The 115077-nt window shown below is 65.5% G+C and carries 95 protein-coding genes and 3 tRNA genes (1 of these 98 cut by a window edge); 62 read left to right on the forward strand and 36 right to left on the reverse strand.

Annotation, left to right across the window (positions count from 1 at the left end):
* From OKA04_RS09420 to OKA04_RS09465, 10 genes are all read left to right on the forward strand, one after another.
* Positions 1–810 carry the 3' portion of a sulfatase family protein gene (locus OKA04_RS09420; protein WP_264500901.1) on the forward strand. 585 nt of this gene lie to the left of the window's left edge, so the window shows 810 of its 1395 coding nt (coding positions 586–1395); its start codon lies off the left edge, out of view; it ends in the stop codon at positions 808–810.
* 412 nt (positions 811–1222) lie between these two features.
* Entirely contained in the window at positions 1223–2899 is a 1677-nt protein-coding gene (locus tag OKA04_RS09425) for a ShlB/FhaC/HecB family hemolysin secretion/activation protein (RefSeq protein ID WP_264500902.1), read from the forward strand.
* 51 nt (positions 2900–2950) lie between these two features.
* Positions 2951–4804 (forward strand): DUF2341 domain-containing protein, encoded by a 1854-nt coding sequence (locus OKA04_RS09430; RefSeq protein WP_264500903.1) that lies wholly within the window; start codon positions 2951–2953, stop codon positions 4802–4804.
* Between the two features lie 28 nt (positions 4805–4832).
* Complete coding sequence (locus OKA04_RS09435) at positions 4833–5240, forward strand: ExbD/TolR family protein (RefSeq protein ID WP_264500904.1); 408 nt, start codon at positions 4833–4835, stop codon at positions 5238–5240.
* Positions 5241–5263: 23 nt separating this feature from the next.
* The gene (locus OKA04_RS09440) at positions 5264–5935 is read left to right on the forward strand and encodes an energy transducer TonB family protein (RefSeq protein ID WP_264500905.1); all 672 of its coding nucleotides are present in this window, start codon (positions 5264–5266) and stop codon (positions 5933–5935) included.
* 49 nt (positions 5936–5984) lie between these two features.
* Positions 5985–7838 carry a putative porin gene (locus tag OKA04_RS09445; protein ID WP_264500906.1) on the forward strand — a complete coding sequence of 618 codons (1854 nt, stop codon included), beginning with the start codon at positions 5985–5987 and terminating at the stop codon, positions 7836–7838.
* 1 nt (position 7839) lies between these two features.
* Entirely contained in the window at positions 7840–8505 is a 666-nt protein-coding gene (locus OKA04_RS09450; protein ID WP_264500907.1) for a hypothetical protein, read from the forward strand.
* 40 nt (positions 8506–8545) lie between these two features.
* Positions 8546–9430, forward strand: a complete 885-nt coding sequence (locus tag OKA04_RS09455) for a peptidylprolyl isomerase (RefSeq protein WP_264500908.1) — start codon at positions 8546–8548, stop codon at positions 9428–9430.
* Between the two features lie 32 nt (positions 9431–9462).
* Entirely contained in the window at positions 9463–20664 is an 11202-nt protein-coding gene (locus OKA04_RS09460) for a filamentous hemagglutinin family protein (protein ID WP_264500909.1), read from the forward strand.
* Between the two features lie 33 nt (positions 20665–20697).
* Positions 20698–21546 carry a tetratricopeptide repeat protein gene (locus OKA04_RS09465; protein ID WP_264500910.1) on the forward strand — a complete coding sequence of 283 codons (849 nt, stop codon included), beginning with the start codon at positions 20698–20700 and terminating at the stop codon, positions 21544–21546.
* A 40-nt stretch (positions 21547–21586) separates the two neighbouring features.
* Here the strand turns inward: OKA04_RS09465 and OKA04_RS09470 are convergent, their stop codons facing one another.
* Positions 21587–22159 (reverse strand): NADPH-dependent FMN reductase, encoded by a 573-nt coding sequence (locus tag OKA04_RS09470; protein WP_264500911.1) that lies wholly within the window; start codon positions 22157–22159, stop codon positions 21587–21589.
* 172 nt (positions 22160–22331) lie between these two features.
* Complete coding sequence (locus tag OKA04_RS09475; RefSeq protein WP_264500912.1) at positions 22332–23525, reverse strand: hypothetical protein; 1194 nt, start codon at positions 23523–23525, stop codon at positions 22332–22334.
* A 287-nt stretch (positions 23526–23812) separates the two neighbouring features.
* Between OKA04_RS09475 and OKA04_RS09480 the strand changes: the two genes are divergently transcribed.
* From OKA04_RS09480 to OKA04_RS09490, 3 genes are all read left to right on the forward strand, one after another.
* Positions 23813–24652 (forward strand): PEP-CTERM sorting domain-containing protein, encoded by an 840-nt coding sequence (locus tag OKA04_RS09480; protein WP_264500913.1) that lies wholly within the window; start codon positions 23813–23815, stop codon positions 24650–24652.
* A gap of 105 nt (positions 24653–24757) precedes the next feature.
* Positions 24758–25963 carry a type 2 periplasmic-binding domain-containing protein gene (locus OKA04_RS09485; protein WP_264500914.1) on the forward strand — a complete coding sequence of 402 codons (1206 nt, stop codon included), beginning with the start codon at positions 24758–24760 and terminating at the stop codon, positions 25961–25963.
* Positions 25964–26066: 103 nt separating this feature from the next.
* Positions 26067–26822 carry a hypothetical protein gene (locus OKA04_RS09490; protein ID WP_264500915.1) on the forward strand — a complete coding sequence of 252 codons (756 nt, stop codon included), beginning with the start codon at positions 26067–26069 and terminating at the stop codon, positions 26820–26822.
* Positions 26823–26839: 17 nt separating this feature from the next.
* Here OKA04_RS09490 and OKA04_RS09495 read toward each other — a convergent pair whose 3' ends face one another.
* The 3 genes from OKA04_RS09495 to OKA04_RS09505 form a co-directional block, all read right to left on the reverse strand.
* A complete protein-coding gene (locus OKA04_RS09495) occupies positions 26840–28207 on the reverse strand; it encodes a FecR domain-containing protein (protein WP_484521617.1) in 1368 nt (455 codons plus the stop codon).
* Positions 28207–28740: an RNA polymerase sigma factor gene (locus OKA04_RS09500; protein WP_264500917.1), complete on the reverse strand. Its 534-nt coding sequence runs from the start codon at positions 28738–28740 to the stop codon at positions 28207–28209. Before OKA04_RS09500 ends, OKA04_RS09495 begins: the two co-directional genes overlap by 1 nt.
* A 347-nt stretch (positions 28741–29087) precedes the next feature.
* Entirely contained in the window at positions 29088–29591 is a 504-nt protein-coding gene (locus OKA04_RS09505) for a hypothetical protein (protein ID WP_264500918.1), read from the reverse strand.
* 596 nt (positions 29592–30187) lie between these two features.
* On the opposite strand from OKA04_RS09505, the gene OKA04_RS09510 reads away from it, so the two are divergent.
* On the forward strand, positions 30188–30493 hold the full coding sequence (locus tag OKA04_RS09510; RefSeq protein ID WP_264500919.1) for a PF20097 family protein: 306 nt from the start codon (positions 30188–30190) through the stop codon (positions 30491–30493).
* 83 nt (positions 30494–30576) lie between these two features.
* Positions 30577–31554, forward strand: a complete 978-nt coding sequence (locus OKA04_RS09515; protein ID WP_264500920.1) for a hypothetical protein — start codon at positions 30577–30579, stop codon at positions 31552–31554.
* A 7-nt stretch (positions 31555–31561) separates the two neighbouring features.
* Here the strand turns inward: OKA04_RS09515 and OKA04_RS09520 are convergent, their stop codons facing one another.
* Positions 31562–31891, reverse strand: a complete 330-nt coding sequence (locus tag OKA04_RS09520) for a hypothetical protein (protein ID WP_264500921.1) — start codon at positions 31889–31891, stop codon at positions 31562–31564.
* Positions 31892–32147: 256 nt separating this feature from the next.
* On the opposite strand from OKA04_RS09520, the gene OKA04_RS09525 reads away from it, so the two are divergent.
* From OKA04_RS09525 to OKA04_RS09545, 5 genes are all read left to right on the forward strand, one after another.
* Positions 32148–32222, forward strand: a tRNA-His gene (locus tag OKA04_RS09525).
* 325 nt (positions 32223–32547) lie between these two features.
* Positions 32548–32622 (forward strand) — tRNA-Arg (locus tag OKA04_RS09530).
* Positions 32623–32946: 324 nt separating this feature from the next.
* Entirely contained in the window at positions 32947–33456 is a 510-nt protein-coding gene (locus tag OKA04_RS09535) for a DUF4262 domain-containing protein (protein ID WP_264500922.1), read from the forward strand.
* A gap of 12 nt (positions 33457–33468) precedes the next feature.
* On the forward strand, positions 33469–33870 hold the full coding sequence (locus OKA04_RS09540) for a hypothetical protein (RefSeq protein WP_264500923.1): 402 nt from the start codon (positions 33469–33471) through the stop codon (positions 33868–33870).
* A 293-nt stretch (positions 33871–34163) separates the two neighbouring features.
* Positions 34164–34751, forward strand: coding sequence for a hypothetical protein (locus tag OKA04_RS09545; RefSeq protein WP_264500924.1), 588 nt, complete (start codon positions 34164–34166; stop codon positions 34749–34751).
* 163 nt (positions 34752–34914) lie between these two features.
* Here OKA04_RS09545 and OKA04_RS09550 read toward each other — a convergent pair whose 3' ends face one another.
* The gene (locus tag OKA04_RS09550; protein ID WP_264500925.1) at positions 34915–35847 is read right to left on the reverse strand and encodes a 2-dehydropantoate 2-reductase; all 933 of its coding nucleotides are present in this window, start codon (positions 35845–35847) and stop codon (positions 34915–34917) included.
* Between the two features lie 148 nt (positions 35848–35995).
* On the opposite strand from OKA04_RS09550, the gene OKA04_RS09555 reads away from it, so the two are divergent.
* A complete protein-coding gene (locus OKA04_RS09555; RefSeq protein ID WP_264500926.1) occupies positions 35996–36631 on the forward strand; it encodes a TolB family protein in 636 nt (211 codons plus the stop codon).
* A gap of 71 nt (positions 36632–36702) precedes the next feature.
* On the opposite strand, the gene OKA04_RS09560 is transcribed toward OKA04_RS09555, so the two are convergent.
* Positions 36703–37395 (reverse strand): PEP-CTERM sorting domain-containing protein, encoded by a 693-nt coding sequence (locus OKA04_RS09560; RefSeq protein ID WP_264500927.1) that lies wholly within the window; start codon positions 37393–37395, stop codon positions 36703–36705.
* A gap of 898 nt (positions 37396–38293) precedes the next feature.
* Here OKA04_RS09560 and OKA04_RS09565 point away from each other — a divergent pair.
* The 4 genes from OKA04_RS09565 (at position 38294) to OKA04_RS09580 (ending at position 40742) form a co-directional block, all read left to right on the forward strand.
* Positions 38294–38533, forward strand: coding sequence for a ferredoxin (locus OKA04_RS09565; protein WP_264500928.1), 240 nt, complete (start codon positions 38294–38296; stop codon positions 38531–38533).
* A gap of 8 nt (positions 38534–38541) precedes the next feature.
* Positions 38542–38913, forward strand: coding sequence for a DciA family protein (locus OKA04_RS09570; RefSeq protein WP_264500929.1), 372 nt, complete (start codon positions 38542–38544; stop codon positions 38911–38913).
* A 25-nt stretch (positions 38914–38938) separates the two neighbouring features.
* A complete protein-coding gene (locus OKA04_RS09575) occupies positions 38939–39988 on the forward strand; it encodes an NUDIX domain-containing protein (RefSeq protein ID WP_264500930.1) in 1050 nt (349 codons plus the stop codon).
* Between the two features lie 115 nt (positions 39989–40103).
* Entirely contained in the window at positions 40104–40742 is a 639-nt protein-coding gene (locus tag OKA04_RS09580; RefSeq protein ID WP_264500931.1) for a hypothetical protein, read from the forward strand.
* A 37-nt stretch (positions 40743–40779) separates the two neighbouring features.
* On the opposite strand, the gene OKA04_RS09585 is transcribed toward OKA04_RS09580, so the two are convergent.
* Positions 40780–41217: a hypothetical protein gene (locus OKA04_RS09585; protein WP_264500932.1), complete on the reverse strand. Its 438-nt coding sequence runs from the start codon at positions 41215–41217 to the stop codon at positions 40780–40782.
* Between the two features lie 197 nt (positions 41218–41414).
* Between OKA04_RS09585 and OKA04_RS09590 the strand changes: the two genes are divergently transcribed.
* The 3 genes from OKA04_RS09590 to OKA04_RS09600 all read left to right on the forward strand — a co-directional run bounded on the left by OKA04_RS09590 (position 41415) and on the right by OKA04_RS09600 (position 44449).
* Positions 41415–41906 (forward strand): thioredoxin family protein, encoded by a 492-nt coding sequence (locus tag OKA04_RS09590; protein WP_264500933.1) that lies wholly within the window; start codon positions 41415–41417, stop codon positions 41904–41906.
* 210 nt (positions 41907–42116) lie between these two features.
* Complete coding sequence (locus tag OKA04_RS09595; RefSeq protein WP_264500934.1) at positions 42117–42818, forward strand: hypothetical protein; 702 nt, start codon at positions 42117–42119, stop codon at positions 42816–42818.
* A gap of 110 nt (positions 42819–42928) precedes the next feature.
* Positions 42929–44449 (forward strand): tetratricopeptide repeat-containing sulfotransferase family protein, encoded by a 1521-nt coding sequence (locus OKA04_RS09600; RefSeq protein ID WP_264500935.1) that lies wholly within the window; start codon positions 42929–42931, stop codon positions 44447–44449.
* A gap of 112 nt (positions 44450–44561) precedes the next feature.
* Here the strand turns inward: OKA04_RS09600 and OKA04_RS09605 are convergent, their stop codons facing one another.
* Positions 44562–44990, reverse strand: a complete 429-nt coding sequence (locus tag OKA04_RS09605) for a hypothetical protein (RefSeq protein WP_264500936.1) — start codon at positions 44988–44990, stop codon at positions 44562–44564.
* 219 nt (positions 44991–45209) lie between these two features.
* Here OKA04_RS09605 and OKA04_RS09610 point away from each other — a divergent pair, with 219 nt between their 5' ends.
* A complete protein-coding gene (locus tag OKA04_RS09610) occupies positions 45210–45587 on the forward strand; it encodes a nuclear transport factor 2 family protein (RefSeq protein WP_264500937.1) in 378 nt (125 codons plus the stop codon).
* 169 nt (positions 45588–45756) lie between these two features.
* On the opposite strand, the gene OKA04_RS09615 is transcribed toward OKA04_RS09610, so the two are convergent.
* The 3 genes from OKA04_RS09615 to OKA04_RS09625 all read right to left on the reverse strand — a co-directional run bounded on the left by OKA04_RS09615 (position 45757) and on the right by OKA04_RS09625 (position 47284).
* A complete protein-coding gene (locus tag OKA04_RS09615; protein ID WP_264500938.1) occupies positions 45757–45987 on the reverse strand; it encodes a hypothetical protein in 231 nt (76 codons plus the stop codon).
* A 166-nt stretch (positions 45988–46153) separates the two neighbouring features.
* Positions 46154–46312: a hypothetical protein gene (locus OKA04_RS09620; RefSeq protein WP_264500939.1), complete on the reverse strand. Its 159-nt coding sequence runs from the start codon at positions 46310–46312 to the stop codon at positions 46154–46156.
* 204 nt (positions 46313–46516) lie between these two features.
* Positions 46517–47284: an SDR family NAD(P)-dependent oxidoreductase gene (locus OKA04_RS09625; protein ID WP_264500940.1), complete on the reverse strand. Its 768-nt coding sequence runs from the start codon at positions 47282–47284 to the stop codon at positions 46517–46519.
* A 218-nt stretch (positions 47285–47502) separates the two neighbouring features.
* Between OKA04_RS09625 and OKA04_RS09630 the strand changes: the two genes are divergently transcribed.
* On the forward strand, positions 47503–48561 hold the full coding sequence (locus OKA04_RS09630) for a M42 family metallopeptidase (RefSeq protein ID WP_264500941.1): 1059 nt from the start codon (positions 47503–47505) through the stop codon (positions 48559–48561).
* 678 nt (positions 48562–49239) lie between these two features.
* On the opposite strand, the gene OKA04_RS09635 is transcribed toward OKA04_RS09630, so the two are convergent.
* The 5 genes from OKA04_RS09635 to OKA04_RS09655 are packed head-to-tail and all read right to left on the reverse strand — an operon-like array spanning position 49240 to position 54042.
* A complete protein-coding gene (locus OKA04_RS09635) occupies positions 49240–50301 on the reverse strand; it encodes an alkene reductase (protein ID WP_264500942.1) in 1062 nt (353 codons plus the stop codon).
* Positions 50302–50315: 14 nt separating this feature from the next.
* Positions 50316–51365, reverse strand: coding sequence for an NAD(P)-dependent alcohol dehydrogenase (locus tag OKA04_RS09640; RefSeq protein ID WP_264500943.1), 1050 nt, complete (start codon positions 51363–51365; stop codon positions 50316–50318).
* A gap of 32 nt (positions 51366–51397) precedes the next feature.
* The gene (locus tag OKA04_RS09645) at positions 51398–52168 is read right to left on the reverse strand and encodes a type 1 glutamine amidotransferase domain-containing protein (RefSeq protein WP_264500944.1); all 771 of its coding nucleotides are present in this window, start codon (positions 52166–52168) and stop codon (positions 51398–51400) included.
* 18 nt (positions 52169–52186) lie between these two features.
* Complete coding sequence (locus OKA04_RS09650; protein WP_264500945.1) at positions 52187–52981, reverse strand: SDR family NAD(P)-dependent oxidoreductase; 795 nt, start codon at positions 52979–52981, stop codon at positions 52187–52189.
* 29 nt (positions 52982–53010) lie between these two features.
* A complete protein-coding gene (locus tag OKA04_RS09655) occupies positions 53011–54042 on the reverse strand; it encodes an aldo/keto reductase (RefSeq protein WP_264500946.1) in 1032 nt (343 codons plus the stop codon).
* A 131-nt stretch (positions 54043–54173) separates the two neighbouring features.
* On the opposite strand from OKA04_RS09655, the gene OKA04_RS09660 reads away from it, so the two are divergent.
* From OKA04_RS09660 to OKA04_RS09685, 6 genes are all read left to right on the forward strand, one after another.
* Positions 54174–54509 carry an ArsR/SmtB family transcription factor gene (locus tag OKA04_RS09660; protein WP_264500947.1) on the forward strand — a complete coding sequence of 112 codons (336 nt, stop codon included), beginning with the start codon at positions 54174–54176 and terminating at the stop codon, positions 54507–54509.
* Positions 54506–54913, forward strand: coding sequence for a cupin domain-containing protein (locus OKA04_RS09665; RefSeq protein ID WP_264500948.1), 408 nt, complete (start codon positions 54506–54508; stop codon positions 54911–54913). The genes OKA04_RS09660 and OKA04_RS09665 overlap by 4 nt, the downstream gene beginning before the upstream one ends.
* Before the next feature lie 138 nt (positions 54914–55051).
* Complete coding sequence (locus OKA04_RS09670) at positions 55052–55510, forward strand: (2Fe-2S)-binding protein (RefSeq protein WP_264500949.1); 459 nt, start codon at positions 55052–55054, stop codon at positions 55508–55510.
* Positions 55507–57693, forward strand: a complete 2187-nt coding sequence (locus tag OKA04_RS09675; protein WP_264500950.1) for a xanthine dehydrogenase family protein molybdopterin-binding subunit — start codon at positions 55507–55509, stop codon at positions 57691–57693. The genes OKA04_RS09670 and OKA04_RS09675 overlap by 4 nt, the downstream gene beginning before the upstream one ends.
* 49 nt (positions 57694–57742) lie before the next feature.
* Positions 57743–58696 (forward strand): XdhC family protein, encoded by a 954-nt coding sequence (locus OKA04_RS09680; RefSeq protein WP_264500951.1) that lies wholly within the window; start codon positions 57743–57745, stop codon positions 58694–58696.
* Positions 58693–59280, forward strand: coding sequence for a nucleotidyltransferase family protein (locus tag OKA04_RS09685; RefSeq protein ID WP_264500952.1), 588 nt, complete (start codon positions 58693–58695; stop codon positions 59278–59280). The genes OKA04_RS09680 and OKA04_RS09685 overlap by 4 nt, the downstream gene beginning before the upstream one ends.
* A 611-nt stretch (positions 59281–59891) precedes the next feature.
* Here OKA04_RS09685 and OKA04_RS09690 read toward each other — a convergent pair.
* From OKA04_RS09690 to OKA04_RS09700, 3 genes are all read right to left on the reverse strand, one after another.
* Positions 59892–61589: a hypothetical protein gene (locus OKA04_RS09690; RefSeq protein ID WP_264500953.1), complete on the reverse strand. Its 1698-nt coding sequence runs from the start codon at positions 61587–61589 to the stop codon at positions 59892–59894.
* Positions 61590–61668: 79 nt separating this feature from the next.
* On the reverse strand, positions 61669–62358 hold the full coding sequence (locus OKA04_RS09695) for a 4'-phosphopantetheinyl transferase family protein (protein WP_264500954.1): 690 nt from the start codon (positions 62356–62358) through the stop codon (positions 61669–61671).
* 61 nt (positions 62359–62419) lie between these two features.
* Positions 62420–63187 (reverse strand): PP2C family protein-serine/threonine phosphatase, encoded by a 768-nt coding sequence (locus tag OKA04_RS09700; RefSeq protein WP_264500955.1) that lies wholly within the window; start codon positions 63185–63187, stop codon positions 62420–62422.
* Between the two features lie 242 nt (positions 63188–63429).
* On the opposite strand from OKA04_RS09700, the gene OKA04_RS09705 reads away from it, so the two are divergent.
* The 6 genes from OKA04_RS09705 to OKA04_RS09730 all read left to right on the forward strand — a co-directional run bounded on the left by OKA04_RS09705 (position 63430) and on the right by OKA04_RS09730 (position 70348).
* Positions 63430–64452, forward strand: a complete 1023-nt coding sequence (locus OKA04_RS09705; RefSeq protein WP_264500956.1) for a glutamine synthetase beta-grasp domain-containing protein — start codon at positions 63430–63432, stop codon at positions 64450–64452.
* 730 nt (positions 64453–65182) lie between these two features.
* Positions 65183–66034: a KPN_02809 family neutral zinc metallopeptidase gene (gene ypfJ, locus OKA04_RS09710; RefSeq protein WP_264500957.1), complete on the forward strand. Its 852-nt coding sequence runs from the start codon at positions 65183–65185 to the stop codon at positions 66032–66034.
* Between the two features lie 53 nt (positions 66035–66087).
* Positions 66088–67182: a Gfo/Idh/MocA family protein gene (locus tag OKA04_RS09715; protein ID WP_264500958.1), complete on the forward strand. Its 1095-nt coding sequence runs from the start codon at positions 66088–66090 to the stop codon at positions 67180–67182.
* A gap of 86 nt (positions 67183–67268) precedes the next feature.
* Complete coding sequence (locus OKA04_RS09720) at positions 67269–68495, forward strand: glycoside hydrolase family 76 protein (RefSeq protein ID WP_264500959.1); 1227 nt, start codon at positions 67269–67271, stop codon at positions 68493–68495.
* An 83-nt stretch (positions 68496–68578) separates the two neighbouring features.
* On the forward strand, positions 68579–68938 hold the full coding sequence (locus OKA04_RS09725) for a hypothetical protein (RefSeq protein WP_264500960.1): 360 nt from the start codon (positions 68579–68581) through the stop codon (positions 68936–68938).
* Between the two features lie 435 nt (positions 68939–69373).
* Positions 69374–70348 (forward strand): choice-of-anchor A family protein, encoded by a 975-nt coding sequence (locus tag OKA04_RS09730; RefSeq protein ID WP_264500961.1) that lies wholly within the window; start codon positions 69374–69376, stop codon positions 70346–70348.
* 132 nt (positions 70349–70480) lie between these two features.
* Here the strand turns inward: OKA04_RS09730 and OKA04_RS09735 are convergent, their stop codons facing one another.
* Entirely contained in the window at positions 70481–72058 is a 1578-nt protein-coding gene (locus OKA04_RS09735) for a hypothetical protein (protein WP_264500962.1), read from the reverse strand.
* A 56-nt stretch (positions 72059–72114) separates the two neighbouring features.
* Positions 72115–74157 (reverse strand): amidase, encoded by a 2043-nt coding sequence (locus tag OKA04_RS09740; RefSeq protein ID WP_264500963.1) that lies wholly within the window; start codon positions 74155–74157, stop codon positions 72115–72117.
* Between the two features lie 262 nt (positions 74158–74419).
* Between OKA04_RS09740 and OKA04_RS09745 the strand changes: the two genes are divergently transcribed.
* The 4 genes from OKA04_RS09745 to OKA04_RS09760 all read left to right on the forward strand — a co-directional run bounded on the left by OKA04_RS09745 (position 74420) and on the right by OKA04_RS09760 (position 80276).
* Positions 74420–76378 carry a sigma-70 family RNA polymerase sigma factor gene (locus OKA04_RS09745; protein WP_264500964.1) on the forward strand — a complete coding sequence of 653 codons (1959 nt, stop codon included), beginning with the start codon at positions 74420–74422 and terminating at the stop codon, positions 76376–76378.
* Positions 76379–76390: 12 nt separating this feature from the next.
* Positions 76391–77359, forward strand: a complete 969-nt coding sequence (locus OKA04_RS09750) for a hypothetical protein (protein ID WP_264500965.1) — start codon at positions 76391–76393, stop codon at positions 77357–77359.
* A 178-nt stretch (positions 77360–77537) separates the two neighbouring features.
* Positions 77538–78752, forward strand: a complete 1215-nt coding sequence (locus tag OKA04_RS09755) for a hypothetical protein (protein ID WP_264500966.1) — start codon at positions 77538–77540, stop codon at positions 78750–78752.
* Positions 78753–78758: 6 nt separating this feature from the next.
* On the forward strand, positions 78759–80276 hold the full coding sequence (locus tag OKA04_RS09760; protein WP_264500967.1) for an MBOAT family O-acyltransferase: 1518 nt from the start codon (positions 78759–78761) through the stop codon (positions 80274–80276).
* A gap of 79 nt (positions 80277–80355) precedes the next feature.
* Here OKA04_RS09760 and OKA04_RS09765 read toward each other — a convergent pair whose 3' ends face one another.
* The 5 genes from OKA04_RS09765 to OKA04_RS09785 are packed head-to-tail and all read right to left on the reverse strand — an operon-like array spanning position 80356 to position 90059.
* Positions 80356–82200 (reverse strand): sulfatase-like hydrolase/transferase, encoded by a 1845-nt coding sequence (locus tag OKA04_RS09765; protein ID WP_264500968.1) that lies wholly within the window; start codon positions 82198–82200, stop codon positions 80356–80358.
* A 32-nt stretch (positions 82201–82232) separates the two neighbouring features.
* A complete protein-coding gene (locus tag OKA04_RS09770) occupies positions 82233–82934 on the reverse strand; it encodes a hypothetical protein (protein ID WP_264500969.1) in 702 nt (233 codons plus the stop codon).
* Between the two features lie 15 nt (positions 82935–82949).
* A complete protein-coding gene (locus tag OKA04_RS09775) occupies positions 82950–86351 on the reverse strand; it encodes a hypothetical protein (protein ID WP_264500970.1) in 3402 nt (1133 codons plus the stop codon).
* Positions 86352–86397: 46 nt separating this feature from the next.
* Positions 86398–89859, reverse strand: coding sequence for a LamG domain-containing protein (locus OKA04_RS09780; protein ID WP_264500971.1), 3462 nt, complete (start codon positions 89857–89859; stop codon positions 86398–86400).
* Between the two features lie 32 nt (positions 89860–89891).
* Positions 89892–90059: a hypothetical protein gene (locus tag OKA04_RS09785; RefSeq protein ID WP_264500972.1), complete on the reverse strand. Its 168-nt coding sequence runs from the start codon at positions 90057–90059 to the stop codon at positions 89892–89894.
* Positions 90060–90931: 872 nt separating this feature from the next.
* On the opposite strand from OKA04_RS09785, the gene OKA04_RS09790 reads away from it, so the two are divergent.
* The 9 genes from OKA04_RS09790 to OKA04_RS09830 all read left to right on the forward strand — a co-directional run bounded on the left by OKA04_RS09790 (position 90932) and on the right by OKA04_RS09830 (position 98981).
* Positions 90932–91516, forward strand: a complete 585-nt coding sequence (locus OKA04_RS09790) for an RrF2 family transcriptional regulator (RefSeq protein ID WP_264500973.1) — start codon at positions 90932–90934, stop codon at positions 91514–91516.
* A gap of 46 nt (positions 91517–91562) precedes the next feature.
* Positions 91563–91697: a YezD family protein gene (locus tag OKA04_RS09795; protein ID WP_264500974.1), complete on the forward strand. Its 135-nt coding sequence runs from the start codon at positions 91563–91565 to the stop codon at positions 91695–91697.
* A 254-nt stretch (positions 91698–91951) separates the two neighbouring features.
* Complete coding sequence (locus OKA04_RS09800) at positions 91952–93169, forward strand: porin (protein WP_264500975.1); 1218 nt, start codon at positions 91952–91954, stop codon at positions 93167–93169.
* A gap of 46 nt (positions 93170–93215) precedes the next feature.
* On the forward strand, positions 93216–94229 hold the full coding sequence (locus OKA04_RS09805; protein ID WP_264500976.1) for a sulfate ABC transporter substrate-binding protein: 1014 nt from the start codon (positions 93216–93218) through the stop codon (positions 94227–94229).
* A 33-nt stretch (positions 94230–94262) separates the two neighbouring features.
* Positions 94263–95282, forward strand: coding sequence for a sulfate ABC transporter substrate-binding protein (locus OKA04_RS09810; RefSeq protein WP_264500977.1), 1020 nt, complete (start codon positions 94263–94265; stop codon positions 95280–95282).
* A gap of 106 nt (positions 95283–95388) precedes the next feature.
* Positions 95389–96207 (forward strand): sulfate ABC transporter permease subunit CysT, encoded by an 819-nt coding sequence (gene cysT / locus OKA04_RS09815; RefSeq protein ID WP_264500978.1) that lies wholly within the window; start codon positions 95389–95391, stop codon positions 96205–96207.
* Positions 96208–96211: 4 nt separating this feature from the next.
* Positions 96212–97051, forward strand: coding sequence for a sulfate ABC transporter permease subunit CysW (gene cysW, locus OKA04_RS09820; protein WP_264500979.1), 840 nt, complete (start codon positions 96212–96214; stop codon positions 97049–97051).
* A gap of 164 nt (positions 97052–97215) precedes the next feature.
* A complete protein-coding gene (locus OKA04_RS09825; protein ID WP_264500980.1) occupies positions 97216–98244 on the forward strand; it encodes a sulfate/molybdate ABC transporter ATP-binding protein in 1029 nt (342 codons plus the stop codon).
* On the forward strand, positions 98241–98981 hold the full coding sequence (locus tag OKA04_RS09830) for a hypothetical protein (protein ID WP_264500981.1): 741 nt from the start codon (positions 98241–98243) through the stop codon (positions 98979–98981). The genes OKA04_RS09825 and OKA04_RS09830 overlap by 4 nt, the downstream gene beginning before the upstream one ends.
* Positions 98982–98998: 17 nt before the next feature.
* Here the strand turns inward: OKA04_RS09830 and OKA04_RS09835 are convergent, their stop codons facing one another.
* Both OKA04_RS09835 and OKA04_RS09840 read right to left on the reverse strand, forming a co-directional pair.
* Positions 98999–99802: an SDR family oxidoreductase gene (locus tag OKA04_RS09835; protein WP_264500982.1), complete on the reverse strand. Its 804-nt coding sequence runs from the start codon at positions 99800–99802 to the stop codon at positions 98999–99001.
* Positions 99803–99839: 37 nt separating this feature from the next.
* Positions 99840–101660: an alpha-amylase family glycosyl hydrolase gene (locus OKA04_RS09840; RefSeq protein WP_264500983.1), complete on the reverse strand. Its 1821-nt coding sequence runs from the start codon at positions 101658–101660 to the stop codon at positions 99840–99842.
* A 278-nt stretch (positions 101661–101938) separates the two neighbouring features.
* Between OKA04_RS09840 and OKA04_RS09845 the strand changes: the two genes are divergently transcribed.
* Positions 101939–102196 carry a hypothetical protein gene (locus OKA04_RS09845; protein WP_264500984.1) on the forward strand — a complete coding sequence of 86 codons (258 nt, stop codon included), beginning with the start codon at positions 101939–101941 and terminating at the stop codon, positions 102194–102196.
* Between the two features lie 87 nt (positions 102197–102283).
* Positions 102284–104116 carry a 4-alpha-glucanotransferase gene (locus OKA04_RS09850; protein ID WP_264500985.1) on the forward strand — a complete coding sequence of 611 codons (1833 nt, stop codon included), beginning with the start codon at positions 102284–102286 and terminating at the stop codon, positions 104114–104116.
* Positions 104117–104138: 22 nt separating this feature from the next.
* Here OKA04_RS09850 and OKA04_RS09855 read toward each other — a convergent pair whose 3' ends face one another.
* Positions 104139–104540 (reverse strand): hypothetical protein, encoded by a 402-nt coding sequence (locus OKA04_RS09855; protein ID WP_264500986.1) that lies wholly within the window; start codon positions 104538–104540, stop codon positions 104139–104141.
* 446 nt (positions 104541–104986) lie between these two features.
* Between OKA04_RS09855 and OKA04_RS09860 the strand changes: the two genes are divergently transcribed.
* Together OKA04_RS09860 and OKA04_RS09865 are read left to right on the forward strand one after the other, a co-directional pair.
* Complete coding sequence (locus OKA04_RS09860) at positions 104987–105508, forward strand: hypothetical protein (RefSeq protein ID WP_264500987.1); 522 nt, start codon at positions 104987–104989, stop codon at positions 105506–105508.
* Positions 105509–105778: 270 nt separating this feature from the next.
* Positions 105779–106657, forward strand: a complete 879-nt coding sequence (locus OKA04_RS09865) for a hypothetical protein (protein WP_264500988.1) — start codon at positions 105779–105781, stop codon at positions 106655–106657.
* 515 nt (positions 106658–107172) lie between these two features.
* Here the strand turns inward: OKA04_RS09865 and OKA04_RS09870 are convergent.
* Positions 107173–110112 carry a M16 family metallopeptidase gene (locus OKA04_RS09870; RefSeq protein WP_264500989.1) on the reverse strand — a complete coding sequence of 980 codons (2940 nt, stop codon included), beginning with the start codon at positions 110110–110112 and terminating at the stop codon, positions 107173–107175.
* Between the two features lie 425 nt (positions 110113–110537).
* Here OKA04_RS09870 and OKA04_RS09875 point away from each other — a divergent pair.
* Both OKA04_RS09875 and OKA04_RS09880 read left to right on the forward strand, forming a co-directional pair.
* Positions 110538–110621 (forward strand) — tRNA-Leu (locus OKA04_RS09875).
* Positions 110622–110715: 94 nt separating this feature from the next.
* Complete coding sequence (locus tag OKA04_RS09880; RefSeq protein ID WP_264500990.1) at positions 110716–111153, forward strand: hypothetical protein; 438 nt, start codon at positions 110716–110718, stop codon at positions 111151–111153.
* Between the two features lie 3 nt (positions 111154–111156).
* Here OKA04_RS09880 and OKA04_RS09885 read toward each other — a convergent pair whose 3' ends face one another.
* The 4 genes from OKA04_RS09885 to OKA04_RS09900 form a co-directional block, all read right to left on the reverse strand.
* Positions 111157–111441, reverse strand: coding sequence for a hypothetical protein (locus tag OKA04_RS09885; RefSeq protein WP_264500991.1), 285 nt, complete (start codon positions 111439–111441; stop codon positions 111157–111159).
* An 88-nt stretch (positions 111442–111529) separates the two neighbouring features.
* Positions 111530–112060: a hypothetical protein gene (locus OKA04_RS09890; protein ID WP_264500992.1), complete on the reverse strand. Its 531-nt coding sequence runs from the start codon at positions 112058–112060 to the stop codon at positions 111530–111532.
* Complete coding sequence (locus OKA04_RS09895; protein WP_264500993.1) at positions 112057–112287, reverse strand: hypothetical protein; 231 nt, start codon at positions 112285–112287, stop codon at positions 112057–112059. The genes OKA04_RS09890 and OKA04_RS09895 overlap by 4 nt, the downstream gene beginning before the upstream one ends.
* On the reverse strand, positions 112284–112895 hold the full coding sequence (locus tag OKA04_RS09900) for a hypothetical protein (RefSeq protein ID WP_264500994.1): 612 nt from the start codon (positions 112893–112895) through the stop codon (positions 112284–112286). The genes OKA04_RS09895 and OKA04_RS09900 overlap by 4 nt, the downstream gene beginning before the upstream one ends.
* Before the next feature lie 655 nt (positions 112896–113550).
* Here OKA04_RS09900 and OKA04_RS09905 point away from each other — a divergent pair.
* Positions 113551–114993, forward strand: coding sequence for a hypothetical protein (locus OKA04_RS09905; RefSeq protein ID WP_264500995.1), 1443 nt, complete (start codon positions 113551–113553; stop codon positions 114991–114993).
* Positions 114994–115077: the final 84 nt, after the last annotated feature.

A 115077-nucleotide genomic window follows, 5' to 3' on the forward strand; every position in this document is an offset into this window, starting at 1 on the left:
CTCAGTCCCATCCAGGCGGACACCCCGGAGACCCGCACCGGGCTCTCGAAGTACTTCGCGGAGATCACCTACTTCGACTCACAGGTCGGAGAGATCCTCACGGCGTTGGAGGAAAAGGGCCTGCGTCAGAATACATTCGTCATCGTGCTCAGCGAGCAGGGTTACGACCTGCCCTTCGCGAAGTGGACGTGCTACGACGCCGGGCTGCACAGCGCCTGCGTCATCCGTTGGCCCGGTCAGGTGAAGCCCGGCAGCACCACGCGCGCCATCGTGGAATACACCGATGTGGTCCCGACTTTCCTCGATGCCGCCGGCCTGCCAGTGCCGGAGGGGCTGGACGGGAAGTCCTTCCTGCCGGTGCTGCGCGGCCAGGCGGAGAAACATCGCGACCACACCTACGCGCAGCAGACCTCCAAGGGCATCATCCGCGGGCCCGTGAACTACGGCATCCGTAGTATCCGCGGCGAGCGCTACCGTTACATCCGGAATCTGACGCCGGAGGTCACCTTCAAGAATGCGGTCACGCCCGGGAAGATCTTCCAGAGCTGGGTGAAGGCGGGGGAGGCCGGTGACAAGCACGCCGCGAAGCTGGTCCACGACTTCCAGCACCGCCCGGCAGAGGAACTCTACGACTGCGATGCCGATCCGTGGAGCCGGAAGAATCTCATCGGCGAGAAATCGCTGGAGCCCGTGGCGGCCGATCTGAAGCAGCGCCTCGACACCTGGATGAAGGAGCAGGGTGACGAGGGGCAGGCGACGGAGGAGAAGGCATTGTCACGCATGCCGGGGAAGGGAAGGGGTGGGGATTGAGGCAGTGCCATCGTGGTCCGCACGCTCCGCGTGCGGCTTGAGGCAGTTCTTGAGGCGGTCGGAGATCTCCGGCTACTGAAGGTAGGGTGAGAGTGGTTGTTAGAGAAATGTGCCGCTCCCTGGGTTCCCCGAACGGTGAACCACACGCGGAGCGTGCGGACCACTTCGGTGATGACTCCGGCTGGACTGGGTATGCGCAGATGACACTCCGGCGTTCCCCCGTTGTCACATTGTCACGAAAGCGTCAGTTTTCCATTTCGCTGACGACGAATCAGTTGCTCCGATGGTTCCCGGAATGATTCGGAAATGTAACGCATCGTGTGACGCCACCGTGACGGAAGCGTCACTTGAGGCGGGTTGAGGGGGGATGGGCCGCGCGGCATATCGCCGGGGCTTGCAAGGCTCCCCATCCATGCCCGTGCCCGCCTCTTCTTCATCCCTCCGCCTCGCCCCGCGATTCCTCGGTGCCGGATGGCTGTGGCTCGGTGCCGCCACCCTGCCCGCCGCGGCACAGGATTCACCGGCAGCGGCATCTAACAGCTCTCCCGGCCCTGCCGCGGAAGCCGCCCCGGTCCCGCGGCCGATGTATATCCGCCAGTACCGCGTGCGCGGGTCGAAGACCCTGAGCGCCGCCGAGGTCCAGAGCGCGGTGTATCCCTACCTCGGCCCGGGACGCCTGCCATCGGACGTCGATCAGGCACGTGCGGCGCTGGAAAAGGCGTATCACGAAAAGGGCTACAAGGCCGTCTCCGTCTTCATCCCCGAGCAGCGCATCCGCCAGGGCATCGTCACCCTGCAGGTGGAGGAAAATCCCGTCGGCCGCCTGCGCGTGCGCGGTGCCCAATTCACCTCGCCCTCCGCTCTCACCCGCCAGGCACCCTCGATGCAGGAGGGCAAGCCGCTCGATTTCACGCGCCTCACCGACGAGGTGATGGCGATGAACCAGCTACCCGGCCGCACCGTTACTCCCTCGCTGAAGCCCGGCGTGGTCCCCGGCACCGTGGACGTGGACCTGGAGGTGAAGGACGAGCTGCCCGCCCACGGCAGCCTCGAGCTGAACAATCGCTACAGCGCGGACACCTCCGAGCTCCGCCTGAATGGCTCGCTGTCCTACGACAATCTCTGGCAGCTCGGCCACTCCGCGGGCCTCAGCTTCCAGATCGCGCCCGAGGACATCGATGACGCGCGCGTCTTCACCGGCTACTACATGGCGCGCATGCTGGATCACCCCGACTGGGCGATCATGCTGCAGGGCACGAAGCAGGATAGCGACGTGGCCACGCTCGGCGGTGCGAATTCGCTCGGCCGCGGCGAGATCATCGGCCTCCGCGCGATCAAGACGCTGCCGCCCGCGAAGAATCTCTACCACTCGCTCAGCGTCGGCTTCGACTACAAGAACTACGATGACGAGACGGTCATCGCCGGTGTCTCGCTGCCAGCGCCCATCACCTACTACCCCTTCAGCGCGCTCTACACCGCGTCCATCCAGGGCGGCGCGGCGACGAAGGACAAGGTGGACCGCATCGACATCAATGCCGGTCTCACCTGGGGCTTCCGCGGGCTGGGCGACTCGGCCTACGACTACGCGACGAAGCGCTACCAGGCGACCGGCGGCTTCATCTACTTCCGCGGCGACATCTCGAAGACGCGCGACCTGACGAACGGCTACCAGTGGTTCGCCAAGATCCAGGGCCAGGCGTCGAACGAGCCGCTGGTGAATGCCGAGCAATTCTCCGCGGGCGGTCTCGGCACCGTGCGCGGCTACCTGGAGTCCGAGGTGGTGGGGGACAATGCGATCTTCGGCACCTTCGAATTCCGCAGCCCGTCCCTGCTCCCCGAGAGCTGGAAATACGGCGATGAGGATGACCTCCGCGTCTATGCCTTCATCGAGGGCGGCGTGACCAGCATCCACGAGGCGCTGCCCGGCCAGGACAGCGGCGAGCAGCTCGGCAGTGTCGGCATCGGCACGCGCGGGAGATTGTTCGACCACCTCAACGGATCCTTGGATGCCGCCTATCCCATCTTCGACCGACCTGCCGGCCGCGAGCAGGACGTGATGTACACCTTCCGCCTGTGGGGCGATTTCTAACAGACGCTCCCGCCCGCTCCTTCTTCTCTCCGACACGCCCGCATCTCCTCCATGACCCTCCGTCTTCTCTCCATCCCCTTCCTGCTCGCCGCAGCCCCGCTTCTCGCCGCTGAAGAAGGCGGCGGCTCCTGGTGGAATCCCGCGTGGACGCAGCGCCAGAAGATCACCATCGACGCCGCCTCGGACACGAAGCTGCCCGATGCCACCGGTGCTGCGAATATCCTGCTGCGCCTGCACGAGGGGAATTTCCAATTCACCGCCGCAGCCGAGGGCGGTGCGGACATGCGCTTCGTCTCCGAGGACGGCGCGACCGTGTATCCGCACCAGGTGGAGAAGTATGACTCGCTGATGAACGAGGCATTCGTCTGGGTGAAGCTCCCCGAGGTCTCCCCCGGCAGCCAGACGGTCGCGAATCTCTACTACGGGAATGCCGCGCCGGATGCCGCCGCCGCATCCACCGAGACCTACGACGCCGACACCGCCGCGATCTATCACTTCGCCGAGGCTTCCGGCAATCCCGCCGACTCTACCTCGAACGAGAACAATGCCACCACCCCCGGCATGGCCGCGGAGGGCTCGCTCGTCGGCAATGGCCTCCGCCTGCTCGGCAGCGGCGAGCCGGTGAGCATCCCCGCCAGCCCCTCGCTCGCATGGTCGGAAGGCCAGGCCGCCACGGTCTCGCTGTGGGTGAATCCCTCCGCGCTGGCCGCGAATGCCGTGATCCTCTCGCGCAGCGAGGGTGGCAAGTCCTTCCGCCTGGTGCTCGACCAGGGCATCCCGGTCGTCGAGATCGGCGGCACGCGCAGCACGCCCGGTGCGCCTCTCACCGAGAAGACGTGGTCGCACCTCGCGATCGTCAGCGCTGCCGGCCAGGTGAAGCTCTACGTGAATGGAGCGGAGTATTCGCTCGCGCAGGTCGCGCTGCCCGCGCTGAACAGCCCGCTCGCCATTGGTGGTGCCGCCAGCTTCCAGGGCGAGATCGATGAACTCCGCTTCGACAAGGTCGCGCGCACTGCGGGCTGGATCAAGCTGGCTGCCGTATCCCAAGGCACGTCGGATGCCGCCCAGCGTCTCGTGGCCATCGGCCAGTCGGAGACGGGTGAAGGCGGTGCCGGTGAGGAAGGCCACGGCGGCGCGCTGGAGCACGTGATGCTCTTCGGCGACATCGCGAAGAACATGATGTTCGACGGCTGGATCGCCATCGGCGTCTGCGTGCTCATGATTATCGCGGGCTGGACGGTCGCCATCAAGAAGTTCGCCTACCTGAACTCCATCGACAAGGGCACGAAGGAATTCATGCGCCTGTGGAAGACCCTTTCCTCCGACCTCACCGCGCTCGACCACTCCTGCAATACCAGCGTGAAGAGCTTGGGCGGCAAGGCCGACCCGACCACCGAGGCGCTCATCCGCAAGTCGCCGCTTTACGAGATCTACCAGATCGGCTCCACCGAGATCCGCCATCGCCTCGAGCAGGACCGCGCGCACCGGAAGGGCCTCACCGGCCGCTCCATCCAGGCGATCCGCGCCAGCCTCGACGGCGGCCTCGTCCACGAGACGCACCGTCTCACCAGTGGCCTCGTTTACCTCACCATGAGCATCGCGGGCGGCCCGTATGTCGGCCTGCTCGGCACCGTGGTCGGCGTGATGATCACCTTCGCCATCATCGCGAAGAGCGGCGAGGTGAACGTGAACTCCATCGCGCCCGGCATCGCCTCCGCTCTGCTCGCCACCGTGGTCGGCCTCATCGTCGCGATCCCCGCGCTTTTCATCTACAGCTACCTGAACAGCCGCATCAAGAACGCCATCGCGGTGATGCAGGTCTTCATCGACGAGTTCGTCGCGAAGATGGCCGAGTTCTACCAGGGCTCGGACAATTCCGGCCCGGTGTCGAAGGTCATCGAGTAATCCCTAACAACACCTCGAACGTCACGCCATGGCCTCTGCCGACGACAAGAGCTACGATGACATCAACGTCACGCCGATGGTGGACCTCTACCTCGTGCTGCTGCTCATCTTCATCATCATGACCACTGCCGGCGTGCAGGGGGTGAAGGTGGACCTGCCGCGCGCGAGCAAGGCCGCCGCGCCGAAGATGGACGGCCCGAAGATGCAGGCCATCACCATCGACAACCAGGGGAAGATCCGCCTGAACACCACGCCCATCTCCTCGCTCGCCGAGCTGGAGAGCAAGCTGAGCGCGGTGAAGGCCTCCGCCCCGGACACCCCGGTCGTCGTACGCGGTGACCGCGGTTCGCAGTACCAGGGCGTGATGGACGTGCTCGACGTGCTCGGGCGCGTGGGCATCACGAAGATCGGCCTCGCCACCGAGCCGTCGAAGTAATCCTCACCCGACTCACCGCCGCCATGGCCTCTTTCACCAGGATCACCACCGGCACCGCAGGCCTCTGCCTGGCTGCGGTCGCGCTCGCACTCACCTCGTGCGGGAAGAAGGAGGAGCCGAAGAAGAAGGCCCCCTCCGTCGTCATCGTCGATATCCCGCCGCCACCTCCTCCACCACCCCCGCCGCCGCCACCGAAGCAGGAGCCGCCGCCGGAGGAACAGCCGAAGGAGGAGGAAATGATCGCCCAGGAGGAGATCCAGGAGGAGGCACCCGCCGAGCCCGATGCTCCTGCCGATGAACCCGCACCGCTCGGCACCGGCATCGCCGGCGACGGCCCGCCCGATGGCTTCGGCCTGAGTGGCAAGGGCGGCGGCGGTGGCACCGGCACGGGTGGTGGCCGCCGCGGCATCCCCGCCGGGAAATACGACGGCGCTGCCCGCATGGTCATCCGCTCGCTGACCGCCGAACTCCAGCGGAACGCGAAGACGCGCTCCGCCACCTTCAACGGCCGCGTCGCTGTCTGGGTGGACTCCACCGGTCGCGTCACCCGCGTGAAGCTCACCGGCTCCTCCGGCAGCTCCGCCGCGGACGATGCGATCCGGAATGACCTCATCGGCTTCCAGTTCTCCGAGCCTCTCCCGTCCGACATGCCCATGCCGATCCACATGCGGCTCTCCGGCCGCAAGGCGAACTGACCCCATCCGCCCGTCCCCTCCCGACAAGACCGACCTCTCTCTCATCCCAATGCTCCGCCACGACTCACACGTCCGTCTCTCCACGTTGCTTGCGCTCCTCTCGCTGCAGGCCGGACTGCTGCACGCCCAGGAAGCCGACCCCGCCGCGCTGCCTGATGAACCCGGCACCGACCTGCCCGCGCTGACCGAGCCGGATGCAAACGCCCCGGCGACCGATGCCGCCACCGGCCCCGCCGCGATGATGGCCGGAGGCTCCGTCTCGCAAAACGTCACCATCAATCTCATCAGCCGCCTCGTGAAGCGCGGCATGCTCACGCAGGAGGATGCGAATGACCTCATCGCCATGGCCGAGGCGGATGCCCAGGCCGCGCGCCTCCGCGACGAGTCCATGCGGGTTGCTATCGCCGACGCCGCCGCGCCTCCGTTGGAAGAGGGCGACGTGGGCGTCAGCTACGTGCCGGAGCCGGTGCGCCAGCAGATGCAGGCCGAGATCAAGGCCCAGCTCACGGCCGAGGCCCGCGAGCAGGAGTGGTCCGCGAAGAATCCGAAGCCGGAGTGGAAGGAACAGTGGGAGATCTTCGGCGACCTCCGCACCCGCTACGAGGGAACCTTCTTCGGCGATGGCAATGACAACACGGGTGCCTTCCCGAATTTCAACGCGATCAACACGGGCTCGCCTTTCGATGTCGCGGGCACGCAGTTCTCGCCGCAGCTCAATGTGGACGAGGATCGCCAGCGCTTCCGCTTCCGCTTCCGTGCAGGCGCGGGCTTCGATCTCGAGGACGGCTTCAGCGGTGGCTTCCGCGTGGCCACCGGCGACAGCAACTCGCCCGTCTCGACGAACCAGTCCTTCGGCACCTCGGGCGGCAATTTCTCGAAGTACCAGCTCTGGCTCGACCGCGCCTTCCTCTCCTACAACTTCGGCAAGCAGCTCGATGCCGACGTGAACATCGACATCGGCCGCTTCGAGAATCCCTTCTTCGCCTCCGAGGTGATGTGGGACGACGACATCGGTCTGGACGGCATCGCGCTGCGCGGCTCGCACCAGGTGGCGGACGGCGTGAAGGTCTTCGGTGCCGGTGGTGCCTTCCCGATCTTCAATACGGACTTCCATTTCGCGTCGAACCAGCCCGCGAAATTCGAGAGCACGGACAAGTATCTCTTCGCCGGCCAGATCGGCGTGGACCTCAAGATCAAGGACGACCTGAATGCGAAGTTCAGCGTCGCCTACTATGACTTTAGTGGAGCCGAGGGCGAGTTCTCCTCGCCCTACACGCCGCTCACTTCCTCCGACGCGGGCAGCAGCGATGCGACGCGCCCGTCCTTCGCTCAGAAGGGCAATACCTACATGCCGCTGCGCGTCATCATCCCGGATGCGAGCAATGGCTTCGGCACCACGAACCAGTGGCAGTACTTCGGCCTCGCGACGCCCTTCAAGAACGTGACCTTCACCGGCCGCCTGGACTACGACGGCTACGAGCCCGTCCGCCTCTCGGCCGTGGGCGAGGTCATCAAGAACGTGGCCTTCGATGAAAACCGCCTCGCGCTCTACGGCGTGAACAACCGCGGCCCGGCCGGTGCTGGCGGTGGCAGCGGTGCCTTCGAGGGCGGCGACATGGCATGGTTCCTGAATCTCATCGCGGGCAGTCCGTCCTTCGACAAGCGCGGCGACTGGAATACCTTCATCGGCTACCGCCATGTGGAATCCGACGCGGTCATCGACGGCTTCACCGACTCCGACTTCGGCGGCGGTGGCACGAACATGAAGGGCTTCACCATCGGCGGGAATTACGCGCTCTCGCCCTCCGTCCGCGTCGGCGCCCGCTGGATGAGCGCCGGGGAAATCGCCGGACCCACGCTGAAGAGCGACGTCCTCCAGTTCGACATCAACGCCAAATTCTAACATGTCACTCTCCCTTTCCCGCTCCATCCTGCTCCTCGCCTGCATGCTGCCGCTCGCCGTCGCGCGCGGCCAGGAGGCGGCGGAGGACCCGCAGGCCGCCGCGAATGCGAAGCTCCGTGCCTCGCTGCGCGACACCATGCTCCAGCTCCGCACCGCGCAGACCGAGGCCGCGCAGGCCAAGGCGGACAAGGCGCTGGCCGACGAGAAGATCGCCGAGCTGACTAAGAAGTCCGCCGACCTGGCAAAGCAGTCCGCCGAGGACCAGGCCGCATCGAAGAAGGCGATCGAGAAGCTCACCGTCGATTACAAGGAGCTTGAGACGAAATACGCTGCACTCGACCAGGCGCTCGCGAAGTGGAAGGAAGGCTACGCCAAGGCCGCCGCCGTCGCGAACGCGAAGGAAGGCGAGCGTGCGAAGCTGGCCGACGAGAAGTCCGTGCTCCAGGCAAAGGTGCGCGACCACAAGTCGCAGAACCTCGAGCTCTACCGTCTCGCGACCGAGATCCTGGAACGCTACCGCAGCTTCGGCGTGGGTGACGCGCTGAAGGCCCGCGAGCCCTTCACCGGCATCACGAAGGCCCGCCTGGAATCCCAGGTGCAGGACTACCGCGACAAGGTCGAGGACGCCCGCATCCCCGCCGAGGGCGAGAAGAAAGCAGCCCGCTGATCCCGTCACGGCATCCCGACTATCACCGTTTCATCTTTTCATGCATCGCATCCTTTTCTCCTGCCTCGCCCTGCTTGCCCCGCTGCACGCGCAATCCGCCAAGACCGTCGTCGCCAAGGTGGGCGATGCCGAGGTCTATGTGGACGACCTGCAAGGATGGCTCGCCGGCCTGGAACCCGCCCAGCGCGAGGCTGCCAAGAAGCAACCATCGCTGCTCACGGAGGCCGTTCGCACCCTGCTCGTGCAGCGCCTGGTGCTGCAGGAAGCCGAGGCGAAGAAGTGGGCGGATCGCCCCGAGGTCGCCGCGGCCATCCAGCGCCAGCGCTCCACCATCGTTGCCGAGAGCTACCTGCGCTCCGTCGCCCAGCCCGCCGCGGATTTCCCCGATGAGGAGACCTTGAAGAAGGCCTACGAGGCAGCCGGTGACGCGCTGATGATCCAGCGCCGCCACAAGCTCGCGCAGGTCTTCATCGCCGCTCCAGAAGCTGCAAAGGACAAGGCCGCGAAGGACGCCGAAGTCGCCGAGGTGAAGAAGAAGCTGGCCGCCGCCGGTGCCGACTTCGCCGCGATCGCCCGCGCGCACAGCGAGGAAGCCGCGTCCGCAGGCAAGGGCGGCGAGATCGGCTGGCTGGATGAAAATCTCATCGAGGAAGGCATCCGCGCCGAGGTCACGAAGGTCTCGAAGGGTGGCGTCACCCCGCCGATTCTGCTCAAGGACGGCTGGCATTTCGTCAAGGTGCTCGACCGCGAGGAACCGCGGAAGCTCACCTTCGACGAAGTGAAGCCGCGCCTCGCCGAGCGCCTCCGCGAGCAGCAGGCACAGGCCGCCAGCCAAGCCTATGTGGCGAAACTGTTGCAGGACCATCCGGTGGTCATCAACGAGATTGAGCTGCCCAAGGTCCTTGCCGAGCCGAAGTCGAAGTAACCCGTTTCCGAGTTCTCTTTTCCCCGTCCGTCATGTCGCCCGTCCGCCATCCTCGCCTGCTCCGCCGCACGTCACAAGCCGCAGGCACCGCCCTGCTCTTGCTCGGGGAGATCGGCCTGCTCGCCACGCCCGCCATGGCGGGGGATATCCTGCGGGGCGGCAGGGCAGGGGGCGGAGCACCGCAGGGCGCGGCGAATCCGGTCGGCACCACGCCGCCACCGATCGTGCCCTCCGGCGGCACCACGCGTGACTCGCTCGCGCGCACGGCCATGGCCATCCAGTCCGTGCAGGCGATGCAGCTCGCCGCGCGCAATCTGGCGAACAACGGCGGCAATCACGCGAACACGAATCCGAACGGCACCGGCGCGATCCTGCCCGACGTGCCGGACGGCCTCACGCCCGGCGGCCTGCAGGTCGACCCGCGCGTCACCGGCCCCGGCTCGCCCCACTGGACCGGTGCGAACCTTCCCGTCCAGACCACTACCTCCGGCGGCACCGCGCAGGTCACCGTGAAGCAGACCGCCCAGCAGGCGCTGCTGAATTGGCAGACCTTCAACGTCGGCAAGAACACCACGCTCACCTTCGACCAATCGGCGGGCGGTGCCAACGTGGGCCAGTGGACGGCATTCAATTTCATCAACGATCCGCTCGCCAATCCGACGCAGATCCTCGGGAAGATCGAGGCACCCGGGCAGGTGTATATCATGAACCGCAACGGCATCGTCTTCGGCGGTTCCTCGCAGGTGAATGTCCGCGGCCTCACCGTTTCGTCGCTGCCGATCAATACGAACCTGATCGCGAACGGCCTGCTGAACAACCCGGACTCGCAGTTCCTTTTCTCCGGCCTCGCCATCCCCGCGGGAGCGAATGGCACGCCCGCCTTCACCCCGGAGGCACCTCACCCGGATCTCGGCCGCTATGGCGACGTGGTGGTGGAAGCCGGTGCGATCCTCAACAGCCCCACCGATGCCGCGAAGGTCGGCGGGCGCATCACGCTCGTCGGTCCGAATGTCACGAACCGCGGCAGCATTCTCACGCCCGATGGCCAGGCCATCCTCGCCGCGGGCATGCAGGTCGGCTTCGCCGCGCATGATACGAATGACCCGAGCCTGCGTGGCCTGGATGTCTTCATCGGCCAGGCGTCCGGATACGCGGGCACGGCGACGAATGACGGCCTCATCGAGGCGATGCGTGGCAGCATCGTCATGGCGGGCCGGGCCATCGCGCAGAATGGCGCGCTAACCTCCACCACCTCCGTCGCGCTGAATGGTCGCATTGATCTGCTCGCGCACTACAATGCGGTCGCGAACACGGCCTACAATCCGACGAACACCACCACGGGCCGCCCCTTCATCTATCAGGATAGCGGCACGGTCAGCCTCGGCGAGGGGAGCCTCATCAGCATCCTGCCCGAGCTGACCAGCAAGGACACGACCGTGGGCACACAGCTCGCGCTCCGCTCGCAGGTGAATATTGCCGGTCGCTCCGTGTATCTCGGCGAGGACTCGCTGATGTACGCTCCGAATGCGAAGGTGAGCATCCAGGCGGGTGAGTGGGTCCGCTTCGGCACGAATCCGCAGCCGTCCTTCGTCCAGTCCACCGGTCAGGTCTATCTCGACAAGAACGCGCAGATCGATGTCTCCGGCACCGATGGCGTGGAGGTGGGTGTCGCGCAGAATATCCTCTCCATCCAGCTCCGCGGTGCGGAGCTCGCGAATTCGCCGCTGCAGCGCGAGGGCCCGCTGCGGAATGCCACGGTGAATGTGGACATCCGCGATGCCGGCGTCTTCCAGTCGGAAATGTGGGTGGGCACCCCGCTCGCGGACATCTCCGGCTTCGCGAATCTCATCCAGCGCGGCGTGGGCCAGCTCACGGTCGCGGGTGGTTCAGTGGACATCGGTGCGGGTGGCTCCTTCGTGATGCAGTCCGGCTCTGGCATCGATGTGTCCGGCGGTTCGACCATCTTCAAGGGCGGCGTGGTGAAGACGACGCGCCTCGTCACGGCGGATGGCAGCCTCGTCGATATCGCCGATGCACGTCCGGACGAGACCTACCTGGGCATCTACGACGGCCTCACCGCCGAGGTAAACCGCAAGTGGAGCGTCAGCAATCTCTACAAGAACCCGCTCGGCCCGAGTGGCGAGCGCTACGAGGCAGACTCCGTCCAGGGCGGTGCCGGTGGCTCCATTTCCATCGCTGCGCCTTCCATGGCTCTCGATGGGAAATTCACCGGCGAGACGGTAAATGGCGCCTACCAGCGCGACACGCCCGCGCAGGCGGCGAAGCTGAGCCTCTCCTTCACCTCGCAGGACAAGAGCTACGCGAGCCTGCCGCTTCACGCACCGACACCGCCTACCGTCACCTTCCAGAGCGGCGTCACCCAGACCGCCGTCGCGGCCTTCCAGGTGGATGCTGCGGGGAATGCCGCGCCGCTCTCCGCCGAGCGCCAGGAGAATGTCTATCTCTCGCCGGAGCTCCTCGCTGGCGATGGCTTCGGCTCGCTGACGGTTTACAATCCCGATGGCGACATCGTCGTCCCGGAGAATGTCTCGCTTGTCGCCCCGGCGCTCGGATCGATCTCGCTCACGGGCACGAATGTCACCGTGGATGGCAGCATCATCGCGCCCGGCGGCAGCATCACCTTCAAGTCGTCGAACTTCACCCTCGACATGCTGAACCAGATCGCGGGCGGCAATGTGCTGCCCGCACCGCTGGCGGACCGCGGGGTCTTCACGCTGGGTGAGAAGGCGGTGATCAGCACCGCGGGCATGATCGTGGACGATCGCCCCACCACTGCCGGCTCTCCACAGGGCACGCGCGCGGTGGACGGCGGCTCGGTCAGCATCGACGCGTATTCCACCACGCTCTCGACGGGCGGCCTCATCGATGTGTCCGGCGGCGCGATCATGTCCGAGCGCGGGCGCGTCACCTATGGCGACGGCGGCTCCATCACCGTGGCCGACGGCAGCGATGATTCCCCGGTAGGCACGCTGCAGGGCGGTCGTCTCCAGCTCGGTGCCACGCTGAAGGGCTACTCCGGCGCGAAGGCGGGCTCGCTCACGCTGAATGCCTCGGCATTCCAGGTCGGCGGGACTTCCACGACTCCGGGCGTGATCGTCCTCCAGCCGGACTTCTTCAATCAGGGCGGCTTCGGCAGCTTCTCGCTCACCGGCCTCAGCATGCCGGATGGCGCGGGCGGATCCATCCCCGGGCTCTCCATCGCGGAGGGCACCGTGATCGCGCCGGTGGTACAGGGCCTCATCGCCAGCAGCCCGGACTCGCCGGTCTTCTCGCTTTCCACCGTGCTCCAGGAGGAGGGCGTGCGCACTCCGGTGAGCCTCACCTTCGGCGCGAAGGGCGTCTCCGCCGCTCCCGTGGGTCTCATCTCCCGCGGCGGCGTGGTGATGGGCGAGGGCGCGGTGATCCGCACGGATGCGCAGGGCACCGTGGTCTTCAATGGCCAGACCGTCGCCATCCACGGCACCGTCGAGGCACCGGCGGGCAGCATCACCATCAATGGCGCGAACAGCCTGCCGTCGAACAGCGTGCCGACCAGCGCCGCGGCCACCACGCTCATCGGCTCCACCGCGCGTCTCTCCACCGCTGGCACCACCGTCCTCACCTCAAATCCCCTCGGCCTCCGCCAGGGCAAGGTGCTCGGTGGCGGCAGCATCACCGTCACCGGCAATATCATCGCGGAAACCGGTGCCGTGCTCGATGTCTCCGGCACCAGCGGCGTGCTGGATCTCCCGCCCGGCTACCTTTCCCTCTCCCGCGCCGAGCAGCGCGCAGCCCGCGGTCGCGACTACGTCCCGGTGACTCGCGAGACGAATGGCGGCAGCATCACTCTCTCCGGGGCACAGATGCTCTACTCGGATGCTACGCTCGTCGCGAATGCAGGCGGCAAGTCGGCCACCGGCGGCTCGCTCACCGTTTCCTCCGGCCGCTTCATCACGCCCGGACAGGCATATACCAGCGCGGACACGAATCTCATCGTCACGCAGACCGGCCCGAATCTTCCTGCGGGAAACCCCGGCATCGGCGAGACACTGCGCGATGCCGATGGCAATGTGATCGCGGGCATCGGCAATTTCGCGGTTGACCGCTTCGCCGCGGGTGGCTTCGACTCGCTCACGCTGAATGGCAATGTCCGCTTCGAGGGCGACGTGACCATCCAGACGCCGGGCCGCCTGCGCGTGGCCAGCGGTGGCGTCATCACTGCTACGGGGAATGTAGTACTGGATGCCTCGCACGTCGCGCTCGGCCAGGCCTTCCGCCCGCCCGCCGCGGCAGGCGAGGTGATCACCCGCTTCACCAGCACGGATACCAGCGGCACCACCACCCCCTACGCCTTCGCCCCGGTCCATGGCACGGGCGATCTCACGGTGAAGGCACAGCTCATCGATGTGGGAGATCTTTCCCTCCAGAGCATCGGCCACGCCGACTTCATCGCCACGAAGGGCGACATCCGCGGGAATGGCACGCTCAGCGCCGCGGGCGACCTCACCTTCGAGGCCGGGCAGATCTACCCGACCACCGGCTCCGCCTTCAATATCTTCGCCTACGATCACGCGGGCGGGAAGGGCTCCGTGACCATCCGCAAGGGCGAGCAGCGCGCTCTGCCATACTCGGCCGGCGGCACGCTCTCCATCCACGCGTCCACCATCGTGCAGGGCGGCACCCTGCGCGCGCCCATCGGCACCATCAATCTCGGCTGGGATGGCACGGGCACCGCGCCGGTGAATCCCATCGCGGGCACCACCGTGGCGGCCCCGGTCACCACGCACGTCACGCTTTCCTCCGGCAGCGTCACCTCCGTCTCCGCCATCGACCCGGTCACGGGCAAGGGCGTGATCCTCCCGTATGGCCTCAGCCTCGACGGCAACTCGTGGATCGATCTCGCGGGGAACAACATCACCGTCGGTGGCGTGCCGTCGAAGGAGATCAATCTCGCGGGCCTCGACGTCACCAGCGAGGCGGGCTCCGTCATCGACATGAGGGGCGGCGGCAATCTCTACGCCTACCGCTGGATCTCCGGCAACGGTGGCCGCAAGGACGTGCTCGACAATTCCGGTGCCTTCGCCGTGATCCCCGGCTACGGCTTCGACTACGCGCCGTATGCCGCCAATAGCAGCACCTCCACGGTGGGCGGCGATCCCGGCTATGTGAATGCCGGCCTGCGCGTGGGTGACCAGATCACGCTCGGTGCATCCTCCGGCCTGCCCGCAGGCACCTACACGCTGCTGCCTGCACGCTACGCGCTTCTTCCCGGTGCCTTCCTCGTCACTCCCGGCAGCGGCACGCCCGCGGGCACGGTGAAGCGCCCCGACGGCTCGGCCATCGTCTCCGGTTACCGGGCGAACAACCTCGACCCGTCCCGCACCGGCGCGACCGTCATCTCGAATTTCGAGGTGGCCTCCGCGAAGGTCGTCCGCGCGCGCTCGGAGTATCAGGATCTCTACGCGAATACGACACTGCGCGAGGCCGCGATCGCCCGCGAGTTCGCCGTGCCGCGCCTGCCCGTGGATGCGGGCTACCTTTCCTTCACCGCCACCACCGGCATGAGATTGGGAGGCACCGTCACCTCCACCGCGCCGCAGGGCGGACGTGGCGGCGTGGTCGATATCAATAGCCCTGTGGACATCTTCATCAATGCCACCGGCACCGGCGGCCCCGAGGGCAGCCTCACGCTCAGCTCCACGTTGCTGAATAGCTTCGGCGCGGAGAGCATCCTCATCGGCGGCATCCGCACCTTTGGCACGGACGGCGCCACCGTCAGCGTCGGCACGGGGAATCTGACCGTGGACAATGCCGGGTCTGCACTCACCGGCAGCGATATCATCCTCGTCGCGAAGAACGACCTGACGCTGAAGGACGGCTCGCTCGTCACCAGCACCGGCTCGGTGAATACCGACGATCTCATCCTCGGCAATGCCGCCGTGGCAGGCAGCGGGGATGGCACGCTGGTCCGCGTGAGCGGTGACACCACCACCGGTCTCACGCGCCGCGGTGTCACCTCCGCCACGAATGCCCGCCTGCAGGTGGGCGCGGGCTCCATCCTCACCGGCGGCAGCATCACGCTCGACTCCACCTACGCCACCTCCTTCGACGGCACCGCGCGCCTGAATGGCACCTCGGTCTCGCTGAACAGCGGCCGCATCAGCCTGCTGCTCGACGGAGCAGGCACGCTCGACCCCGCGAACTACGGCCTGGTGCTTTCCGGCCAGGCGCTCGCGGCGCTCCAGTCCACGGCGAAGAGCTTGTCGATGACGAGCTACTCATCGCTCGATGTCTATGGCACCGGCACGGTCGGCTCGCGCGCCTTTGAGCAGCTCTCGCTGCAGGCGTCGTCGATCCGCGGCTTCAATCAGAATGGCGGCACCGCCACCTTCACCGCGTCCCACCTCATCCTCGGGAATGCGGGCGACCGCGCGGCAGGTGCGGCACCGGCGGGGCCGCTTGGCGGCACGCTCGCCTTCGACGCGAGGCAGATCACGCTCGGTGCGAATGACCTGCGCGTGGACAGCTTCGCGAATGTGAGCCTCGCAGCGGATGAACGGCTCGTCGTTTCCGGCGAGGGGTCCTTCCGCACCGCGGGCGATCTCCAGGTCCGCACCCCGCTCGTCACCGGCCTGAAGGCGGCGAACCATCTCATCGGCTCTGCCGGTCACCTCAGCGTCACTCGCCCGCCCGGCTCCTCCGCAGGTGCGAATGGCGGGCTCGGCGCGAAGCTGACGCTGGAAGGCGGCACGCTCGACGTGGCCAGCAATATCACCCTCTCCAGCGGCGAGCTCACGCTGCGCTCCACGGCGGGCAATGTGAACGTCGGCAATGCCCGAATCGACGTGGGCGGCACCGTGACGCGTTTCGTGGATGTCACGCGCTACACCGGCGGCGGCACCGTGAACCTCGAGTCGAAGGGCGGCTCGGTCATCGTCGGCCAGCCCGCCGTCATCTCCGTGGCCGCGGTTTCCGGCGGTGGAAATGCAGGCACGCTGAATGTGAGCGCCGCCGATGGCAGCCTCGTGCTCGATGGCACCATCGATGCCTCCGCAGGCAGCACCGGGCTGAAGGGCCGCTTCACGCTGGATGCCGGCTCACTCCCGGGAGAGAGCCTCGCTACTCTCGACGCGACCTTGAACAAGGGCGGCTTCACCCGCTCCCGCGACTACCGCTTCCGCAACGGCGACGTGCTCATCGACGGCCTCGCCACCTCCGGCACCTATCGCGTCGCGACGGACAACGGATCGATCACCGTCACCGCGGCTGGAGAGATCGACGCCTCGGGCAAGACCGGCGGTACCATCGACCTGAAGGCGCACCGCAGCCTCATCCTCGAGGATGGAGCTTCGCTCAGCGTCGCCGCGCGCGAATTTGACTCCGCTGGCAAGGGCGGCTCCATCGTCCTGGAAGCCGGTGCGCATCGGAATGGCGTGATCGACACCACGGCACTGCTCGACCTCCGGACGGGTGCCGTGCTCGACCTTGGCGTGGCCGCGCAGACCGCGGACAGCGCGAAGCAGGGGAAATATGCCGGAACGCTCCACCTGCGTGCGCCGCGCAATGCCGCGAACACGGACCTCCAGGTCGCGGCCATCGGCAGCACGATCAACGGGGCCTCCAGCATCCTCGTGGAGGGTTACAAGGTATACGATCTCACCGGCACGCCGAATGGCACCATCACCTCCGGCGTGCAGGGCCAGATCCTCGCCGACGGGAATGCCTTCCTCGGCAGCACCGGCAATACCGGCGCGAACTACACCGCCATGATGAACCGCCTGACCGGCGGGAATGCGGCGCTCGACCTGATCCTCGCTCCGGGTGCCGAGATCATCAACCGCACCGGCAATCTCACGCTCGGCAGCACGGGTTCCACCGCGAGCGAGGACTGGAATCTCTCCACCTTCCGCTTCGGGCCGCGCGGTGCGGCCGGCGTGCTCACGCTGCGCGCGGCGGGCGACCTGAAATTCCACAATGCGCTCAGCGACGGCTTCTCCGGGGGCACCAGCCTCTGGCTCTCGCCGCTGAATGCCTACAATGCCGCGCTGCCGGCGAATTCGCAGACCTGGTCCTACCGCCTCACCGCGGGTGCGGATTTCTCGGCAGCGAGCTTCCGCGAGGCCATTGACGGCACGGGCTCGCTCGACCTTGGCAAGGCCATCGGGTCCGCCTCTGCCACCGGTGGCAGCAACGCGACCACCGCGTCCATCATCGGAAATGCCTTCCAGGTCATCCGGACCGGCTCCGGGAACATCGACATCACCACCGGTGATGCGGTCCGCCTGCTGAATCCCTTCGCGTCGATCTACACGGCGGGCACACGTCTCGCGAATGCGAACTCGATCTTCGCCGAGAGCGACTTCGTCACGCCTATCCTCACGGGGAACAACAGCAACGGCAGCCTGGGCGCGACCCAGCAGACCTACGCCGCCTCCTACAGCATGGCGGGTGGCAATGTCACCATCACCGCGGGCGGGAACATCGAGCGGAAGACGAACAACAACTCCGGCCTCATCGACGACTCGTCACGCCAGCTCCCGAACAACTGGCTCTACCGCCGCGGCCTCGTGGGTGCGGACGGCACGTATGGATCCGTCCGCGTCTCAACCGGACTCGGCGGTGCGACCGACGCCGCTGCCTCCACCACCTGGTGGGTGGACTTCAGCAATTTCTTCCAGAGTGTCGGCGCGCTCGGTGGTGGCAATGTCACCATGACCGCGGGCAACGACATCACCAACGTGGATGCCGTGATCCCGACGAATGCCCGCACGCCGCGCGGTACGCCTGATGCCACGAAGCTCGTGGAGCTGGGCGGCGGCGATCTCACCGTGACCGCCGGTGGCGACATCAGCGGCGGCGTTTACTACGTCGAGCGCGGCCGCGGCATCCTGGATGCCGGTGGCAGCATCACGACGAATGCCACGCGCTCGCTCTCGCTCGGCCTGCTGGGGAATCTGAACAACCCGGCGGCGGCGCGGCTTTCCGATCTCGCCTGGATGCCCACCACGCTCTTCCTGGGCAAGGGAAGCTTCGACATCACCGCCCGCGGCGATGTGCTCCTCGGCCCGGTGGCAAATCCCTTCCTGCTGCCGCAGGGGATGAACAACCGCTTCTGGTACAAGACACACTTCAGCACCTACGCCGCGGACAGCAGCGTGACGGCGCTCTCGCTCGGCGGTGACGTGGACTGGCGCTCCTCCGTGGCGCTCACGCGGGATGGCGATACGTCCTTCCTCCGCGCGTGGACGGAGACCCAGCAGATGCTCGGCGGCTCGGGCAGCGCGGCGAATTTCCAGCCATGGTTGCGCGTCGTGGAAACCAGCGCGGTGCCGTATGACTCGGTCTTCTCGCTCGCCGCGCCGACGCTCTCGCTGACCGCGCTTTCCGGCGATGTGAATCTCGGTGGCAGCATCACGCTCTCGCCCGCATCCCGCGGCCAGCTTGAGATCGTGGCAAGCGGTGCGGTGAATGCGCTGCAGGCGCTGGGCCGCTCGTCTCAGGCGGGCTTTGAGCAGCGGGTGTGGAGTACCGCGAGGATCAATGTCTCGGATGCCGATCCCTCGGCCATCGCCTCGGCGATCCGTCCGCTCGGTCGCCCGACACCCAGCAACGCGACGAACGCCACCTCGCTGGATGCGATCAATGCGCTCTTCAATGAGTCCGGTTCCTACACCGGCATCTACGGCGTCACGCAGACGAAGCAGGCGCTGCACACCGCCGGCCTGTTGCACGCGGGGGATGCCGAGCCCGTCCGCATTTACGCGGGCGGCGGGGATATTTCCGGCCTCACGCTTTTCAGCCCGAAGGCGACGCGCGTCGTCGCGGCGAATGACATCACCGACGTCTCCTTCTATATCCAGAATCTGCGCGGGTCGGACGTGAGCCTCGTCTCCGCAGGCCGCGACATCATCGCCTACAATGCGAGCTCGCCCTTCCGCGTGGAGGCCACCACGGGCAGCAATACGATGGTGAGCAATACCACGCCGCTCGCCGGGGACATCCAGATCGCCGGTCCCGGCACGCTGGAGGTGCTGGCAGGGCGGAATCTCGACCTTGGCATCGGGCCCGGCAATGCCGACGGCACTGGCGCGGGCGTCACCAGCATCGGCAACCTGCGGAATCCCTACCTGACGAATGACGGTGCGGACCTCGTCCTCGGCGCTGGCATTGGTGCCGCTGTGGGCTTGGCCGAGAGCGACCTGAATTTCGCGAATTTCATCACGACCTACGTGAAGGGCCCGAAGGGCGCGGACTACCTGAAGGAAGTCGCGCCGGGCGTGAACTTCGACGAGCAGCCGCCGGAAGAGCAGGCACGCATCGCGCTGGAGGTCTTCTACCTCGTGATGCGCGATACCGGCCGTGACTTCAACAATCCGGAGAGCGAGGGGTATCGCAACTACGACTCCGGCATGGCGGCGATCAAGGCGCTCTTCGGCGAGGAAGCCGGTGCGTGGGATGGCGACATCCTCGCCCGTGCCCGCGACATCCGCACCCGCAGCGGCGGCAGCATCAGCATCTTCGCTCCGGGCGGCGGGCTCTCGCTGTCGAATACGACCATCGGCAATCCGCTCGCGCCTCCGGGCGTGGTCACGGAGTCCGGCGGGGATATCTCCATCTTCACCCACGAGAGCGTGGACATCGGCATCGGCCGTATCTTCACCCTGCGCGGTGGCAATGCGGTGATCTGGTCCACCACGGGCGACATCGCCGCGGGCTCCTCCTCGCGCACCGTTCAGGCGGCCCCGCCGACGCGCGTGATCGTGGATCCGCAGAGCGCCTCCGTGCAGACGGACCTCGCCGGTCTCGCGACCGGTGGTGGCATCGGCGTGCTCGCCACGGTGGCAGGCGTGGAGCCCGGCGACGTGGACCTCATCGCTCCCGCCGGCATCATCGACGCCGGTGACGCGGGCATCCGCGTGAGTGGCAATATCAACCTCGCAGCCGTGACGGTGGTGAATGCCGGCAACATCTCCGCCGGTGGCAATACCGCCGGTGCCCCGGCTGCCCCGTCCGCACCGAGCATCTCCGCCACGACCAACGCTTCCAACAACGCCGCCGCCGCCTCCCAAGGTGCCGAGGCGAAGCCCGCCGACCGCACTGAAGAGACGCCGGTGGAGGAAGTGGAGTCTCCCTCCGTCATCACCGTGGAAGTCCTCGGCTACGGCGGAGGCAGCGGGGATGAGGAAGAAGACGAGGAGGACGACGAAGAAGGCGAAGAGGAAGAAGGCGCCTGATGCTCGTCTCCTGATTTCCATCAAGGGATAGTCATGAAATCACCGCTCCTCGCGCTTCTCTTCGCCGCCTTGATTCCGGTCGCTCCGGTGCAAGCCGCCGGTGAGGATGCGGCCGCGCTTTATCGCCAGGGGCGCGATCTCTTCCACGGGAAGGGTGTGGCGAAGGATCCCGTGAAAGCACGCGAGATCCTCGGCCAGTCGTCGGATCTCGGCGACGTGAATGCGAAGACGCTGCTCTCCTTCATGATGGCGCAGGGCATCGGCGGTGAGAAAGATGCTGCGGCGGCTTTCAAACTCGTCCTGTCCGCTGCCGGGACGGGAAATGCGGATGCGTGCGTCAATGCGGGCGCGATGCTCCAGTCGGGGCTCGGCACGAAGAAGGATGCCGCGGCGGCGCTCGGCTGGTTCGAGAAAGCTGCCGCTGCAGGATCCGTCTCGGGAAGCTTGAAGCTCGGCGAGATCCATTACTTCGGCGACGATGGCGTGCCGCAGGATTACGCGAAGGCGCTGCCGCCGCTCACCGTGGCGGCGGAGGGAGGCGATGCCCGGGCCCGCACGATCCTCGGCTCCATGCATGAATTTGGCCAAGGCGTGGCTACCGATCGCAAGGCCGCGCTGAAGTGGTATGAAGCCGCGGCCCGTCAAGGCGATGCCAGGGCCCAGGCAAATCTGGGCCGCCTGCTCAGTGGTGGGAATCCAGAGGAGCAGGACCGCATCGCCGCCTACGCGTGGCTGAAGCTTGCCGCGCTGAAAGGCGAGGCCATGGGCAGCATCACGCTGGCGAATGTCGCCGCCGGATTGGACGATGCGCAGAAGCAGGAGGCCGAAAAGCGCTATGCTGAATTGCTGCGCGAGACGAATCCCCCTCGCCTCGGGAAGTGAGGTGAGAGGTGGCCAATCCCGCGATGGGGATGCCGCCTTGTTAGCCTAGCTTCCCGGCCACGGAGAGCACCTCCTGGATCACGCCGCGCACGGACTTCTCCGCCGACTCTTCGGTGAGCTTTCCGGTGTCGTCGAATTTTCCGTCAGCCCCGCTGAGCGAGAATTGCTTCGGCACGACGAGCACGCCGATGTTCCCGAGGATGGCGCGCAGATGCACCAGTCCGCGCAGGCCGCCCAGCTTGCCCGGCGAGGCGGAAAGCAGGCCCGCCACTTTGCCGCGATACGCGGAGAGCGCGGGCTCGTCGTCCGTTTCGGTGCGGCTCACCCAGTCGATGTAGTTCTTCATCAGGGGCGCGATGGACGAGTTGTATTCCGGCGAGACGAAGAGGATCGCATCCGCCGCGGTGAATCGCTCCTTCAGCCGCTTCGCCGCCTCGGGCAGGCCGGTGGCATCCTCGATCTCCTGGTTGAAAAGAGGCAGGTCATACTCCGCGGGATCGATGAGATCCACCTCCGCCCCGGCATCGGTGGCGACCCTCGCGGCCACTGCGGCGAGCTTGCGATTGTAGGAGTCACGGCGGGCACTGCCCGGGAGGATGAGGAGCTTGGTCATTCAATCCACACCCATGCCCCATTTCCGGCGTGAGGAAAGCGAAGATCTGCCTTTCACGCGATCGCACTCCACGGCGAGTGCTGAAACGAAGGAACCCTCCCCGCCGGGTGTGGCAAGGGAGGGTTGACTTGTTAGAAGATGCGATGGTGAGGCTGCGATGCCTCCCGCCTGGTCAGGGCTGCGTGTAGCGGATGCGGCCGAAGAGCTTGCCGCCGGTGGCGACGGACTTCGGCACGGTGATGGTGATCTGGTCGGGGTTCGTGCCATTGTCCACCACGCCGATGCTCGCGCTGCCGACGGTGCCGCCGGTTTCGCCCACGGGCACGTCGGTCCAGCTTGTGAGGTTGCTTCCGTATTGGAAGATGAGCGTGGAGCCTGCCTTCGCATCGTCGCGGCGGTTGAAGGTGAAGACGAAGTTCGCACCCGTGGCATTCAGGGTCGGGAGGATGGAAGTGTCCGGGGTGCCGGGATTTCCGTTGAGGAGGAATTCCAGCAGGTTCTCGAGGCCATCGCCATCGGGATCGGCGGTCGGGAGGCGCTTGGCCGGGGTGTCGAGCGCGGGGAAGGTGGCGATCCAGGTATCGTAGCCACCCTGCGGCTGCGTGCTGCCCGCGGTGATGACGATGTCGCCGCCGCTGGTGATGCCCACGGAGCCCTCATATGCGCCGGTGCCCACGGAGCCGGTGGGATTCGCACCCGTATTCGTCGGGAGGATGCGCTGGACATCCACATAGGTGGTGCCGCCGGACTGGCCAAAGGAGGCCTGGATCATGCCGGTGAAAATGTCGTAGGCAGGCCCGGCAGACGGGTTCCACTTCGTCCAGCTGTTCTCCCAGCTCACGGAGTCGGTCTGGCTCAGCACTGCGGCACCGCTGGCGGTGGGGTTCAGCGTGCGGACCATTTCTTCCTGTCCGGTCAGCCTGCTTCCGGCCACGCCGAGCGAGTTCGAGGTATATCCGGTCCAGATTGCGGCGCTGCCCGGAGTCGCGGCGGCGGCGGACACATAGACCGTGCGGGAAGGATCACCAGCCACCGGAGCGGCGGCGCCGAGGCCACTGTTAGGAGAGGAACTCAGGTTTCCGATCACGCCGAAGTGGAGGTCGGTGCGCGAGTACCAGTTGGCACCGTAGGCGGCTACGAGGTCCGCGCTGATGTTGCCGCGCACGCCGGTGATCTGCCCGTCGCGGAATGCGGTGGCCGAGCCGAGGTTGAAGAAGACGTTCGTCGATGCGCCCGTGCCGCCCGTGGCTTGCACGCCGAGCAGGAGATTGCCATTCTCGAAGGTCCACGCGGCGGTGGCCACGGACGGGGCGACGAGGAGCGAGGCGACGGCGAGGATGCTGCGGAGCTTGTGATGAGCGTTCATGGGTCCGGGATGGAGGTCTCATTGGCAGTGCAGGTCCGTATCCGGGGGGACACCTCTCCCGTGGGAGGCCCGCTTCGCCACCGCCGGTCCTAGTCTTGATGCAGGGGCATTCAACGAACCGTTCGTGACGGAGGCGTCACACAGCCGTCCTGTGCGAGCCCCGTGAACCGGCAAACCTGTGGCGTCATCGTCACGAAGCCCCCTTTGACCCGTCCTGAAGCGAGCACAAGTCTCCGAGCGCCAGACGCAACGATCCCGCGGCGTCTTCTCCCACCGCTCAAATCCACATGAAACCAAACTCCCTCACCAAGTGTGGCCTGCTCCTCGGCTCGCTGCTCGCCCTGACGGCTCCTTCCGCCATGGCGGCCTGGACCTTCCCGAATGGCAATCTCCTGCTCGGCTTCCAGGCTTCCGGCGGCCAAGGTTCCACCACCAACGTTTTCTTCGACCTCGGCTCGGCCACGGCCTTCCGTGACAATCCGAACCAAGGCCTGCTCGGCAACATCGGCGCCGACCTCGCCGCCGCCTACGGTGCCAACTGGTACTCGCGCACCGACCTTCACTTTGGCGTGGTGGGCAACCTGAACTTCGCTCCTAACAGCGGCCTCGGCTCCGCCGCCGCGGTGGATGGCGACCCTTCCCGCACCTTCTACGTCTCCGCCCCGACGATCGACATCGGCAGCGGTGCTCTCCAGACCGGCCAGACCGGCAACTCGCTCGGCGTGGCAGGCAACTACTTCGCAGGCCAGGAAGCCATGGTCCGCACGCTGACGGCCACGGCCAATGGCACCGTATCCATCACCCAGGGTGCCAATCCCACCGAGTGGGCAAACGGCTGGACCACCTGGAATACCGTCGGCGGCAGCAGCTACAGCACGCTCGCCGGCATCCAGGACACCTTCGGCCAGTCGGGCTCGGTGAACTACCTCGATATCCAGCGTATCATCTCCACGAACACCGGCGCGAATCCTGCCGGCACCGTGGGCACAGGCGCATGGGTCGGCACCATCGGCATCGGCAATGACGGCAGCCTCTATGCCATCCCGGAGCCGTCCGCCATGGCACTGGCCGGCCTCGCAGGCATCGCCGCCGCATTCCGCCGCCGCCGCACCTCCGCCAAGGCCTGAGCCCGCATCTCCGTCCCGATTGACCACGAGCAGCACCACTCTCCTCCCCTGGTGCTGCACCCAAGATCGAACAATCCCAAAGCAAATCCTCCAACAACTACGACCATGAAAGCCACCACCACCCTCGCGATCCTCGCCCTCGCCGCGGGTTCCGTCGCCTCCGGACAGACCGTGATCAATATCACCGGTGCCACCGCATTCCGCGCCGCCGCCACCAACACCATCATCGCCATGCTCGGCGGCAATGGCGTGACCCAGTTCGGCTATGACGGCACCTCCGGCCCGACCGGTGCGAACCGCCAGATCTTCCGCGGCACCTTCAATGGCCAGGACACCATCATCCGCACCTCCTGGTCCGGATCGACCCAGGGCATCCTCGACCTCGCCGACCAGAACCAGATCCAATTCCTGATCGCCAACTTCGGCACCGGCACCGGCGCCAACCCGATCAGCACCACCGGCTACAACTACGGTGCCGCTGGCAATGAGCCTGCCGAATTCAACACCGGCATCCCGCGCTTCGCCTTCTCCGACGTGGACAAGGCCCTCTCCACCCGCCCGAATGCAACCCTTTCCGGCGGCCCCGTCGGCGTGGTGCCCTTCATGTTCCTCGCCGGTGAAAGCGCTCCGGCCACGATGACCAACATCACCGACCAGCAGCACGAAGCCCTCTGGTCGCTCGGCCAGATGCCGCTGAGCCTCTTCACCGGCAATGCCGCTGATACCGACCTCGTGCTCGCTACCGGCCGCAACAACGGCTCCGGCACCCGCGCCACCATCCTTGCTGAAACCGGATACGGTGCCTTCACCAACGTGCAGCAGTGGAACGCGGCCTTCACCGGCGATCGCGTCACCGGAACGCTGACCACGATTAGCGAATTCGAAAACAACGGCCACTCCAGCAACTCCGGAGTTCGCGACGTGCTGACCCGCCCGTCCAACAATGTGACCTACAACGGCAACTCCTTCTCCGTGGTCTTCTGTGGCTACCTCACCATCTCCGATGCCCTCGCTGCCTCCGGCTACAATCCGGTGACCGGCGCTGTCTCCGGTGGCGAAGGTGCCAAGCCGATGACCTACAATGGCGTCCGCTACTCTGAGGAAAACGTGAAGAACGGTGCCTACACCCTGTGGGGCTACCAGCAGCTCTACCGTGCCTCGAATGCCACACAGGCTGAGATCGCCTTCGATGACGCCCTGCGCGCCGCAGTGCCGGTGAACATGGGCACCGCCGGTATCCCGATCCCGCAGATGACCGTGAACCGCAGCGGCGGCGACGGTGGTCTCGTCCTCCCGATCCCACAGGGATAATTGATCGCAGATTCCGGCTGACTTCAGTCAGCCGAACCACCCTCGGGGTGCTGGCGCAGCGCCAGCACCCCGTTTTCCTTTTCTCATCCCGACGGTCATCGACATGAATGTGAGGGCAATCCTGATTCTAACAGGTGCCGCGGGGTTGCTCGCGGCGGTGGCCGCGTCGCTCGCGCCGAAGCGTGATGCGGAGGCGGCTGCCACCCGCGGGAGCGCGCCGTCTGTCTCGGTGGGGAAGGAGCACTCTCCCGGCCATGGAGCAGGGGAGGCACCTGTCCGCAGCAATCGCGGGCATGTATACGCGACGGCAGCTCCGAAGGACTCGTCGCATGCAGGGCATCCAAGCGCCACCGGGCTGGCGCTGGCTATGGAGAGCGGCGAGGGCTCCTGTCCACCGTCATTGCCCACGAAGACGAGTGACCGCGGCATCGTCCATGAAAGGCGCGGAAGCGACGGCAGGCGGAATGCTCCCGTGACTTCCCAAAAGGAGGTGAATCCCTCATCCGCCCCGGCGGTGCGCAGGTCGCTGGGAACCGGTGGCACACTTTCCTCACGAGGCTCGCTCGGCCAGGCTGCGGCCACGCCGGATGACTCGCGGATACCCATGCCCGCCGCCCTGGCCACGAGCGATCCCGATCAACCGCTGGCACCGGAGATCGAAGAAGCCCTCGACAAGATGGCCGGGGAATTTGCCGATAAGATGGAAGCCTCCGGGCTCAAGCCGGAGGACCCCGGCTACGCAAGCCTGTGGGAAGAGACCGTGAAGGCGAGCGACCAGGAATTCCGCGCGAAGTATGGCAAGCACGCTTGGCTCCGCCAGCATCTGGAAGCCCACCGCATGGAGATGCACGGCGACTGAGTCGAGCGCATGCGCGCTCAGTTGTCCCGTGTGATCGCGCGGATCTCGTCGATGGATTGATCCGCGAAGAAGGTGACGGTGATGGTGCGGCGGTCGGCGGAGAGCTCCACGCGGTCATGGGGCGGGTGCTGCTGGCGCTCCAGGCCGCGCAGCTCGGTGTCCTGAGCATTCAGGGGCGGCAGCGGGGCCTTCGAGAGCAGGGCGTCCGTGCGGTTCAGCTTGCGGCTCGCGGTGATGATGCCGAGCACGGGCCGGTCGAAGGTGACGCTGCCCTCGAAGCGCTTGGCCTCGCCGCTCTTCATTTGGCCCACTGGATTGTAGCGCAGTAGGTAGCTCCGCACGCGCTTGCCCTTCCCCGGTCTCACATCGTGGGTGCCTAGGAGGCGGCTGCTCTCGTAGATGCCGGGCTGCACAATGTCCGCCCGCAGCGGCGCCTGGAGCCGCAGGTCGCGCCGCTCCGGGATGACCAGGATGCGGTGGTCATTTTCCAGTGCCGCCAGATACTCCGGCGTGCCTGGCGGGGCGGTCACCACCTCGCCACGCGTCGAGTGAATGCCGGACGCCACCGGCCACGTGCGGCGAAATCCGGACGGCTCGAAGGCGACCACGCTCAGGCGCTTCCCGCGGCGTGCGCGCAATGCGGCACCGCGCTCGATGAGCCGCTTCTCGTCGTCCTTTTGCACCTCCACCTTCCCATCCATCACCATGAAGTCCGCGGTGCCATCGCGCTCCGCGGTCACGCCGAATGACGTGCCGAGATCCGTGAGCGTCGCCGAGGCCGTCACCACGCGGAAGCCGTGCGCGGTCTCCGGGCACCACGCATTCAGCCGCCCGTGCTCCAGCACCACCTCGTCGCCGGAGCGCACGGAAAGCTCGGCCGGTGCCTCGATCGCCACCACCGCGCCATTTGAGAATTCCATCCGCGTCACGCCGGTGTCGAAGACGAGACGCTCGCCCATGCGGACCTCGCTCGATTTCTCATCGTCGTGGAATCGCGTCGCCACCACCGGGCCGCGCGACAGGGTCGTGGTGAGGAAGATCGCCGTCCCGGCCAGTATGATCAGCGCCGCCGCGGCCAGCGTCGTGCGCCGCCACCACTGCACTCGGATGGTCTTCCGCACGCGTGCGGGGAAGTCATCGTCTGCCTCGTCCGCCATCGCGCCTAGATGCGGCAGCACCGCACCGAGGAAGCGCTCGTCACTCAGCTCCGGCCGCAGGCGTGCCAGCGCGCCGGACACCACGAGCTGCGAGCGCAGGGCGTCCAGCGCGGCGGGATCGCTCGCAAGTATGGCCGCCAGCCTGTCCCGGTCCACCTCGTCCATCGTGCCGTCTAGGTACTGCGCGCATAGTATGTCGAAGTCCGCATTCATGGCGTCGTCCTGCATCACGCGTGGATCTGTTTTGCCACCAGGCAGTCCGCCAGCGCCTTCCGCGCGTGGAAGAGGAGCTTGCGCACGGAGGCGGGATTCATGGAAAGCTCGTCGCCGATCTCGCTGGAATTACGGTCGTCATAGTAGCGCGCATGGATCACTCGGCGGACGTTCTCCGGCAGATGGGCCAGGCAATCGCGCAGTGCCTCGTGGCGGATCTCGGCATCCTGCAGCATTCCCGGCGCGGGAGTGGTGGGCTCCGCGGCGATGAGGAGGCCGGTGATCTTTTCGTCCAGCAGGCGCTGGCGGCGGCCGGTCTTCGTCAGCTCGTTCATCACCAGATTCCGCGCGATCTGGCGGAACCACCCCGGCGCGTTCTCCGGGTCATCCAGCTCATCCCACTTCCGGTGCGCGATGACAAAGGTCTCCTGCGCCAGATCATCCACCCATGCATCATTCACGCCCAGCGAGCGGATGAAATATCGCAGCCCCGAGTGGTGTGCACGCACCGCGGCATCGATCTGCTGGTCTCTCTCCCGGCGGCTCATGGCAGGAAGGGGCGGCGGGTTGATGTGGGATGGCGCTGCATTGGCGGGAAACGGAGATCGGAAGCCGGAGATCAGAAATCGGAAATCGGAGGTTCGGGGGGAGGCTCCCCGCGAATCTACCCCGCATCAGACGATTTCGCGAGCCCCGCCGATGTTCCCACAAAAATGCGGGATGGCAGAAAAAGTGGCCCCGGCTTCCAGCCGGCAGCCCTCAGCAGCCTCACCGTGGTCCGCATCGGTCCGCGTGCGGTGCGCCAGTCCGGGAAGGACGGGTGTAAAGCCCGCCCCTCGGTCTCTTCTTCCTCAGGCACCACCCATTGACGATCCCCGGAGGGACCGCCCGCATCCTACCGCGGAGGCAGAGGCGGCGGCATCGCGCCGGTACCGGGTGCCGGTGGAGGCACCGTCCCTGCTCCCTCATCCGCATACATCTTCTCCCAGAGTTGCTTGAAGACCTCGTTGCACAGGAATTTCGTCGCGAGGAAGAGCTTGGAGTCTTCACCGTTCATCCGTTCGTAGGCCGTATTGAGCGGTAGGATGGTGAGATCCAGTCCGCCGATCTTTTTCAGCGCGAGGCCGAGTTTCTCATCCCGCTCCCACACGCCGCCGAAGGTCTCACGAATGCATTCCCCGTAGTAGGTCGCGATCGGGATGCGGAGTGCCCGCTGGGCCTCCTCCATGTCCTCCCCTTGCAGGTGGCTCATGCCCTTCCCTGCGATGTCCTCCAGGACCTTGTCCACGATGAGCAGCGAGATCAGCGAGTAATCGAGCTTCACGCCGGTCTTCTCCTTCACCAGATTTCGCAGCGTGTCCGCGTGCTTGCGGATGGGGTTCTCATTGGATTCGCTCATGATGATCGTTGGCTTGTATGAATGTCATTTTTGCTCCCGGCTGACGTACGGGCGATGGCGAAAACACGAGCGGCATTCCCCGTGACTCTTGCTCAGTCGGTAGTGTGGAAATCTGCGGCTTCCAGCCGGTCGTTCAAGCACGATGCATGCAACGGCACGGAGGATCGGGGAGTCCTCCGCGAGCGCGTGCGCTCATCAGATCGAAAGCCAGATTCCCACTGCTATCAAGACGCCGACGACGAACAGCACTCCGGGCAATGTCACCGTTTTACTGCGGTAACGTGGATCATCCGTACTACTGGAACGGCGGCGCCTTGGGGAGATGCTCATGCACGGAACCTAACAAGAACCGATCCCCCGTCGAATAACAAGAACGCGTAATGGCGCTCCTAACAGAAAAATTCCCTTGTGGCGCATGGATTTGCGGCGCTTCCGTCACATTGGTGGTTCCGATGCGGGCGTGAGGGTAGAAAGATGTCGCTCAGCCTCAGCCCGCTTCAGCGGATGGGCCCCGGACCGGTGCACCTCGCCCAAGGGCGGGGAGAGCTTTCCTGCGGGATGGATCCATGCATGCTGTCCGGAGCTTCCGACATCGCATGCACCCGTCACCTTCTCGCAATGATGATCCCGCATCGCGGGATGAGCATCCCTATGCACCGCCGCTCTCACTGGACGAGCCATCCGCGACGCAGGGCCCGCCGTGTCCGAAGTGCTTGCGGCCCATGCACGTCGGCCAGCTCCGCTCGAGCTCCCGCATCACGTGGGCAGGCGATGACGAGCGCTGGATCATCAAGGCATTCTTTGGCGGCACGCCCGTTGGCAAGATCACCACCGGCATAGGCTGCCGTCATCGCGCATTCCGCTGCGCCGACTGCCGACTCTATATCCTCGATGGCGAATGAAGATTTCCCATTGTCCTAAAGCTTTGCCATTCCCGCGCGTTTCTTCCTTCGGTCGTCGCTGTGACAAGCATGCCTAACACTTCATGAAGAAACGCACCGCCATCCTTCTGTCCGCCGCGCTGCTGTGCAGCATCAGCGGGTATGTCGCGTGGTGCTTCAGGACTTTCTACCTGCCGCCGCCGGTTGAGTTCATCGGTGATGTCTCGCCGGGAGCGAGAGAAGCGGTGGAGGAGTGGCGGTGGAGTCTCAGAGGCCCCCGCGAGCGCGAGTTCAGTCGGCCGGAGGCATGGTGGAATCTGCAACACCCGTGGAATTGCAGGAGGGGGGAGCCGCTAGAGGCGGTAGAGGAGACCGGTTTTGGTTTGTCGGCATTGAGAGGAGGTGGGTTTGGGGCTTATGGTCGGCGCGGGCGGACCTTCTTGTCTCTTGGTCGGCACTGGTGGACCTTCTCCAGGACCGCTGGGGAGTGGGACGCCTCCACGGTAGTGGATCATGGGACGAAGTTCGGCGTATCATATGGACCCCGGATCTACACCCAAGCGGCGGTGGCCACGCGCATCGATGCCATGGCAGAGCAGGGTGCGACCATCGAGGTTCTGTCACTCGATGGCCTGAGCCGGTTCGGGAATCTTTTGAAGGGGGCGGGACTCCATCCGGATCGTCAACCTCCGCTCTTCAGTATCTTCGAGCATCACGAGATCCTGGGTCGCGCGGTGGTGACGGACGCTCGCGAGCGCCAGCGGCTCATCGACGCCCTTGCCCGCTCCATTCGCGAGGGGGATGGAGAGAGGGACTCTCCCGGTTGGGGGCTCGATGCCCGGTATGGCGTCACTCTCACCGTCGGTGACGAGCATGCAGAGTACCTCATCAGCTTCCGTCGTGGCGATGGTGCCGCCTTTGATGCGGGTATCGATGGCCTGCCCGACTATAAGGGTGTCCACGGCTTCTGGCATACCGGTCCCGGCGGTGGTGTCGCTTTCTTCAGCGTCAGTCCTCGCTATGAAAATTTCTTCGCTTCGTTCCTTGATAGGCAGCGCATCGACCGTGAGCAGGTCAAGTGATCCGATCTTACATCTCGCCATCGTCAGGGAAGATTTCGGTTATAATGTGTTTTGGTGAAATTGTCGGTTGACTCCGCGAGTGAGATGTGTGAATACTTCTCGCGTTCCGATGAACCGACGACATTCCATCACATTGCTCCGAGAGCGACCGCGACATCAGCGGTGAGGCCATTCCCTTGGCTTCGTGGTGAAATGTAGCATGGCATGAATGCTTGAAAAGAGGCGGACCTTTGCCGCCCGGAATCTCGGCAGGGATTTTACCAAGCGCGCCGGGAATCCCTTGTTTCATCGGGTTTTGCTGCGGATCACGGCCTTTCTTTCTGATGGTCGTTTCCACTCCGATCTCCTGATCCCGCGGCGGTGCCTTGGCCGTCTCCCCGGATCTGGTCGTGTGGTGGCATGGTCAGAGGGATGGGCCCCATCCTGCAGATGCCGGCTCAATAGCCGCCGCAATCGGAAGTTGCGTTATATGTAATGAGAAATCCGATTTTCATCGGGTGAGGTGTGTTCGTGGGAAGATTTATAATAAAATGAAAATGCAATCAGATGGTTGGGTCGTGTTTTGGGTATTGTAATGATGCATTCTAATAATCCCGGGCGTGATCTAACGGCAAGATCCCTGGCTGTGAACCAGGCAATGCGGGTTCGACTCCCGTCGCTCCGGACCAATCTTTTCCCATCAGTGCCATCCTCCCTGGGAGCGCCGGTCATCAGACCGGCCCGCCTCATCCCGCGCTCCGTACCTTCCAAAAGAAAGCTCTAACACGTCTCCCTGCAAAGCCCGTCTCACCCATCACCCGAAGCACCAAATACATCTCCACCACGCGAGAGCTACTCACCCGTTCCAAGCCTGACCCCTGCGCCTGCTTCCCCACCCGGAGAAGGCACGCCGCCCACTCGCTTCTGCGGGCCAGTGGCTCCGCGCTCCCGGCGGGATGCCTCTGGCTTAGGATTCCCCTGACACACTCATCTAACAACCAAACCATCCCCATTGCCGCGCTGGCGTAGTGGATAGCGCGCCGCTCTACGAAGGCGGAGGCCGAGGTTCGATTCCTTGGCGCGGCACCATCTTCATTTCCGGATTTCCATCTCGGGGTCTCCATTTCGGATCTCAGATTTCAAAGTTCAGATTTTCCATCGGGTGTTGATGTAACCTGGTAGCATGCGTGATTTGGATTCACGTCGTCGGGGTTCAAATCCCCGGCACCCGATCAACCATTTTCGATGAAGCGGATGCCTGTGCGGGGATCCGGATTCACCGCATTGATGTGCGATGCCCACTTCCGCCTTCCTTCCGTCGGTCATGGGCCTTCATGATGCAGGAGAACTCCTGCGGCAGCATTGTGGTGCCGCTCCCTATCCTTTCTCGAAATCTCGCACCTCCACCTTCTCATGACGGACGACTTCCCCAATCTCCTCCCGGGCTTCGAATTCCGACAGGCGGAGGATCCTTCCGACGAGCAATTGCTGGATGACGTGCGCGAGTACGGCTGGCACGTGGTGCTCATCCAGGAGGATGAGACGGGGCCTGCCTATGGCTTCACGGTGGGGCTGCACGCGCGCACGCTGCAGCCGGAGATTGTCATGATGGGCCTGCCGCTCGATCTGACTCACGAGCTGCTGAATGACATCGCAGCGTGGATGATGGATGGCGAGGTGATCGTGCCGGGAAGGCGTTATTCCGAATTCATCGAGGGCCGCGAGGTCGTCTTCCAACCCATCGACCCGAGCCAGTATCACGATCACCTGGGGTATGCGAATTGGTTCTACCGCGACCTCGGCAGCCCCTTTCCCGCGCTGCAATGCCTGTGGCCGGATTCGGAGGACCGCTTCCCGCAGGACGCGGGCTTCGACCCACGGCTCATCGCCCGCCAGCCGGATCTCTCCAAGCCGGTGGCTTGACGATGTGACGGGATGTCAAACCGCACCTACATCTGCACGATCTGCCGCATCGCGCGACGTGCCCCTGCGGCATACGGGCTGGTAACGGGACTTCGCTGTCGGGAATGCAGCGGTCCGCTGTGGGAGCTGAGCCGCAAGTGGCGTATCCCGAAGCTGGCCGACGCCAAGGGCTGGGCGGAACTCCATGGGATGGTGGAGCGCAGCCGCCCGCAGCGTGAGATCGAGAACCGGCACCGCGGTGAGCGACTGATCGAGGAAATCGAACGGAAGCTCCATCTCTACTCCTTGCGCAAGCCAACGGCCCATCGCGATTCGCAGATGCGGAAGCTCGTTCGTCAGCGAGATCTTGTGCAGAGGTCCTATCTTGGCATCGAGGCTCGTCATGATCTGCCGAGCGATGGGATTGGGGGCTGAGGCGGGATGCCGACTTTGCTCGAGACGGAAATAGGGATGATGAGCCCGCTTGGATTACTCGGGCGGAATGAATTCCGCGTTCCCAGTGGTAGGCGAAGCGGGCTTTTGCGGTTGAGCGGGCAGTGAGGGTAGCTTCGGGCCGGTCTGATGACCGGCGCTCCCGGGTTCGCCGGGCAGGGGACATCTCTTCCATCCTATCTATCCTGGTCCCGTATTGCTTTTTCGCGGCGGATGTGGTGATCCGGGTTTGATTCTTGTCGCGATCAGTCGCCCGGGCGTAAATGCTTGGTGAAATGAAGCTGCTGCCCGTTCCCGTGTTGCTCGCTGTCTTGGCGGGATTCGTCATGCATGTCGCAGTCGCGGAGGAGGCTGGCCCGGCAGTCGTGGGCCATGATCCGAAGCTCCACTCGGAGAAGGAGATCAAGAAATCCTTCGCGGGCCTTGGGGCTATCGTGGCGACGCTGAAGGATGAGTCGGTCATTTCGATCCACGAGGGGTTGCCTCGCTTCCCACCGAAGGCCAAGTTGCCTGATTCCGAGCGGAAGCCCGAGAAGACGCTCAGGCGTTACGGATTCTCCTTTTATCAGCAGGATCTCAAGTTGAAGGATGAGGACGCGAAGACGCTGAGATCATTGATTCGGGCCCCGGGCAGCTTTGAGGAGTTCCGCGGATTCAAGTTCTGCGGCGGCTTCCATCCCGACTTCGCCGTGACGTGGAAGGATGGCGAAGTGGAGGTGGAGCTGCATCTTTGCTTCGGCTGCAGTGAGGCTCGCGTTTATCGCGGGGGAACCGAGGTCTATTGCGAGATTGGAGGCGAGTCGTATGAGCGGTTCAAGGAGATCCTTGATGCTTATCGGACGCAGCGGCCGGAGGAGAAATAGCGGGGCCGGTGAGGGGCTTTCGTCTCGGGCCGCTTGGTTTGCGGTTGCTGTTCCGGTGCTTCGGCCGCACGCGGAGCGATGCGGACCACGATGGCGCGGGGTGATGGCGGGCTTACTTTGGAGGACTCGGGCGGAATGAATTCCGCGCTCCCAGTGGGGGCGCTCAGGCGAGGCGTTCGCGGATGCGGGTGGCGAGCTTTTCGAGGTGGGGGACTTCGATGCCGGCGGTCTTTGCGCGACGGAGGGGCTCGGCCCAGATGGAGTCGTACTCGACCTCGCGGCCTTCGACGTAGTCGATCATGCTGGAGGGGCGATACGGCCCCATGGGTCGGGTGCGCTCGACATTGAAGCCGATGAGCTTGTCTTCCAGCGGGAGACCTTGCGCGCGGGCGGCGGCGATGACCTCGGCCATCAGCGCGCGGATCTCCGCCTCCACGCCGGGCGTGGCCAGCAGCACATCCGTGGTGACCCCGCCCTCGGCGATGGCCAGGCCATTGAAGGGGATATTCCACACCAGCTTCGTCCATTGCGCGGCGGCGAGGCTGGGGGCGGCATCCGTGGGGATGCCCGCGGCGGTGAAGCGCCGGGCGATCTCCGCAGCGCGTCCGCGCTCGTCATTCACATGCTCGCCCACGCTGATCTTCCCCCCGGCGGTGTGGCTGACGTGGCCGGGCGAGAGGCGATTCAGGCAGACGAAGCATAGCGCTCCGAGCACGCGCTGCGGCCCGACGATCGCGGCGAGAGCCTCGCAATTTCCCAGTCCATTCTGAAGCGTGAGGACCTGCGTGCCTTCGTGCAGGAGCGGCGGGAGGACATCGGCCAGCAGGTGATTCGACGTCGTTTTCCATGCGACGATGACGAGGTCCACCGGGCCGATCTCCTCGGGCGTGCGATGGCTCTGCACCTGCTCCGGCGGCAGATGGAGATCACCGGCCACACTCTCGATGCGGATGCCATCGCGCTGCACCGCATCGTAGTCCGACCTGAGGAGGAATCTGACATCCTCACCCGCGGCGGCGAGGCGCGCGCCGTAGTAGAGTCCGATGGCGCCCGCGCCGACGATGGCCACCGATTTGAAAGTCCAGTCTCCGCTCACGCGGGAAGCTCTAGGCGGATTCCTCCGCAACGGCAACCCGGGTATCGCGCGACGGGGAATTCCCGCTCGATTCGCACGCGGCGCGGTGCATGGTGGTGCCATGATGACTGGATGGAGGAGTGGTCTCTGGGTCGCGGCGGTCTTGGCGATGGGCGCACTGCATGCGGCAGAGCCCGCGGCATCGGTGGCGGTGAAGGACGGGAATATCGTCCTGACTCCCGCCGGGGGCGAGGCGCGGACCTTGACGAAGTCCGGTCAGGATTCCTCCCCGGTGCTCTCGCCGGATGGGAAGTGGATCGTCTTCGTCCGCGCGGTGCCGGGGAAGAAGATCTCGACGGGTGCCGGGGACCACGATGCGGAGGAGCTCTGGCAAATCGACGCGGCGGGGAAAAAGGAAGCGGAGCGTCTCGTCGCGCCGCGGGACTCGGAGAAGGTGGAGGAGCTGATCGCCACCTTCGAGCGGGTGCAATTCTCCGCCGATGGCCGGCTGGTGTATTTCGTCACGCCCGCCTGGGCGACCTCCGGCGCGGTGCACGTGGTGGACACGACGAACCGGAAAGTGCGCTTCATCGTGCCGGGCGATGGCCTGCACGTGATGCACACGGGAGAGTATCGCGATCACCTGCTGCTCTCGCAGCACCGCTACTTCCTCGGCGGAGGATCGTATGATTGGATCTGGCTCTTCAGCCCGGAGGGGAAGGAGATCGGCCCCGTGGGCGAGGATGTCACCGGCTTCATGGAGCTCTACGGCGAGGAGGAGAAGCCAAGGGTGAAGGAAGAGTAATCGCGGGATTCTTCAACGCTCTGACCATCGGGCTGCCGACGATCAGAGCGCTCCAGATTTCATCCTCCGGCTCAATTCCGGCGGCGGCGCAGGAGCAGGCCGACAGCCGCGAGGGAGAAGAGCGCGGTGGAAGGCTCCGGGATGATCGCGATTTCCATCGTCGTAGGCAGGAAGGTGATGCGATCACCCGAGACGAGCTCGATGTAGCTGTTGTCCACGTCTTCCACGTCGTAGGTGCCGAGCTTCGTGGAAAGGAATTCCTCCGGATTCGTGCCGGGAACCGCGAGGCCGGTGAAGATGGTGGGGGTGGTGAAGCCGAAGCCGAAGTAGCGGACGGGATCGCCATTCACCGCCAGGCCCAGATCGATGGTGGAGGGTTCTTCCATGTCGATGCCGAGGACCACCATGAAGTAAGTGGTGGAGGGGACGATCCCGGTGCTGACGTAGAGGAAGATCTCGGGCGCATCGCCGGAAGGCATGGTGAAGGTGCCGGTGGACCCGGTGAGGGTGGCATTGCCGAAGATGGGGGCGTTTTCCGCTTCTTCTTGATACCAGTCATATTCGCCCTCCTCGTCCGTGTAATCGAGCGGGTCGCCGGTGGCGGAGTAGTCGGCGAGGGTGAAGCTGACCGTGATCACTTGGCCCGGAGTGTAGGCGGAGCTATCGGAAGTTCCAACAGTGCCGGTGAGAATGATGGAAGTGGCCGCCGGGGCGATGGCGGCGGAGGCGAGGAGCAGGGTGGCGGACAGCAGCAGGTGTTTCATGTTTCCGAAATGAATGGCAGCAGGCCTGGGGTGAAGGCAAGGCTCCGGACCCTACGGGATGATGTGTCAGGCAGGGGGAGAATCGGACGCGGCGAGCGGGTATGGTGTCAGGTGAACTGAAGGGAATCGGGGCCAGGATGGATGGGATGGATGGGATGGATGGAATGAAGACCCTGGATGCGCGGAGTGCATCCCCTGGGAGCGCCGGTCATTAGACCGGCCCGAGTGGTCCCTGGCTGCGCGCTTCATTGAGAAAGCCCGCCTCGCCCTCCCACTGGGAACGCGGAATTTATTCCGCCCGAGTCATCCGGCGAAGCCCGCACTTGCCCTGTGCCATCGTGGTCCGCATCGCTCCGCGTGCGGTGCACCGGTCGGGGGAGTAAGGGGTGAGGTCGGTTCCTAGGCCGGTAGCGAGTGAGGTCTGCTGCTGAGGTAGGCTGGTGGGAGGGGTGCGAAAGTGTGCCCCATATTCTGAACCATCGACATCACCCATGTGTCGAACCTGCACCCTTCGCTGGCTGGGGAGCCATCGGTGCCGCCCGCCTTCAGAGCTGCTTCGGCCGCACGCGGAGCGATGCGGACCACGATGGCACGGGGTGGTGGCGGGCTTCTCCGTGTTCTTCGCGGCACTCGGGCGGAATGAATTCCGCGTTCCCGGTGGGAGGGCGATGCGGACCTTTAGAGGGGGGCGGGCAGCCAGAGACCACTCGGGCCGGTCGAATGACCGGCGCTCCCAGGTTGGCACGGCGCTCCCAGATCCTCTCCCTTGACCCTCCCCGCGGGTTGATTTCCGTCCGCGGAGGCCTTATCCTCCCCTCAGCCGCGAGCTGCCTGTAAAAAGGGATTGCATGCGCGACCCGCTGGCGCGATGCACTCGCCAGCAGCATTCCTCTCAAAAATGGCCGACCGCGAAGACAAGAATCCGGAGAACATCACAGGCAAATTCTACGTCGATAGCCAGTGCATCGACTGCGACCTGTGCCGCGAGACCGCGCCGAACAATTTCACCCGGTCCGACGACGAGGGCTACTCGTACGTTTACAAGCAGCCGGAGAACGACGAGGAGCGCGCCCAGAGCCGCGAGGCGATGGAAGGCTGCCCGGTCGAAGCCATCGGCGACGACGGCGGCGACGACTGATCACCACCATGGCGAAGGAATCCCGGCTCGAGGCGATCCGTCGCGCCGTGCTCCGGGATTGGCGGGGCGGCGAGGATCCGGAGCATCTGGACAAGCGGCTCCACCTGCCAAAAGAATTCCTCGCCTCCATCCTGAAGCAGGCCGGAGCCACCGAGGGCATCGATGAGGAGCGCCTGCGCGAGATGTGGAAGGAGGTCGCGGGCGATTTCGTCGCCCGCCACGCCACCCCCGTGTCGCTGAAGGCAGGCTGCCTCACGCTCCACGTGCTCCAGCCCGCCATGCGCTTCCATCTGGAGCAGACGCGCGGCGTGCTCTTGAAAAAGGTCCAGGAGGCGATCGGCGCGAATCTCGTGAAGATCATCCGCTTCCAGGTCGGCTGACCTTCCCGGCAATCCCCCCTATCCCATGTTTCGCAATCTCATCTTCGATTGGTCAGGCACGCTGGTGGACGATCTGCCGCCGGTGCTGGAGGCGACGAATCACGTGCTCGGCATCTACGGGAAGGAAGCGCTGGATCGCGAGGGCTTCCGGCTGCGCTTCCGCCTGCCGTATGCGGAGTTTTATGAAGAGATGATCCCCGGCGTGCCGCTGGGAGAGCTGGAGGTGCATTTCCGCCAGGCATTCTCGGCGTCCACCGCGGCGGTCACCATCCTGCCCCATGCGCGGGAGAAGCTGGAGTGGTGCCGGGATCACGGCGTCCGCTGCTTTGTCCTCACCAGCATGGATGGCGATGCCTTCCACGCGCAGCTCGCGGATCTGGGGCTCACGGATTTCTTCGAGGCCACCTACTCCGGCGTGCTGGACAAGCGCGAGCGCATCCTGGGCATCCTGGAAAGACACCGCCTTGCCCCGGAGGAGAGCGCCTTCGTCGGCGACATGACCCACGACATCGACACCGCGCGTCACGGGAATCTCACGTCCATCGCCGTGCTCACCGGCTACACCCACGCCGGCCCGCTCTCCGAGGCGCGACCGGACCTGACCGTGCCGGACCTGGCCGTGCTACGTCGCCTGCTGGAGCGTCCCGGCTGGAAGCCCCGGCCCATCGCCACGGTCGGCGCGCTGCTGCACGATGGCGCGGGGAAGCTGCTCATGGTCCGCACCCACAAGTGGGGCCACCGCTGGGGCATCCCCGGTGGGAAGATCCGCCGCGGCGAAAGCTCGCTCGATGCGCTGCGCCGGGAGACCCGCGAGGAAACCGGGCTCGAGATCACCGACCCGCGCTTCGTGGTCGTGCAGGACTGCATCGACTCGGATGAATTCCAGCGCCGCGAGCATTTCCTGCTGCTGAACTACGTGGCCCGCACCCTGCCCGGGGAAGTCGTCCTCAATGACGAGGCGCAGGAATACCGCTGGGTCACACCCGCCGCGGCTCTCGGGCTCGATCTGAATCGCCCGACCCGCACGCTGCTGGTGGAGGCGCTGAATCAAGGGCTGATCGAGCATCCGGTGTAGTTGGGAGTGGTGGGTTGAGGGCTGGGTTTGCGTTAGAGTTTCCGGGTTGCGGTGGGGGCGGGGATTTGCCAGCGTGCGCGTCTTGATGAGCGCTTTGTCCCGATTTTTCCTGATCTTGCCGGCCGTCGGGCTGGTGGCTTGCTCGGGTTCCGGCTCCGGCGGGAGCTCGGGTTCTTCGTCGGGAGCCTCGATGCCGGTGGCAGGCGGGGCGGCTCCGGCGGCGCAGGCTTTCCGGATGAAGACGGGCGAGAATGGCGACGATGACGAGGGCAAGCTCCTCGAGAGATTCGGCTCCCGCAGCCCCTTCATGACGGACAACAAGGGCAAGGCGCTGGGCGAATACAAGACGGCCAGCGGCTTCGACCGTGCGAACACGCAGTTCGACCGCGGCTACGCCGGGAAGGAATACCAGGCGGGCGAATTCAAGAAGAAGTCCTTCTGGGGCCACCGCGACTACGCGAAGCAGGTCTATGGCGGGGACACGGACGCGAATGACCTCCGCAAGGGCTCGCGCTTCCAAGGCGCGGCGGCAGGGGAAAACGTGAAGGTGGCCCGCGACGGCAGCCGCACCTACGACACCGGTGCCTACGCGACCGGCGCGGCCCGCGAGACCGGCAGGCGCCGCCTGGACAAGGTGGCGGACGCGGAAACCACGGACCGCACGAATGTTTTCACCGATCCCGAGATCATCCCCTGGCAGCAGCAGCACGGGGTGACCATCGATGAGACGCGGAGCAAGATGGGCCGCCGCTGAACGGTGCCCGTCGGGCTAGCTACTAGTTTTCTAGTAATTAAGGCATCGCATTGCCGATGCGCTTGGCGCGGAAGTATCGTCCCAGCCAGGGGAGCTGCCATAGGCCCAGATAGACGAGGCTGACGAACCAGTAGGGGATATCCAGGTAGTGGTGGCCACGGGCGACCGTCGGATGGCCGAGATAGGAGGGAAGCGGGAACCAGTCTCTGGATGCCCATGCCGGGCGGGGCTCGACCTTGAAGGATCTGCTGGAACGGGCCGGGAAAAAGTAGATGGAGCGGCCCGCGTGGACCGGGTGCCAGTTGATGCCCAGCTCCGAGCCATCATTCCGGATGCGCACCTCGTGGCTCCCGGTCGTGAAGTCCAGGGTCGTGTTGCGATGCATCGAGTGGACCCACACCCAGCCGAGGAAGACGAGTCCCGGCAGCGCGAACCAGAAAACGGGCGAGCGATACCAGCGGCGGGCGGGAGTCATGGGTGTAGGGAATGCGCGGGGACGATCTGTTGTTAGGATGTCGTCCTGCTATCTCGGGTAGGAACAGCGCTTCCGATGCGCTTGTCGCGGAAGTTTGTGGAATAAGCGTGGCAGGACAGGCGCTGACTGGAAGCACCATCACTCCGGCTAGCCCGGTCGTTTGGATGAAGCGATCCCTTCTCATTTCCGCGCTCTTCATGTCCTGGCTTTCCGGCTGTGACAGACCGGAGAGCGCTATCCAGCAGGGCCGGATGCAGGAAGAGCGTGTTCCAAGGCCCCCACTGGAGCCTCCGGAATTCTGGCTTCCACTGGACCGCACGCTGGCGGATCACGTGGCGGCACATCCCGGTCGGCCGATCTTGGTGACCGTGGGCGCGAAGTGGTCGTCGACGTCCACCATGTCGTGGAGGATCTTGTTTTCAGATGACGCCACGGAGGTGCTCCGGTCATCCGGCTTCGTCTGCCTGACAGGTGACATCACAGAGGACGACAAGGTCGGGCGCAAGGTGATCGAATCACTCGGGCGGGTTTCGGTACCGGTGGTAGCCCTCTACGATCCACTGGAGGGCGAGTGGGAGATGAAGCCGGACGTCTTCACCGCAGCCGACGTTAGGGAGTGGGTGAGCAGCTATCATGAGAAGACGGCCGCGCGGGGTGAGCTGCGCGGGGGTAGTGTGGGCGGGAGGTGAGTGCTTCCCCGCGGCAGAGTTGCTGGCCTTAATCGTCAGGGAATCGTCGTAGTCCAGGAGACGAAGCGGTGGCGAAAATGCACGGGGGTCCGGCGATAATGCCCGTGGTGCGTTGAAGGCGGGTCGGAGCACGCTGGGTGGCGATGGATGGCGGATGATCTGCCATCTTCGAAAAACCACCCCTCACTTGCTTCCACTGCCTTCTCCTCCATGAAGCTCCAGCCTTCCAAACTCCTCAAGCTCGCGGCCATGGGTGCCGCCGGCATCACCCTGATCCACGCGACCCAAGCTGCTACGGTCCTGACGGGCGTGGTGGACTCCGCCGCGGTAGGCGACGAGACGAATGACAACCTGCCGGCCAACCACGGGAGCAATGCCCCCGGAACGCCGGACATCGCGCTGAACTGGAGCCCCACGGGTGCTTTCAATGTGTCCACCGGCCCAGGCTGGCAGATCTATCATGCCTGGCCGAATGGCGGCGGTGATGTCTATCAGCTCGATGGTCCTGTCTCGGGCTACACGGGTGTGGTGAACTACGACATCGCCTTCACGCCATCGAGCGCGACCATCGCGGTGGTGCTGACTTCCATCACGCTGAATGACTGGGCCGGTCCTAGCGGGGCGGGGCTGCAGAATACCACGCTGAACTGGATCGTGAGCGGCCCCTTGTCCGGCACCCTCGGCTCTGGCACCGGCTTGGTGGTGACGGATGGATCGGCACAGCAGCTTAACTTCGGCTATCAGGGCGCGGGCGGCGAGGTGCTGACGCTGCGTCTGACGCCCACGGGCGGCGGCGGGTCCTACTTCGCGGTGGACAATCTGAGCTTTGACCAGGTGACCGTGCCGGAGCCATCCGTGGCGGTGCTCGCCGCGGGTCTCGGTGCGCTGGCGCTGCGTCGCCGCCGGATCTGATGCGTGGCGCATGAGCTTTCTGTGAAACGAGGTTTCACGGGTTCGCAGGCCTCCATCCTCACATGCGGGATGGAGGCTTCCTGCGTGGCGGATTTCTGCGAGGGTGAGACATGGTGAATGATGGCGGTGCAGGCGCTGCGCTGGCGCGTGGCGATGTGGAGGGCGCGCTGGCCATCTGGCAGCGGGTGACGGCGCGGCGTGATGCCACGCCGGGCGAGCTGCTGGGCCATGCGACCTTGCTCTTCCGGCTCTATCGCGCGGAGGATTCGCATGATTTGTTAGAGAGGCTGCTAGTGCATCCCGCGGCAGGGGTGGAGGAGTGGCTGGTGGTGGCGAGGCTGTGGTTCGAGCGCGGGAGGTTTGACCGGTGCGCGAGGTTTTCCGGCCGTGCGCTGGCCGCAGTGCCTGATTCGCCGGACATCGGCGCGATGCATGCGGCGGCGCTCGAGCGGAGCGGGGACAAGGAGGGCGCGCGGGAGGTGATCGGTGCATTCCTCGTCCGGCATCCGGAGCATGCGAGGCTGGTGCGGCTGCTGGCGCACATCGAGCGCGGTGACGGGGACTTCGAGAAAGCGCGCGCCCGGCTGGAGGACCAGCTCCGGAGATTTTCCGGCGGGGAAGATTGGCGGCTGCGATATGAGCTCGCGGCGGTGTTGGACCGGCTGGGCGAGCATGCGGGCGCAATGCGCGAGCTCGAGATGGCGAAGGCGGAGCTGGAGCCGCAGTCGCAGCGCTACCGGTCGCAGTGGCGCTCGATGACGGAGCGCCAGTGGGCGGTGACGCAGTCGCTGACGAGGGAGCGGCTGGCGCGATGGGCGGATGCGGGCAGCGTGGCGCAGGCAGGAGATGAGCGGGAGATCTGCCTGATGGGTGGTTTTCCGCGATCCGGCACGACGCTGCTGGAGAAGGTGATTTCCACACACGCGGGATGCATCGGCACGGATGAGTCCGGTGTTCTGGCGACGCAGTTCCGCGATCCGCTGGTCTTCGGTGCGGGCTCCGCGAAGGAAGTGGTGACGGAGCTGGATGCATTCCATGCGGATGATCTGGCGGCAGGGCGGGAAGAGTATTTCCGCTGCACGGCGGACCTTCTGGGCGAAGATCCCGGAGGGCGGCTGTTGATCGAAAAGGAACCGCTGCTGACGGCAGATCTGGCGGTGCCGTTGCGGCTCTTCCCGGACGCGCGGGTGCTGATGCCGCTGCGAGATCCGCGGGATGTGGTGGTGAGCTATTTCTTCACGATGGTGCCAGCGTCGCGGGACAGCGTGGCGGCGGCGACTCTGGAGGAGACGTGCCGGTATTATGCGGAGGTAATGCGGCACTGGCTACTGCTGCGGGAGCGGCTGGATGCCGGGCGCTGGCAGTGGATGGAGAGCCGGTATGAGGATCTCATCGCCGCGGCGGAAGTGCAGACGCGGCGGCTTGCCGGCTTCCTCGGGCTGGAGTGGGAGGAGGGAATGATGGCTCATCACCGGCGGGCTGGCCGGGCGGTGGGGACACCTACTTACGATGATGTCTCGAAGCCGCTCTACACGCGATCCCTCGCGCGATGGAGGAACTACGAGCGCTGGCTGGAGCCGCACCTCGGGATGCTGGAGAAGCATTGCGCGGCGCTGGGATACGAGGCGTAAGCCCGTGCGTGGCGGGATGGTGAACCGCCAAGGCGCCAAGTTCGCCAAGGGAGGATAAACGAAGTACGAGATATGCCGTAGAAAGCGTTCGTCCCTCTGGGAGCGCCGGTCATTAGACCGGCCCGAGTCGTCCCTCGCTGCCGATATCACCCCGCATCCTCCTCCGTCGCCATGCGAGGAAAGCCGCCCAAGGCACCGCAAAGGACAGCGTGAGAAGCCAGTGCGAGATGGTGAAGCGGCCCGCGACGTCATCATGTGCCGGCGTCCACGTGCACGCCGCGGGGAACCAGCGCGGGTCGGGATAGGCTTTGTTCGGGCGCGAGCTCCAGTCGAACTCCGGCGCCATGCCGGTAGCATCGACCGGCTGGAAGATGATCAGGCGCGAGTTCACATGGACCAGCCCGTGAATGCCGCGCTTCGGGCTGATCCACTCGATCGTGTCCTGGATGCCCATGGAGCGAACCCATGCCCAGCCGAAGAAGATCAGGACGAAGACGCCGAGCCAGAAGCTCTTCCAGCGATGAAGCGGGCGGGGTTGCATGGGAGGAGGGTGGGGAGCGGTCTAGCAGGATGGGTGGGCACTTCAACGGGGATTCGTGCGGCAGGGCCGGGCTGCGCATGAAATGCCGCATGCCCGGGCAGACTTGATTCCTCCTTGATGGGGCGCGGTGGCGGGAGTAGCGGGTTTCAGATCTGAGATCCCGGATTTCAGATTTCCGCGACCACTGAACCCCCGACATCCGATCTCCGGCCTACTGCCATGACAAGCGCACCCCTGGACCCACCCGTTTCGCACATCGATCTGCTGCGCGCCGCTTATGCGGCTTTCAACTCCCGGGACATCGCGGGAGCGGTGAGCCTGATGACGGAGGACGTGGCGTGGCCGCGGGCCTTCAAGGGCGGCTTCGTGCGCGGGCCGCAAGAGGTGGGGGCATACTGGCGGGATCAGTGGGGGGAGATTGACCCCACGGTGGAGCCGCTGGCATTCCACGAGGAGACGCCGGGGCGGATCGTGGTGGAGGTGCGGCAGGTGGTGCGGGATCTCCAGGGCACGCTGCTGGCGGACGAGCGGGTGGGCCACCGCTTTGTCATCGAGGGCGGGCTGATCCGCGGGATGGAAGTCTGCCCGCTGGGGTGAGTTTGCCCGCCATGATCGGAAAGGCACCTCGCGGGCACGAGGATGCGTCGGCCCGGCGTGGGGCAAAAAATGGGCCAGCGGCAGGAAAGGCCGGTGGCTTCAAGGGTTGGGTCTTTCGGGTGGTGCTTGGGTTGCGTGGCGCGGTCGCCGGTCTACCTGCTGCTTTCTTTCAGATCACCCGGACCCAGACCCAGTCCATGGCATCGTAGAGGCCGGGGATGGAGGTCCGGCGGAATTTCCAGGGCTTGGACCCTGGAGTGGTCTGTCGGGCAGGTTGGTAGGAGCGGGTTTCCTGGTGGGAGTCCCACTCGGGAACGCGTGACGCTTCCACGGCATCGCCGACGCGGCACTCGGCGCAGGAACGCCGGAGGCAGCGAATGCAGTACGTGGTCACATTCATGCCATTACAACGTGGCATGGATGCGGATTGGTTTAGCGGAGGGGGTCTCTTTCGTAGATACCCGAGTGGGTAGGGGGGAGAAAAGATGGCCGTCTTCCGTCAGTGGGAGGCCGTCTTTCCGGGGGGTGCGAGGGGAAATCCGTGGCAAAAAGAGAGGAATAGCGCCTCACGCCGCCCGGGCGACCGGTGGCTGGTCGAGGTCAGGCCGTTGCGTGGCATCGCCGGGAGACAGATGGTTATCGTCACCGGTTCCATCGCCCTCGACATCGATGGGCGGGGCGGCGAGCAGCATCGCGATGAGGCGGAATTGCAGGGTCTCTTTCATGGGCTATGAGAGTAAAGCCCATGAGCAGGGGGAATGCCGGTCGCAGATCGTGACAATTGCGTTGGGTAAGGCCCGGCACAGTGGTCATTTCGCACCGGGGAGGGTGCGGGATGCTTGTTTGAAAGGGGGATGGGCCATAGCGGGTGCGGCTGTGGCCCGGGGATGTGCGGGGACCTGCGGCTGGAAGCCGCGGCCGCTCGAGGGTCACCACGGGGTGCGGCCACCATTCACCAGCAGGGTCTGGCCGGTGAGGAAGGATGCCTCCTCGGACGCGAAGTAGGTGACGGCGTGGCCGATGTCCGCCGGGGTGCCCCAGCGCTGCATGGGGATGGTGGCCAGGTAGCCGGCCTTTTCTTCCTCCGGCACCTCGTCGTGGCGCTCCACGGGGATCCAGCCGGGTGCGACGGTATTCACGGTGATGCCGTGCGGCGCGAGCTCGTTTGCCATCGAGCGGCTCCAGCCGATCTGCCCGCCCTTTGCGGCGACGTAGGCGCTGAATTTCGGCACGCCGGCGTGATAGACCTCGCTGGTGATATTGATGATGCGGCCGCTCCGGCGCTCCTTCATGGACGGCAGCAGGCGCTTCGTGAGGAGAAAGGGGCTCTTGATGAAGGCGTCCACCATCGACTGGTGCTCCTCCCAGGTGTAGTCCTCCAGATTCTTCATCGGCTGGAAGGGGGTGGCATTTGCGACGACGATGTCGATGGGGCCGAAGCGGGCCTCGATCTCTCCGGCCATGCGGTCGATCTCCGCCTCATCCATCACATCCCCCGCGACGAGCATGGCCTCGCCGCCCGCGGCCTGGATGGCATCCACCACGGCCTGTCCCTGGGTCGGGCTGGAGTAGCAATTCACGACCGTCTTCGCCCCGGCGGCGGCGAGCGTCTCGGCGATGACGCGGCCGAGCCCGCGGCTGGAGCCGGTGATCCAAGCGACGCGGCCATCGAGGCGGAAGGGTGAGCGGGTGGACATGGGAGGGGTTGTACCGGCGGGGAGGGGGATGGGCCAAGGATCAACCGTGTTCTAGCGATGGGATAGCGGGTGAAGTTGAGATGGCAGGTCCGGGATTTCAAAAGACAGATCCGAGATACGCGAGCCGTATAGGGTCAGCCCGCGGGGGGTAAAAAATCCCGCTAAACCGGCGGTTTTGTGGTTTTCAGGGTCGGGAGGGGCGCTCTAGCGTGCGCGCCATGGCCATCGATGTCGCTCTGCTTTCCCGTATCTGTGAAGCCCCCGGTGCGCCGGGATTTGAGAAGCTCATCCGCGAGCTGGTGCTCAAGGAAATCAAGGGCCTCGCCGACGAGATCCGCATCGACAACATGGGCAACGTGGTGGCGCTGAAGAAGGGCCGCTCCTCCGCGAAGCGCTCGATGGCCGCCGCCCACATGGACGAGATCGGCTTCATCGTCACCCACGTGGATGACAAGGGCTTCATCCGCTTCAATCCCCTCGGCGGCTTCGATGCGAAGGCGCTGACCTCGCAGCGCGTCATCGTCCACGGGAAGAAGGACGTGCTCGGCGTGATGGGCGCGAAGCCGACCCACATCATGCAGCCGGAAGACCGCAACAAGCCGGCGAAGATCACCGACTACTTCATCGACACCGGCCTGCCAAAGAAGGAAGTGGACAAGCTGGTGGAGGTGGGAAATCCCGTCACGCGCTGGAGCCCGCTGCTCGAGATGGGCGAGTGCGTGAACGTGAAGTCGCTCGACAACCGCGTGTGCGTTTACCTCCTCATCGAGGCGCTGCGCACTCTGGCGAAGTCGAAGAAGAAGCCCGCCTACGATTTCTACGCCGTCTTCACCGTGCAGGAAGAAGTCGGCCTGCGCGGCGCGAATGTCTCCGCGCTGGAGATCAAGCCGGACTTCGGCTTCGGCCTGGACACCACGATCGCCTACGACGTCCCCGGCTCGACGCCGCAGGAGCGCTGCACGGCGCTGGGCGAGGGCGCGGGCATCAAGATCATGGATAGCTCCGTCATCTGCGACTACCGCATGGTGGCCTACATGAAGAAGACGGCCGACAAGCACCAGATCAAGTGGCAGCCGGAAATCCTCGCCGCGGGCGGCACGGACACCGCCGGCCTGCAGCGCATGGTCCCCGGCGGCTCGATCGCGGGCGCGGTCTCCGTCCCCACGCGCCACATTCACCAGACCATCGAGATGGTGAACAAGCAGGACCTCCAGGCCTCCATCGACCTGCTCGTCGCGTGCGTGTCCGAGCTGGACAAGCACGACTGGAGCTTCTGATGCGCTTCTGATCCATCGAGGCCGCCGCGGCCTCTCGATGGAAAGAGGGGGCGCGGGATTGTTTGCGAACGTCCCTGCGTCCCCGTGTCCCTGTGGGGCGTCGAACTTCAGACGCAGCGGTGAAGCGGGCAGCACGGCCCGCTGGGAGCGCGTGCCACCGGCTCGCTTGGATAGTTCGGCGAAGCGACCATGAAAGCCCGCTATCTGATGATCTCGTGTGAGCAGCTTTTCCCCGAGGTTCCACGTCTCTCCAAGCGGGCCAGTGGCCGCGCGCTCCCAGGGGCACAGGATCGGCGGAGCCGGGAGCGCTGGCTTCAGCCGGCTTGGACAGACCGGCGAACTCCGGGCAAAAGCCGCTTTCCACGGAGCGCCCCGCTGGGAGCGCGTGCCACCGGCTCGCTTGGATAGTTCGGCGAAGCGACCATGCAAGCCCGCTCCCTGATGATCTCTCTCGTGTGAGCAGCTTTTACCCGAGGTTCATGGCTGTCCAAGCGGGCCAGTGGCCACGCGCTCCGAGGGGGGCGAAGGTTTTGGCGGACCTACGCGATCCCGATTTGGCGCTGCACCCGGTCGACCAAAAAAGAAAAGCCGGTGGCAGTTGCCACCGGCTGAGTTTCGAGGTTCGTTTGGAGCGCATGCTTCCATGCCTCTCGGGGACACCATGCAGCCCCCTGCCGATCAGGCAGGTTGGTTCAGCTCTTCCAGCGTGGGGTAGTCGAGGTAGCCTTCCGGGCCGCCGCCGTAGAAGGTGGAGCCGTCGGGCTCGTTGAGCGGGGCGGCGGCGGCGAGGCGCTCGACGAGGTCCGGATTCGCGATGTAGAGGCGGCCGTAGGAAATGGCGTCGGCTTCATTCGCGGCGAGGAGTTCGTCGCCCTGCTCCTTGGTCAGTTCCTGGTTCGCGATGAAGGCTCCGGTGAAGGACTTCCGGATGCTTCTGCTGATGCGCGGATCGGCACCGAGCGGCTCGCGGACGAAGAGGAAGGCGATGCCGCGCGCGGTGGCCTCGCGGGCGATGAAGCCGTAGGTGGCCACGGCATCGGAATCGTCCTCGGTATTCGGCGAGAGGTGCAGGCCCACGCGGTCCGGACCCCAGACGGAGATGGCGGCATCCACGGCCTCCAGCATGAAGCGCGCGCGATTCTCGATGCTGCCGCCGAAGGAATCGGTGCGCACGTTGATGCGGTCGTTCAGGAACTGGTGCGGCAGATAGCCGTTCGCGCCGTGGATCTCCACGCCGTCGAAGCCCGCGGCGAGCGCGTTCTCCGCGGCCTTCCGGTAGTCCTCGATGATGCCGGGGATCTCCGAGAGCTCCAGCGCGCGCGGAGTGACGTGGGGCCGCTGCGGGCGGAGGATGCTGACGTGGCCCGGCGCGGCGATGGCGCTGGCGGACACGGGAAGCTCGCCATCAAGATAATGCGGATCGGAGACGCGACCGACGTGCCAGAGCTGGGCGATGATGCGGCCGCCTGCCTCGTGGACGGCGCTCGTGACCAGCTTCCAGCCTTCCACCTGCTCCGCGGACCAGAGGCCCGGGGTATCCGGGTAGCCCACGCCCTGCGGCGAGATGGAGGTGGCCTCGGAAAGGATGAGTCCGGCGGAACTACGTTGCTTGTAGTACTCGGCCATCATCGCATTCGGCACGCGGCCCTCGCTGGCGCGGCAGCGGGTTAGCGGGGCCATGACGACGCGATTCGGCAGGTCCCATGCGCCGATGCGGACGGGTTCTTGGATCTTTGACATGATGTGCGTTCGGTTCAGTTCTTGAGAGATGCCATGTCGATCACGAAGCGGTACTTCACGTCGCCCTTCAGAAGGCGGTCGTAGGCTTCATTGATCTGCTGGATGGAGATGATCTCGATCTCGCTGGTGATTCCCTTTTCGCCGCAGAAATCGAGCATCTCCTGGGTCTCGGCGATGCCGCCGATGGCGGAGCCGGAGAAGCTGCGGCGTGGCAGCAGGAGATTGAAGGCGGCCACCGGCAGCGGATTCTCCGGCGCGCCCACGAGCGTGAGATTGCCGTCCAGCTTCAGCAGCGAGAGGTAGGCATTGATGTCGTGGTCGGCGGAGACCGCATCGAGGATGAAGTCGAAGCTCATCGCGTGCTTCGCCATGGCATCGGCGTCCTTCGAGATGACCACCTCGTCCGCGCCGAGCTTCAGGCCGTCCTCCACCTTCGACGGCGAGGTGGTGAAGAGCACGGTGTGGGCACCCAGCGCGCGGGCGAATTTCACGCCCATGTGGCCGAGTCCGCCGAGCCCCACGATGCCGACCTTTTGCCCCGGGCCGACCTTCCAGTGATGGAGCGGCGAGTAGGTGGTGATGCCGGCGCAGAGGAGCGGGGCGACGGCGGCGAGGTCGAGATTCGACGGGACCTTCAGCGTGAATGCCTCGTCCACCACGATGGCGTCGGAGTAGCCGCCGTAGGTGATGCCGCCGAGGTGCTTGTCCTGGCCATTGTAGGTGAAGGTGGGGAATTGCAGGCAATACTGCTCCGTGCCGGCCTCGCAGCTCGTGCAGGTGCGGCAGGAGTCCACCATGCAGCCGACGGCGGCGATGTCGCCTTCCTTGAATTTCGTGACGTGCGCGCCGACCTTCGTCACGCGGCCCACGATCTCGTGGCCGGGCACGCAGGGGTAGATGGTGTTGTGCCATTCATTCCGCGCCTGGTGCAGGTCGGAGTGGCAGACGCCGCAGTAGAGGATGTCGATATGGACGTCGTGCGGGCCGGGCTCGCGGCGCTCGATGGAGAGCGGGGCGAGGGCGGAGGAGGCGGTCTGGGCGGCGTAGGCTTTTGAAGTGCTCATGGTGTGGAAGGGGATGGATCGGATTTTTTGAATCAGGGTTTCTCGGTCGGCTCGGCTGACTTTTTGGCGAGTGCCTTGATGACCAGGTCGGCCACAAGCTCACTGGAAGGCGGGTTTTGCCCGGTGATCAGATTGCCATCACGCACGGCGTGGGCGGTGAAGTTCGGCTTCTTGTCGATCTTGGCACCGAGCTCGGCCAGCTTCGACTCGAGGAGGAAGGGCATCTCCTTGTCGAGCTTCACGGCGCGCTCCTCGTCATCGGTGAAGGTGGCGACGGTCTTGCCCGCCACGAGCGGCTTGCCATCGGTGCCCTTCGCGCCGACCAGCGCGGCGGGGCCATGGCAGACGGCGGCGATGATCTTGCCGTCGGCATTCAGCGTGGTGAGCAGCTTGGCCGTGCCCTCGTCGGTCGCGAGGTCGAACATGGTGCCATGTCCGCCGGGGACGAAAACGGCATCCAGCTTCGAAGCGTCCACGTCGGCGATGGCTACGGTACCCGCGAGCTTCTTCGAGGCGTCGGCCCACTCGGCGGTCTGTTCCGGTGTGGGCTTGCTGCGCGGGTCCACCGGGACGTCACCGCCCTTCGGCGTGGACACCACGATGTCGAAGCCCGCCTTCGTGAAGGCATTGTAGGGCACGGCGAATTCCTCCAGCCACAGGCCGGTGGGCTTGCCATCCGTCATCTTGTCCGCGCCGGTGGCGAGGATGAGCACGCGCGGCTTTTCCCCGGCGGCCGCGAGCGGGGCGGCGATGCCGAGCAGGGCGGCGGTGATGAGCTTGAGGGAGAATGAAGGGACCTTCATGGGAATTGTTGGAGTCTGTTAGAAGAGACTGTGAAGCAGTCCGCCCTCGGCGCGCAGGGCCGCTCCGTTCGTGGCGGCGGAGCGCGGGCTCGCGACGTAGGCGACGAAGGAAGCGATCTCGTCCGTCTGGATGAAGCGGCGCAGCAGGGAATTCGGCCGCATGGTGGTGAAGAACTCCTTCTCCACCTGCTCCGCGGGCTTGCCTTGGTCGCGGGCGAGGTCCTTCACGAATTGCTCCACGCCTTCCGACCACGTGGGTCCGGGCATGATGGTATTCACCGTGACGCCGGTGCCGGTGGTGAGCCCGGCGAGGCCTCGGGCGAGCGAGACCTGCATCGTCTTCGTCACGCCGTAGTGGATCATTTCCGCAGGCACATCGGACGAGGATTCGCTGGAGATGAAGATGATCCGGCCCCAGTCGCGGGCCTTCATCTTTGCGAGGTAGGCGCGACTGAGGCGCATGCCGCTCATGAAGTTCGTCTCGAAGAAGCGGTACCAATCCTCGTCCGGGATTTCCTCGAAGGGCTTCGGCTCGAAGATGCCGAGGTTGTTCACGAGGATTTCCACGTCGGGGAGTTCGGCGGCGATGCGGTCGCTCTCCTCCACCTTGCCGAGGTCGCCGGCGAAGCTTTCGAGGGTGGCGTCAGGCACTTCGCTGCGGATGGCGGCGATGGCTTCATCGACGCGGGCCTGCGTGCGGCCATTGACGATGACGCGGGCTCCTTCCGCCGCGAGGGTTTTCGCGATGGCGAGGCCGATGCCGGCGGTGGAGCCGGTGACGAGGGCGAGCTTTCCGGTGAGCTGGAGGTCCATGATTCGTGGAAGGGTTGGGATGATTTTTTTCAGGCGACGGGCGAGGGATTCCGCTCGAATCCCGCCTGGTGGAAATAGGGATACGCCTTCGGTGTATCGCTCGCGGCGTCGAGTTTGGCCACCTGCTCGTTTGTAAGGTTCCAGCCGGTCGCGCCGATGTTCTGGCGGAGCTGTTCTTCATTCCGCGCACCGATGACGATGGTGGCGACGGTCGGGCGCTGGAGCAGCCAGTTCAGCGCGATCTGCGGGACGGTCTTGCCGGTCTCCGCGGCCACTTCGTCAAGTGCATCCACCACGCGGTAGAGGTATTCGTCATCGACCGGCGGACCCACGTCCACATTGAGCTGGGATTGCAGGCGGCTGTCCTTTGGCAGCGGGGTGCCGCGGCGGATCTTGCCGGTGAGGCGCGCCCAGCCGAGCGGGCTCCACACCACCGCGCCGACCTTCTGGTCGATGCCCAGCGGCATCAGCTCCCACTCGTAGCTGCGGCCGATGAGCGAGTAGTAGGCCTGGTGCGCGACGTAGCGGGTCCAGCCGTATTTCTCGGCGAGCGCCAGCGATTTCATGAGGTGCCAGCCGGAGAAATTCGACACGCCGAGGTAGCGGATCTTGCCCGTCTTCACGAAGCCATCGAGCGTGGACAGCGTCTCCTCGATGGGCGTCTGCGCGTCGAAGCCGTGGAGCTGGAAAAGGTCGATGTAGTCGGTGCCCAGGCGTTTCAAGCTGCGGTCGATCGCGCGGGTCAGGTGGTGGCGCGACGAGCCCAGGTCATTCGGGCCCTCGCCGGTGCGGAAGGTCGCCTTGGTCGAGATGAGCACTTCATCGCGTCGGCCTTCGATTGCCTTGCCGAGGATCTCCTCCGCCTGCCCGGCGGAGTAAACGTCCGCGCTGTCGAACATGTTCAGCCCGGCTTCCAGGCTGATGTCGATGAGGCGCCTGGCGTCTTCCACCTGGCTGTTTCCCCAGGCGGAGAAGAGCGGGCCATTCCCGCCGAAGGTGCCGGTGCCGAGCGTGAGGACCGGGACCTTGAGGCCCGAGCCGCCGAGAAGTCGTTGTTCCATGATAGGGGTAGGTGGGATGGATGGAGTCCGGTTGTTCGAAATCTGTCGAACTAGCTACCGCGGCATTTTCCGCCGTCAAATTATTATTTCGACGATTGTCGAACAATAAACCCGTGCTACCTTGTGTCGAGATGAAACCCTACATCCATCCGCCAATCCGTGAGATCACCCTGCCCATGGTGATGCAGGCACTGTCGGATCCCATCCGCATCGAGATCCTGCGCGCCCTGATGGACGCCGGTGAGCTGGCGTGCGGTGACATTCCCCTGACGATCTCGAAGGCGACGGTATCGCACCACTTCGCCGTGCTCCGCGATGCCGGGCTGATCCTGACCCGCACGGAAGGCACGCGCTGCATGAACAGCGTGCGCGAGGAAGAGATCGGCGCGCGCTTTCCCGGCTTGCTCGACCTCGTGACGGCGGAGAAGCCGAAGAAATCCGGGAGGAAAGCAAAGCTGCCCGGATGAAGGACAAGCTGCCGTGGCTGGCGGGGGCGGTGCTCCTGATCGTCGCGATGGCCTTCGCGGGTCTCTCGCGGAAGGGCCAGGTATCGGGCCACTACCGGATGGTGCCGGGCGCGGTGGATGAGGTCGCGCCGGATGGCACGCGGCTCATGGAGGGAAGGATCGAGTTGCATTTCCGGCCTTCCAGGAACGTCCAATCCATCGAGATCGTGAAGCTGCAGACCCGCGACGGGAAGTTGCTTTTCACGATACCGATCCCGGATGGCATCCGCCGGACCTACGTGCCGGGTTCGGTCGCCGCGATCCCTTGGTCGGGGCACTACAACACGAAGTCTCCGCCGGTGGTGGTGCTCACCGCCAAGGTGAATGGCGAGTTTCAGGAAGTGGATCTCGGGATCAAGGATTAGGGCGGGCTCGCATGGGAGCGATGCGCGGAGAAATCCGGGAAGAAGCCGGGGGCGTGGATACTCCCAGCGCACGGTGCCTTCCGGCCCGGCGTTTTTTGGTGCGTCGGGCGGGTGGGTCGCTAGCCTGACAGACGCTCCATGAAAACCTTCTCACTCCAGGTCAATGGCCAGCCCCGCACGGTGGAGGTGGCCGAGGACACGCCCTTGCTATGGGTGCTGCGCGATCACCTCGATCTCGTCGGCACGAAATTCGGCTGCGGCATGAGCCTGTGCGGTGCGTGCACCGTCCACCTCGACGGCCAGGCGGTGCGCTCGTGCGTGACGCCGGTGTCCGCGGTGGGCGAACGGAAGGTGACGACGATCGAGGGGCTGGCGACGGACGGGAAGCTCACCGCGCTGCAACAGGTGTGGTGTGACCTCGACGTGGCGCAGTGTGGCTACTGTCAGGCCGGCCAGATCATGAGCGCGACCGCGCTGCTGAAGGAGAAGGCAAACCCCAACGACGAGGATATCGATCTCGCGATGTCCGGAAATCTCTGCCGCTGTGCTACCTACACGCGCATCCGCCAGGCCATCCACACCGCCGCCGCGAAATGAGCACGCCCGTCCTTCATCGCCGCGGATTCTTCCGCGTAACCGCCTTGGCCAGCGGCGGATTTTTCCTCGGCTGGAATGCCGAGTCGGCAGGTGCCGCGGAGGAGGCGGCGATGGCTGCCACGTTCTCGCCGAATGCCTTCATCCGCATCACGCCGGAGGGCGTGGTGACCATCCTCGCGAAGAACCCGGAGGTGGGACAGGGAGTGAAGACCTCGCTGCCGATGATCGTGGCGGAGGAGCTGGAGATCCCTTGGGAAAAGGTGACGGTGGAGCAGGCTCCGGTGGATGCCGCCGCCTTCGGCCACCAGATGGCAGGCGGCAGCATGTCCACGCCGAACAACTACGACAGGCTCCGCAGGATGGGCGCAATCGCCCGGACGATGCTGGTCGCTGCGGCGGCGAAGGAGTGGGGCGTTTCGGTTGAGGAGTGCGAAGCGGTGGCCGGCGAGGTGATTCACAAGCCAAGCGGCAGGAAGCTCGGCTACGGTGCGCTCGCGGCGGCGGCGTCGAAGCTGCCGGTACCGGACGAGCGCTCGGTGACGCTGAAGAAGGTGGCGGATTTCAAGCTGCTGGGGAAGCGCATCGGCGGCGTGGACAATCCGAAGATCGTCACCGGGCAGCCCTTGTTCGGCATCGACCAGAAGCACGCCGGGATGAAATACGCGGCCTACGTGCGCTGCCCCGTTTTCGCCGGGAAGATCGGCAAGGTGGATCTGGATGCCGTGAAGAAGATGCCCGGCGTGGTGGATGCCTTCGCCATCGAGGGCACGGGCGATCACTACGGGCTGATGCCCGGCATCGCGATCATCGCGGGTGACACGTGGAGCACCTTCCAGGCGAGGAAGGCACTGGAGGTGAGCTGGGATGCGGAGGCGAAGGAGAGCTTCACCGCGCATGCGAAAAAGGCTGCCGAAGTGATGCGCGGCGCGGGCAGCGAGATCCGCAGGACGGGCGAGCCGGACTTCCCCGATGACGGCAGGACGGTGACCGCGGAGTATCACTACCCGCATCTCTCCCACGCGAACCTGGAGCCGCAGAATTGCACCGCGGTCTTCAAGGAAGGCGCGCTGGAGATGTGGGCCCCGACGCAGAATCCGGGCTCGGGCATCGACGGGATCTCGCGCACGCTGAAGATCCCGCGGGATAAGATCACGGTCCACATGACGCGCATCGGCGGTGGCTTCGGCCGGCGGCTGATGGGGGACTTCATGGTGGAGTGCGCGGCCATCGCACAGCGGCTGGCGGGCACGCCGGTGAAGCTGACGTGGACGCGCGAGCAGGACATGGCTCACGATTACTACCGTCCCGGCGGCTGGCATCGCTTCCGCGGGCGGGTGGATGAGGCGGGCAAGCTGGTGTCGTGGGCGGACCACTTCGTTACCTTCGGCCTGAACAATGACCAGCGCCCGGGCAATGGCGCGGACCTCGGCGGGGATGAATTCCCCAGCCGCTTCGTGCCGAACCTGCTGCTGGAGCGGACCATCTTCCCGAGCAATACGCCGCTCGGCTGGTGGCGTGCGCCGGGGTCGTGCGCGCTGGGTTGGGTCATTCAGAGCTTCATCGACGAGATGGCGCATGCGGCGAAGAAGGACCCGCTGGACTTCCGGCTGGATCTGCTGGGCGAGGATCGCGAGGTGCCTGCCAGCGGCGGACGCGGCGGCTCCTACAATGCCACGCGCATGAAGGGCGTGCTGAGGCTGGCCGCGGAAAAGGGCGGCTGGGGCGAAAAGCTGGAGAAGGGCCACGGGCGCGGCATCGCCTTCCACTACAGCCACCTCGGCTACGTGGCGGTGGTCGCGGACGTGACCGTGAGCAGGGAAGGCAAGCTGAAGGTGAACAAGTTGACGGCGGGCATCGACGTGGGACCGATCATGAACCTGAGCGGCGCGGAAAACCAGGTGGAGGGCTCGATGATCGACGGCCTGAGCGCGGCGTGGTTCCAGGAGATCACAGTGGAGGAGGGTGCGGTGAAGCAGACGAACTTCCACGACTACCCGCTACTGCGAATGAGCGACGCGCCGAAAGTCGAGTCGCACTTCGTGAAGTCGGACTACCCGCCAACCGGGCTGGGCGAGCCGGCGTTGCCACCAACTGCACCGGCCATCACGAATGCGATCTTTGCCGCCACCGGGAAGCGGGTGCGGACGCTGCCGCTGTCGAAGCAGGATCTCAGTTGGACGTGAGCGAGCACCGCGGCGAGAGTGCGACCCTTCCTTGAATATCCCGACCTCCATGACGGACTGGCCTTTCCTCTTCGACTTCGCGCGGCAGCACCGCGGCGGGCAGCTCGCGCTGGCCACGCTGGTGGCGCGCGAGGGCTCCAGCTACCGGCAGCCGGGGGCGCGGATGTTGATCGCGGAGGACCTGTCCTTCAGCGGTTCGCTCAGCGGCGGATGCCTGGAGGAGGGGATCGCGAATACGGCGCGGAAGGTTTTCTCGGACGGGACGCCGCAGCGCATGGTGATCGATACGCGGCCACACTTCGGCTGCCCGGGGAAGCTGCACGTGCAGGTCGAGGAGATCGCGCACGAGCTGATCGGATGGATCGAGTCGGAGCTGCGCGAGCGCCGGAGCCTGCTGCTGGTCACGGACGCGAGGAGCACGCGGATCGCCGCGGGGGAGACATCGGATTTGCTGGAGAAGGTGGTGCCACCGCCGCGCCTGGTGGCGGTGGGGTGGACGCCGGACATGGAGCCGCTGCTCGGCTTCGCCGCGGCGCTCGGGTGGGAGCGGCATCGCGTGCTGCGCGACCAGCGGATGATCGCGGAGACGCCGCGCGTCGCAGGGGAGTCCGTGCGCGTGCTGGCGGCGGAGGAAATGACCGCCCACTTTGCGCCCGATGCCGCCACGGCGGTGCTGGTAATGACCCATCACCTGGCGACGGACCTTTCTTTCCTCCGCGAGATCCTGCCCGCAGGCTATGGCTATGTCGGCCTGCTGGGGTCGAAGCGTCGTCGCGAGACCTTGCTGGCGGAGCTGGGTGAGCTCGGTCTGTTAGAAGATCCGGAAGTCACGGAGCGCCTGCATGCGCCGGTGGGGCTGGACCTCGGCGGGCATCATCCGGCGACGATCTCGCTGGCGATCGCGGCGGAGATTCAGGCCGTGCTCGCCGGTGCCGGCGGCGGTTTCCTGCGGGACAAGACCGGGACCATCCATCCGCAACCTGAAGTGATGGCGCTGGGATGAAGGTCGGCGCGGTGATCCTCGCGGCGGGGAAGGCGAGCCGCTTCGGCGCGCCGAAGCAACTGCTGGAAATCGATGGCGAGACTCTCATCGACCGCGCGTGCCGCATTGCCCTCGAAGCGGGCTTCGATCCGGTGCTGCGGGTGCTGGGCGGTCATGCGCCGTTGATCTTGGAAAGGTCATGCCCCGGGCATGTCCTGACCCTCGTGCATGAGCGCTGGGAAGAGGGCATGGGCGGTTCGCTCGCGGTGGGAGTGAGGGAGCTGTTAGGAAAAGAGCCAGAGCTTGATGCGATCCTCGTGATGCTCGCCGACCAGCCGATGGTGACAGTGGATTTGTTAGATAGCATGCGCGATCGCCTGGCGGAGACGGGGATTGTTTTGTGCGATCACGGCGAAGCCACGGGACCGCCTGCGTTGTTCGGGAAGCAATGCTTCCCGGAGCTGATGGCGCTGGAAGGAGATCGCGGCGCGAAGGCGGTGGCGGGGCGGCATCCGGTGGTGACGGTGGCTTTCCCGGATGCGGCGTGGGATATCGATTCGCCCGGGGCGTGGGAGAGGTTTTTGAAGATGAGGGGTGAGATGTAGTTGAAGGGGGTGACGTGGAGTTTGGTTTGGTTTGGTTTGGTCTTCGCGTAGCGAGCTATTCCATCCACCGTAGTCGTAGTGGTGACACCACGGAAGCCACCGGTGAAGCCCGCCTCACCCTTACTTCCGCACTGTCACCAGTGCGACTACGAGATGTTTTGGTATGACTGGATGCGCTTGCTGGCCCATCCAGATTTCAGGGCCAAGGGCCCGGCCATCCCTCAGCCCGGGCCATCGGCCCGGGAAAGGGTTCGCAGTGAGGACGGCGGCCTGAAGGGCCGCGATAGGGATGACGATCCGCCTCGCGAAAGCGGTGAGGAGAGAACCGCGTGCAGGTTGGTCGCTTGGCCAGATTTATTGGTCGGACTCTTTGGGCGAGACGGATCTGTAAATCCCGGGCATGCCGCCCCCGTATCGCGGCCCTTCAGGCCGCCTGCTCGCGCCGAACCAGCTACCCGGGCCGGTGGCCCGGGCTGAGGGATGGCCGGGCCTTTGGCCCTGAAGAGTGACGTTTTCCTGGAGAGGGCTCTCGGCGGGAGCGTAGAGAGGGGAAGTTGCACAAGGGTGCTTCGGCGGGCCAGTGGCCGCGCGCTCCCAGGGGTGGGGAGGCGTCAGGGCCGGGGGCGCCAGTTGGGGGCGACGAGATTGGTGATCTCCAGGCGGGTGGTGCCGTCGGGGTTTTTCTTGCGCGTGAGCTGCAGGACGGCGGCGCAAGGGCGGCCCCATTCGATGGAGGCGGTGAGCGCCTTCTGCAGGTCCTTGCCCGTGGGGGCAAAGGCATACTGGTCGCGATCCAGCAGCGGCGGATCGACGCGGAAGACGGAGAGCTTGTCGCTGCCGGGGAATTTGTCGCCGAAGTGGTGCGTGTTCCTCACCAGCAGGTGGAAGGTCCCGGTGTCGCTGCCCTCGCCGGAGGCGAAGCGGCGGAAATGATCGTCGCGGAATTCGACGAAGCTGTCCCAATCCACCTTCCAGCCGTCCGGCGTCTTCATGATGGCGACGGGGAAGCCCCTCGGGTGGGCCTCGGTGGCGACCATGTAGGTGAAGAGCCGCTCGCCGGTATCGGGGTCATCGTGCGAGGCGGCGAGGGTGATCTGGGTGGGGACCGTGGGGCCGTCCGGCGTATCGATGTGGTAGGCCTCCATCTTCTCCGTGGTGCGGGCGGGATAGAGGACGTGCTTCGCCCTCGTGCGCCAATCCGGAGCGGAAAGGAAGGCCTTCAGCGCGGCTTCCGGGGCGGAGATGACCTTGAGCGATGGCGGCTCTTCTTGCGGTCTTTCCGCCGGATCTTCCCCGGCAGGTGGTTCGGTGGTGGGAGGGGGCGGCGGTATTTCCTCCGTGGACGATGGCGGGGGCGGAACCGGTTGCGTTTCAGGATCGCGATCCGTTTCCGGCTCCGGTGTGACCGGCTGGGACGGAGCCCGGTTGGTCCCGGGGAGGAAGTCGGTCTTTTCCGGCGGTGGCTGGAACCAATTGACGATCGGCACGTTCCTCGCTCCGAAGCCGTAGCCCGCGATGAAGCCGACCAGCGCGGCGAGCAGGGAAAAGAGCAGCAGCAGGATCATCAGGGCCCGCGCGCCGACGCTTGCGGACGAGCGTTCCTCGGCAGCCTCGGCGCGGGCGTCCCTCCGCTGCTTACGGGAGGAGCCGGAGCGGCGGACGGGCGGGTCTTCGGCCACGGGAGCTTCGGTCCGGGGTAGTTCCGGGGACTTCACGCCGGAGAAGGGCTCCGGACGTGACTGCTGGATCGGTGGCGGCTGCTTGACCCGCTCGAAGGTGAAGGCCGGTGCCGGTTCGGCGGGCGCGGGAGGCTCGGCCTGCGGTAGCGGCTGGGGGATTGGCTGGGGAGCGGGTTGTGGTTCCGGTTGGGGAATGGGCTGCGGCGGAGGCGGAAGCTGAGGTGTTGGCTCGGGCTCCGATTGTGGCGCTGGCTGCGGTGCTGGCGCGGGGACCGGAGGGGGCTCCGGGTGTGGTTCCGGCAGGGGTGCTGGCTGCGGTTCCGGCGCGGGTTCGGGTGCCGGTTGGGAAACAGGCTGCGGTGCCGGTGGGGAAACCAGCGGCTCGGGTTTCCGGCTGAAGGGATTGAAAGGATCGGCGTCGCGCGAAGGACGCGGCGGCTCGGCAGAGGCCTGTGCGGCTGGGGCGGAAAACGGCACCCCGGCACGACGCGCCCCGATGCCGGTGGCCAGGTCCGGGCAGATGATCGACTGCTGGCACCGCGGGCAAGGCCCCTGCGTGCCCGATGCCGCCAGTGGCACCCGCAGGGTGATCCCGCAGGCGGGGCAGTAGAACTGGATTGCTTCGGGCATCGTGAATGTCGACTTGCCTTATATGACACGGCGCACCTGCGCTGTCGATGACGAGGGTTAAAGGGGGGGGCGGTCCCGGTCAGCCGGTCCCGGGCCAGTCCTTCAAAAGAATGCGCGAGACTGAAGCCGGTGCGGCCAGGCAGGCGACGTGCCTTTCCAGCGCCGCACCGCGCAAGGCGTGCAGTCGCAGGTCCCGGAAGCGCGCGTCGTCGGCGTAGCTCGCGGGCGGATCCGCCACGGAGACGGATTGCGGTGCCAGCGACATGCCGGTGCCCAGCGCCTTCAGCAGCGCCTCCTTCCGCGTCCAGAGGTCCATCAGCATGGTCGCGCGCGGGCCGGCCTCATCCGGCAGCAGGGAAATCTCGCCGGGGTGGCAAAAGGCGTCCTCGCAGCCCAGCAGCGTCGGCGCGCGGTCGGCGGGCTCGATGTCCACGCCCACGGCCCCGTCCTGGCAGAGGGCGATCAGCGCGAGGTCCCGGCAGTGCGAGAGATTGAAGTGCAGGCCGCTCCCGGCGGGCGAGAGCTCCGGCTTCCCATGCTCGCCGTGGTCGATGCCCACAGCCCCGGGCGCGATTCCCAGCGCCTCGCCCAGCACGCCGCGCAGCGCCGCCCGGCAGGCGCGCCAGTGGATGGCGTCCTTTTCAAAGTGGAAGCGCTCCGCCTGCGTCCGCTCCGAAGCGGACAGGCAGGCCGTCGCTTCCACGCCCACCCGCACCGGGTCCACCACGATGACCAGCGCGGTTCCGAGGGCGGGAGGGGAGAGCGGCACGCGGTGAAATCTGCCCTCCGCGCCGCCCGGGGCGAAGCGAAAAACGGACGCGTACCCGCTCTCAGGCCACCTCGATGAGCAGCGCGGTGGTATTGTCGCGGCCGGATTCATTCACCGCCAGCGTCACCATCGTCGCCGCGCAGAATTCCCCGCGGGCCATCTCGTTGATCTTCTTGTCCCAGAGGCCGTCCACCAGCCCGTCCGAGCAGATCAGGAAGCGATCCCCCGGCTGGCAGGCCACGCGACCGATGTGCGGGTCTATCTTCTGGTTCCCGCCGCCCAGCGCCTGGGAGAGCGAGCTGCGGCCGGGATGGGTGCGGGCTTCCCGCTCGTTGATCTTCCCGGAGCGGCGCAGCCAGCCCACGTGCGAGTGGTCATGCGTCACCTGGGTCATCTCCCCCTCCCGCGGCAGGTAGTAGATGCGGCTGTCCCCGATGTGGGAAAAGCACATCCACCCCGGCATGAACCAGCACAGGCTGAGCGTGGCCCCCATGCCGTGGCACTCCGGGTAGTAGCGCCCCAGATCGCTGATCGCTCCGTGGATGCGCTCGAAAAGCTCGCGCAGGATGTCCGAAAATCCCGCCTCCAGGTGCTGCGCCCCCATGCCAAAGCTCGCCGGCAGCAAGCGCGTGATCTTCTCCACGGCGATCTTGCTGGCGAATTCCCCGGACTTCGCCCCGCCCATGCCATCGCTCACGGCGAAGACGTAGTCGGCCTTCTCCAGCGTCCCGTGGCCCGTCTTGCCCAGGTAGTGGATCTCCCGCGCGTCAAAGGTGAGGCCCAGGAAGGCGTCCTCGTTGTTCGTGCGGAAGCGCCCGACATGGCTCATGCCGGACCATTTGAGATTCAATGGCGGAGTGGCTGGGTCGGGGCCGGGTGTCGTCACGCGGCGGCGATCCTGAGCGGCAGGGGAAAGGCGGCAAAAGGAAAAAATACGACCGTGCTTGCCGGTTGGCCCGGCTACTGCTTTTTGGGGCGCGGTGCGAGCGACCTGCGCGCACCTGGGGGCGTCCGCGCCCTCGTTTCCATCCGCACGAATCCCCGCGATCCGAACCACAACCTAAGAAAACGATGCCCAAGTTCAAATTGGAGTACATCTGGCTCGACGGCTACACCCCCGTCCCGAACCTGCGTAGCAAGACTCAACTGAAGGACTTCGACGCCTTCCCGACCCTCGAGCAGCTTCCAAACTGGGGCTTCGACGGATCCTCCACCCAGCAGGCCGAAGGCCGCAGCTCCGACTGCGTGCTGAAGCCCGTGGCCGTTTTCCCGGACGCATCCCGCAACAACGGCGCGCTCGTCATGTGCGAGGTCATGATGCCGGACGGCGTCACCCCGCACCCGTCGAACAACCGCGCCACCATCCTCGACGACGCCGACACCTGGTTCGGCTTCGAGCAGGAGTACTTCCTCTGGGAGAATGGTGCCCCGCTCGGCTTCCCGAAGGAAGGCTACCCCGGTCCGCAGGGCCCGTACTACTGCGGCGTCGGCTACAGCAACGTCGGTGACGTGGCTCGCCAGATCGTCGAGGAGCACCTCGAGCTCTGCCTTGAGGCCGGCATCAACCACGAAGGCATCAATGCCGAAGTGGCCAAGGGCCAGTGGGAATTCCAGATCTTCGGCAAGGGCTCGAAGACCTGCGCCGACCAGATCTGGGTCGCCCGCTACATCCTCAACCGCCTCTGCGAAAGCTACGGCGTGGACGTGAACTACCACTGCAAGCCGCTCGGCAAGGACCTCGACTGGAACGGCTCCGGCATGCACTGCAACTTCTCCACGAAGTACATGCGCGAAACCGGCGGCAAGGAGTACTTCGAAGCGCTCATGGCCCAGTTCGGCAAGAACCTCGACGAGCACATCGCCGTCTACGGTCCGGACAACCACATGCGCCTCACCGGTCTCCACGAGACCCAGTCCATCGACAAGTTCACCTACGGCATCGCTGACCGCGGTTCCTCGGTGCGCGTCCCGCACAGCTTCATCAACGCCGGCTACAAGGGCTACCTCGAAGACCGCCGTCCGAACTCGCAGGGCGACCCGTACCAGATCGCCAGCCGCGTGCTGAAGACCATTTCGGAAGTCCCGCTTCCCTGATTTCCAGGCCATAGCTGCTCCAATCAAAAGACGGTCGTCCGGGTTAACCGGGCGGCCGTTTTTTCGTGGGGCGGAAAGGTGGTCCGCATCGCTCCGCGTGCGGTGCCTGGGAGCGCCGGTCATTAGACCGGCCCGAGTGGTCCTTGGCTGCGCGCTTCATCGCGGAGGTCTGCATCGTGAAAGTAGTCCGCATCGCTACGCGTGCGGTGCGCTGGTAGGGGAGTTGTGGGCGAGGCCTCGCTGTCATCTTCACTATGCAAGGAGTCTCCGTGCTGCCTCCCACCCCGAAGCCACAATAACAAAGCCCGCCGCCAGAACTGCTTCGCCGCACGCGGAGCGATGCGGACCACGATGGCACAGGGTCTCCGTCGGCATCGAGAGCTGCTTCGGGCCGGTCTAATGACCGGCGCTCCCAGGAGCTGCCGCAGGCGGAGTGCTGGCTTTAGCCGGCAAGTCTCCTTCCCCAAAGCCTGCCACCACCCACAAAAGCCCTCCGTCCTCCGTCCTCCGTCCTCCGTCCTCCGTCCTCCGTCCTCCGTCCTCCGTCCTCCGTCCTCCGTCCTCCGTCCTCCATCCTCCATCCTCCATCCTCCATCCTCCATCCTCCATCTCCCATCTCCCATCTCCCATCTCCCATCTCCCATCTCCCCAAAACGATTCAAGGTTGCCGGGACCACCGCCTTCGGCTCCATTGGAGGCTGAATAAATTAAATCCGGAGGACCAACCATCATGCGCTGGGAAGGACGACGTCAGAGTGAAAACGTGGAAGATCGCCGCGGCGGCAGGGGTGGGGGCGGCATCGCCATCGGCGGCGGGCTGGGGACGCTGGTCCTGCTGCTCATCGTGTGGCTGCTCGGCGGGGATCCCATGCAGTTCCTCCAGCAGACGCAGGGTGGCGGTGGCGGGCAGGGCATCGAGGCCCCGGCGTCACCGGAGGAAGAGCGTGCGGTGGCCTTCGTGAAGACCGTGCTCGCCGATACCGAGGAGATCTGGGGCGCGGAATTCCAGCGCATGGGAAAGACCTACGAGGAGCCGCGGCTGGTGCTCTTCCGCGGCACGGTGCAGAGCGGCTGCGGCGGCGCGAGCTCGCAGATGGGGCCCTTCTACTGCCCGGCGGACCGCACCGTTTACATCGATCTCTCGTTCTTCCGCGAGCTGGAGGACAGGTTCGGCGCGGCCGGGGACTTCGCGCAGGCCTACGTCATCGCCCACGAGGTGGGGCATCACGTGCAGAGCCTGCTGGGCATCTCCGGCCAGGTGCAGCAGGCACGGCAGCGCGTGAGCGAAAAGGAGGCGAACGAGCTCTCCGTGAGGCTGGAGCTCCAAGCGGACTTCCTTGCCGGCATGTGGGCGCGGAAGGGCCAGCAGAAGTACGACTTCCTGGAAGAAGGCGATCTCGAGGAAGCGCTGAATGCGGCGAACAAGATCGGCGACGATACCCTGCAGCGCCAGGCGCAGGGCCGCGTGGTGCCCGACTCCTTCACCCACGGCACCTCGGCGCAGCGCATGCGCTGGTTCAAGAAAGGCCTCCAGAGTGATCGATTCGACCCGAACAACACGTTTCAGACCGACGATCTCTAACATCCCCACGAAGCCCGACCCCAATCCCTAACGCCTGATCCACTGGAAAACCCATGCAACGCCGCCCCTTCCTCGCCACCCTCGGAGCCACCGCCGCCGCCTTCACCACCGGAGCCCGTGCCCAGGAGCCACGGCGCGCGGGCAAGAAACTCGGCTGGGCGCTCGTCGGCCTCGGCACGCTGAGCAAGAACCAGCTCGCCCCGGCGCTGCAGAAGACGAAGCACTCGCGCCTCGCCGCCATCGTCACCGGCACCCCGGCGAAGGCAAAGGAGTGGCAGGAGAAATACTCCATCCCGGACACCCACGTTTACAACTACGAGACCTTCGACAAGATCGCGGAGAATCCCGACGTGGATGTCATCTTCGTGGTGCTGCCGAATTCCATGCACGAGGAATTCGTCATCCGCGGCGCGAAGGCCGGGAAGCATGTCTTCTGCGAGAAGCCGATGGCAAACACCGCGGACGAGTGCCGCCGCATGATCGCCGCCATGAAGGAGGCGGGGAAGCAACTCGGCATCGGCTACCGTTGCCAATTCGAGCCGCACCACCGCGAGTGCATGCGGCTGGCGCGGGAGAAGGTCTTCGGCCCGCTGAAATTCATCGAGGCGGGCTTTGGCTTCCAGATCGGGGATCCCACCCAGTGGCGCCTGCGAAAGGACCTCGCGGGCGGCGGCGCGCTCATGGACGTGGGCGTCTATGCGCTGCAGGCCTGCCGCTACCTCACCGGCGAGGAGCCCGTGGAAATCACCGCGCAGGAAACGAAGACCGACCCGGTGAAATTCGCCGAGGTGGACGAGACCATCTCCTGGTCGATGAAGTTTCCCTCCGGCGTCATCGCCTCGGTCATGACCACGTATGCCTTCAATGGCGCGAATTTCTTCACCGCCATCTGCGAGGGCGGGCGCTTCGGCATGGACCCGGCCTACAGCTACGGCGGGCTGAAGGGCTGGACCTCGAAGCCCGAGGTGAAGATCGAGTTCCCCGCCATTGACCACTTCGAGGCCGAGATGGATGCCTTCTCGCAGGCCATTCTCGAGGGCAAGCGCTTCGAGCCTGCGGGCGAAGAGGGGCTGAAGGACCTGCTCGCGGTGGAAGCGATCTACCGCTCGATCAAGGAAGGAAAAGCCGTGAAGGTGGAGACCGTGTGATGATGAATGAAAGGGGGGCGGGCGTGGGCCGGCGGTTCACGCCTGTGTCGACAGGATGCCCCCGCTCCCCGATGCTGCCGCCGCGCATGATCACCCGTTCCTCATTCCTCAAGTCCCTCGCCGCGGTGGCACTGCTGCCGCGAGTCTCGCTCTCGCAGGATGCCCCCGGCCGGTCCGACCTGGCGAAGGCATTCCGCGACGGGATGAAGACGCTGGACGATGTCTTCTGGGTGCCGGAGCTGGCGAATTGGCTGGACCGCCCGGGCAAAGACCTGCGCGGCCACTTCGACGGCAGCATCAATCCTCCCTGGTGGTCCTGCGCGAATGCCGTGGAGGCCATGGTGGACTACATGAATGTCACCCGCACCGGCATCTACGATGCACAGCTCCGCGAGCTGCACGCGGGGAATGTCCTGCGCGGCAGCCGCTTCCCGAAGCTCGCCGAGTCGCTGCGCAAGCAGGGGAAGTGGTCCGCCGACGATGACAAGAAGCTGGAGCGGAAGATGAAGTCGCTCGATCCGCAGAAGATCCACGACAGCGAATTCCGCAACGAGTACCTCGACGACTCCGCCTGGTGGGGTATCGCGTGGCTGAAATTCCACGAGCGCACGAAGGACCCGCGCTACCTGCGCACCGCCGTGGCCATCCACAAGCACCTCGTGGACAACTGGCAAAAGAACGGCGGCGTCTCCTGGGCCGAGGAGGATGACAAGCGCGACCCGAACGCGATCACGAACAGCCTCTTCGTGGTCCTTTCCGCACGGCTCCACCGCGTGACGAAGAAGCGCGAATTCCTCGACTGGGCCGAGCGCACCATCGCGTGGGAAAAGGAGGTGAAGCTCTACGACGGCACCGGCATCGTGGACCGCCCCGGGCACAAGGGCGACTACTGGACCTACAACCAGGGCGCGTATGTCGGCGGCCTGGAAGCGCTCCACGCCGCCACGGGCAAGCAGGTGTGGCTGGACGAGGCCGCGGGCATCGCCACCACCATCATTGAAAAGTCCGGGGTGGTGACGGAGCAGGGGATCTTGTACGAGAAGCTTAGTACCGACGGCTGGGACGTGGGCATGTTCAAGGGCATCTGCGCGCGTTACTTCGGCACGCTCTCCCGCACGCTGAAGCGGCAGAAGATCCACCCCGGCGTCTCCGCACAGCTCGACCGCGTGCTGGCCGCCAGCGCCGGGGCCATCCTGAAGCTCCCGCAGGAAGACGGCCTCTACCCGCTGGAGTGGCAGCAGCCGCCGCGGGCGAAGGTGGTGAACTACAATACGCAGCTCTCCGCGCTGATCGCCGTGCTGGCCGCGATTTGACCGCCCCGCCGGAACGCCGCTTGCCGTGGGGCGGAACGTGGGCGTTAGTGCCACGTCTGCGAAACCATCGGACCCGCATTGCCATGAACTTCCCATTCCACGACCGCCGCGCCGCCTCGCTGCTTTCAAAGGTCCGCGAGGACATCTCCCATCTCCGCAGCGACGTGGGAAATCTCTTCCACCATACCACCAGCCACACGGTGCCGCAGGGGGCACGGGCGCTGGCGGACACCGCCCGGGACCGCATTCTCGATGGCGGGCACTACGCCGCCTCGCGCCTGCGCTCGCTGCGGTCCATCCCGCAGCGGCAGGCCGTGGGCATCGGCGTGCTCGGCGGGGCCATCCTCGTGGGAGGCATCTACGCCGTCATCAAGAGCGAATCCTGCGCCCGGGCCCGCGCCGCCGAACTCGACGAGGAATCGCACGACGATATCCCGGTCTGAGAAAGGGGCTGGGCGTGTAGGTATCGGCCCTTAGAGCGGGTCGGACATTCCATTCACCGCGAAAAACGCCAAAGGGCGCGAAATCTGGAGGCATGAAGAAAGTGCCTTTCTAACAGGTTTCGCGTCTTTTCGCGTTTTTCGCGGTGCTGTCTTTGATCAGAAGCCCGGGAAGTGGCCCGGCGCGGCTATCGGCGATGTCTGTTGGGGAGGATACCGGCACGGGGGGAAATGCCGCGGAAAGGAAACCGTCATGTTCCTGCTATCCGATTTTCGCCCTGATAAGGAATTATACGCTACGCGATCGCGTGAAAAACCCCCGTGGAATCAACGAAATCGCGTAGGTTTGGGGGTATTTGGCCGGTTTTCCCTCTATTATACTTGCTTGGTATTTAAGGGGGGCTTACCGACGCCTTGTCAGTTCTCCCCTTACTCCCCATGAAACTCCTTACATTCCTGTCCGCAGGCGTACTATGCCTGTGCGGAGCGAAAGCTAGCGCCGCCAACCTGGTGATGAGCCTGATGGAGCGCTTCAATGTCATCGCCGGTGATTACACTCCGGGCAATGAGACCGAGGGTTCCGCCCTTGTCTATGGCACCTACAAGCCGGGCAATTCCGCCCAGTTCGGCTTCAACAGCGGACAGGTGTCGAACGACGCCAAGTACACGCTGTGGCTGAACAACGGCGTGGCCAATACCAACCGCACCACGCTGCTCAGCGGCAGCCTCGTGAGCCGCACCCCGGTGACGAGCAGCCAGTTCACGCTGAATGGCAATGCCCCCGGCACCCCGGTGATCTCCACCGGCGAGGGCGCATGGAATGACGCGCTCGCCAGCGTGGGCCTCTCCAGCGTGAATCACCTCACGAACATCCTGACCCTCGCCTCGCAGCAGTGGTCGCAGATGACGCCGAACAGCACGGCCACCATCCCGGGCAACGGCTCCTTCACCTTCAATGCCACGCCGACCCTGATCGACGGCACGCGGGTCGCCATCTTCAATGTCTCCGCTGCCACCCTCTTCGGCAACGGCGGCAACTTCGACCGCCTGGAGCTGAACATGAACGGCGCGGAGACCGTGCTGATCAACGTCTCGGGCACGAACATCGACATCAACAAGAACTTCACCAACGGCTTCACGAACAACGAATCGAAGGTCCTCTTCAACTTCTTCGAGGCGACCTCGATGACGGTGAACAGGAACTTCCGCGGCGCGATCTTCGCCCCGCTGGCAAACGTGCAGCAGAATGGCTCGAACTTCGACGGCTCCGTGGTGGCGGCCAAGCTGACCCAGACCGCCGAGATCCACAACGTGACCTTCAAGGGCAACCTGCCCGCCTCGTCCATACCGGAGCCTTCCGTGGCCATCCTCGCCCTCGCGGGTCTCGGCCTCGCCTTCCGCCGCAAGCGCTGAGCGGGCTGACGGAGCTGTTGTTTCCTACAAACGATCAAGGGCGATCGCTTCCATGAAGCGATCGCCCTTTTCGTTTGGGAAGGGGGAGGAAATCGTGTTCCCCGGTGAGCTTGCCTTGCCCGTGATCGTGGATCAGGGATTCAGCAGCGGCTCGAGCAGTCCGTTGAAGTAGTCCTTCTGTAGCTGTGAAAGTGGCAGGGTCTGCACGGCCTTCTGTGCGGTCAGCGGCTGGATGTCGGCCAGGCTCGGGAAGACCTCTCCGAAGGCGGCGGCCTGCTTCTGCGGGTCCTTGATCTGCTGCACCTGCTGCAGCGCGACGACGGGATCGTCAAAGGCGACCGTGCTGGCGATGGCACCGCGTGCGCGGTCCTGCTCCTGGCCGGCGGGCAGCGTACCGGCCCAGCGGACCAGGTCGTTCGTGGCACCGCCCGCCTCGGTCCATCCGGACACGGTTGCGGGGATGGCGGCTAGGCGCGAGGAGGTGCCGGAGAGCTCGGCCAGCGCACCGGCAGCACCGGCGGGATCCTTGGAAGCCCAGGACTCGAAGAAGTCTGCGACCACGCGGGTGGCGGGATTTGCCTCGGTGCGGAGCTGGCTCCAGGCGGCGGCAGGATCGATGCTGACCCAGGCACCATACACGCTGGCGAGCGCGGCTTCCCCGCCCTGGATGGCGGTCAGGCTGCGCGCCCAGGCGAGCGCGGCGGCGGGGTCGTTCCGCACGAGCGCATTGCCGATCTCCGTGGCGGCGCGCTCGAAGTACTGGAGATTCGGGTCCGGCAGCGAGCGCAGTGCCTGCTCGGCCTGGGCCGGGGTCATGTCTTCAAATTCGCCATCCATCGAGGGGCCCATCTGGCGGCGGTCCGCGAGCACCTTCTCGGTGAAGGCGGCCTGCATCTTCGCCACGGCGTCGCGGTAGATCTCGCCCGCACCGTGCGGGCTGGCCTCCGCCATGGCCGAGAGCACGGCGGCCAGCGCATAGGCGCGGTCGCCTTCGTGGGAAAGCGAGTTCGCCCAGGCGAGGGCGGCGGCGGAGTCATTCGCGCCGAGGTAGGTGCCGATCGCGAGCTGGGCGGCGAGGCGGTTCGGCGTGGACTGGATGCCCGCGGCGAGGCTCTTCGCGGACTCGATGTCCTTTGCCACGAGGTAGGGGATGATGCCGGCGATGGCGCGGTCCTGCTCGATGCCTGCGAGGCGCTGCTGCGCCCAGTCGAGCGCCGTTTCGGGATCGATGCGTGCCACGTTGAGGATGGTGCGCTGGATGATGCTGGAGAGCGTGGGGGAAGTGATGGCCTGGTCGCCGAGACCGGGGATCACCTCCAGGAGGATGGGGCCGAGGATGGCCCAGCGGCGGCCGTTTTCATCGAGGACCTCGAGCTCATTGATGAAGGCGAGGAAGCCGCGCATGTCCGCCTGCATCCAGCTCCGGAGCAGGCCGGGCAGGATGTCGCGGATGATTTCCTCGTTGCCCGAGTCGAGGGCTTCGCGGACGAGCTGTGCCCAGTCCGCCGGCGTCGCCGCGGCCACTGCCGCGGCGAACCGGGTGGCACCGTCATGACCGTCCCACTTGCCCGCCACGGGGGCGGACACGGGTTCCTTCCTTTCGGAAATGGCTTCCGGCTTGGAAGGAAGGGCCAGCCACCAGGTGAGGGCCACGAGTCCTGCGAGGAGCAGGCCGAGGCGGACCCTGGTGGATTTCAGGAGAGCAGTCATGACGGTGCTTGTGGGTTTGGATGGGTCGGGTTCGGGGCGGATCCGGGGTCAGCTCATCAGAGCTTCTTCGGCACGCGGATTTCCAGCACCGTGGCGCTGGTGTTTCCTTCGCTGTCCTCGGCGAGGACGCTCAGCTCCGCGGTCTTCGATCCCGGGGTCAGGTAGGGGAGGATCTCCTCGACGGAGACCGAGCCCTTCCACTGGCGGCCCTTGATGGCGACTGGCACGGACTGGCCGTTCACCCAGGCGCGGATGGTGGCCACGTCGGCCTTCAGGCGGATGTTGCCGCCCACTTCCAGGCGCTTCACACCGGCGGTCTTCTTGGCCGTGGCGCGCTTCTTCACCACCAGCAGCGGCGGGGAGTAGGGCGAGTTCGCGCGGACGTAGGAGTCCATGGTCAGCTCGAAGCTCTCGCCATCGAGCGGCGGCACCAGCGGGGAGACGATGCGCTTCTGGCTGGCGCGCTCGTAGGCGGCGGCCAGGGCCAGCAGCTTGTCATCCTGCAGGAAGCGTCCGACGAACTGGATGGTGGTCGGCTCGACCGATCCGGAGACCTCCACCGTGCCCATCGGGACGGTGACGGCCGGGAGGCTGAAGGAATTGATCAGCGCGCGGGTCAGGTTCGGCAGCGTGAGGCCCGATGCGGTCTTGTTCGAGACGGTCGGGAAGATCAGCGCGTCCACGCCGTTGTCGGCCAGGAAGAGCTCGTAGTCATGGATCATGTACTTCACCGCCTGGAAGTGCTCCACGGTATCCGGGTGGCCCGGGCCGAAGGTGGTCTTCTCCGCGATGGAGGTGCGGTACTGCTGCGGGAGCTGGGTGACGGGGCTGATGCGTGCCACCACCTTGTCGTGGATCTGCTCCGGCGTGTCGCCCGGCAGCGTGACCATGCTGTCGAGGAAGGTCTTGAAGGCATAGGCGCGCGAGCCGGCCACCATGTTGCCGGTGAGGTCCGTGGTGACGGGCGAGTAGAGCTTGCGTGTCGGCGGGGTGAGCACGGTATCCGGCAGCGAGCGGCGGCGGCCGGTGAAGGTGATGTCCAGCTCCGGCGGGGCGGTCACTTCCACCACGGTGGCACCGGCGGCCTCGAGCGTCGCCTTCGCCTCGGCGAAGACCTGCTTGATCGCGCCGGCCACGCCGGTGTCGGAGGTGCCCACGGAATTCGTCAGGATGCCGAATTTCTTGCCCGCGAGCGAGGAAGTGGTGGCCTGGCTGGCGAAGTTCACCGGGCGTGGACGGCCTTCATCGACCGTCACGCTGGACCAGACGTTCGCCGGGTCTTCCTTCGAGGCGGCTTCCATCACGTGGGCATTGTCCACGGCGTAGCGGGTCATGGGGCCGACCACGTCGCGATCCCATGCGAGCGGTGCGAGGCCGCGCACGGAGATGAGGGACTGGCTGGTCTTGTAGCCCACGATGCCCGCGCGCTCGGAGGGGCTGCGGACGGAGCCGCCGGTCTCGCCGCCGAGGGCGAAGAAGGTGAGATTCGCGCCCACGGAGGAGCCGGAGCCGCCGCTCGATCCGCCGGTGGCGAACTCGCGGTTGTAGGCATTCCGCGCCAGGCCGAAGGTCTGGGAATTCGTCGAGCCGGTCGAGGACTGGAAGGTGTCCAGGTTGTTGTGGCCGAGGAAGACAGCACCCTTTTCCTGCAGCGCCTCGATGACGTGGCTGGTGTAGGGAGCGGTGAAGTCCGCCCAGACGGAGATGCCGTCCGTGGTGGCCATGCCCTTGAAGTTGTAGTTGCCCTTCGCGGTGAATGGCACGCCGTGGAGGGGACCGAGATCCACACCCTGGCGGCGCAGCTTGTCCGCGCGTGCCGCCTCGGCGATCACGTCCGGATTCAGCGCGGGCACGGTATTCAGGCCGATGGGGCCGGTCGTCTTGTCGTAGGCCGCGATGCGGTTCAGGTAGAGCAGGGTGAGCTCCACGCTGGAGAGTTCACCGAGGCGCATGGCCTCCTGGACGTCGTCGAGCGTGGCGGTCTCCAGGTCGAAGGTCTTGATGACCGGCACGGTGGACTCCGCCGCTCCGGCGATCCCGTAGGTGATGCCGGCGAAGCAGATGGACAGTATGAGCGAGGTGGTAGGTCGGGTCTTCATGTACATGGTTGAGGAGCATTCCGTGAATGCATGCGGACCCACCGGTCGAAACCGCAAATGGCTCGGGGGGAAGCCGGGGAGTCAGCGCCCCGATAGCACCCGACATGCCAGCGGGACGGCTGTCCTATGATTTTCGTTAGGATGGGGGAGGACACGTAATGAAATAAATTCAGGACCGCCGATCTGACGACAGATGTCGTCACTTCAAACGCGCGCGATTTTCCTGTCACACTTCCGCCGCGTGCGGGGGATGATGGATGACATGAGCGACCGCAATGATGCAGCCCTGCTGGAGGCGTGGTGTGCCGGAGCCTCCGAGGAGGCCTTCGCGGCGCTCGCACGTCGCTACGGCGGACTGCTGTATCATGCGGCGCTGCGGCGGACCGGACGCGATGACCTCGCGGGCGAGGCGGCCCAGAATGCGCTGCTCATCCTCGCGCGGAAGGCCCCGCGGCTGACGCACCTGCCCAGTCTCTCCGGATGGCTCCACCGCACCGCCTGCTATGAGGCGTCGAAGATCCTGCGCCGCGAGCAGCGGCACCATGCGCGTATGAAACACCTGATGCCGCCGGACGAGGAAGGCGAGTCCACGTGGAAGGAGATCGCCCCGCTGCTGGATGAAGCACTGGACGCGATGGGCGAGAAGGATCGCGAGGTGATATTCCTGAAATTTTTCGACGGCCTGAGCTTCGAGCAGATGGCGCGTCGCTTCGGCGGCGAGCCCGCGGCGTGGCGCCAGCGTGGATCGCGCGCCATCGAGCGGCTGCGGACTTATCTGACAAGGCGCGGCGTGGCGGTGAGTGCCACCGTGCTGACCACCGGGCTGGGCACCTCGTTCACGCAGGCCGCCCCTGCGGCTTTCCTCGCATCGCTGCCATCATCCGCATCCGCAGCATCCGCCGCGCTCTCGTGGCAGACGCTCACCTTCCACTCCATCCATCTCATGAAAGTGAAACCTGCCGCGGCGCTCGCGGCCGTCCTGCTTCTCTCGCTGGTGCCGCTGGGCATGCAGGCGATGGCCATCTCCGAGGCACGCGACCGCATCGGATTGTTAGAGAGCGCGCATGCCACGTCACCCGTGGCACCGTCGCGGCAGATGGCGTCATCGTCATCACGCGCGGGCAGCGCGATGAATCTCGTCGCGCTCGCGGATGCACTGCTCGCCGCGGAGCAGGGGGACCTGGTGAAGCGCTTCACCACGGAGAGGAAGATCGAAGCGATGGGCGCGGATGAGCTTGAAGCGTTGCTGAGGGAGTCGGCGGGGCTCGAGCTGGGAGCGGACCAGCGGGTCGCGCTGGTGAAGGCATTGTTCCGCCAGTACTGCCGCGTCGCGGAGAAGTCGGGCCTGCCCGGTGAGCGGGTGATGGAGCTGGTGGTGCTGCTCGCGCCTGCCATGACCTCCGGCCAGGGAACGCTGTGGGATCTCGCGGGAGGAAACCTGGACCGCTGGGTGGAGGCGGATCCGGATGCGGCGGTGGCGTGGTATCGCCAGATGGCCAGGCCCGGCTCCTCGAATGACACCGGCGTGCTGGTCGCGCGGGCATTCGATGCGCTGGAGCGGCGCGATTCGGCGGAGGCGCTGGCCTTCTATCGCTCGCTGCCGGATGCGGAGAAGTTCTCGCTGATCGGCGGCGGTGGTGGCGCGGACCGGCCGCAGGAGATGCTCGGCCTCGCCTCGGAGATCGCGGATGAGCGGCTGCGGTTGCTTTCCATGAATGCGATCTTCCACCGTGCCGACGGCCGCTCCCCGCAGGAGGTGCGCGGATGGCTGGCGGGGCTGGATCTGGACGGGAGCCGGGCGGAGGAGCTGCTGGCCATCGCTGCCTCCGGTCCGCGCGGCGAGGTGACTGCGGAGGACGCCGCGCGACGGATCGAGTGGCTGCGCGAGTCCGCGGACGGACTGGATGTCCCGCACGCCACCGGCATGCTGCTCACGGGCCTGGCGACCTCCCGTCCGGATGCCGCGGCGGCGATCCTGGATGCCGAGTGGGCGCGCCGGCCGGACGAGCGGATGCTGGCCACCTACATGACCCATGGAGTGAAGAGCGAGCTGCTGGTGCTGGATGCGATCCCGCGTGCCGCCCTCATCTCCGACCCAGAGCTGCGCGACTCGGCGCTGCGCACCATGCTGCTGACCTCGCGCAAGGAGGAGGATGCCCGTGAACTCGCACGCAGGGGCGGGCTGCCAGCAGAGGAGATCGACCGGCTTTTTTCACGCTGACTCCCACAGACTATGAAAGCCACCTTGCCCCTCATCGGCATCATCATCGCCACGGCCCTCGTCACCGGCTGGTGGCAGCGGCGCGAGCTCGCGCGGCTGGAGAGCCGCGAGGCGGAACTGGCCGCGAAGTACGGCGTGCATCGTAGTTCAGGGGAAGCCTCCGCGTCCGGGGCCGCGCGTCGCGATGCACGGCCATCGCTGGATGCCGCCGGCTTCGTCGGGCTGATCGCGCGGTCCGCTCGCGATGGCAGCCGCCCGGGCGCGCGGGACCGGGCCTCGCTGCGGGATCACATTTCCACGGCCTCCGGGCGCGAGCTCAGGGAGTGGGCGGTGGCGCTGCGCGACAGCGACGTGCCGGAGGATCTGAAGAAGGACGTGCTGGCCTCTCTCGCGCCTCGCCTCGCGGAGAGCGACCCGCGGCTGGCGGCGGAGCTAGTGCTGGCCGGGGACGATGGCCTGGCCTTCCGCTCCGTGATGCGGACGTGGCTGGCGGCGGATGCCCCGGCGGCGGCGGCGTGGCTGGCGGGGATCAAGGCCCCGGAATTCGCGCAACCCGGCGGCTTCGATTTCCCCGTACTGGCACTGGCGGCACAGGTGGCGGCGGACCCGGGGAATCCCGCGGTGCTGCTGGAGGCGGATGGCGCGATGTCCCGCTCCTCGCTGGAGGAGCTGTCATCGATCCTCGCGCCACCGGATTTCTCGGCCACGCTGCACCGCTTCTCCACCGCCTCGGACCTGCCGGAAAATGTGCGTATGCACGTGATGGGCATCGCGCTCGCGAATCACCGCGACCCCGCCGAAGCGCGCCAGATGCTGCTGGATGCCACGCTGGATCCGAATCACCTGGCGAGGGTGACGGCGGCGATGATGCGCGAGCAGGACCCGGCCTCGCGGGCGGCCACCATCGAGTGGGTGCGCGGCCTTCCGGAGTTTCCGTTGAAGGTGGACCTTCTGACCCTGGGCTCCTCATTGCAGGAATGATGGCCACCCCGCAGGCATCGTCTTGTGCGTATGTCCGGAGATGTGGCTGCCGCGTGCGCGTGCGGCACGTAGTTGAGTGTGATGGCTTGCCCTGACGAGTGTGTAGGGCTTTTTGCATGGGATCGATGGGGGGCGAAGACGTTTGACCCCCGGGGGCCGGTCCTTCATACCCCCTGCCATGTCTGCCTTCCGGGGATACTCCGTCGGATTGGTTGCCGTCATCGCGGTGGCCTCTTTGGCCTCCTTCGCGCTGAATACCTTCGTCAATCCATGGCGGGTCACGCCCATGCCCTGGTCGTCGGAGTCGCTCGAGCCCTACCGCGACATTTCCTCGCAGCTCCGCACGGGGAAGGCGGGTATCGTGCGCGCGAACGAAGGCATCGGCGTGGGGCTCATCGGCTCCTCCCGCGTGGCGAATGGCCTGGACCCGGAGTATGCCGGCTGGCATCGCGAGGACGTGGTGAATCTCGGCTGCCTCGGCGGCTTCATCTACGAGAGCAGCGCGATGGCCCACTACCTGATGCAGGAGCGGGAGGTGGAGGTCATCCTCTTCGGCGTGGACCCGGGCGATCTCAGCTCGAAGAAGGACACGCGGCCCATGGGGGACTTCCACGCCTCGCCGCTGGCCAGCAACGAGGAATTCTTCAACCGCGAGATCCGCTACCTCATCGGCGTGTCCACCTTCGAGGCCTCCGTGGAAACGCTGAAGCGCGCCTCGCTGGACGAGGTGTCGCAATACACGTCGAAGGGCCTGCGCGCGAATCCGAAGAGGCGCGGCCAGCGCGTGCAGATCGACTTCATCCGGGCACGCATCAAGAGTGAGGCCGCATTCGACGTGATGACAGGGGCGAATCCCGCGGTGAACCCGGACAAGGCGAAGGTGCTCGAGGACCTGATGCGCGAGGCCCGGCGGCGGGGCGTGAGGCTCGTCGCCTTCTACCACCCCTCCCACGCGCTGATGTATGCCCGCGCCGCGGACGTGGATGCGCCCGACGTGGTGTATGAAAACGAGCGCCGCGCGATGCTGGACCTCGCGCGGAAGGTGAATGCCGAGGATCTGGAAGGCCCGCCGGTGGAAGTGTGGGACTTCGCGGGCTTCCACCCGCTGAATTGCGACCCGCTGCCGCAGGACGCCGAGTCGGTGATGCCGAGCTGGGGCGACCTGGAGCACTACTCGCTGGAAGTGGGGAATATCATCCAGTCCCGCATCATGGGCTGGCCGGTGCCGGTGCAGGGCGCGGAGAACTACGGCCGGCGGCTCACCTCGGCGAGCATCGAGCCGTGGTTCCGGGACGTGCGCGAGGGCTACCGGGCGTATCTCACGGGAGCAGGTGCCGCGGACGTGGCGAAGAAGGAGGAGTGGATCGCGGAAGGGGTCGCCAAGGCGAAGTGAAGTGACATGCTATTCAATTCCTACTTCTTCCTCTTCGTCTTCATGCCGGTGGCCCTGCTGGGCTATCACCTGCTGAGGAAGGCACCCTTCCGCCTGTCGCTCGCCTGGCTCGTCCTGGTGTCGCTGTACTTCTACGGCATCTGGAATCCGGACCCGGACGAGCCGTGGAGCCCGAAGTACCTCGCGATCATCCTGGGATCCTGCGGCTTCAATTATTTCCTCGGGCGCAGGTTGTCCGCGCTGAAATTCACCGCGCCCGGCAAGCTGCTGCTGGCGGGCGGCATCACGGCGAACCTGCTGCTGCTCGGCTACTACAAGTATGCGGGCTTCCTCGCCGGGGTGAGCACGTCCCTGGTCGATTGGCCGGGCGACATCGGCACCATCATCCTGCCGCTGGCGATCTCCTTCTTCACCTTCCTCCAGATCGCGTACCTGGTGGATGCCTACCGCGGGGAGACGGAGGAGTACCACTTCACGGACTACCTGCTCTTCGTCACCTTCTTCCCGCACCTCATCGCGGGCCCGCTGATCCATCACCGGGAGATGATGCCGCAGTTCGAGCGGAACAAGGACCGCGGGCTCAGGTCGCGGGACTTCGCCATCGGCATGACCATGCTCGCGCTGGGCCTCTTCAAGAAGGTGGTGCTGGCCGACTACCTCGCGCGCACGGCCACGCCGATCTTCAATCTCGCGGCGGGCGAGGTCCGCGATCCGACGATGGCGGAGGCGTGGGCGGGCGCGATCACCTACACGCTGCAGCTCTACTTCGACTTCTCCGGCTACTCGGACATGGCGCTCGGCACGGCGCGCATGTTCGGCATCCGCTTCCCGCTGAATTTCCACTCGCCGTACAAGGCGGTCTCCATCGTGGACTTCTGGCGGCGCTGGCACATGACGCTGTCCCGCTTCCTGCGCGACTACCTCTATATCCCGCTCGGCGGGAACAGGAAGGGCCCGTCACGCCGCTACGTGAATCTCTTCCTGACCATGCTGCTCGGCGGCATCTGGCACGGCGCGGGGTGGACCTTCATCATCTGGGGCGCGCTGCACGGCGGCTACCTGTGCCTGAACCACGCGTGGGCCGGCCTGCGGAAGAAGATGGGCTGGCCCGCGCTGCCGAAGCCGCTGGCGATCGGCCTGACCTTCCTCGCGGTGGTCGTCGGCTGGGTCTTCTTCCGCGCGCACGACGTGGAGACGGCGCTGGAAATGCTGGGGGCCATGTTCGGCTTCCACGGCATCCAGGGCTGGCCGCCGGAGGCCGTGGTGGCGGTGAAGGCGAAGCGCGCGCTGGTGCCCATCGTCCTCGGCCTCATCGTCGTCTGGGCGCTGCCGAATACGCAGGAGTTCCTGCGCCGCTACCGGCCCGCGCTGGACATCGCGGAAGCGACCGGCACCACCACCGGCCCTCTCCGCTGGTGGCAGTGGCGGCCCACGTGGCAGTGGCTGCTTTTCACGCTCGCCGTGATCTACGCGGTGGGCCGCAGCTTCGACAATCTGAGCGAGTTCATCTACTTCCAGTTCTGAGGTGGGGAAAGCGAAAGGCGCGGCCCGCCGGATGGCAGACCGCGCCTCATGATGCGCCCTTGGAAGTCTCCGGGGAGAATCAGTGGGCCGTCACGGTGGCATTCGTCACCTTGCCCTCGTAGGCGTGGGGTGCGGCGTATTCGCCGACCGCGGCACCGCCGTCATTTCCCACGGTGAGGCCCTGGCCTGGAGCGCGGGTGACGATGCTGGCGAGCTTGCCTTCACCGGCGGGCTGGCCGTCCACGGCGAGCTTCACCTGGCCGTCTGCCGCCACGGTGGCCTCGACCTTGCGGCTGCCGGCGGCCACGGGCTCGGTGCCCACCACCGAGGAGAGCTCGCCGCCATCCCGCACGGAGAGGACCAGCTTCCCCCGGGCGAGGTGCAGCGCGTAGCCGCGCGAGGTGCCGCCGTGTGCGAGGATCACGCCGTCCTTTGGCTCGCCCTCGATCTGTGCGGCGATCGTGAAGCCCTTGCCCGCGATGTCCGGCGAGTTCTCCGCGGAGAGCGCGTCGCCCGATTTCCACGGGCCGGTGCGCGAGGCATTCCCCGCCACCTCGCGGCGGCGCTGTGCATTGCGGCGGTTGCCGTTCGGCGTCCACTTCGGATCCACGAGCGTCGCGTTCCAGGCGTTCCAGGCCTCGGTGAGTTCCTTCACCTTGTCCGGATGCTCCGAGGCGAGGTCGTTCTTCTCGCCGATGTCGGTCGTGAGGTTGTAGAGCTTCGCGCCGTCGGCGCTGGCCTTCCCTCCGCCGTAGCGGATGCCGTCCTCGGCGGACTTCACCAGCTTCCACTCGCCCTTGCGGATGGCGATCTGCTGGCCGAAGCGCCAGTAGAGCGCCTCGTGCGGGGCCTCGGTCTTGCCGCCCTCCTTCAGGTAGGGAAGGAGATTCACGCCATCCAGCTTCCATGCCGGGTCGATCTCCACGCCCGCCGCGGCGAGGCTGGTCGGCAGCAGGTCGAGCTGGATCACCGGGCGCTCGTCCACCTTGCCGGCGGGGATGGTGCCCTTCCACTGGATGGCGAAGGGCACGCGGATGCCGCCCTCGGAAGTCTGCGCCTTGTAGCCCTTCAGCGGACCGTTGCCGGAGGTGATCGACTGCGTCGGCCCGCCATTGTCGCTGATGAAGTAGACGATGGTGTCTTCCTCCAGCTTCAGGTCGCGGACCTTGTTCAGCACCGTGCCGACCGAGTCATCGAGCGCGGACAGCAGCGCGGCGAACTTGCGGCGCTTCGGATCGGAGATGGAAGCGAAGCGGTCGTCGTACTTCTTCAGCGTGTCCAGCGGGGCGTGGACGGCATTGAAGGGCAGATAGACGAACCACTGCTGGTCCTTCTTCCGCTCGATGAAGGACGCGGCCTCGCTCGCGAAGGTCTCGGTGAGGTAGCCGGTCTCCTTCACCGGTTCGGTGCCGCGGAGCACGGCATTGTCGCCGCGACCCGGCTCGAAGTAGCCGTGCGCGCCCCCGAGGAAGCCGTAGAATTCATCGAAGCCGCGCTTCTGCGGGTGGAATTCCGGGGTGTTGCCCAGGTGCGACTTGCCGAACCATCCGGTGGCGTAGCCCGCGGACTTCAGGCGGTCGCCGATGGTGGTCTCCTGCAGCGACAGGCCGATGGCGGTGCCTGCCTCGACCGGGTTGCCGGGATTGAATTCATGGCCGAAACGCTGCTGGTAGCGACCGGTGAGAAGTCCGGCGCGGGTCGGGCTGCAATACGGGCCGCTGACGTAGCCATTCGTGAAGCGGACACCGTTCGCCGAGATGCTGTCGATGTTCGGAGTGGGGATGTCCTTCGTGAAGCCCTGCGAGGTGAGCTCGCCCCAGCCGAGGTCGTCGGCGACGATGAGCAGGACATTCGGCTTCCGCTCGGCGTGGGCGGGGATGGCGACTGCGGCCAGCAGGCCGAGGATCATGTGGTTCGATTTCATGACGATAGGATGGGTCGGGGAGGGAAAGGATCTCACGGGGTGATGGAGGCTGTCGCGTCCGGAGCGGTGACAGGATAGTCGCGGTCCGGGATGCTGCGGAGGTTCATGCGCTGGGTCTTCGGGTCCTGATAGACGCAGACGAGCCAGCGGCGGTCGCGGCGGACGGCGGCGCGGGACTCGGTGAGGCGGTTCCACTTGCCCTTGTCGTTGAATTCGAATTTCACGCCATGGGTGGTGCCTTCCTCGCCCTGGAGCTCGATGCCCGCGACGCCCCCGGGCTTCACCTCGGCATACGCCCGGCCGATCGCGCCGCGCACCGGGTGCTTCGACACGTTCACCAGCCGGTAGGTGCCGAGAGGGAAGCGCTCGCGGGTGTAGTCGATGGCGAATCCGCGGTAAGGCTCCGCGCTGCCCGCCGGTGCGGGCGTCAGGACGATGAGCGCCTTCGAGAGATCGCCGGGGATGGTCACCTTCGCCGCGGGCTTCGACTTGTCGTCGGCGTGGAAGAGCAGCAGCGGCTCGCCGGGGGCGAGCGTCACCTTCACCGCGTCCGTGATATTCGCGGTGGAGAGGCGGACGGCCTGGCCTTCCGCGCCGTCCGGCACCTGGATGGACTGCACGCCGGGCGCGTACTGGAAGCAGAAGAAGGACGCCTGGATGCTGCGGCTTTCCGGAGCCGCGTGGAGCGGGGCGGTGAGGCTGGCGAGGGCAACGAGTGCGGCGATGGACTTCATGGTCATGAGTGCTTGTTAGATTTCCTCGGGCTTCAGCCAGCAGAAGGAGACGAGCTCGATGCGGCGGCCGAAGGTTTGATTGACGGTGGAAGCAGGGGCGGAAGCGGTGGGGTCGGCGGGATCGACGTAGTCCGGGATGCGCTGGACTACGGCCTCGGCCCAGGCGCGGACCTTCGTGCCGCGGCCATCGGCGGCCTCGCCATACGTGCGGATGCGGAAGGTATCCCCGCGCACCACGAGCTGCGGTGCCAGCGGGGTGAGCAGGTCGGCCTGGTTCACGATGCCCGGCGCGCCGTCGGCGGTATTGCCGGTGCCGAGGTCGTAGGCGGTATCGAGCACGGCGTCATTGATGCCCGCGCGCTCGATCGCGGCCTGCAGCGCACCGCTGCGGGCGAGGTCCCCGCCACCCGGGCGACGGTTCACGAATTCGGCGAGCGACTGGAATGGGCCGCGCTCCTTCACCTCGGCCACGATTTCCTCGGCCAGCCTCTCGATCTGGTCGCCGGTCAGGCGGCGGTAGCCATTCCACTTCGCGTGGTCGCCATCCAGCCCGCCGCCCGCCGACTCGAAGTCACCGGCCGCGGCGTGCGAGTGGCGCAGCACCGGCAGGCCCTCGCCCTCGTGGGCCGTGCGGGTACCGCCCTCGATGATTGGCGCGGCGAGGCCGAAATTCGACGCCAGCACCGCCTGCCATGCGGACACGCTCGTGGAGTTCACATTGAAAGGCGCATCGATCAGTAGGTGCGGTGCGATCTCGCGGTAGCCGGACTCCGTGCCGGTGAGCTTTTCTAACAGCTCATTCTTGTCCGCGCTCCCGGCATAGGGGAGGAAGCGGCGGTTCGGCAGGTGCTTGCCCTCGGAGAAGAAGCCGCCGAGCAGGTCGCTGGCGGTGCGTGCATCGCTGCCGGGCAGGGCCGGGTGGTCCGCCGCGGAGGAGAGGAACCACGAGTCGAAGAGCGCGTTGTTCGCGAGGTAAGAGTGATCGAGGTAGGTGCGGTTCCCTGCGGATGAGCGCACGGCATCGCCACCGAGCAGCGGCGGAGCGAAGGAATTTGCGACCACCTGGGAGGTCAGCGGGAGCTGCCCGCCGGCATTCAGCGGCGCGTGGCGGAGCTGGGCCAGCGAGTGCGCCGGGGCCAGCGGCATGCTTGCGTAGGTGGCGAATTCCGATCCACTCTGCGCGTAGATACCGGGTCCGCCGTAGCCGCGGTTGCCGTCGTTGCTGATCTCGATGGTCGGGCTGTTCGGCGGCCAGTCGGTCATCACCTCCCACTTGAGCTCGTACTGGTGGTGGGAGAAGTCCTCGGTCTGGTCGATGCCGCCGGAGGCGTAGTGGTTCAGCGGGGCATTGTTGATCCACGAGCGCGAGCCGAAGCGTGAGTCGCGCTCGGTCTTTTCCTGGAAGGTTGCGATGAGGAAGGGCTCCTTGAAGCGCAGCGCGTGGCGGGCCGGTGGCAGCCCGCCGGTGCTGCCCTTCGGGATCGAGGGATTCACCACGATGGTCGGCAGGTCTTCCTTCGGGAAATGCGGGAGCAGCTCTTCCTCGCGGTTGCCGTAGTCGAGCTCGATGCCGCCGAGCAGTCGCGAGACATTGCCGCCGCCGAGGTAGTATTTCAGGAAGCCGGTCACTTCCTTGCCGCCGGTTTCCTTGAAGTTGTCGATGCCCGCGCGCTCGGCCTTCACCTCGAGCTGGATGCGGTCGCCGCCCTTCACCGCCACGGTGCGGACGGCCTTGCCGTAGTCGGAGCCGGAGGTGGCACCGTTGTTGTTCACGAAGATGTTCTGCGTGGTCACGCCGCCCACCTCGGCATCGCTGGCATTCCCCGCGGGCGGGTGGAAGCCGGGGCGCAGCGTCACGCCGGTGATGTTGTATTCGTGGTCGCCGTGGATCTTGTGGTTGTGCGCGGTGAAGACGACGTGCTCGCCGGGGGCCAGGATGCGCTCCTCGGCACCGTCCTCGGGCAGGATGTTCAGCCGGTAGTAGCGGGCCTCGCGGGTCTTGAAGTCTTCCACGGTGTGCGCGTTCGTCAGCTTCGTGTACTCGTTGTTGATGAGCTTGCCGTTCTTGTAGAGGCGGAAGGCGAGGGGGATGCGGTAGAAGTCGATGCGCGCGCCGGTGAAGCGCATCGGGACGTTGTAGGGATTCCACAGCGTGATGACGGGATCGATGACGATCCATGTGATGTATTCGTCGCGCTGGTCCGCGGGCGTCGTCTTCGCGGTACCATTCGTCCGCATCGAGGAGAGCGTGTCGGCATTGTATCCGAAGGCCACGCTGAAGACGAACTGCGCCTTCGCGATGACCGGGGCGAGCTGTTGCTCGGTGAAGGCCTTGTGCCGGAGGAGCTGAGATGCGGCGGTGGCGGAGGTGGGGCGCGCCGTCACGGAGCTGACCGTGGCGTCGATGGCCGGGGTGCTGCCGGTGAGGCGCGTGAAGGAGCGGTAGTGCGTGTGCAGCAGCGACCACGCGGGGTCGGGCGTCGGCAGGGGATTCGCGCCGGAGAAACGCGCGGGCGCGGCCACGAGCGGCGTGCCCTGGCCGGAGTAGAGGAAGCGCGTGGCGAAGTCCCCGGGCAGCGTGGCCGAGTCGAAGAGGCGCGAGAGATCCTGCTGCCAGCCGCCGTCCGCGGCATTCGTCAGCAGGCCGAGGCTGCCGGTGGTGAGGTCGTGGAAGCCGGCGTCCTTTTCCTCCACGCCGGTGAAGCGGAGCTGGCCCGTGGTCAGCAGCTTGGCCGGGTCGTTCTTCTCATCGGCGAGCGCCGTCCACTTCTCCACGGCAGCGAAGCCGGGGCGCGCGGCGGAACTACTACGGTCATAGGAGCCGGCGAAGGTCGCGGCTTCCTCCGCGTCGTCGTGGGGGAGGGAGATGGATGCCTTCTGCGCCTCGTCGAAGACAGCCCAGGCGAAGCGCTGGTCCTGCGACCCCTGGATGCCGACCAGGTCGGCCTTCACCTCGTCGGTCCCGCCGATGAGGCGCACGCTGTCCGCGGCGGGCTCCTCCGTCGCGTAGGATTCCTCGCCCGTCCGCCGCGGATCGGGCGAGGAAACCAGCCAACCACGGAAACGGTCCGACTTCTCCTTCTGCCAATCCGGCGTGGTGCCCTCGCCCTTCCACTTCCACCCGTCCCACACGCCGGTGAGGTGCGGGCGCGGGCCTGTGCCGCGGATGGAGGCGGGGGCGGTCACGCGCTGGTCCGGTCCGGCACTCGCCTGCAGCTCACCGATGGCGAGCTGCAGCGCGAGGCGGGCATTCCCACGGGCCTGCTGCAGCAGGGTCTCGTGCGAGGATGTCCGCAGGCCGACGGTGGACAGCGAGAGCAGGCCGACCGCCAGCACGAGCAGGAGCATGAGCAGCGACATCGAGACGACGAGGGCGAAGCCCCGGTCGGCGGACGGTCTGGTGGAGCGCGAGGTCATGTGCAGGGTCGGATCGGGAAGCAGGGACGAAGGCGTCAGGGGAGGATCATGGGAGATCCTGGATGCGGAAGAAGCGGGCGGGCGTGGTGGCCGGCGTCACCGGGATGGTGGCCGTGCCCGCGCCGAGCGCGTCCGTGGTCACCGTGCCCAGGTCTTCATCGAAGGCGGACAGCGTGGCGGAGCCGCGCACGGCGTAGGCGGTGGAGGGTGCCCCGGTGAAGTGGATCACGAAATTCCCGCCCTGGATCGCGGACGATACCACGACCGGCGCGACTGCCGGCGTCTCGCCCACCGTGACGGTGATGGTCCGCGTGAAGGTGCCGCCGGGTCCGGTGAAGGTGATCGTGTAGGTGGTGGTGGCCGGGGGCGTCAGCGTGACCACCGCATTTCCATTCACCAGCGGCACGTTCCCGATGCCGTGGTCGATGCTCACGGAGGTGATGTCCGGGCCCACCTTGATGGTGAGGTCCGTCGATCCGCCGGGCGCGACGGTGGTGGCCGCGGTGTCGAGCTGGATGACGCCGGAGGTGCCGCTCCACCAGGCGGCGCGGTGCGCGGCGATGCGGGAGTCCGTGGTGTCGCCGTCCGCATCGGGATCGTCGAGCAGCGTGTCGTAGATGACCACCTCGTCGATCTCGCCGCGCCATTGGTCCGCGGTGAGGGACTTGTGGATGCCGATGTTCCAGGCACCGCTCGTCGCTTCCAGGAGGAAGTTCGGATTGAAGGTGGTGCCGTCGGGATTCAGCCCGTCCTTCGTGGAGCCCGCGAGCTCGCCGTCGATGTACCAGCGGATCTCGGTGTGCAGTGCGTCCACCACGACCACGAAGTGCGCCCAGGCCTCGGCGGCGAGTCCGGTGTCGCCGTCCTTCCGCTCGCCCTGGCCGAGGAAGGTGCGGGGCAGCCCGCTGTCCTCGGCGATGCCGAGCAGCACGCGACCGGTTCCATTCAGGTCCGACTGGCTGACCACCGCGCGGTTCAGCGTGCTGATGGCGGCGTCGCGACGGACCACGCTTTCGATGGTGAAGCCGGGGTCGAGCTGGCCGGGATTCAGATTGAAGGTGGTGATCACCCCGCCCGCCGCATTCAGCGTGATGGCACCGTCCACGCTGCCCGCCGTGCCGCTGACCACCGTGCCGGTGGGGCGGCCGTTGTGCGGTGCGCCATTGTCCGCGGAGTCCACGAAGATCTCGCTGCCCGCGGGTTCATTGAAGCGATACCATGCGACCGGCCCGGCCTGCCGCACGGCGGTGGAGAAGGCGGTCTCCGCATCCAGCGCGGTCTCCGCATTCGTGGTGCCGGTGGCGTTCACCGCGGAGAGCGTGAATTGCGTGGCGGCACCCGCTTCCACGTCGGCATATCCTTGGAGAGAAGAGGAAGCGTGCAGCTCGGTCGCGCCTGCCTTGATGGTGAGCGTGGTTGGATTCGGCGCTTCGCCCTCGGCCACCTTCCAGTGGACGCGCACTTGGCCGGGCGTGCCGAGCTTCGTCACTTCGAAGCCCTTCACGATGGGTGCCTGATATTGGCGGGCGGTGATGGCGATGGTGCTGGTGGTGCTGCCGGAGGGGCCGGTGGCGGTCACCTGGTAGGTCGCGGTCGCCGGGGGATTCGCGGTGATGACCGCGTTGCCATTCACGATCGGGACGGTGCCGACGCCGTTGTCGATGGTCACGGAGGTGATGTCCGCGCCGACCTTGGCGATGAACTGCACGGGGTCGCCCGCATTGATGAGCGTCTTCGAGGCGCTGAAGTCGAGCAGGCCGGTCGTCTCGCTCCACCAGGCATTCCGGTGGGCGGCGATGCGGGAGTCGGAGAAGTCCGCGTCGGCATTCGGATCGTCCAGCAGGCGGTCATACACGGCCAGCTCGTCGATGTGGCCCTTCCAGTAGTTTCCGGTGAGGGCCTTGCCGATGCCGATGATCCACTCGCCGGTGGAGGACTCGACGGAGAAGTTCGGATTGAAGGTGGTGCCGTCGGGATTCAGGCCGTCCTTGCTGGAGCCCGCGAGCTCGCCGTCGATGTACCAGCGCACCTCGGTGTGGATGCGGTCCACCACCACGGCCACGTGTGCCCACTGGTTGTCGTGGACCTTGCCGTCCGAGTGCTTTGCCTCGCCGCCGCCGATGTCGCTGATGAGCTTGCCATCCGCGGGGGAGGTGAGGAGGAGGCGGCCGTAGGTGCCGCGCTGGGCGAGCACCACGGGATTCGGCCCGATGATGCCGGGCTCGCGGCGGATGACTGCCTCCACGGTGAAGCCCGCGGTGACATTCGCCGGGTCGAGGATCGTATTCGAGATGATGCCGCTGCCGCCGTCGAAGTGCGCCGCGCCATCGACGAAGCCCGTGCTTCCCGTCACCGGTTGGCCGAAGACGCGGCCATTGTGCGGTGCGGCGTTTTCCGCGGAGTCGGCGATGAGCAGCGAGCCCGCCTGGTCATTGAAGCGGAACCACGCGACCGGCGAGTCCGCGCGCACCGCGGTGCCGAAGGCGGTGTCCGCCGCCACCGTCACGGTGTCCGTGGTGGTGCCGGTGGCATTCGTCGCGCTGAGGGTGAAGGTGGTCGCGCCGTTCACGTTCACGTCGGCGAAGTTCTCCAGCGTGGAGGGCGTGTGGACCACGGTGTCGCCTGCCCTGATGACGATATTGGTGGCGGCGGCCGCACCGCCTTCCGTGACGCGCCAGTGGAAGCGCACCCTGCCGGACGAGGGCAGCGAGGTGGCCTCGAAGCCAAGTACGGCAGGCACCGTAGCTACGGGCGGCGTGACCGACGAGGCATTCCAGAAGAGCGCGCGGCTCACCGTGCCGGTGAAGCTGAAGGCATTGTGGACGTCGAAGGGCGGGCCGAAGTTGTTCCCCGCGCTGTTTCCGGAGAGGCCGCCCGCGTTCGCCGCGGAGAGCGTCTTCACCGAGATCGTGTCGTTGCCGGACCAGTTCCCCGGCGTGCCGGAGATGGTGTGGGAGGAGAAGACGCTGGTGCCACCGTCCGGCTGCACGCTCAGCTCCAGCGTGCCCTGGTGATTCCACGAGGCGGAGAAGGAGTAGGCGGTGCCCGCGGTCAGCTTGCCGATGGGGCTCTGCACGGCGATGGCCGGGAGCGAGGTGTCATTGAGCGAGGCGGGCAGCGTCGCGTCCGTGGAGCTTTGCTTCGACAGCACGGTCGGCACGCCATCGATGAGGTAGAGGCCGAAGCCATTCGACGTGCCGCCGATCTCGATGAGCAGCACGGTGCGGGCGTCGGCGGGCACCGCGCGGTCGAGGTCCGCGGCTGCGGGGGTGAAGGCGATGTTGAAGGTGAGGCCCTTCACGTGCTCCGGGTCATTCAGAGCCGGGATGCCGGATTGGCTGCCGGCGGTGCCGCCGTCATTCACGATGCCCTTCACATCGCTGTCGTAGAGGGCGGTGGCGGGGTCGAGGCCTACCAGGATGGCCGCCTCGGCCAGGCTGAAGCTGCTGCCGAGACCGGCGGCGAGGATGGCGAGGCGGAGGCTGCGGCGGGGATGGGAAAGATACATGAGTCTGCGGGTAGGTGGTCGGTCGGGGGATTTCAGTGGTGCTTGCGGACGCGCTTGAGCGCCGGGACGGCATGGGGCGGAGGGCCCTGGCGGAGGCGGGTGAGCAGGTCATCCGGCCGTGCTCCGGCGAGGATCCGCGCGCTCAGCGAGCGCCGGGTGGCTTCGCCCGGAGTCATGAATTGAAGTTTGTAGAGCAGCATGATAAGGTATCGGTTTTGGCCAAAAAAAGGCCGCTTGGAGCGGGAGATGAGATCGGATCAGGTCAGGTCGGGATCAGGAGTGGATCCCGGGGTTTGTGGAGCAGCGGGGGAAGGGATGGCCTTCGCTCACTCGCTCGTTCAGTCGGTCAGCGGTCGGTGGACCACCACGGCGGGCTCGGGAGAACCCAAGACACCCGCGCCCGCCGTGGCTTTCGCACGATCAACGGACGATGAAACCCAAAACACCGTCCGTTGGCCGCGAATCCATCCGGTGGAGCACCGGAAAACCGCGACGACGCCTAGCAACGGCAGCAACAACAAGCCGAGGTGGCCTCATCATGGGAGGCGGCGGCTCGCTTGGCGGCAGATGCTGTCGGGAAAAGTTTCATCGATCGTGCAGGAGAGTGGGTTGTTCCGATTCACCGCTGCGGTCGGGCTTTCATCCCGTCCCACGATCCGCGGTATCATGCCAACAAATGCTCCCCTGCTTGGGGTGGCGGTAATCGCTCGGCGGCCTCCTACCGGAAGCCCGCCTGCGGCTGACGGGCGGACTAATGCAGATAAGGAGGTGGGAGTTCAAGAAGTTTTTTCGGCGAAGTGGTTGCGGCCCCCTTTTGCCGCCTCGCGGCAGGGGATTCCACCGGTCACCCGTGGGGAATGGGGTACGGGGAAGCTGCCGCGACCCTTGGAATCACGTCGAAATGACGGTGGCGGGTCCGCTTTTTCCTCCCGCAGATCCTTCTACTCCCGGGCGAGTGGTGATTTCCTTATTGAAGTGGGGGATGGGAAGGTGGAATAAAGGGGTGGGAGATTCCGGAAAATCCGTCTTGACCACCCGCTTTTAATTCCTACCATTCGCTACACATTCGCCGATGCACCTTTCCAAGAAAGCCGAGTATGCTCTGCGCGCCGCCATTCACCTCGGTATTGCCACCGAGATGGGATTGCCGGTCGTGTCCGGTGTCGAACTCGCCGACGCGAACCGGCTGCCGCTGAAATTCATCGAGCGCATCCTCCAGGAGCTGCGCGAGGCAGGCATCGTCGAAACGAAACGTGGCAAGATGGGCGGCTACGCGCTCGCCACCGCTGCGGACAAGATCCGCATCGGCGACCTGGTGCGCCTGATGGACGGCCGCCTGGCCCCGATCTGCTGCGCGAGCGAATACGCCTACCAGCGCTGCACCTGCCCGGATGAGGACCACTGCGGCCTGCGGATGCTCATGATCGACGTGCGGAACGCGATCGCGAATATCCTCGACCGCTACACCCTCGCGCAGGTCGTGGAGGTGACGCTGCGGAAGATGCGCCGCGATGGCATCGCGCCGCCCTTCTCCACCCACCCGAGCGCGAAGGGTGTCGCCACGCCCGCACGCGGCAAGGCGAACCCCGCGGACGGCTTCCTCCAAGGACTTTCCCAACTAGTGACCGCCCCGAGCGATGAGCACCAAAGCAAATGAACGTCCGAAAACGGACCCTGCCCTGACAGCCGATTGGTTGGAAGTCGTGAGAAAGAAGGTCGAAGACCTGCGCTTCGGCTCCGTCCAGATCATCGTCCACGAAGGACGCGTGACCCAGGTCGAGAGCCTCGAGAAGACCCGCTTTCCCGCGAAGTCCGACGACCCCGGCTCCCTCTCCTGAAGTAACATATCTTTTCTGACATCGCGGAGCTGCACAGCCCCGCTTCGATTTCCAGATTCAGAGACCTGACCGGACCACCGGAGGAGCTCGGCGAACGGACCCCAAAAACGGTGAGAGCGTCCCGATTCGCATCTCCGTCCCGTTCCCGCGTTTTCCACGGTGGTCTCTTTTTGCCTGCGCGGCAGCTCCCCGAGTCCCGCAACCCCTTACCAGGGGCACCGAGCCTCTCCACACCGGAGCCATTTCCCAAGACAATGAAAACCTACACCACCCGACCCACGGGCGTGCGGAGATCCTCCGTCGCTGCCCCCGTGTACCGACTTACCAAGGCCCCGCTGCTTGCCGCGGCGGGTGCAGCCTTTGCCGTGCCCTCGACCAGCCTTGCATTCGACCCCTTCAGCACGCCCTCCGCCGAGGAGACAGCGCAGCTCGATGCATGGTGGAAGGCCTTCACCCTCTACAAGAACGACGACAACCCGCTGCTGCAGGAGTTCAAGCTGCGCGGCCGCTACCAGGGCCAGTATTACTGGGTGGACTCCGACCAGGGGGATGCGGACGCCTGGGAGGACCGCCGCTCGCGCTTCGGCTTCGATGCCAAGCTCCTCGACAAGAAGGTGGAGGTGCGCCTGGACTTCCAGAGCAACGACAGCTTCGAGGACACCTACGACCGGCTCGTGGATGCCTACGTGAAGTACCGCCCGACGGACTCGCTGGCCATCACGGTGGGCCGCATGAAGCCGTCCATCGGCTACTACGACTTCGTCCAATCGACCAACGCGCAGCCGACCTTCGAGCGCTCGCAGATCTTCAACCAGCTCCGCGTGGACCGCGCGACGGGCCTGGCGGTGGATGGCAAGGTGGGCAAGTTCTCGTGGGTCACCGGCGTTTACTCGAATGATACTGACCGCGAGTTCGGCACCTTCGGCGGGGCCTACAGCTTCAATGCGGGCGTGGGCTACGATGCGAAGGCGGACTTCGGCTGGGACCGCGCGGACTTCCACCTGGACTGGCTGCACAGCGGCCATGACAAGGACGACTACCTCTTCACCCGCTACGATGACATCGTCTCCGCCACCTTCTGGGGGCAGGAGGGGCAGTGGGGCCTGGTGGTGGAGGGCTTCCATGGCTCCGGCGGCGGTGGCCGGGACGAGGATGTCTTCGGCTTCTTCATCCAGCCGACCTACGATCTGATCCCGAAGCGCCTCCAGCTCGTGGGCCGCTACTCCTTCGCCACCGGCGACGGGCTGGACAGCGTGGTGCGCCAGACGCGCTACGAGTCCGAGGCGCCCGGCCTCACCGGCGGCGGCCGCGGCGATGAATACCACGCGCTCTACCTGGGCGCGCAGTACTTCATCCACGGCGACAAGCTGAAGCTGATGGCAGGTGCCGAGTATGCGGACCTCGATGGCGCCGGAAACGGTGGCGACTACGAGGGCACGACTTTTCTAACAGGCATCCGCTTCTCCTTCTGAGGCGGCAGCGCGGACATCGCACCGGCCGGAACCCTTTTTCACCATCATGAAAGCACACGCATTGATCCCCGTCCTGCTCGCAGCGCTCATCGCACTGCCGGGCTGCGGGGAGAAGCAGGGTTCCGGCAAGGTCACCGAGCTGCAGAACGTCTCCTACGATCCGACCCGCGAATTCTACGAGGAGGTCAATGCGGCCTTCGCGAAGAAGTGGGCGGCGGAGGGCAAGGGAGAGATCACCATCACCCAGTCGCACGGCGGCTCCGGGAAGCAGGCGCGCGCGGTCATCGACGGCCAGCCGGCGGATGTCGTCACGCTCGCGCTCTCGCTGGACATCGACGAGATCGCGCAGCGCACCGGCCTGCTGCCTGAGGACTGGCAGTCGAAGTTCCCCAGCAACAGCTCGCCCTACACCTCCACCATCGTCTTCGTCGTCCGCACGGGGAATCCGAAGGGCGTGAAGGACTGGGGCGATCTCGTGAAGGATGGCGTGCAGGTCATCACCCCGGACCCGAAGACCGGCGGCGCGCCGCGCTGGTGCTACCTCGCCGGCTGGGCATGGGCGGAGAAGCAGAATGGCGGCAGCCAGGACGCCGCCCGCGAATTCATCCGCAAGCTCTACCAGAATGTCCCGGTGCTCGATACCGGCGCGCGCGCATCCACCACCACCTTTGCCCAGAACAAGATCGGCGACGTGCTGCTGTCGTGGGAAAACGAGGCGCACCTCATCGAAAAGCAATTCCCCGGCCAGACGCAGATCGTCTATCCCTCGCTGAGCATCCTGGCCGAGCCGCCCGTGGCCGTGGTGGAAAAGACCGCCGCAAAAAAGGGCAGCACGGAGGCGGCGAGGGCCTATCTTGACTTCCTCTACACGCCGGAGGGGCAGGACCTCGCCGGGAAGCACTTCTACCGTCCGCGCGACCCGCAGGCCGCGGCGAAATACGCGTCCACTTTTCCCGAGATCGAACTCGTCACCATCGACCACTTCGGCGGCTGGCCGAAGGCGCAGCAAACTCACTTCGCCGATGGCGGGATCTTCGACCAGATCTACACTACCAAGTAATCCAGGAAACCCTCACCGATAGATACCGAAACCATGAAAGCACGATACTTCATCCCGCTCGCCCTGGCCACGCTGACCCTGCTGCCGGGCTGCAGCCCGAAGGGTGCGTCCGCCGGTGGCGAACTCGAACTCCAGAACGTCTCCTACGACCCCACCCGTGAATTCTACGAGGAGGTGAATGCCGCCTTCGTGAAGAAGTGGGAGGCCGACGGAAAGGGCAAGATCAAGGTCATCCAGTCCCACGGCGGCTCCGGCAAGCAGGCGCGCTCCGTCATCGACGGCCAGCAGGCGGACGTGGTGACGCTCGCTCTGGCCGGCGACATCGACGTGATCGCGAAGCAGGCGAAGCTGCTGCCGGACGACTGGCAGTCGAAGCTGCCTGACAACAGCTCGCCGTACACCTCCACCATCGTCTTCGTCGTGCGGAAGGGGAATCCGAAGGGCGTGAAGGACTGGGCCGACCTCATCAAGGAAGGCACCCAAGTCATCACCCCGGACCCGAAGACCTCGGGCGGTGCCCGCTGGAACTACCTGGCCGCATGGGCATGGGCGGAGAAGGAATACGGCGGCGACCAGGCGAAGACGCTGGAGTACATCAAGGCGCTCTTCAAGAACGTGCCCGTGCTCGACACCGGTGCGCGCGCCGCGACCACCACCTTCGCCCAGAGCAAGATCGGCGATGTCTTCCTCTCCTGGGAGAACGAGGCCTATCTCATCGAGAAGCAATTCCCGGGTGAGACCGAGATCGTGTATCCCTCCATCAGCATCCTCGCCGAGCCACCCGTGGCCGTGGTGGAAAAGAATGCCGCGAAGCACGGCGCGACCGAGGCCGCACAGGCCTACCTGCAATTCCTCTACACCGATGAGGCGCAGGAATTCGCCGGCAAGCACTTCTACCGCCCGCGCAAGCCGGAGATCCTCGCGAAATTCAGCAGCAAGCTGCAGGACATCCCGCTGGTGACGGTGGACAAGGACTTCGGCGGCTGGGAAAAGGCACAGAAGACCCACTTCGATGACGGTGGCACCTTCGACCAAGCGTATGGTGTGAAGTGATGACGAGCATGCCTTTTTTCGGTGTTCAGTTTTCAGTTCCCTCGGAGCAGCCTGACGACCGGATCGCCTTTGCTGGATACCTGAACTGAATCCCGATTACTCCCCGATGCCAAAACAGCGCGTCATCCCCGGGTTCGGCCTATCGATGGGCATCACCATCTTTTGGCTGAGCGGCATCATCCTCATCCCGCTGGCCGCCTTGTTCCTCAAGGCGGCCGGCCTCGGCCCGTCCGAGTGGTGGGCCATCCTCAGCTCGCCGCGGGTCATCGCCGCGGCGAAGCTCACCTTTGGAGCCAGTGCCGCGGCGGCGCTGGTGAGCATGGTGCTGGGCCTGCTGGTGGCCTGGGTGCTGGTGCGCTATGAGTTCCCCGGCAGGAAGATCCTCGATGCCATCGTGGACCTGCCCTTCGCCCTGCCCACCGCTGTGGCGGGCATCACCCTCACGCAGATCTACGCGCCGAATGGCTGGCTGGGGAAGATCCTCTTCGAGTGGGGCATCCGCAGCGCCTACTCGTCGCTGGGGGTCTTCATCGCGCTCACCTTCATCGGCTTCCCCTTCGTCGTCCGCACGGTGCAGCCGGTGATGGAGGATCTGGGGCATGAGCTGGAGGAGGCCGCGGCCAGCCTGGGCGCGAGCCGCTGGACCACCTTCCGCCGCGTCATTTTCCCCATGCTGGTGCCCGCGCTCATCACGGGCTTCACGCTCGCCTTCGCCCGCGCCATCGGCGAGTACGGCTCGGTCATCTTCATCTCGGGGAATCTGCCGATGAAGACGGAGATCCTGCCGCTGCTCATCGTGAAGCAGCTCGAGCAATTCAAGTACGAGGCCGCGGCGGTCATCGCGTCCGGCATGCTCATCGTGTCCTTCGCGCTGCTCTTCCTCATCAATCTCCTCCAACGCCGCCTGAACTGGCAAGCCCGCTGAACCGATGGCCCATCGCTCCGTCACCACCGAGTCCGCGCCTGTCCGCTGGCTGCTCATCGGTCTCGCATTCGTCGTCCTCTCGCTCTTCCTGCTGCTGCCGCTGGCGGCGGTATTCATCGAGGCCTTCCGCCGTGGCGCGGACGTGCTGGTGAAGTCCCTAACCGAGGATGCAGCGCTGTCCGCGGTGAAGCTCACGCTCGTCGCCGCGGCGATCGCCGTGCCGCTGAATACGATCTTCGGCGTGGCTGCGGCGTGGCTCATCACGAAGTTCCGCTTCAAGGGCCGCTCCTTCCTGCTCTCGCTGATCGACCTGCCCTTCGCGGTCTCGCCGGTCATCGCCGGTCTCGTCTTCGTGCTGCTCTTCGGCGCGCGCGGCTGGTTCGGGCCCTTCCTTCAGGAGCATGACATCCAGATCATCTTCGCGCTGCCGGGCATCGTGCTCGCCACCGTCTTCGTCACCTTCCCCTTCGTCGCGCGGGAGCTCATCCCGCTGATGGAGAGCCAGGGCAGCGACCAGGAGGAGGCCGCGGTCACGCTGGGCGCCACGGGCTGGCAGCTCTTCCGCCGCGTCACCATCCCGAATATCAAGTGGGGCCTGCTCTACGGCGTGCTGCTGTGCAATGCCCGCGCGATGGGTGAATTCGGCGCCGTTTCGGTCGTCTCCGGCCACATCCGCGGCAAGACGAACACGCTGCCGCTGCACGTGGAAGTGCTCTACAACGAGTATCAATTCAGCGCCGCCTTCGCCTGCGCCGCTCTCCTCGCCCTGCTCGCCCTCGTCACTCTCGGCCTGAAAACCGCCGTCGAGCACTTCACCGGCCACTCCGCGAAGGGGCGGCACTAGAGAATCTCCCAACCACAGATGGACACTGATGAACACGGATGAAACAGCCGGATGGATGAGCGGGGATGAGCGCGTCTCTCGCTCCCTGGCTTCCACTTCCGTCCGCCTCACCACCACGTCCTCCAGTCTTCCGTCTTGAGTCTTCCAGTCTTGCGTCTTTTCCCATGTCCGTCTCCATCCAGTCCATCCACAAGACCTTCGGCACCTACACGGCGCTCGATGATGTCTCGCTTGAAATTCCCGATGGCTCGCTGACCGCGCTGCTGGGCCCCTCGGGCTCCGGCAAGACGACGCTGCTGCGGATCGTGGCGGGGCTCGAGTATGCGGACCCGGGCAGCGGGCGCGTGCTCTTCCACGGCGAGGACGTGACCGACGTGCCAGCGGGGAAGCGCGGCGTCGGCTTCGTCTTCCAGCACTACGCGCTCTTCAAGCACATGACGGTGGCGGACAATATCGCCTTCGGCCTCTCCGTGCTCCCCGGCTCGAAGCGCCCGGCGAAGAGCGAGATCACCGCCCGCGTGAAGGAACTGCTCCACCTCGTGAAGCTGGACGGGCTGGACAAGCGCCGCCCGCACGAGCTCTCCGGCGGCCAGCGCCAGCGCGTCGCCCTCGCCCGCGCCCTCGCCATCCGGCCAAAGGTGCTGCTGCTCGACGAGCCCTTCGGCGCGCTGGATGCCCAGGTGCGGAAGGACCTGCGCCGCTGGCTGCGGCAGTTCCACGACGAGATCGGCCTCACCACGCTCTTCGTCACCCACGACCAGGAGGAGGCCCTGGAGCTGGCCGACCAGGTCGTGGTCATGCGGAACGCCCGTATCGAGCAGACCGGCGTGCCGCAGGGCATCTACGATGAGCCTCGTACTTCCTTCGTCTATGAATTCCTCGGCGAGGTGAACAAGCTCGATGACGGGCGCTACGTCCGCCCGCACGAGATCGAGCTGAAATTCGCCGCGGAGGAGGGCGTGCAGCTCGCCGGGCGCGTGAATCACCTTTTCGTCGCCGGGCCCTTCGCCCGTCTCAGCGTGGTGCCGGAGAGCGGCAGCCGCCGGGAGATCGAGGTCTGGGCGACCCGCGAGCAGGTCGAGGAGATGGCCCTGGCAGAGGGGGACATCGTCGGCCTGCGCTTTCCCGATCCAAAACCCGCCGCCTCCTCCAAGGCACCTCACAAAACCGACCACACCATTCACTCGCCATGAAGCCGCTCTTCCCGCCGCCATCGACTTCAGAGGTCCGCCGCATCCTCGCGCCCTACTTCGAGATGGCGCTCGATGTGCCCGAGCTGCTCGTCAGCATCCCGTCCACCATCCACTCCGGCGGCACGGACTGGCCGGTGGTGAAGACGGTGCTGCGCCCGCAGGGCGAGGTGCGCCGCCGCCTGCTGGTGGTCGCCGGCCTCAGCCCGTACGACCGCGGCAGCACGGATGCCGTCTTTCACGCCACGCTGCGCCTGCTGCAGGCCCCGGCGGGCCACACCGAGCTGGTGGCTTACCCGCTGGCGGACCCGCTCGCATGGGCCGCAGGTGCCCCGGCCGCGGAGGAGGAAGTGCGCGCGATCTTCACCCGCGAACTCGCCTCGGAGCGCTACGACGGCCTGCTGGTGCTGCACGATGACCCGCTGACCGGCGGCCTCAGCTTCCGCCTGCCGCCGGAGGAAGCATCGCTGAATCTCGCCGCCGACCTGCTCCAGCAGGCCGGCTTCCCGCCGCCGCTGCTCGACCTGCAGCACCAGGGCGGACAGGGTGGGCGCCTCGCCCCGCTGGAGCCCGGTGACCTGGACGCCCGCGGCGGGAATGAGGGCAGCTCCATCGTGCTGCACGCCCTGCTCCCCGCTCTCCAGGGTCGCGCCGCATGCGCGAAGCAGGGTGCGGAGGTCATCCTCGATGTCCTCCAGCACTTCGGCGCGCTGGAGGAGCTGTGGAGAAAGCAGGCCTGAGTCTTCCGCTGCTACTATTACCCTAGTAGCAGCGACTGCGCCCCCTCGATGAAGATCTCCGTGCCGGTGACGTGCGCGGAGGCATCCGAGGCGAGGAAGGCGATCACCTGGGCCACCTGGTCCGGGTGGCCCGGCGTGCCCCCGGTGAGGGGCACGTCGCCCGCCGGATACTCCACCGGCAGGTGCAGTCCCTCGATGGACCGCCGCTCGGTGCTGTCCTCGATATTCGTCTCGATGGCACCGGGGCAGACGGCATTCACGCGGATCTTGTCCTTCGCGAGTTCGAGAGCCGTCATTTTGCAAAAGGCGACCTGCGCCGCCTTCGAGCATGAGTAGGCGGTCGCACCCGAGTTGCTGAAGACGCGGGTGCCATTGATGGAGGAAACGACGATCACCGATCCGCCGAGGCGCTTCAGGTAGGGCAGCGCGAGCTTCACCGTGAGGAAGGTCCCGCGGAGATTGATGCCGATGGTGGTATTCCACTCGTCCACCTCCAGCTCCTCCAGCGGTGCCCATACGCCATTGATGCCGGCATTCGCGACGACGATGTCGATGCCGCCGAGCTTTTCCCCGATCTCCGCAATCGCCTGCTCCATTTCCCCGGACTCGCTCACGTCCGCGCTCACGCAAAGGACCGCGCCCGGGTCGCCGGGCGAGATCTCCGCGGCGGCGCTTCTCAATTCACCGGGATCGCGCCCGATGATGGCGACCCGCGCACCGGACCGGGCGAGCAGCGTGGCCGTGGCCTTGCCGATGCCGGAGCCGCCGCCGGTGACGAGGGCGACCTTTCCGTCGAAGTTGTAGCTCACTTCCTTGCTCATGGGATATCGATGCGCGGGGTTTTCAGATGGGGTGTTGTCATGCTTCCCAGCGGTCGCGCCACTTGGCGGAGCCTTCCGGGGTCACGAGGCGGCGGCGGACCACGCGGTTCTCGCGCTGCGGCGCTTCATTCTCGCCCGGCGTGAAGATCACGTACTTGTAGCCGATGGCGCTGCCCGCGGAGGTGTCGAAGGGGATCTCGCCGAACCACGTGTTGGAATTGATGCAGTCGAGGTGATATGCCTTCTGGAGGTCCCAGTTGCCGAGTTCCTCGCAGTCGCCGATCACCGCGAGGCGGTCGCCCGGGTTGGTGGGCGCGCCATTTACCTGCAGGCGGATCACGGCCTGTGCCTCCACCGGCTTACCGCGCGTGGCGAAGACCCACGCGGACTGCTCCGGCAGGTCCACGGTCACGCGGCCTTCATGAATGTGGATGGTGGTGCCGGTGAGCAGGCAGGTGTATTCGCCATCGGGCAGCTCCAGGTTCTCCAGCTCGAGCTGGCGTTCGGGACCCTTGTTCAGCATCACGAGGCAGCGCGAGTCGCGGTAGCAGCGGGTGAAGACATAGCTGTCCGCGTCCACCCACTTCGGCCAGTTGTTGCCGAGCTGCACGGCCTGGTTGTGGCGGCGCTCCTCGGCGAGGATGCCGATGATACGGGTCGCCTCGGTCGGCTCCCAGCCCGGCATCATCGGGCGGTTGTAGGGATCGTCGCCGCCGTCGGTATCGTCGTGCAGGTACTGCTCGCAGCCGTAGTAGAGGCAGGGGATGCCGCGCGAGGTGATCAGCAGCACCAGCGCCAGCTCCATCATGCGGTCGGACACGCCGAGCGATTGCAGGCGCGGCATGTCATGGTTCTCGAAGAAGGTCACCAGCTCGGTCGCACCGGCATAGTTCCCGTCCAGGTCGAAGATCCGCTGCACGAGATTGAAGCCGTCCTCCGCGCCGTTGAAGCAGTCGCGCATCGCCTGGCACAGGCCGAAGTCCAGCAGCGACATGCCCGCCTTGTTCGCGAATTCCACCGACGTCGGATTCTCCGGGTGATTGTAGATCCACTCGCCGAAGCGGAAGACATTCGGATTCGCCACGCTGATGTCCGAGGTGAATTCCTGCCAGAACCACAGCGGCATGTGCTTCACCGTATCGATGCGGATGGCGTCCACGCCCTTGCCGATCCACAGCTTGATGGCTTCCTTGATGTGGTTCCGGTAGAGGACGTTGTTCTCGTTGAAGGTGGCCAGCCCCGCGAGCTCGCAGTTCTGCACCTGCCACTCGTCGCTCCAGTCCGTCACCTCGCCGTAGTGGTGGTACCAGTGCTCGGTGTCGTTGTCGAAGTCCGCGATGAGCCGGCCGTCGTCGTAGAGCTTGCCCTTGCCGCGGCCCGTGGCGGGCGAGCTGTGGTTGCAGACGATATCGAGGACGAATTTCATGTCCCGCCCGTGCAGCGTCTCCAGCAGCTTGTCGAAGACGGTATCGTCGCGGTGGAAGAGGCGCTTCTCGGAGGGATCGTTCATCCAGCGCGGGTTGATGCGCTTGAAGTCGCGCGTCCAGTAGCCGTGGATCGGTGCGCGCGGGGTGTCCCCGATGGCCATGGACTCGACCTGCTCGAAGAGCGGCGTGGTCCAGACGGAGGTGATGCCAAAGGATTGCAGGTAGTCGATCTTGTCGATCAGTCCCTGGAGGTCGCCGCCCCAGTACTTGTTCCAGTCCTGGTGGGAGGCGTCGTACATTTCGTCGTCTTCGCGGGCCTTGCCGGGATTGCCCTCGGCGAATCGGTCGAGCACCAGGAAGTAGATGGTTTCAGCTCGGAATTCCACGTCGGAGCCTGCGAGCACTCCGAGATCAACGTTGGTGTCTGGCATATGATGTGAGCCCGGCATTGCAGAGTGCGTGCCGGGACGGGAATGGCCATGGGACGCGGGAATGGCGCATCGGAGCCGGATTTTTCAGGGCGAAATGCAACCATCCCTGCCGAGTTCTGCATGGAAGGAAGCGCCGCGAGGCAAGGAAGCCCTAGGGCTGGCAAGGGCGGGGCCGCCCGGAAGGCCGCGGCACGGCAACCGCTGGTTTCACCGCCGGTGATTTGCGGACCCGTCCGCGAGCTGCCTTGTCGGAATCCCCCTCACACGTTTCCCCGCGGATGAATGCGATGCGTGAATCACCGAGACATTGTACCCGGCCCGCGGACTGCGAGCCGGGCGACTGGGTCGAGGCCGGTGATGTGCCGGACTGGACGCCCGAGGAGGAGACCCACGCCTACGTGCTGCCCGGCCAGGTGATGGTGCAGCCTGTCCACCAGATGCCGGTCACGGTGCCGCTGGTGAGCTGGAATTTCCACCGCGACCGCGTGAGCGACGATGCCGGCACGGAGGTGATGGTCTGGGTGCGGCAGGCGTGAGCGACGGGAGACGCACGGGATGAAATGACGCACCGGCTGAAATCTGAAATTTCGAAATCTGAGATCTAACAACAAGGAGCGAAGAGCATGAATCAAACGGTACTCGACCAACCGAGAGCGGGCCTGCTGGTCCCGGCCTATGCACTGAGACGCAGCCACGACCTCGGCATCGGGGATACGGCGGCTGTGGTGGAAGCGATCGACTTCGCGGCGGACCATGGCTTCTCCGTGCTGCAACTGCTGCCGATCCACGAGACCTTCGGCGATCACAGCCCGTACAATCCCATCAGCTCGCGCGCGCTCTCACCCGCACTGCTGACGCTCTCGCCGAATGAAGTGCCGGGCCTGACGCATGCGATGCTGGAGCAGGCCGCGCCGGAGTCGTGGCTGGTGCAGCTCCGCGGCGGGAAGAATGTCCGCCAGCAGGCGGTGCATGCCTTGAAGACGCAGATCCTGCTCGATGCGTACCTGCAGTTCAGCGAGATCGCCTCGCCGGAGTCGCGCGCGGACTTCGATGACTTCAGCGCGGCACAGGCAAGCTGGCTGGATGCCTACACGCTCTTCCGCCTGCTGGTGCGCGAATACGAGGGGAATACGGAGTGGGCGGACTGGCGGCCCGAGCACCGGAGCAAGGAGGGCGCGGAGGGCTGGCTGCTGCAGCACCCGGCGCGCGAGAGCCTGGAGATGCTGCGCGCGGGCTTCGCCTTCATCCAATGGATCGGCTGGCGCCAGTGGCGCGGCGTGCGCGCGCACGCGGAGCAGCGCGGCGTGAAGGTGATGGGCGAGATGTCATTTGGCGTTGGAGTGAACAGTGCCGACGTGTGGGCAAATCCCTCCCTCTTCGACACGCAGTGGAGCCTCGGCACGCGGCCGCTCTCGCACTTCGACACCACGCAGGACGCGCGGCACTGGGGGCAAAACTGGGGCCTGCCCGCCTACCGGTGGGAGAACCACCGGTCGAGCGGCTTCGCCTGGCTGCGCGGACGCATCGCGTGGGAGAGCGAGTTTTTCCATGCGTGCCGGCTGGATCACCTGCGCGGCTACTTCCGCGCCTACATGTTCCCATGGCCGGGCGGTGCACGGCACGTGGAGTACTCCGTGCTGACGGAGGAGCAGGTGGCGGAAAAGACGGGCGGGCTGCTGCCGCGCTTCGTGCCCGGGCCGGACGAGGTGCCGGCCGCCGCGGGGATGAATGAACTCCAGGGCCGCGAGCTCATCGGACAGATCATCGAAGCCGCGGGCGAGATGGATCTGGTGGCGGAGATCATGGGCGAGATGCCGGACTACATGCAGCGCACGCTGGAGGACCTGCAGCTCGCGAACCTCTCCTTCCCGCAACTGCTGAGGACTCCGGACGGCGCGGTCATCCCGCCTTCGAAATTCCGCGAGATGAGTCTGGTGACCTACGCGAACCACGACAATGCACCTCTCGCCTCGCTCTATCTCCAAGCGAGGACGGAGCCGGACAGCCGCACGGCCGCGGACGTGGCCGCGCTGCTGGACTTCGCCGGATGGACGGGCGATTGGCCGGAGACGCTGGATGATGAATTGCTCGGCGACCTGCAGCGCAGCCTGATGGAGACGAGCGGGCGGCTCGCGGTGCTGATGGTGAGCGACCTGCTCGGCGTGCCGCTGCGCTTCAATCTGCCGGGCAGCTACGGCCACGGGACGTGGAGCGACCGGCTGGAAATGCCGCTCGCCGAGCTGGCCCGCCACCCCGTCTATGGCCCCCGCATCGCACGCGTCTCCGGCTGGGTCCACGACTCGGGCCGGAATGGCGTAGGCGGCGATTCATCGGATGACGCCCATGGCAACGAAGGCGATAAAGACGGCAGTGTGAAGCCTTCACGGGATGCGAAGGTGCCGTGGCTCGCGAAGAAGAAGGCGCTGGAAAAGGTGCCGGTAGGCCCGCCGCTTTGAGCGGGTGGGCCCGTCTTCTCGATCAATATACTTCGAATTCCTTGTCCTCACTCATGCTGTAGCGCCAGCCGGGGCTCATGCTCTGGTAGGAGACCCCGCCATCCCAATTCAACTTCTTGTAGATCGAGTAGGAATCGCCGGCGGAGGAGTAGGTGAAGTCGTCGGCGGCATTCATCTTCTCGATGGCGGCGCTGCTCAGTGGGAGGCTCAGGTCGAGATCGGCGAGGGAGAGCGGATAGCTGCCGTGGGCCTTCCTGTGTGCCTCGATGGCTGCGGGGACATCGCGCACGGGATCGCAGAGCTTCTGCAGCGCAACCTTGTCCCTGGAGGTATCCTGATAATCCCGGCACCCGCCGAGAAGCATCGCGACGGAGGCGAGAATGACGAAGCCGGGACGAGGGAAAGGTTTGCCGTGATGTCGCATGGTGGCTTGGATTGCTTTGCCCATCATCATGCCGGCGCGGACGATGAGCGCTCAAGCCTCCCATGATGAAAACGGCATGAAGCATCCGTGATCAAAGTGGTCCGCATCGCTCCGCGTGCGGTTCACCGGTAGGAGAGGGGGCACTAGTCGGCGCGGGAGATGTCTCAAGTGAAGTTCGCCGCAGTGGTGGACTTGCTTGAGAGTGCAGGACGAAGCCCGCCGCCAGATGACTTCGCCGCACGCGGAGCGATGCGGACCACGATGTTCTCGGGCGGGGTTGTCCGGTGGATCGCGGGTTGCGTTTTTCGGGCGGGGTGCGAGACGCCAGAAGGACGCAGTCCTTCTGCTGCGAATGCACGTGGCCCCCTTTGGTAGATGCGTTTCATCCGAGGCGTCACTCGCGATTTTGACTTCTCCCGCGCGAGCAGTGCTGCTTGCGTTTGCTCGTGATGAGATCCCTCTGGACGGTCGTTGTTTCCTTGGCACTCGTGTGCCATGTTTCCGGCTGGATTCATGAGGAGCCTGTGGACCACTCCAAGCAACTTGCTTCATCGCAATTCGCCGGAATCGTCGAAGTGACCAGCCTCACCGACACCGGGGAGAAAAGGAGGATGTTCGATTACAAGGTGGCATTTCGTGAGGTGAAGGTCGCCTTGAAGGTCCTGTCTCACTTGAAGGGAGAAAAGAAAGGCGAGCTGGCTTTCACCGTCTATCGGGAGCCGACCGAGGAAGAGCTGGTCGCCGACGGCATGTCCCGTGAGGATGCCTTCCAAACCTCCCTGAATCTCGGGTGCGACGAGCGGCTGCATCTCTATCTGGTAAAGGTCAGGAGGCGCGATCACCTCATGGTCTATTTGAAGAAGTCGGGAGATGGTTTTTCACCTGTGGCCGGTGATGAGAAGGCGAGCAGATCCATCCATCGCATGGAGGAGGCCAACGTCTTGAATCCTTCGGCGGGTAGTGACTGAGTGCTGTTGTCAAAGTGGTCCACATCGCTCCGCGTGCGGTTCGCTGGTAGGGAAGGAGCGGGTGATGAACGTCGGTGCGGGTGATGTCTCAAGTGGAGTCGCCGCGAGCCGAAAGGGCGCACGAAGTGACTGAAAGTGAAGCCCACCGTCAGATGGCTTCGCCGCACGCGGAGCGATGCGGACCACGATGCCGGGCTGGTGTGAGGCTGGCAGGGACATTGACCGCGGACGCGATTTTCGAGATAAGCCGTCTGTGGAATGCCCCGAGTCATGAAGTTCACCCGGCGATCTGCATATCTCGGCGTCGCTGGCCTGCTCATGGTGCTGGCCTGCTTCCTGGCTCTTTCGCGCGGATCGTCTGATCGTGATTTTCCCGTCGAGGGAGCCACGTCGCCAGACACTTCCAAACCCCTCGTGTCGATTCAGGATCAAGCTTTGCCATCGAAGTCTGATCGAGCTCGGCCCGCTGATACAGGCGACCGATGGATGTCTCATGCCCGGCGCTTCATTCGCGGATCGTCGATTAACGATTCACTGTCTGCGCTCCGGGAAATGGAAGACGTGATGGCCGTCGCCAAGTCGGAGCTGCGGGGAAAGGATCTGCTGGCCTTCCTCGTCGCGGTTGATTCCTCATGCCCGGATCATTTCAAGGATAGGTTTTACTCGGAAGGCATCGAGGGCATCCTGGCGCGGAAAGTAGATCGAGATGGGGTGGTGGCATTTGTCTCGGCGATCGAGATTCCCGTGATCCTTTCCGAGGCCATGGGAAGGTCCGCCGCCGAGGCAGGGCTGGAATCAATCAAGGGGAGGATGATGGATGCATTTTCGGATCAACTGAATGCCCCGATGTTTCTCGCCGGATACCAAGGAACGATCCTGAAGCGTGATCCTGAAGCGGCGGTGGATGGGATCGTGTCGTATTTCAGCGCCACCGATGATCGGATCGTCTTGGTGCCATTCCTGAAGTATGTTCATTCCGCGGATGATCTCCGTCTGTTAGAAGAAGAGTTTGCGAATTCGGATGCGGAGTATCGGGAGTTCGCTCTTGAGAAGATCCTCGAGAAGGGGGGAGCGGGATATAAGAGGGCTCATTGGAATGAGTCGATCATGAGAAAGCTGGAGTCGCAGGGCAAGGGGGCAGGGGATTGAGCCGGTGGTGTTGTGGATCAAGAAGGCCGATGCGGGCATGCAAAGTGGTCCGCATCGCTCCGCGTGCGGTTCATCGGTTGGGAAGGAGTGGGGGATGCTCGCCGTGGGTGATGTCTCAAGTGGAGCCGTCGCGAGCGGAAAGGGCGCACGAAGAGGCTGAGAGCGAAGTCCACCGCATTGGTGGACTTGTTCGAGAGCGTAGGACGAAGCCCGCCGCGATATTGCTTCGCCGCACGCAGAGTGATGCGGACCACGATGTTCTCGGGCGGGGTTTTCCGGTGGATCGCGGGTGGCGTTTTTCGGGCGGGGCGCGAGACGCCAGAAGGACGCAGTCCTTCTGCTACGACCTTCTTGCTGCTGCTACGAATGCACGGTCCGCCGCCACGAGTCGCCGGGGGAAAAGAAAAGGAGCGATGACGGGTGTCATCGCTCCTTGGCTTGGTGAGGTGCGCTGGCATCGGGGCCAGCGCGGTGCGGTGAGCTGTCGACGTGAAGCCTACACTCCAAGTGATGGCTTACTCGCCCTCGGCCTTCTTCTCGGTCTCCGGGTGGATCAGCACCTTCAGCGCGTGCTTCTGGCCGAGGTATTTGATGGCGATGTCGTGCAGCTCCTTCGCGGTGATGGAGGCGTAGTCGGCATCGCGGCCGCGGATGAGGTCGAGGCGGGCGGGGTCTTCCTGGGACTGGGCGAGCACGGTGCCGAGCCAGTAGGAGTTGTCGCGCTTCGTCTTCTCCATGGTCGCCTGCATCGGCTTGCGGGCGCGGTCGAGCTCGTCGTCATTCGTGCCGTCGCGGGCGAGCAGGTTGGCGATCTCGGTGGCGGTGTCGGCCAGCTTCTTCGTGTCCTCCGCCTTGCCGACGCACATGGCCATCATGTAGCCGTAGCCGTCGAGGCCGTCCGAGCCGGTCGCTCCCGCATTCGGGCTGTAGGAGGCACCGAGCTTCTCGCGGATCTCCTCGCGCAGGCGGTCGCTGAGGATGCTGCCGAGCAGGTTCAGGCGGCGGAAGAGCTTGGTATTCCCGCGCAGGCCCTCCGTTTTCCATACCACGATGGCGGTGCCCTGGGCGATCTTGCTATCGTAGGTGAAGGTCTTCTCAGCGGCACCCTTCGGGAAGTTGATCTTCCGTGCGGCGGCCAGGTCGGCCTTCTTCTCCGCGCGTGCGGGCAGCGCGCCAAAGGTCTTCAGCACCAGCGGCAGCAGCGTGCTCTCGTCGAAGTCACCCACGATGCTGAGCTCCAGGTAGTCCTTCGTCAGCGCGGGCGTGAGCCACTTGCGCGCATCCTCGATGGTGTAGCTGCCCAGCTTCTCCTCGGTGAGCACACCCCAGCGCGAGTCCGCGCCGTGGAGCCATGCCTCCATCTGCGCGTGCGGGCCCTCGGGCGTGTGGCGGAGCTGCTGGAAGATCATCGGGATGGCCTTCTTGAACTGCGCCACCGCTTCCTCCCGGTAGCCGGGGTCGGTGAGCTGCGCGCACATGATCTGGAGTTGCAGCCCGATGTCCTCCGGCGTGGTGCGGCCGCCGAGCGTGAAGGCATCGTCGCCCACCGCGAAGGCCGTGCCGACATTCTGCCCGGCCAGGATCTGCTGGAGATCGTCCACCGAGTGCTTGCCCAGGCCGCCCGCGTCAAAGACCGAGCTGGCGAACAAATCCAGGCCCGGCATGTCCTTCGGCTGGGTCAGCTTGCCGCTGCCGAAGCGCGTCGTGAGACGGATGGATCCCTTCTCGAAGTCCGTCTTCTTCAGGTTCAGGCGGACGCCATTGGAAAGCACGATCTGGGAGAACTCCAGGCCCTCCACTTCCTTCCGCGACTTCACCGTGCCGGCGGGGCCGAAGTCGGTGTAGGCGAATTCCACGGCCTCCTTCTGCTCCGGTGCCTCCACCGGCTTGCTACGGGACTCCTCGTAGATGGCCAGCAGCGTCGCGCGGGCATTCTCCGGCTCCTGCTTCGTCGTCAGCACCAGGTGCATCCCCTGGTCCGCCCAGAATTCGCGGAAGGCCGCGTGGCACGTCTCCGCCGTCATGGTGTCCAGGCCCTTCGCGATGATCTCCAGGTCCGTCTCCGGCGTGGAGAAGACCGTTCCATCATTGATCGAGCGTGCGATCCCCGTGGCGAGCGATTCCGACTTGCGGGTCGGCGCGGTCTTCACCGCCTGCTGGTAGGCATTCAGCACGTTCGCCTTCGCCTCCGCGATCTCCGCATCCGTGAAGCCGAACTCCAGCGCGCGGCGGAATTCCTGCTCCAGCACCGGCAGCGCGTCCTGCCAGCGGTCATCCGCGGCCGTCACGTCGAAGGAGCCGATCTCGGCGTAGTTGAAAAGCTCATCGCGCGACGAGCTGCCCTTCGCGATGGGAGAGCCATCCTGCTTCGAGATGCGCTCGAAGCGGCGGCCGATCGCCGCATTCGCCAGGCCCAGCGGCAGCATGGAGAGCCGGCGCGTCGAGCTGTCCGGCACGATGCTGTACGGGCGCACGGACACCAGCGAGAGATCCGTGGAAGTCACTTCCTTGTCCGAGAAGACCGCGGCCTGCATGCCCTCGATCTTCTTGATCTCGCCCAGCTCGGGATTCTTGCCCGGGTCCGCGGGATTCGTCAGCGAGGAGAAGTTCTCCTTGATGCGTGCCTCGATCTCCTCGGGCTTCACATCGCCCACCACGACGAAGGTCATGCGCTCCGGCGTGTAGTAGCGCGTGTAGAGATCCACGAAGCGCTCGCGCGGAGCGGTCTTGATCACCTCCTCGGTGCCGATGGGGAAGCGCTTCGTGAGCAGCGAGCCCGGCAGCAGCTCCGCGAACTGCTGCTCCATCAGGCGGAAGCCCACCGTATCCCGGCTGGTCTTTTCGGAAAGGATCACGCCGCGCTCCTTGTCGATCTCCTCGGCATCCAGCTTCGCGCCATCGCCGAAGTCGCGCATGATGGTGAAGCCCAGCTTCATGATCTCCTCAGAGAGATCCGGCAGGTCCAGCATGTACACCGTCTCGTCAAAGGACGTGTAGGCATTCACGTGCGCGCCGAAGGCGATGCCCAGGCGCTGCATCCGAGGGATCAGCTCGTCCGGGGTGAAGTTCTTCGAGCCATTGAAGACCATGTGCTCCAGGAAGTGAGCCACGCCGCGCTGGTCATCCGCCTCCATCAGCGAGCCCGCCGCGATGTGCATGCGCAGCGAGACGCGGCCCGGCGGCTCGGCATTCGGGTAGATGATGTAGCGCATGCCGTTCTCCAGCTTGCCAAAGACGGCCTTCGGGTCGGCGGCGATGTCGCTCTGCTCCTGCGGCCACGTTTTCGCCGTGGCGTCGGCGGCCTCCGTGTCCGTCTTCACCGAGAGCGTCGCCGGCTCGGTGGTGGCGGGGTCGGGTTTCTCCGCCGCGGCCGTGTCGCCCTCCTTGGCGGGCTCGCTGCCCTCGGCAGCGGGTGGCTCCGCCGCGGGCGGCGGCGGGGCCGGTTTTCGGATCATGAAAAACGCCGCCACGGCGGCGAGGATCAGGCTGAGAATCAATGGGGCCGGATTTCGCATGAGCGAAGCTGCGTCTTCCCTCCCGCCCTTGGCAACGGAGAAAGCGGGCCGCCCCCGTGGATTCTCCCGGTGAAACGTGACGAAGCCCCCGGAATCCGGGATAGCCACCCTCAGCCCAACCCCACCGCCCGCCTCCGCAGCCCGCGTACAGGTAAGCAGGTAGGCGAGGGGAGGGGCCGCGCGCGCCTACAACCCGGCGTGGCGAGGCCGCCGTGGAGCGCCGTGGGAAGGCTGGCGGAGGGGGCGGCGAAGAGCCTTCGGGCCGGTCCGTGAATTTTTTGTAGAATCGGGATTGCAAAACCCTGTCCGCCGTGATGGTTTCGCGGCCCGCCGGTCCCGGACCGGAGGAAAGCAGACAAACAAACGCGCGCGTGGCGGAATTGGTAGACGCGCTAGATTCAGGTTCTAGTGGGGGCAACCCCGTGGAGGTTCGAGTCCTCTCGCGCGCACTGTTTTGATTAGCAAAAGGTCGCGAGAAATCGCGGCCTTTGTTTTTGAGCCACATCTAACAGGTGGGTGCAGCTATGGTGCACCTACGTCCCCATGAAGGCTTTTCGGCTGATTTCAACCGGCAGGACGCTCGGACCTTTTGGGATCGTGCTGGGGAAAGTGCTGCGAAGCGAGGCCGAGACGGCTGTGGAGGTGCTCCTATTCCGCGGACGGCGGAAGGAACCGCTCTCGCTGCAGCTTCAGTGGCAACCAGGCGGCTCCGCGGGCCGCGACCTCACTCCCGCCGAGTTGGAAGTCGTGAAGCACTGGGCAACGGGCCAGATGACCGGGAAGGCCGCTGAATCGGGAGAGTGGCAGGAAGAGGCTGAGCCGATGACCCTGATTCAGTCCGCCGTGGTTGAAGCCGGCGCGGCCGGGAGCTGGGATGTCTCGGACTTGCTGACGGTCTCGGGGTTCGTGGAGCGCTGTGAGGCTTCCGCGCGCCGCCACGCTCTCCTTCCCGCTTTGCCCGGCGAGCAGATTGCTCCATGAGCTTCACTCGGCCCTGTTTTGCTCGATCTCGATGGCAGTGAGGGCGAGGGCGTAGGAACGGGCTCTGATGAACCACTTCGTTCCGAACCGGTAGGGGAGTCCGCCATGCCTTCTCAGCTTTCGGACCATCATCAGCACGCTCAGCCCATGACGCTCCGCTATTTCGGCGACCGCCATTTCTTCCGTGGGACTGACAGTTGCGGCCTTCGTGGCCGCCTCGATCATCGGGACAAGGTGGATGTCTAGGGCGTTCCATCGCTCTAACATAGGGAGATCGCAGAATTTCATGCGCCGGCAGGCTTCCCCCGCTTCTTTCCAGCCGCAACAGAACTGTAAAAGAAGGCCCCGCCCCCTTGCGAGGGCGAGGCCTGGATCTTCATTCGCCACGGGTGGCCGGCTGCTTCCGTCGCTGGCGGTGCTCGCGGGCCAATGCCTGCTCGAAGCGCTCGACCGGACTGCGCGCCTGTCGCTTCGCCACCTCCCGCCGCCCAAGGGCCGCGTGGTAGTCGATGGCGGCCAGAATGAACTCAGCCGGGGAAATGCCCCAGTCGCTCGCTGCCGAACAAACCGCCCGCCACGCATCACCCAAAATCGCGACTTCAAGCCGGGTGCAGGCCCCGGTGCGAAGGCCTTTCCTGAGCGATTGCAGCCGTGATTTCGGGGACTTGACCCCCGCGGCTGACGGTTTGTTGAAGGGCTCCGGGCCGCAGATTTGCCGGTGATTGAGCGCCACTGCGATGCTGTGGCCGATCATCCCTAGGATGCTTCCCTTCCTCCAGTCGGGCTTTTCTGCCCAAAAGGAGTTGAGATCCTCGATCAGAGCGGATGGCACATCGAAGCTGAGCGGCTTCACGTCAGCGGGCGCAAAGATGGCCCGGTGAATCCACTGTGGCTCGGAGGCAATCATGACGCCCCCCTTTCTACGGCCGGCGGCTCGATCGCGGGCACGACCCACTCCCCGAACCATGGATGGTCGGGGGCGTCGCCAGCCTGATAGACGTCGGCATAGTCTTGGCGGACGTAGAGTGCCCCGCCTTCCTGCAGGTCGGCCTTCACCTCGAGCACCTGCCACGCGTCGAGGGCATCGGACCGCCACCAGTAGAAGCCGGGGGAGGGTGGGTGGGTCGCAATCAACGCGCACCTCCTTCCTTTGCTGCCTTTTTGGTCCGGTCCAGCCACACCGCATAGCCAACCGTGCCGAGCAGGTAGTCCCCGACGGTGATCTCCAGCTTCACGGCCAGCCGCTCGATCCGATGCCAATCCGCCTCCTTGAAGCGGAATGCGGCAGGGGCTGATGGCACCTCCTTCTGCATCTCGGCAAGGCACTCCCGCCGTGCGGGGGCGACAAAGCCGGGGGAGAGCTGATGGGGCGATTTCCACTGCCTCGCGCGAAGCGTCACGTCTTCCTCGTCACGCACGGAGGATGCGGGGAGCTCGGCAAGCCCGGGGCCGAGGAAAAGCGCCTTGGCGGACGCCGGCACCATCAGCTCGACGTCCACGAAGCAACGGGGCTCCATGACCTCGATCCGGTTCCGTCTGCAAAGCGGGCCGTCGAGGATCGAGTTGAGATAGCGGTTCTCCGCAGCGGCGCCATCGAGGTAGCCGATCAGCGCGGCGTTCATCACTTGGTCCTCGGTGAGACGGTTTGCTGCCGCCTCCTGGCGTAGCCGCTGCCGCAACGAGGCGGGGGCGGTGAATTCGATCTGCACGTTGTCCCCGGTTTCCACTGGTGCGGGGCTCATCTGTCGCTTGTTCATTTCTCGGGTCAAAGAGAGAGGGCAACCCCGGCAGCGCTAGCACGCGTTCCCCCCGCGACACGACTCGCAGACGGGTAGCCGAGGTTGCCCTCAAATCTCTGTTCTTTGTTCCGCGCCTGGATTCGTGGTCCGGGCCTGAGAATGCGGGTCGAGGTGCTAGCCCCAACGGGAATGAGACTATCCAATCACTGGGCCCGTGCCACTCCAAAAAGTGGCCTTCGTTCTACTCATCGAGGATTAGAAATAAATATTGCACGTTCAGCTCGGGGATTCTGCGGGCGGTCTGGCGACGGCATGTCAACTTCGGCGAAGTATGCTGTGACTCTATTCAGGCAATCGGGGCGCGTCATTTTTCAGAATTCAGACGCGCCAACCAACAATATCAAAATCGGATCCATTCCGACGGAAATTAGCCACAAACTGGGACTTTGCCCGACGGTTGATCGTGGATCGACGCCAGATCCGTCTGAAAGGATTTGCCTAATTGGAAGATGACTGCGCTAGGGGGTAATTCGGTCATCAGCATCCAAAATGAGACATTGATCGAAATCAACTTCCCTTTGATCGAGCGGTATTGCTCATATGTTTCTGATAGAAGATCACGAATCTTGTTTCTGAATCCAAGAATAGACCCTTCCCAATGAGATCCTCCTCGGTTTTCCTCACGTTGTCTCTCTCCCTCGTAGGAGCTTCCTACTCCCAGACCAATTTTCCCCTTGGCGCAACCTTCGGAGCGCCTGGCTCCGACAGTGCCATCTACCCGTTCACCGGCACCAATTCCGCAGGCACTTTTCACTCGATGGAATTCAGCTCCTATAACGGGGGGCTGCTTCTGTACAGCCCCGATGAAAGCCTGAGCCGCGGAGCCATCGACGGCGGATTGACCCTCTACGGAAACCCCGTCGATATCGTCTTGGCGTCCGACACTGCCGGAGATTACGGACGCGGTGTATTCAACGTGTGGAAGGGGGATAAATGGATCAGCGGACTCTCCACCGACAAACCGCTATTCAGCATCGCAAGCCCCGCCATGACCGCGAAATTCGATGGGCTGAACGTAGAGGTAAACAACGGCACCCTCAAGGTCGGCGGACATTCAGTCCTGACCGCAGGTCAGACGGCTCTTGCGATTGGAAGCGGCAGCACCAGCAGCGCAAATTCTTTTGCTTTCGGTAATACGGTGACGGCACCCGGCGTGTATTCCGGCGGCTTCGGCTATGGAACCACGGCCCAAGGATACAGCCAGTTCGTTGTGGGCCACTTCAACACGCTCCAAGGCACGAGTACACCGAACCTGAACTGGTCCGATGCACTGTTCATTGTGGGCAACGGTATAAACGGCAGCTCCAGGTCGAATGCCTTTATGGTCGAGCGTTCCGGAAACGCGCGCGTTACTGGTTCGCTGATGACAGGGCCGAATTCAATGGCCACAGGAAACAGGTCCGTTGCCACGGGAGAATCGAGTGCCGCAGGGCACTACTCCAACGCTTTGGGCAACTCAGGAACGCACGTCAATGCGACGTACTCAACCTCGATGGGAAACTCGACTACCTACGGTCCGTATTCGACCGCAATGGGCAACTCTGCCGCAGGTGGTGATTACTCCACCGCAATGGGCAAGTCCCAAGCCAATGCCTATTACGGCACTGCGATGGGAATAGGCACCGTTTCGCAAGCCTACGCTTCAACGGTGGTTGGGACCTACAATTTCGCGGGCACCCCGCATCACACGCAGTGGGTTGCGACGGATGATATCTTCGTGGTGGGGAATGGGGTGGACGCGTCAAACCGCTCCAACGCTCTCGTGGTAAAGAAGAACGGCAGCCTCGCGGCGGGATCGGGAACCGTTTTTGGGACGGTTCCTGCCGGGTCCAGTCAAGTGATCGTGGGCGCCTACAATGACACATCCACTGAGGCGACGACCCCCGCCACAGATCGTGGCAAGGGCGTTTTCACCGTGGGTGCTGGAACGGGCACGTCGGCCCGGAAGAATGCCCTTCGGGTTACCACATCTGGAAAGGTTCTCGTCCAGCCTTCCGGCGAGCTGTCCATGGGCACCTTCACGAGCGGGGAAAAGCCCTGATCGTCTTGAAATCCGTCTGCCTGTCCGGGGAGGTATCCTGCGGTTGCTCGCTTTCGAGATGAAGGCGCTCCCGTCCGCAATTCT

The organism is Luteolibacter flavescens (assembly GCF_025950085.1).
GTDB classification, from domain to species: Bacteria; Verrucomicrobiota; Verrucomicrobiia; order Verrucomicrobiales; family Akkermansiaceae; genus Haloferula; species Haloferula flavescens.

Bases quoted from the DNA above. Each gene is read 5' to 3' on its own strand.
- OKA04_RS09425 (WP_264500902.1), top strand. From the start codon at position 1,223: ATGCCCGTGCCCGCCTCTTCTTCATCCCTCCGCCTCGCCCCGCGATTC.
- OKA04_RS09430 (WP_264500903.1), top strand. From the start codon at position 2,951: ATGACCCTCCGTCTTCTCTCCATCCCCTTCCTGCTCGCCGCAGCCCCG.
- OKA04_RS09435 (WP_264500904.1), top strand. From the start codon at position 4,833: ATGGCCTCTGCCGACGACAAGAGCTACGATGACATCAACGTCACGCCG.
- OKA04_RS09440 (WP_264500905.1), top strand. From the start codon at position 5,264: ATGGCCTCTTTCACCAGGATCACCACCGGCACCGCAGGCCTCTGCCTG.
- OKA04_RS09445 (WP_264500906.1), top strand. From the start codon at position 5,985: ATGCTCCGCCACGACTCACACGTCCGTCTCTCCACGTTGCTTGCGCTC.
- OKA04_RS09450 (WP_264500907.1), top strand. From the start codon at position 7,840: ATGTCACTCTCCCTTTCCCGCTCCATCCTGCTCCTCGCCTGCATGCTG.
- OKA04_RS09455 (WP_264500908.1), top strand. From the start codon at position 8,546: ATGCATCGCATCCTTTTCTCCTGCCTCGCCCTGCTTGCCCCGCTGCAC.
- OKA04_RS09460 (WP_264500909.1), top strand. From the start codon at position 9,463: ATGTCGCCCGTCCGCCATCCTCGCCTGCTCCGCCGCACGTCACAAGCC.
- OKA04_RS09465 (WP_264500910.1), top strand. From the start codon at position 20,698: ATGAAATCACCGCTCCTCGCGCTTCTCTTCGCCGCCTTGATTCCGGTC.
- OKA04_RS09470 (WP_264500911.1), bottom strand. From the start codon at position 22,159: ATGACCAAGCTCCTCATCCTCCCGGGCAGTGCCCGCCGTGACTCCTAC.
- OKA04_RS09475 (WP_264500912.1), bottom strand. From the start codon at position 23,525: ATGAACGCTCATCACAAGCTCCGCAGCATCCTCGCCGTCGCCTCGCTC.
- OKA04_RS09480 (WP_264500913.1), top strand. From the start codon at position 23,813: ATGAAACCAAACTCCCTCACCAAGTGTGGCCTGCTCCTCGGCTCGCTG.
- OKA04_RS09485 (WP_264500914.1), top strand. From the start codon at position 24,758: ATGAAAGCCACCACCACCCTCGCGATCCTCGCCCTCGCCGCGGGTTCC.
- OKA04_RS09490 (WP_264500915.1), top strand. From the start codon at position 26,067: ATGAATGTGAGGGCAATCCTGATTCTAACAGGTGCCGCGGGGTTGCTC.
- OKA04_RS09495 (WP_484521617.1), bottom strand. From the start codon at position 28,207: ATGCAGGACGACGCCATGAATGCGGACTTCGACATACTATGCGCGCAG.
- OKA04_RS09500 (WP_264500917.1), bottom strand. From the start codon at position 28,740: ATGAGCCGCCGGGAGAGAGACCAGCAGATCGATGCCGCGGTGCGTGCA.
- OKA04_RS09505 (WP_264500918.1), bottom strand. From the start codon at position 29,591: ATGAGCGAATCCAATGAGAACCCCATCCGCAAGCACGCGGACACGCTG.
- OKA04_RS09510 (WP_264500919.1), top strand. From the start codon at position 30,188: ATGCACCCGTCACCTTCTCGCAATGATGATCCCGCATCGCGGGATGAG.
- OKA04_RS09515 (WP_264500920.1), top strand. From the start codon at position 30,577: ATGAAGAAACGCACCGCCATCCTTCTGTCCGCCGCGCTGCTGTGCAGC.
- OKA04_RS09535 (WP_264500922.1), top strand. From the start codon at position 32,947: ATGACGGACGACTTCCCCAATCTCCTCCCGGGCTTCGAATTCCGACAG.
- OKA04_RS09540 (WP_264500923.1), top strand. From the start codon at position 33,469: ATGTCAAACCGCACCTACATCTGCACGATCTGCCGCATCGCGCGACGT.
- OKA04_RS09545 (WP_264500924.1), top strand. From the start codon at position 34,164: ATGAAGCTGCTGCCCGTTCCCGTGTTGCTCGCTGTCTTGGCGGGATTC.
- OKA04_RS09555 (WP_264500926.1), top strand. From the start codon at position 35,996: ATGGGCGCACTGCATGCGGCAGAGCCCGCGGCATCGGTGGCGGTGAAG.
- OKA04_RS09560 (WP_264500927.1), bottom strand. From the start codon at position 37,395: ATGAAACACCTGCTGCTGTCCGCCACCCTGCTCCTCGCCTCCGCCGCC.
- OKA04_RS09565 (WP_264500928.1), top strand. From the start codon at position 38,294: ATGGCCGACCGCGAAGACAAGAATCCGGAGAACATCACAGGCAAATTC.
- OKA04_RS09570 (WP_264500929.1), top strand. From the start codon at position 38,542: ATGGCGAAGGAATCCCGGCTCGAGGCGATCCGTCGCGCCGTGCTCCGG.
- OKA04_RS09575 (WP_264500930.1), top strand. From the start codon at position 38,939: ATGTTTCGCAATCTCATCTTCGATTGGTCAGGCACGCTGGTGGACGAT.
- OKA04_RS09585 (WP_264500932.1), bottom strand. From the start codon at position 41,217: ATGACTCCCGCCCGCCGCTGGTATCGCTCGCCCGTTTTCTGGTTCGCG.
- OKA04_RS09590 (WP_264500933.1), top strand. From the start codon at position 41,415: ATGTCCTGGCTTTCCGGCTGTGACAGACCGGAGAGCGCTATCCAGCAG.
- OKA04_RS09595 (WP_264500934.1), top strand. From the start codon at position 42,117: ATGAAGCTCCAGCCTTCCAAACTCCTCAAGCTCGCGGCCATGGGTGCC.
- OKA04_RS09600 (WP_264500935.1), top strand. From the start codon at position 42,929: ATGGTGAATGATGGCGGTGCAGGCGCTGCGCTGGCGCGTGGCGATGTG.
- OKA04_RS09605 (WP_264500936.1), bottom strand. From the start codon at position 44,990: ATGCAACCCCGCCCGCTTCATCGCTGGAAGAGCTTCTGGCTCGGCGTC.
- OKA04_RS09610 (WP_264500937.1), top strand. From the start codon at position 45,210: ATGACAAGCGCACCCCTGGACCCACCCGTTTCGCACATCGATCTGCTG.
- OKA04_RS09615 (WP_264500938.1), bottom strand. From the start codon at position 45,987: ATGAATGTGACCACGTACTGCATTCGCTGCCTCCGGCGTTCCTGCGCC.
- OKA04_RS09620 (WP_264500939.1), bottom strand. From the start codon at position 46,312: ATGAAAGAGACCCTGCAATTCCGCCTCATCGCGATGCTGCTCGCCGCC.
- OKA04_RS09625 (WP_264500940.1), bottom strand. From the start codon at position 47,284: ATGTCCACCCGCTCACCCTTCCGCCTCGATGGCCGCGTCGCTTGGATC.
- OKA04_RS09630 (WP_264500941.1), top strand. From the start codon at position 47,503: ATGGCCATCGATGTCGCTCTGCTTTCCCGTATCTGTGAAGCCCCCGGT.
- OKA04_RS09635 (WP_264500942.1), bottom strand. From the start codon at position 50,301: ATGTCAAAGATCCAAGAACCCGTCCGCATCGGCGCATGGGACCTGCCG.
- OKA04_RS09640 (WP_264500943.1), bottom strand. From the start codon at position 51,365: ATGAGCACTTCAAAAGCCTACGCCGCCCAGACCGCCTCCTCCGCCCTC.
- OKA04_RS09645 (WP_264500944.1), bottom strand. From the start codon at position 52,168: ATGAAGGTCCCTTCATTCTCCCTCAAGCTCATCACCGCCGCCCTGCTC.
- OKA04_RS09650 (WP_264500945.1), bottom strand. From the start codon at position 52,981: ATGGACCTCCAGCTCACCGGAAAGCTCGCCCTCGTCACCGGCTCCACC.
- OKA04_RS09655 (WP_264500946.1), bottom strand. From the start codon at position 54,042: ATGGAACAACGACTTCTCGGCGGCTCGGGCCTCAAGGTCCCGGTCCTC.
- OKA04_RS09660 (WP_264500947.1), top strand. From the start codon at position 54,174: ATGAAACCCTACATCCATCCGCCAATCCGTGAGATCACCCTGCCCATG.
- OKA04_RS09665 (WP_264500948.1), top strand. From the start codon at position 54,506: ATGAAGGACAAGCTGCCGTGGCTGGCGGGGGCGGTGCTCCTGATCGTC.
- OKA04_RS09670 (WP_264500949.1), top strand. From the start codon at position 55,052: ATGAAAACCTTCTCACTCCAGGTCAATGGCCAGCCCCGCACGGTGGAG.
- OKA04_RS09675 (WP_264500950.1), top strand. From the start codon at position 55,507: ATGAGCACGCCCGTCCTTCATCGCCGCGGATTCTTCCGCGTAACCGCC.
- OKA04_RS09680 (WP_264500951.1), top strand. From the start codon at position 57,743: ATGACGGACTGGCCTTTCCTCTTCGACTTCGCGCGGCAGCACCGCGGC.
- OKA04_RS09685 (WP_264500952.1), top strand. From the start codon at position 58,693: ATGAAGGTCGGCGCGGTGATCCTCGCGGCGGGGAAGGCGAGCCGCTTC.
- OKA04_RS09690 (WP_264500953.1), bottom strand. From the start codon at position 61,589: ATGCCCGAAGCAATCCAGTTCTACTGCCCCGCCTGCGGGATCACCCTG.
- OKA04_RS09700 (WP_264500955.1), bottom strand. From the start codon at position 63,187: ATGAGCCATGTCGGGCGCTTCCGCACGAACAACGAGGACGCCTTCCTG.
- OKA04_RS09705 (WP_264500956.1), top strand. From the start codon at position 63,430: ATGCCCAAGTTCAAATTGGAGTACATCTGGCTCGACGGCTACACCCCC.
- ypfJ (WP_264500957.1), top strand. From the start codon at position 65,183: ATGCGCTGGGAAGGACGACGTCAGAGTGAAAACGTGGAAGATCGCCGC.
- OKA04_RS09715 (WP_264500958.1), top strand. From the start codon at position 66,088: ATGCAACGCCGCCCCTTCCTCGCCACCCTCGGAGCCACCGCCGCCGCC.
- OKA04_RS09720 (WP_264500959.1), top strand. From the start codon at position 67,269: ATGATCACCCGTTCCTCATTCCTCAAGTCCCTCGCCGCGGTGGCACTG.
- OKA04_RS09725 (WP_264500960.1), top strand. From the start codon at position 68,579: ATGAACTTCCCATTCCACGACCGCCGCGCCGCCTCGCTGCTTTCAAAG.
- OKA04_RS09730 (WP_264500961.1), top strand. From the start codon at position 69,374: ATGAAACTCCTTACATTCCTGTCCGCAGGCGTACTATGCCTGTGCGGA.
- OKA04_RS09735 (WP_264500962.1), bottom strand. From the start codon at position 72,058: ATGACTGCTCTCCTGAAATCCACCAGGGTCCGCCTCGGCCTGCTCCTC.
- OKA04_RS09740 (WP_264500963.1), bottom strand. From the start codon at position 74,157: ATGAAGACCCGACCTACCACCTCGCTCATACTGTCCATCTGCTTCGCC.
- OKA04_RS09745 (WP_264500964.1), top strand. From the start codon at position 74,420: ATGAGCGACCGCAATGATGCAGCCCTGCTGGAGGCGTGGTGTGCCGGA.
- OKA04_RS09750 (WP_264500965.1), top strand. From the start codon at position 76,391: ATGAAAGCCACCTTGCCCCTCATCGGCATCATCATCGCCACGGCCCTC.
- OKA04_RS09755 (WP_264500966.1), top strand. From the start codon at position 77,538: ATGTCTGCCTTCCGGGGATACTCCGTCGGATTGGTTGCCGTCATCGCG.
- OKA04_RS09760 (WP_264500967.1), top strand. From the start codon at position 78,759: ATGCTATTCAATTCCTACTTCTTCCTCTTCGTCTTCATGCCGGTGGCC.
- OKA04_RS09765 (WP_264500968.1), bottom strand. From the start codon at position 82,200: ATGAAATCGAACCACATGATCCTCGGCCTGCTGGCCGCAGTCGCCATC.
- OKA04_RS09770 (WP_264500969.1), bottom strand. From the start codon at position 82,934: ATGAAGTCCATCGCCGCACTCGTTGCCCTCGCCAGCCTCACCGCCCCG.
- OKA04_RS09775 (WP_264500970.1), bottom strand. From the start codon at position 86,351: ATGACCTCGCGCTCCACCAGACCGTCCGCCGACCGGGGCTTCGCCCTC.
- OKA04_RS09780 (WP_264500971.1), bottom strand. From the start codon at position 89,859: ATGTATCTTTCCCATCCCCGCCGCAGCCTCCGCCTCGCCATCCTCGCC.
- OKA04_RS09785 (WP_264500972.1), bottom strand. From the start codon at position 90,059: ATGCTGCTCTACAAACTTCAATTCATGACTCCGGGCGAAGCCACCCGG.
- OKA04_RS09790 (WP_264500973.1), top strand. From the start codon at position 90,932: ATGCACCTTTCCAAGAAAGCCGAGTATGCTCTGCGCGCCGCCATTCAC.
- OKA04_RS09800 (WP_264500975.1), top strand. From the start codon at position 91,952: ATGAAAACCTACACCACCCGACCCACGGGCGTGCGGAGATCCTCCGTC.
- OKA04_RS09805 (WP_264500976.1), top strand. From the start codon at position 93,216: ATGAAAGCACACGCATTGATCCCCGTCCTGCTCGCAGCGCTCATCGCA.
- OKA04_RS09810 (WP_264500977.1), top strand. From the start codon at position 94,263: ATGAAAGCACGATACTTCATCCCGCTCGCCCTGGCCACGCTGACCCTG.
- cysT (WP_264500978.1), top strand. From the start codon at position 95,389: ATGCCAAAACAGCGCGTCATCCCCGGGTTCGGCCTATCGATGGGCATC.
- cysW (WP_264500979.1), top strand. From the start codon at position 96,212: ATGGCCCATCGCTCCGTCACCACCGAGTCCGCGCCTGTCCGCTGGCTG.
- OKA04_RS09825 (WP_264500980.1), top strand. From the start codon at position 97,216: ATGTCCGTCTCCATCCAGTCCATCCACAAGACCTTCGGCACCTACACG.
- OKA04_RS09830 (WP_264500981.1), top strand. From the start codon at position 98,241: ATGAAGCCGCTCTTCCCGCCGCCATCGACTTCAGAGGTCCGCCGCATC.
- OKA04_RS09835 (WP_264500982.1), bottom strand. From the start codon at position 99,802: ATGAGCAAGGAAGTGAGCTACAACTTCGACGGAAAGGTCGCCCTCGTC.
- OKA04_RS09840 (WP_264500983.1), bottom strand. From the start codon at position 101,660: ATGCCAGACACCAACGTTGATCTCGGAGTGCTCGCAGGCTCCGACGTG.
- OKA04_RS09845 (WP_264500984.1), top strand. From the start codon at position 101,939: ATGAATGCGATGCGTGAATCACCGAGACATTGTACCCGGCCCGCGGAC.
- OKA04_RS09850 (WP_264500985.1), top strand. From the start codon at position 102,284: ATGAATCAAACGGTACTCGACCAACCGAGAGCGGGCCTGCTGGTCCCG.
- OKA04_RS09855 (WP_264500986.1), bottom strand. From the start codon at position 104,540: ATGCGACATCACGGCAAACCTTTCCCTCGTCCCGGCTTCGTCATTCTC.
- OKA04_RS09865 (WP_264500988.1), top strand. From the start codon at position 105,779: ATGAAGTTCACCCGGCGATCTGCATATCTCGGCGTCGCTGGCCTGCTC.
- OKA04_RS09870 (WP_264500989.1), bottom strand. From the start codon at position 110,112: ATGATCCGAAAACCGGCCCCGCCGCCGCCCGCGGCGGAGCCACCCGCT.
- OKA04_RS09880 (WP_264500990.1), top strand. From the start codon at position 110,716: ATGAAGGCTTTTCGGCTGATTTCAACCGGCAGGACGCTCGGACCTTTT.
- OKA04_RS09885 (WP_264500991.1), bottom strand. From the start codon at position 111,441: ATGAAATTCTGCGATCTCCCTATGTTAGAGCGATGGAACGCCCTAGAC.
- OKA04_RS09890 (WP_264500992.1), bottom strand. From the start codon at position 112,060: ATGATTGCCTCCGAGCCACAGTGGATTCACCGGGCCATCTTTGCGCCC.
- OKA04_RS09900 (WP_264500994.1), bottom strand. From the start codon at position 112,895: ATGAGCCCCGCACCAGTGGAAACCGGGGACAACGTGCAGATCGAATTC.
- OKA04_RS09905 (WP_264500995.1), top strand. From the start codon at position 113,551: ATGAGATCCTCCTCGGTTTTCCTCACGTTGTCTCTCTCCCTCGTAGGA.